Below are 115,343 nucleotides of genomic sequence, written 5' to 3'. Positions count from 1 at the left end.
GATCCTAAAGCTGCTTTAACCGTCACGTCCTATCAAAATGATTTAAACCACTATATTGATTATCTAGAAAGCGACGGTTTGACATCTTTACAAGAGGTTGATGCGGAAATAATTCGAAAGTATATTGATCGTATTCACGATGACTATGCTGCTTCAACACTTCAGCATAAGATCGTCGTAATTCGGCAATTTCATCAATATCTACTCAATAGTGGTCAGCTTCACCATGATCCGACAGCTTTTATTTCGGTCAAAAATAAAGGTTCACGCATTCCACTCAGTGTATCGGAGGATGTAATCCGTAAGCTTTTTTCTTTTGATCGTGTTACCGGTAAAGATTATTTGGATTATGCGATTTTAATGCTCCTTTATCGATGTGGTCTACGTGTATCGGAGTGTGTTCATTTAGAGTTTTCACACGTTTATATTGACCAACAGTGGTTGCGAATTCTTGGGAAAGGGAACAAGGAGCGGATGATTCCCTTATCAGAAGATGCAATTGATAGTCTGAATGATTATCTGAATGACATTAGGCCGCAGTGGCTGATTCAATCATCAGATCGAATATTTATTAACGCAAAAGGCAAGGGAATCTCAAGACAATATATCGATTCTATGATAAAATCTAGATGTAAAGAAATGGGAATTACAACTCCGATTTCAGCGCATACTTTGCGACATAGTTTCGCAACAGCTATCTTAGACACAGGCGTAGACTTGCGTATTATTCAAGAACTCCTCGGTCATCAAGATATCTCAACAACCCAGATTTATACTCACGTAAATAAGAAGACATTGAAGCGAGAGTATGATCAGTATTTAAAAGGTGGTTTTTCGAATCAAGGAGGGAATAGAGATGAAGAAATTTGATCGAATTATTACAGTAGTAATGGACTCAGTTGGTGCCGGTGCAGCACATGATGCAGCGAAGTTTGGTGATGTTGGCACAGATACGTTAGGCCATATTGCAGAGGCAATGGATGGGCTTAACATGCCAAATTTAGAAAAACTTGGTCTTGGTAATTTACATAATATTAAAGGTGTATCTCAAGTTGAGGAACCTCAAGCATACTATACAAAAATGATTGAAGCTTCTAATGGTAAGGATACGATGACAGGACATTGGGAAATGATGGGTCTTTATATTGAAAATCCTTTTATCACGTTTACCGAGACAGGATTCCCTAAAGAACTCTTAGATGAGCTTGAAAAGCGTACCGGTTATGGCATTATTGGAAATAAGGCAGCAAGCGGAACTGAAATATTGGACGAGTTGGGTGAAGAGCACATGGCGACAAAGAAAATGATCGTCTATACTTCAGCGGATTCAGTGCTTCAAATTGCAGCACACGAAGAGGTGTTTGGTCTAGATGAACTTTATCGATGCTGTGAAATCGCCCGTGAGTTAACCATGAAAGATGAATGGAAAGTAGGTCGTGTTATTGCTCGCCCATTTGTTGGTGAGGGTAAAGGCGCATTTAAACGTACTTCAAACCGTCACGACTATGCTTTAAAACCATTTGGAAAAACGGCACTTGACTCGTTAAAAGAGAATGGTAACGATGTGATTAGTGTCGGAAAAATTGCAGATATTTTTGATGGAGAAGGTATTACCGAAGCTTATCGAACCAAGAGTAATGAGCACGGAATGGAAGAAACAATTCGTATTACTCGAGATCATAAGTTCAACGGATTTATGTTTGTGAATCTTGTAGATTTTGATGCAATGTATGGTCATCGTCGCGATCCAATTGGTTATGGAAAGGCTTTAGAAGCATTTGATGTTCAACTTGGAACGCTCCTTCAATATATTGGTGATCGTGATTTACTCATTATAACGGCTGATCACGGAAATGATCCAACGCACACAGGTTCAGACCATACTCGTGAAGAAGTACCTGTACTTTATTACTCACCATCTTTAGAAGGAAAAGGTCTCTTGAAAAAAAATAATACGTTCTCTGATTTAGGTGCAACAATCGTGGATAACTTTGATGCAAAGCCGACTGAATATGGAACGTCGGTTCTTGAACAGTTAAAATAATTTAAGCACCAGATTTCTGGTGCTTTTCTAAAAGGAGGATCTATGAATTTTATAGAATTTTGTGATGCGGTTCGTGTTATAAAAGGTTATGTACTCTACGATCCACTTCAAAATTTACGCGAACAAGCCTATAATCCCGATTCGGTTGTAACGCTTATTCGGGAAGGGGAACGTATTTTCGTTGCGGATTTAAATGTAACCGAACGCTATACCTTAAACTCTAACCTATCATACCTTTACCGCCTTAATCATCAGTATAAAGATGCGCTTTACTATACGGAAAAGTGTATTGATTATGCTTATGGGACGCCCCATAATGAAATTCAGCTCATGAATCTCATTGATAAGGCAATAATTTTAAAATGTTTGAAATATTATGAAATTGCGATTGAACTCTTTGATTCACTTGAAACCCATGAACATTTGGATGAAATTCCACATGTTTTAGATCGAATCTATCATGAACGGGGTAAGTGTTTGCTTGAAATGAATGAATTTACGCTCGCAGAGTCTTATTTTAAGAAAGCACTCGAGCTGCGTCTTTTATCTGAAAATGAAGACTTAATCAATGAGACTGAAGAGGCTTTAGAGTACACACAATCAATCGAATTCAAATTAATTAATGGTCATGAGTATCCCATTTATATGGATGATTTGGTCCTTGTGGATGCATACTATGTACCTAGGGATACTGTACAATCGTATATCAAAGACCGTGAATTTTTTGCGATGAAGGCTCAAGATGTTTTCGCTACATTTTGTGCACGCGTCGAACGGAAATGGGAGAATACCGAGGAGGGCGAAGCGATTGTTGGTTATGATGAGCATAACACGATTGTTGCTTTGGTCCATCTAAATCCAAAGGGGATTGAACAGATGCTTCATGCTTATCAAAATCATGATTTAGAGTCCTATTTATTGAAACTGAATCAACTCAGCAGACAAATACAATAACAAGATATCATAATCTTGTTTTTTTTATTTTTCAAAATTCACTTGATTAAATAAAGTGACATGCTATAATATCCATGTTTTTACGAATCGTATATCATCACTAATATGGAGTGATAGTTTCTAGCCGATACCAATGAAAAGATCGGACTACGATAGGAAAAGTTCTTTTTCCTATTGGTAAAAACTTTTTTTATATTAAAATAGAATCTTTTTTATCATATATGTGTCTAATAAGGGGACACGTTTCTACCTGATACCGTAAATATCAGACTATGATAGAAAGTGTTTTTTAGCTTTCTATCATTATGTTGATAGAAAGCTTTTATTTTGTTAGGAGGCGTTCATGAAACGTTTTAAAAATTCGGTGTATCTTTTTCCGGGATTATTACTCGTCGTTGTTTTTATGATAATTCCACTTGTGATTACCATTATGCCCACATTCATCAATAATGGTATTACATTTACAAACTATACATCTGTCCTTACGGATCCGTTTTATCAAAGTATTTTGATACGAACCATCCGTATTGGTCTGGTTACGACATTGATATGCCTTGTATTGGGATTTCCAACAGCCTATTTTATCGTAACTGGATCTGAATTGCGTCGGAAATTAACCATGGCACTCGTGTTATTTCCCTTATTTACAAACGCAGTAATTCGTGGGTTTGCCTGGATTACGATTCTCGGTAAGAACGGTTTTTTGAATCAAACACTCTTAAATTTTAATTTGATCCAAGAACCGATAGGATTTATGTATACAGAGTTTTCAATTATCATTGGATCTGTTTATTTATTTCTTCCCGTTATGGTTAATACGTTGGTCTCAGTTTTATCGAAGGTTGATGGGAAATTAGTCGAAGCCGCACAGACTTTAGGTGCGAAAAGTGGTGCAATATTTAAAGAAATTGTATTGCCACTCACATTCCCAGGAATTGTCTTGGGTTCGGTACTTGTTTTCACCGGAACAATAAGTGCCTATGTTACACCATCATTACTTGGTGGAAACAAGAATATGATGCTTTCTACGCTTTTGTATCAGCAGTCCAATGAGCTCATGAATTGGCAATCGGCAAGTGTCTTCGCATTTATCATGATTCTTCTTTCTGCAGGCATTATGAAATTAATGACCTACTTAAGTCATAAAGTTGATCAAAGGGGGATGTCTCATGAATAAAAGTCGTTTTCTCGATTGCATTGCTTATCTTGCGATAAGTTTTATTGGAATTCCTTTGATAATCATCACGGTGACAGCTTTTGGAGAAGCTCCGATTATTCAATTTCCAATTCAAGGATTTACGTTAACTTGGTTCTCTAAAGTGTTTCAATCTCAAGTATTTATGGATAGTTTTGTATTAAGTTTGAAAATATCTGTATTGGCTACAATTTTATGTATGGTGATTGCAATTCCAGCATCGTATGCACTCGTAGTGAATAAAGGGAAGTGGAGTGAGCGAATTAACTCAATTTTTCTCGCACCATCATTAATACCTTCAATTGTACTCGCTTATGCACTTTTTCAATACTTAGTGATTCAGCTTCATTTGAGTTTGAATATCGCTTTAATTATTGGTCATATGTTGATTGTATTTCCTTATACGATTCGAATAATTTGTGCCTCACTTCATGAATTTGACTTAAGCATTCATGAGGCAGCTGTTGTATTGGGCTGTGGTCAATTGGAAGGCTTTGTGAAAGTTGTACTTCCAAATATCAAAGATGCATTAGTATCGGCAAGCATCATGGGATTTATTAATTCGTTTAATAATTTACCCGTTTCGATGTTTCTAAAAGGTCCGGGAATGAATACATTACCTGGGGCGCTCATGAATCATATTGAGTATAATTTTGATCCAGTAGTGAGTGCATTATCTGTTATTCTTATGGCATTTACAATGGTACTGATGTTTGTCATGGACAAAGGATTGAGTAAAAAAGGAGCGAATGTTTAATGAATTTTGCGGTATTAGATCAAATTAGTGTTTCTTATGATGGCAAACACAATGTGCTTCAAGATTTAGATTTAAAGATAAGAGAAGGGGAACTTTTATCTCTACTTGGACCATCAGGGTGCGGTAAATCTACAACGTTACGTACCATTGCAGGATTTAATGCAATTCGGACGGGAACATTTTATGTAGAAGATAAAAGAATGAATGAGGTTAAAACAAATGAACGAGATTTTGGAATGGTGTTTCAAAGTTATGCGTTATTTCCTCATTTAAGCATTCGTGAAAATATTGCCTTTGGGTTAAAACAACGAAAGGTAAATCGTGGCATGATTGCAAGTGAGGTTGAAGGAATGGCCCGTATTTGCGGTTTAACAGAACTGCTCGATCGTTATCCAGGTCAATTATCCGGAGGCCAGCAACAGCGTGTTGCACTCGCCCGAGCCCTTGTTATTAAGCCGAAGTTATTACTGCTTGATGAGCCCTTGAGTAATCTTGATGCTCAACTTAGGATTCAAATGCGGGAGGAAATACGACGAATACAACAAGAACTGAAGATTACTACTGTATTTGTGACCCATGATCAAGATGAGTGTTTTGCGATAAGTGATCGTGTTGCAATTATGAATAACGGTAAAATTGAACAACTGGACACACCTGAAGTGATTTATTCAAGTCCTCAAACACATTATGTGGCGGAATTTGTTGGATTTGAAAACATAAAACCAATCGAAGATTTCAAGTTTTTAAATAATGGACAAGGTCTCATTGCTTCAAAAGATTATGCGTCGTCAAAATCGTTTGGTATTAGACCTTCAGACCTCATGCTCGGTTCGGGAATTAATGAAATGTCAGGACTCATTAGTTCTGTTGCATACCTAGGGAGTTGTTATCAATATCAATTAGAGACTGAATGTGGTGCATTTAAATTATGCACACAAGAAAAACTTCAGATTCATTCAGTCGTATCGTTTAGAATAGATCCAGAATCAATTGTCTTTATTTAGGAGGAAAATATGAAAAAGAAAATTGCATTAGCGCTTGTATTATTAATGGTAAGTGGATGTTCTCAAAAAAAAGAGACTCAAGAATTAGTTGTATCCTCATGGGGACTCAGTGAAGAAGTCTTAAGAAATGAGGTTTTTAAACCGTTTGAAGAAATGCATAATGTAAAGATTGTTTTAGACAGCGGTAGTACTTCAGAACGTTTTGCGAAATTCAGTAGTGGGGACAACAGTAACATTGATGTTATTGAGTTATCACAAAAAGCAGCAGATGATGGTTATCAAGCGGATTTATTTGAGAAAATAGACCTTAATAAATTGGAAAATGGATCAGCCCTCATTGATGCAGCTCAAGAAGTAACACGACGTGGTTATGGTGTACCTTATACAATAAATAGTATTGGTATCGTTTATAATACTGAAACTGTTAAGGAGCCAATCGCATCATGGAAAGACTTATGGCGTGAAGATCTTGTTGGAAAAGTAGCAATCCCTGAAATTGCTTCTACATTTGGTCCTGCAATGATTCAAATGGCAAATGATTACAGTGGAGGCGATTTAAGCAGTGATAACGGTGAGAGAGCATTTGAAGGGCTAGAAGCGTTGAAACCAAATATTAAAAAGACTTATAAAAAATCCTCAGATCTCTCTGTCATGATGAGTACTGGAGAAATCGATGTTGCTGTTGTGGGTGATTTTGGTTTTGATGTCATAAAGAAATCTGTACCAACGGCTGAACTTGTATTCCCAGAATCTGGTACCTATGCAAACTTTAATACCATTGAAATTAATAAGAACTCAAAAAATAAAGAGCTTGCCTACAAATTTGTTGATTGGCGTTTAAGTCAAGTGCTACAAGAGAAAACTGCTGCAACACTGAATGAGGCGCCTGTTAATAAAAATGTTGTGCTTAATGACGAGGTTGCATTAAACAAAACCTATGGACCTATCGCTGAAAAGGCAAAAACACTAAATTACGAAGTAATGAATCCTCTAATGCCTGAGTGGATTGACCGTTACAATCGTTTGATGAACCAATAATGATTACAAAATTTACAGGTGCTTTCCTTTACAACACGGCACAACGACAATTTGAAAAAGGAGACTTCTACATTCAAGATTCAATGATTTACCATATTGGGGAGGCAAAAATCAATCCGGATCATGAAATTAATGTAGAAGGCAAATGGATTATTCCTGGTCTTATCGATATTCACATGCATATTGAAAGTTCCATGACAAATCCAAATGAGTTCTCAAACACCGTGCTTCCAATGGGTACAACGACTCTTGTAGCGGATGCACATGAAATTGGTAATGTGTTTGGAACCGAAGGGTTGATTGATTTTATGGACATCGATACGAACCTTGATATCTTTTATGCAATTCCTTCTTCCGTTCCATCCACAAACCCATTTCTAGAGACTACAGGTGGAATTATTGATGAATCAGCGATTAGAACGCTCTGTAAACACCCTAAAGTGATTGCATTGGGTGAGATTATGAATTTCAAAGATGTCATTTCTGATGAAGATACCATGACTCGTAGAATTATTGAAACGTTTAAAAAATGCAAACCTGGATCACCAATTGAAGGCCATATTCCAAGAATAACAGGGCTTGAATTATCACGTTTTATTCAGCGAGGGATTGGTTCAGATCATACATTGCAAACTCCAGAATCAATCCTTGAACGTACACGTATGGGCGTTTTAGTTCAAATGCAGGAAAAATCACTCAGTAGGGAAACAATCGCGACGCTTTGTGAGTATAAGCTCCACGGAAGCTTCTGTTTAGTAACCGATGATGTTATGCCCGATGACTTAATTCACAAAGGACATATGAACCATCTTATTCAATTGTGCATCAAATATGGGATGCGTGCAGAAGATGCAATTTATGCAGCAACGCTAGTCCCATCACAGCGGATGCAACTGAATGATCGAGGTGTTTTATCTCCTGGAAAACTGGCAGACTTTATAATCCTTGATGATTTAGATGCTTTTGCGATCCAATCCGTATATAAAAAAGGGATTAACGTCCAAAATCTTGAGCATGAACACTTTCTTTTCGATGATGACTCAATATTTAATACTATCAAGCGAAATCCGATTACTGAAGCAGATATTGTATCTTCAATTTCAAAAATTAAAGGTGACGAAGCAACAATAAGAATTATGCACCGTGAAGTTACCAATACATTTACCGAAGAACAAATTCAATCCATTCCTGTGAGGGAAGGGGTCTTACAGTGGCAGGATGCAGGACTCACAATGATTGCGGTAATTGAACGCTATGGACATCAAACTCCAATTGCAATTGGTTTTACCGATAATGGTTTTACAGAGAAGGGGGCAGTTGCTACTTCTTGGACCCATGATCATCACAACATACTCGTTATGGGAACGGATGTACAAGATATGGTCAATGCCGTAAATCACTTAATTGATAAGCAAGGTGGTATTGTTTCCATCATCAACAAGAACATTCATTTCGTTCCTTTATCGTATGGTGGCATTGTCTCTACACAATCAATGGAATCTCTCGCACTTGATGTATCACAGATAAGACATGACTTAAGAACATTGGGTTATGAGGCTCAAAATGAATTAATGAGCTTTTCGGTTTTAGGCTTAATCGTATCACCAAGCTTAAAAATATCCGATAAAGGTTATGTCGATGTGAGAACTCAAGAAATCAAGCCATTATTTATAAATCCAAATATTACATAATATACATTATACGAAGTTGTATATAAATAATAAAAAAAGACCGATATTAGTGTATTTGGTCTTTTTTTATGAAATTAAGGTTTAATATAGGCATAACCTTCGTGTTGTTTTTCAATGAGTTCATAAACACCAGTAGAAACGATGCGTATGTCGTCCAGTAACTGATCAGAATCAATCTGATGTGCATTTAATGAATTTTGACATGCAACAACATCAATCTGCTGGTCTAATAACTGTTTAATTAAACTTTGATCGTCTGCTATTAAAATCTTAATGGCATCGCCATTGATTAACAGTTCTATTGTTTCAACGGGTTTTACGTTTAAATTTCGAATATTTGCGACACAGTGATTTAATCGATCAATTTGATTTAAATGAAAAATAACCTTCATAGGATACTCCTTAGTTTATATGGTACATCGTAAACGTACCGGTATCACACAATTCATCACTATCGTTATATATTTTGATATCAACAACACAGGTTTTACGGGTTCGACTTAATACCGTACCAATACATGTAATGGTTCCAGATTGAATTCCAGACATATAATTGATATTAGCATTCAATGTCACATAATTTTCACCACGACTGCTCGCGGTATAACCTGCTGTTGAATCTGCCAGACCAAAATAAAGACCACCATGAACATAACCATAATAATTCATAGAAGCTTCGGTGACATGAACGATGCACTTCGCATAATCTTCCTTAACTTCAACACATTCTATCTGATTCACAGACATAAAATCTAATTTTTGATTCATTATAAACTCCTACTAATTTTTAAAACTATGAATGGGTGCCGGAATACGTCCGCCTCGATTAATAAAGGATTCACAGCTAAAAGGATTTACCTTCATGATAGGAGCATAACCCAATAATCCACCAAATTCAACCGTTTCGCCTACCCCTTTTCCATAAGCAGGAATAATACGTACAGCGGTCGTTTTATTATTTATCATACCAATGGCTGCCTCATCACCAATAATACCTGAGATTGTCGTTGCAGGTGTATCTCCTGGGATCGCGACCATATCCAAACCAACAGAACAAACACAAGTCATTGCTTCAAGTTTTTCAAGTGTGAGTGCCCCCTTTTCAACGGCTGATATCATTACATGATCTTCACTAACGGGAATAAACGCTCCACTAAGTCCGCCGACGTACGAGGAAGCCATAACGCCACCCTTCTTCACATTATCATTGAGTAATGCTAATGCAAGCGTGGTTCCGGGCGCACCAGGCTCTTCAAGACCCATCTCTTGGAAAATTTCGCCAATACTGTCACCAATAGCTGGTGTAGGGGCTAACGAAAGATCGATAATACCAAAAGGATAACCGAGTCGTCTTGATGCCTCTTGAGCAATTAATTGGCCTACTCGTGTTATTTTAAAGGCGGTCTTTTTAATGGTCTCACAGAGTGTCTCAAAGTCTTGTCCATGTGCAGACTCAAGTGCACATTTTACGACTCCAGGACCGCTTACGCCCACATTAATAACTGTATCAGCTTCACCGACTCCGTGATATGCTCCTGCCATAAAAGGATTGTCCTCGACTGAATTACAGAATACAACAAGTTTCGCACATCCGATCGACTCACGCTCACCGGTAAGCTTCGCACAATCAAGAATTGTCTGACCAAGTTGTTTAACCACGTCCATATTGATACCACTTCTGCTTGTACCAACATTGACACTCGCACAGACGCGATCTGTTACCGCCAAGGCCTCTGGAATGCTTTGAATTAACACTTCATCCGCGGGCGTACACCCTTTTTGAACAAGTGCACTAAAACCACCAATAAAATCAACACCGACTTCTTTTGCCGCTTTATCAAGGATTTTCGCTGTTGATACAAAAGATGTCGCATTACATCCTGAAGCCGCAATCGCTATGGGTGTTATGGAAATCCGTTTATTAACAACTGGAATTCCGTATTCATGAGCAATCTCATCACCAATACGAACTAAGTCTTTAGCGCGTGATGTAATTTTATTATAAATTTTTTCATTGAAACGATCCAAATCAGAATCAGCGCAATCCAAAAGACTGATGCCCATGGTGATGGTACGAACATCTAAATTTTGATTGGCAATCATTGCTTGTGTTTCTTGAATTTCAAATTGATTAAGCATGGAACCTCCTAAATTCGATGCATCGAGGAAAAAATATCCTCGCGTTGCATTGTAATAACAACACCAAGTGTGTTTGCGACTGTTTGAAGTTGAAGCGAGACTTCATCAAAAGGGTTTAAACATTGTGATAAATCCACAATCATAAGCATATTAAAATATGCATCCACAATGGTTTGATTAATATCCAAAACATTAATATTTTCTTGTGCTAAATAATTGCATACACCTGAGATAATCCCAACGTTATCTTTACCTACTACTGTAATAATTGCTTTCATAATTCACCTCTCGGAATAATAATATCACATCCAAAATGTATTGTGGACGTCCAAACGGCTAATTCGTGTATAAAGCGTATTATTTAAGTAAAAAAAAGCTTTCTCGTAGAAGAAAGCTTAATTGAAAGGTTTAAAGTGCGTTATTTATTGAGGTTTTAGATGTTACTTTGAGTGCAATCCAAACTGCAAGAAGTCCTGCAGTAAGTTTTCCAATCATTAACGGAAGGATTAACTGTGGTTGGAAATTAGCGGTGAATGCGAGATGGTCACCAATAACAAATGCACCACAAACTGAAAATGCTGTAATGGCAATCATTTCACGATCACTCATAGTATCATCAATCATTGCAAATGCTGCGATGACATTTGCAGAACTCGCAAGGATACCGGTCGCAATTTTTCGAGAGATACCTAATTTGTCAGAAAGATTTTCAATGGGTTTTTTAAGTTTCGTTTCAATTAAATAGACCATTGGTAATGCTCCACTTAACATTAAACCAATATACCCTGCAACTTCGAGGGCACGCTCAATATCGATACTGTCCGCAATAATGGGATCAAGAATATAACCACCCAATAAATTGGTAAAGATATGTGTGAAATGTTCGAGAATACTGATTGTAAGAATGACTTTTGTAAAAATCTCAATAAATTTTGAAAAATACTGAAATCCTTTAATCATAAGTTCTGATTTTTTCCAAAGACCTATTGCCATCAAGAGGCAAATGATGATCAGTGGAAGCAAATTTTTAACCAGAATCATCAGTGTCATGTTTAAAAGGATTTGGGGTGCATTGGGATCTGATGATACGATAGTGCGAACCATTGGATTAAATATCATGATAAGAACATTGGTGATGAATACACCTATTGGTATGGTAATAAACCCAATCATTGTACCAATTGAGAGTTGACGGTGGTATTTAACATCAATGATTTTTGTGGCAATGGGAATACTAAATACAATGGTTGCACCTGCCATATAACCAACGGTCATTGAAATAATCCAGGCTTCGTGGGTTTGTGCTAAAGCCGCTGCAAGTTGATACCCACCCATATCGACAGCGAGTAAAGATGTTGCTGCCATTGCAGCATCAGCACCAAAAACGGTAAACAGTGGTGCAATAAATTTAGAAATAAAGATATTGAGGATGGGCAATGCTGCCATAATTCCAGCAATTGGTATAAAAAGACCTCCAATTGCTTCAATTCCTGCAGTAAATTGTTGACCCAATTCGGATTCACTATCTTTAATTGAATAGAAACATCCAATGACAGCACAGGCCATGATGATGTAGATTACAATATCACTAATGATTTTCATAGGTTCCCTCATAGAGCGCTAAGGCTTTGTTTCCATAAGATTTTGAGTTATTATACCAGATTGTAAGATATTCACCTACCGCTGCGCCATTCGATTCTTGGAAAATGGCCCAAACAAACCAATAGTATGATGCAATCGCAATATATGCGATAAAATGACGTTGCATTAAAGGATCCATCGGTGCTTTGTTATAAAGATTGAGGACTTTCATTGCTTCCTCATAAGTGTAGTCGGAGCATGCAATAAAGGTACCAATATCAACCCCTGGATCATCAACGCCTGCATATTCCCAATCAATTAGGTATAATGAATTACCTGAAAATAGGATATTAGGGTCGTAGAAATCACAATGACATAGACGCAATGGAACCTTATCGTTATCAGCATATGCTTTAACGGATTCAACCATCTCGAATAATGCATCAAAATCATCGAAGGCGTTGCGATCTTCGATTGAGAGTTTTTCAATAAAGTCACATGATTTTTTCCATATATTAAATTCGAATTCACCTTCAAGTTGTTGGTCATGCATGTCTTTAATCATTTCGAGTGCTTGTTTTACTTCATCCCATTGATGATAATCAAGTTTTCGTGCTTGTTCAATAAAAAATGAGAGTTTCCAGCCCTTTTCGGGATCCATATAAATATATGAATCATCAAATCCTAATTCTTTTGCTTTATGCTGTGCAAAAAACTCTGATTTACGATTGATGTATTCATCGGTTCCAACACCTGGATGACGGTAGATATAGGATTTTCCATCATATTCAAATTTGAGCGATAGATTGGTGAGACCATCTTTAATCGGTACAATCCCGGTAATATCTGAAACGTTACAGTGAAGGACAGATATAATATTATTGAAAATTTCACTATCTTTTATATCTAAATAGGAAGCATCAAAAGTTTGCAGTTCTTCCAGTGAATCAAACTCTTTTATAATATCTGGGGAGTATACTTCCGCATACATTTCGAATTGATTCATATGTTCAACATATACTTTTTCCCAAAGTTTTGCTTTTGTTTCTTCTTTTGGATACTCTTGTTTAAGAAGTTCACTAAAATCGTGTGAGAACGTTCGATCAAAGAAAACGTGACCGACCATACAGTAATAAGAACCGGATCCGATTCCAATTTTAGTAATGAGCCCTTCATCGGTAAAATCCGCATAATATTCCCCCGTTTCATGGGATGCATGCACTTGAACGGGATATGTTGTTTTATATTCATATTGATTGAATACATTTTCTACGAAGTAGTTATCGGATGAACAAATGTATGTATTTTTCAATTGATCCAATACGAGCATTAATGTGGATGTGTTATTGTAACGATAATAATCATCATTCACTACAAATTTAACTTGATACTTATCCTCTAAGTAATAAAATTGTTCTTTCATATAACCCAGTACAATTGTAATATCAGTAATTCCTCGTTCATGTAATTGACGAATTTGTCTTTCAATCAGGACTTCACCGTGAACTTTTAAAAGTCCTTTAGGACGCTCATATGAGAGTGGTGCAAAGCGTGATGACATACCCGCAGCCATAATGATGGCATTGTCAACACGGTAAGATTCCATTGCTTGGGATCCCTTTGCCGTCACCTTTCCATCTTGGTCAAGGTAGTTCATCGTTTCAAGGGATTCCTGTGTCATTTTCATTGCTTCATTGAACATTTCTGGTGAGTGTTCAATGCCTGATAAACACTCACGTAATAATTTAAATTGATAGATATTCATGAAATTCTCCTTTTAGTAATTTTATCATCTATGTTCAATAAAGACAATATTATAAAGAAAATGAACATAATAAAAAACAGCATGATTCGATGCTGTTTTGGTTATTTTTATACTATTTTTTGCGCTTAAAAAGTTCTACCAATTCACCCGGATTTTCGGAGGAAAGAATCGAACCCATCATGATAAAAATTACAAGTACGAATTGCTTAAAATGAAAGGTCTGATCAACCATAAACTGAAAGAAAAATGCCCATGCTGGATAACTGATATTTAAACCCATTGCTTTACTTGGACCGATTAATGAAATGGATTTATAGTAGAACGAATAGGAAATTGAACCAATAATACCACTGATTACAACCATCAAAAATATTGGGTTCATTACGCTGATGTTTTGAAGCTGATGATATCCGATTATCGGCATAATAACTAGTCCATAAGTTATAAAAGATACAAACTGACGAATTGTTAGCGCAATATGTGATGGGACGTCTTGTTTGAGTGCTGTACTAATTATTACAGCTTCACTCCCCCATCCAATAACACAAATACTGATGAAGACAAGACCGAGTTTTAAGTTTGAAATTCCCATGCTCCCTGTAAAACCCATCAGGATAATAGCGGTGATTGCGATAAATAAACCCAAAATGGTTCGCTTGTTCGGTTTCTCTTTTAGGATAATAAAACTCAAGAGTGCTCCAAAGAGCGGATAGATTGCTGAAATACTTGCTGAGATTGCGGGTCCAAGATGGTTAATGGATAAAATATATGCACCCATTCCTAGAGGTCCACCTAGAAGGGCCGCGATTGCAATCACCAGCCCTGATTTTGAGCATAAAACCTTAATGAAATCTTTCAATTGATTTTGAAAAATCAGCAGCATCAGTAAAAAGATAAATGACGCTCCATCATGGATAAAGGTCGATATAAGGGGTGCGTTAGACCCAAATGCGATAAACATTGCCGAAGCGAGAACAACACCAATCATTACAGTATCAAGTCCCCAGAATAGTCCTGAGAATAGACCTGTAACTGTTCCTTTATGATGCATTTCGATGATCCTTTAATACTACCTCATGATTTGAAACACGTTCTGACTCTGGCGGTAACTGCATATAGTCTCCGTAGTTTAATGTAAGAATTTCATCATATTCCGTTGGAATTAAAAATTGATGATTTTCAAAGACACCTGCAGTCACGGAGTCTAAGATCGCATTACGAATGAAAGTTGCCTGATAGATTGCGTCATTAAAATTGAATACCAACATATTTGCATACTCCGTTTTATCATTATTGTATTTTTCAATCCAAACCTGACGTTTTTTATAGAGCGTTGGGAGTAAGAAATTAACACGATAAAAGATTCGATTTAAGTGATAGAATGTGCTTTTAATTAAACGTTTTTTCCCTAAATCTTCATCAGTTACAAATGTATATACAAATAGTGAGATCAATTTATTGTAGAAACTAACTTTTTTCTTTTGCTCGTTACGAAGTTCTAAATCATCTGGAATATTATCATAAGGAAAGATATCAATCCAGACACCATGATTAATATTGAGATAGTCTGTAGATTTCTCTACAAGTTCGACTTTGTTACTTCGAATTTTGCTAAAAGCATGATAGTGATCTTTTTCAGTTTTAAATGATTGGTAAAAAAAATCTTGATTCAATTCTTCAGCTACAACCTGTTCAAATCGGTTGAATTCACTGCGGGACATATTTACATCGATATCATCATCCCATGGAATAAAGCCTTGGTGACGAATCGCCCCCAGTAATGTTCCAGATGACAACGAATAGATTATGTTATGTTTTTTACAGATCCGATCAAATTCAATGAGAATATTCAACTCTTCTTGCTGTAGTTTGTTCATTTAGTCCTCCATAGCTAACGCTAAGCGTGCATATTTATGTGCGTAATGGTATTGATCTAATGCATAACTTCCAAACGATTCACCCCTTGCTTGTTTAAATTGAGCCCAAAGTGCCCATAAGTATCCTGACAAACTCACATACATATATAAGATTTTCGTTTCTTGTTTTGTAGGTTTTCGTTCAAGATAGATTTCTATTAATTCTAAAATTCGTGTTTCTTGATGACCAGAGTAGATTGCATGCATGGCAATATCTAAAATAGGATCACTCATACCGGCATATTCCCAGTCTAAAAGCCTTAAGGAACCATCATACAGTTTCACGAAATTTGACTCAACAGGATCAATATGACATAAAACTTTCGGACGATCAAGTTGTTTCAAATACTCAATTTCTTCTTCAATCAGTTTTGAAACTTCATTGATATCATCAAATAAAATTGCGTTTGAATCTTTACATAACATCATATAATAAGCAATGCGTTCTTCAAGATCGAACGTATGATCCACGGATATACCACTTGTATGTAACGTTCGCAATATTTTAAATGCTTGGGGAATATCGTCGTGATTGATTGATTCACAATGCTCATAGTAACGTGAAATTTTATACCCATTATGTGGGTTTATATAATAAAGTTTATCTGATATTTTTAAAGGATTTATCGTCTGATATACTTCTGCTTCTTGGCGACGGTTAATGAGTTGCTCAGTTCCTTTTCCAGGGGCCCTAAACACGTATGACTTATTGTTGACTCTAAATATAAATGAATCATTGGTCATCCCCTTTTTCATGGATTCAATACCACTGATGTCTTGGGAAGAAACACCAAAAACATCACAAATAATTGTAATCATTTCATTTTTAGTTTCAGTTAAGTACGATGTATCATAAACACGCAATTCCTCGATGCTTTCAAATTCAAAGATGGAATCCCTTTTGACCTCATTTGAAAAGATTTGAATCTTGTTAATTCGATCAAGCCAACAGTTCTCCCAGTAATATTGTTCTTTTCCTGCAATTTTAATATCATGATTCACAGCCTCGATGATTTCTTTTGACGTCTTGGCATCAAAGAACGTTGGTCCATAGAGGCCTACAACATCCTTACCGCCAATTTCCATATCTGTAATGAGACCGTTAGGAGCTGTGTGTACCGTCCATTCATCCGTTTCCCCTTCGAAATACGTCGTAGCGTACCATGACTTATATTCATACTTATGAAACATATTCTCTGTAATATAAATGTCTGAGGGCATGATTAAGGTGTTTTTCATAACATCTTGTGCATGATATAGGGTTGAAATATTATTGAATCGATGATAATCGGGATTATGAATCAGTTCAACACCATACTTTAAAACAAGATATTCAAATTTTTCTTTGAGATAGCCAACGGCGACATATATTTTTTTTATTCCAACTTCTTGAAGTTGCTTGATTAAGCGTTCAACCATACGCTCACCGTGAACTTCCATGAGACCTTTGGGAGTATCATAGGTATAAGGTACAAACCGTGAACCAAATCCTGCTGCCATGATAATGGCATTATCGACTTCATATTCTTCAAGGAATCGAAGTCCCTCTTGAGTAATCTTGAAATTATTTACATATCCTCGATTGATGCAATCATTTAAGAGTGAATTAACCTTCCCTAAGGAAAAATTTGTGTGTTTACTTAATTCACGCTGTGATGAAATTTCTTGCTCAAGTAACGTTCTGAGTATATAAAATTTCGAAAACATTAAAAACCTCCGTTCAAATTTGCTACCACATTGTAACATTTGAACAGAGGTTTATCAATTACCTTTGGTATAACTTAAGAGTGTTTGCGACAAAAGTATGTGAATCATGTATCAAGTCGTCAAACGCATCAAAAGATACGGTTTGATTTGATTCCAGCGTCTCCACAATCGCATCCAAATCACCTTGTTTGACAATAGTCATAAAAGGATGATCAGCAACCTCTTTATTCCCACCCGTATCGTAAGCGATAACCGGTGTTTGGCAACATAAGGCTTCAATATTTGTAGTTGGATAATTATCCTCGTAAGTTGGGTTTATAAAACGATAAGAGAGCGTGTAATATGCGGCCAGTTGCTTAGCACTATCGGTTCTTAAAACACCATCAATTGAAGCGGGTAATGCCTTCTTTTGCTCCTCTGTTAAACCAATCAGGACAATTTTGTAATCCTCAGAAATCATCGTACTCAATTTAATGAAATCATTTAAACCTTTCCGTTGTTCCCAAATGCTTGCTACACCCAGTAATACGCGTTTTCCTTCGTATTTTTGGCTTAATTCTTGATCATAAGTCGGTTTGAATAGGTCTGTATTAATACCGTTATGAATCACTTCACATGGATATTGCGAAAGAAAACTTTTTGAGAGTAAGTTCTTAAGCCAATATGAAGGCGTAATTAACGTTAAATTATCAAGTCCGCTAAATGCATTCTTTTTCCATAAGAAATTCTTTTTTTGACGTTTGAAAAGCAATGCCTCTGGATAATCGCGTGTTGAATTGCATTCGACACATCCCTCATCCCACATTTTACATCCATGAAAGTCAAAATATGCACTACTACCACTTATTGGCCAACAATCATGGAATGTCCAATAAATCTTCCCTTTATAGGATTTAAGCGCTTCAAATAACATTTCAACATTTAAGTAATAGCCGTGAAGGTTATGCAAGTGAATTACATCGGGTTGGTAGGATTCAATTTTTTGAATCAGTTTTTGAGTCGCACGGTTTGAATGAAGACCGTGACGGTTAAAGAGTCGAGTCATAAGAACATGGTTATATGTAGAGCGTTTATCGCCAATATAAAAAGTGTCTGTTTTGTCCTTGGCATCATGACGTCCAAAACTGATTAAAACCTCATGACCTTCTTTTTTTAATCCATTTGCGAGATCGCGTACAATTTTACCAGTACTGCCATAATCACATACCGAATTAATAAATAGAACCTTCATTATTTGCTCCAAACAGTACGATTGATGTAGTCAACATATGAAATGATTATGCGTAATACCTTTTCGGATACATTTGGCATACTGTAATCCGCAACATGGCGCAACGTATTGGGTTCTTGCGTTTCTAATACCGCTAACCCTTGTAGAATACGTTCTTTTTCAAGACCTACCATCATGACCGATGCTTCTTCCATTGCTTCTGGACGTTCGTGTGCTTCACGTAGATTAAGCGCTTTAAATCTCAGAATTGAAGACTCTTCACTAATTGTACCACTATCACTGAGTGTCGCTTTCGATTCCATTTGAAGTTTAACATAATCGTTAAATCCCATTGGTTTCATGATTTTTACAAGCGGATGGAAGGATACACCCTTCGCATCAATCATATTTTTTGTTCGAGGATGTGTGCTCACAATGATTGGCATCTGATATTTTTCAGCAATCGCATTGAGACTATCAACAAGATTTAAGAAATTCTTCTCTGAGTTAATATTCTCATCACGATGAGCGGAAACGACAAAATATTCACCTTTCGTGAGATTAAGTGTTTCTAGAATGTTACTTGCAGCAATATCATCATGACGCGATTGGATTACCTCAAACATTGGGCTTCCAGTTTTAATGACGCGATCTGCGGATAAACCTTCACGCAATAAATACTCACGTGCAATATCGCTGTATGTAAGGTTGATATCAGAAATATGATCAACAATTTTACGGTTTGTTTCTTCAGGAACGCGTTGATCAAAACAACGATTTCCAGCTTCCATGTGAAATATTGGAATCTGTTTTCGCTTTGCAGCAATTGCGCAAAGACAACTGTTTGTATCGCCAAGCACTAAAAATGCATCGGGATTCACTTCTTCTAAAACAGGTTCAATATTGATAAGAATATTACCAATGGTCCCCACTGGTTTTCCCGTTGCGGTTTCTAAAAAATAATCTGGTTTTCGAAGCTTAAAATCGTTAAAAAAGACTTCATTTAATTCATAATCGTAGTTTTGACCTGTATGAACCAGCACGTGGTCAATTGCATCACTTGATTCTAAACGATTTATCACAGCGGATAATCGAATTATTTCGGGGCGTGTTCCCACGACAGTCATAACTTTTAGTTTTTTCATCTAAACCTCCAAATAGTGTGTATCGGGTGTTTCGGGATTGAACGGTTCATTCACCCACATCACCGTAATTAAATCCGTAGTACCCGTGTTAATGATATTGTGCGTATATCCAGTAGGTATATCGATAACTTCGAGTTTATCCCCAGATACATGATATTCTATAATTTCTGTTTCAAAGATATCTCTAAATTGGATACACCCTTGACCCGAAACAACAAGAAATTTTTCGTTTTTACTGTGATGCCAATGATTCCCCTTTGTAATTCCGGGTTTCGATATATTAATACTTACCTGACCACGATCAGGAGATTTTAAAAATTCTGTGAAGGATCCACGATCATCACATTTCATATCGAGGAAATAATTAAATTTATCCTTGGGTAGAAAGGCTAAATAAGTACTGTATAGTTTTTTCTCGAATCCATCCTTAAGATTCGGTACAAAAAGGGAATCACGTGACGCTTTAAAAGCATATAATAAGTCAGCAATTTCACCTAAAGTCACATCATAAGATGTTGGAACAGTACAATAGATTTCCTCCACAATGGTAGGCGTTCCATTTATTGCACGTATAAGCTCTAAGACAACATCATCAATATACATAAGATTTAATGAAACATTGGGATCATTAATCTGTATGGGTTCATTTCGTGATATCGCATGACACCATGTTGCAATGACCGTATTGTAATGTGGTCGCGACCATTTTCCAAATAAATTTGAAAAACGATAGATCCAAACAGGTGCTCCGGTTTGTTCCATATGGTTTATCAAAACGGACTCCCCTTCACGTTTGCTTCGCCCATATTCATTATCCAATACTGCTTGAATGCTTGAAGAAACAAGAATGGGCGCTTTATTTTTATTTTTTTCAAGAGCATTACAAAGGTGTTCTGTAAAACCTACATTTCCCTTCTGAAATTCTTCGGGGTCTGTCGGACGATTAATGCCTGCAAGGTGAACGACAACATCTGCTTGAGCACAGTAATCGTCAAGTTCAGAAAGGGTATTATTGCGATCATAAGCAAGGACTTTGTGTCCAAGATGATCTAATGTCGCAATCAGATTTTTTCCAACAAAACCTGATGCACCGGTAACCAGAATTTTCATCTACATCATACCCTTTAGCTCATCTTTAATTTCATAAAGATCGACTAACTTAGCCTTAATTTCTTCTACATTTAGGCGATATGTATTATGAGAGTTATATTCTTGTTCTTCATGAATTTCCTCGCCTTCCATGAAATATTTATCGTAGTTGAGATCGCGTTGATCCATCGGTACACGATAATAATCTGTAAGGTCTTCAGCTTTTTCAAATTCTTCTTTTGTTAGAAGGGTTTCATAGAGTTTTTCTCCATGACGTGTACCAATGATACGTGTTCCTTTTTGATATCCTGTGAGTTCGACAATCGCTTGGGTTAAATCTTCGATTGTACTTGCAGGTGATTTTTGTACAAAGAGATCGCCCGGTTCGCCATGTTCAAAGGCAAATAATACCAATTCGACTGCTTCGTCAAGACTCATCAAGAAACGGGTCATGTGGGGATTTGTGATGGTTAATTCTTTACCCATACGAATTTGTTCTAAGAATAATGGAATTACAGATCCGCGTGAAGCCATGACATTTCCATATCGCGTTCCACAGATAACGGTATTGGTTTCTTTCGCAATCCGAGCCTTCGCAACAAATGTTTTTTCCATCATCGCTTTTGAAATTCCCATAGCATTAATTGGATATGCTGCTTTATCTGTTGAAAGACATACAACACGTTCTACGCCACAGTCAATAGCAGTTTCTAATACATTATCGGTTCCAATAACGTTTGTTTTAACGGCTTCAATTGGGAAAAACTCGCATGAAGGAACTTGCTTAAGCGCAGCTGCATGGAAGATGTAGTCAACACCACGAACTGCATGAATCAAGGATTCTTTCTGACGAACATCTCCAATATAGAACTTTAAGCGATCATCATTGAAAAACTTACGCATATCATCTTGTTTTTTCTCATCGCGCGATAAAATGCGGATTTCCTTAATTTCTTCTTTTAAGAGTCGACGTACTACGGCATTTCCAAATGAACCGGTACCGCCTGTAATGAGTAATACTTTATTTTCAAACATAATTTTTACGCTCCCATGTGTTTTATAATTATTTCGTATGCATGTGCAACAGTATAATGATTCATTAAATAATCATGTCCGTTTGCACCCATTTTTTTTCTTAAATCTTGATTTGATACAAGCGTGTCAATTGCTTGATACCATGCATCAACATCAGTACTTTCAATTCCGAATCCATACTCATTTGACATTGCAATGGTTCCAATATCTGTAGCAGTGTCTGTTGCACAAACAACGGGCTTTGAAGCCTCAAGATAGGTTAAAAGGCGTTGTGGGTAATTAGGAATTGTAAAACGATGATCTAAGAAAATTAAACCAACATCACATTGACTTACAAGACTATTATATACCCTACTTTCAAGTTGCCCTAGGAAAAGTGTATTGGATATATTTTTTTCTTTAATAAATGAGGTAATAAGATCTTCTTTAGCACCCGATCCTGCAATTAAGAAAACAATACGTTCATCATTTTTAATACGATCAATACACTCAATGACAAATGGGATTGCTTGCGGAGCTCCTAAATTACCTCCGTACAAAAGAATTGTTTGATCATCTCGAATCGCATAGGCTTCACGGATAGAAATGCTGTCATGTGCCGTATTGTTTTCATTAATATCCAAAGCATTTGGTAAAATTTCAAGCCGCCCAATTGTAGAAGGATGGTGAATTTCCATGTATTTTAGGTTTGCGGGTGACATGGTACCAATTACATCAAACATTCTATAGAGCGCCTTTTCTTTATGAGCGAAGAAACGATGAATAAGTCCGTTCGCTTTCATAAAACCAAGGTCAACTGCATTTTGTGGAAATATATCCTTAAGCATGAGATAGCATAATGCATTGGGATTTTTTGATTTAAGATAGTTAACTGTTTTGAGTAACGTAATAGGTGGCGTCGAATAGAGAATTAAGTCAAACGATTCATGACCTAAATGCTTCTTAAGTGCGCTTCTAAATTGTGAATCAATTCTAAGCGTTGCGATACCTTTATCGATTAGGTTACTATTTTTCGTTAAATTTCCTGTTTTAATACCAAGATAGTGCATGCCAAATTGTTCATAATACTCGGTTTCTTGGTCTAAACGTTTTTCACGGGCATAAGCAATGGTAACATCATGACCTTTTTTTTGGAACTCAGAAAGCAAATCAAAGTAAATACTGTGACGATGCATCCCTGAATTGGTAGAACTCAAATAAAGTACTTTCATAGGACCTCCTTAATATTGCCACAATAAAGAACCATCTTTATTGTAAAGGCGTTGACGACAATACGTATCTACAGTGATCACACCATCGGGTGCAATTCGATAAAAATCGTTACTTAAAACGGGGACAATCGGCTCAAACGACTCATTAACATAAAGAAAGAAATGATAATCGATGTACTCCAAATCAAGAATTTTATAGGCATAAGGTTTATCAAATTCCACATATTTTACGCTGATAATTTCATCTCTATAAGGGAACATATTAAGAATGCTTTCCGGTAAATTCTCAACATCATAAGATTTTACTTCAAGTGGTTGTGTAGTAATTTCTTGACGTTCGGAAGCGTCATTTGTTAATGCTGACTGAATCCGTTCTTCAGTCACCTCAGCGCCGGTTAAATCGAGATATTCAGTCGATTTAAAAGCTTGTTTTAAGTCATCATTAGGTGTATATGCAACAAGTGATCCATAGACTGTGGGTTTTCGTTTAAAGCTTGGTTCAACAATCCATGTGCGATCAGTCCCTAAGATTCCATAAAGCTCTGACTCATGATCCCACATTGCATAATAAGATAAATCCTCACGATAATTCGATGAAATCGGTAATGAAACCTGTGCATCTAAAAGTTCATCACGTTCGTCATTACAATCACGTCGAATAGTGAGATAAGCAAAGCGATTATCATAATCATCATAATTTGGACGATTGAAAATGGTATTAAAACGTAAGAGTTTGTTTGTTCCTCGATAATTAGATTGATGCATATAAGCATTGATATCTTTGTAAAGAAATAACCCCGTGAAGCATGCAAGTCCTGTATAAATGAAGCCATTCAAAATCCGGGAGTCTTTCAAGAAATAGTAATCGAGAATGTATTTAAACACAACAATGCAGAGGATAAAGGTATAAATCGTCGTACGACCAGCAATTAATTCGGAAAATTTGAGGCAGAAATAGACACCGAAGCCCAGCAATGTCGCATCCACAAGATATTTTTTAAATACGGTATCTGTGATTTTATCGTAGTGATAAAGAATTATTGCGGAAAAACCAATGCGGACGATCCCAGCGAAATTTAATACCTGTGTTTTCGCATCAATGTATCCCATTATTTTCTTCGAACCGGGAATAAATGGAAGATGCGCTAAAACACGTTGCCATGGAATAAATGCAAAGAGGAACGAGATACCTAAAAGAATAAGAAGATTTTTCTTATTCCATTGAACATTACGTGCTAAATAAATTACTGGAATATAGAACAATACGGATATATGGAATAATGCAAGCACAGCGATTAATAACAGCGATTGCTTCTTCGACAAATGCTTCTGTGGATTAAAAAAGTAATACGATGCGACGGCCATAACAAGTCCTTGTCGTATTGCACTCAAATTCCAAACAAAGAAAAACATCCCAATAAAGAGTATTAAGGACACAAGTGACGCATCTGTTGTATCATCGATCCATTTTACAAAAAAAACAAGTGTAACTGCACCAAAGAATCCAATAAAAAATTGGAATGGAAGTCCGATAGATTTAAAGATAAAAATAAAAATTCGGAACCCGAGTTCAATGTTGCTTTGGTGGTCTAACATTTTTCCAAATGTTGAAACATTTTGAAGATTATAGAGATATTCATAGGAAAAATAATCCGTTCCTACCCCTACTCTAAAAATAACAATAATGAAAAGCGGAACTGTTGCCAAATAAAATTTTTGCTTGTTTGTCAATCTAGGTAAAAAACTGACAATAAAAGGAAAAATCAGTGCGAAATAGTACATAATTACCTCCAATAAAATAATATAAAATAATAAGTCTTAAAGATACATTCTCTAAGACTTATTCGAGCTTAAAATCCTTCAGTACTGTCTTTTTTAAATATCACGACGACGGTGCGTAGAATTAATTTAAAATCAGTCCAAATTGAATAGTTTTCAATATACATAAGATCCATAAGAAGTTTATCTTTTGGAGATGTATTGTACTTACCTTCGATTTGAGCAAGACCTGTTAAGCCCGCTTTCACCTTGAGACGGTAAGCAAATTCCGGTAAAACTTTTTGATACGAATCGACATTTTCAAGCATTTCAGGACGCGGTCCGACAATGCTCATTTCCCCTTTTAATATATTAATAAGTTGTGGAAGTTCATCCATTCGAATTTTTCGAAGTACTTTCCCAACAGACGTAATCCGATCGTCGTGTTCTGTAGCTGAATAATTTTCAACGTTTTCTTTCATCGTACGGAATTTATAAACATCAAAAATACGGCCATCGATTGTTGCTCTTTTTTGTTTAAAAAGAATGGTACCCCCGTCATTAAGTTTGATTGCAATTGCCGCAATAATCCAGATTGGTGACGAGACTATCGCTCCGATTACCGCAACAAAAATATCTAAAATACGTTTCAATACCCGTTGTTCAAAGGATAAGCCTTGTATGTTAACTTCAACCATCGCCTTATCATCCACAACCATCGAAAATCCTGAAAGCTCCACAATATCTGAAATTGATGGCGCAAACATAAAATTCAATTGATGTTTATAGCATAGATCAACGAGACGTTTCCGCTCACTTACAGGTGTTTCTAAGATCACAACGTAATCAACATTGAAAAGCATCGCTTCTAAATTTGGATCATCAACATTAATACACCCCAAAATATCATACTGAAGCTTAAAACGTTCCAAATAGTGATTAACCTTCGGTAAACTTTCCTGATCGTTTTTATCATAGACTATAATCGTTCGTGATGGCTTATACATTTTAAAATAGATGTAGTTACCTAAATAAGCGAAGACCACAATGCCTACAATTTGAATAATCATGGTATAAAAAAGTAAATCCAATTGTTCAATTTTAAAAGATTGATTGTTGTTTGGATTTGTATTCATAACCATTAATTGAAAAAACGTTGCTAAATCTGTCAAGATAATCGCAATCGTAGAATTATAGATAATTGGCTTGCTTTTCTTAATACCAATTTCAAAAGGTCCGTAAACCTTAAGCATTAAAATTCCAATCAAGATAAAGGTTGATCCGGTAATGACCGCTGTTCTTGACCAATTTTGTAGCGCAATATTTTCTTTTCCAAAGAGATAAAAGAATACCGCTGCTAAAAACACAAAGATAAATCCCTTTAGAGCCACAATTACTAATGACTTTAGATTTTTACTCATATTTTCTCCTAATTATTAACTACTACCCGTAAAACACAAATTCGTTTTCATATAGAAACATTTTTATATTTTTAGTAATCAAATACGTTATAGATAAAGTGTTTTCACAATAAATTCCATTGAATGGGTTGAATCAAGTTTCAATGGAATAATTTTGTATAAAACACAGTAGATAACCTATTTATCCTTGTCAATTATACCATTTTGACGTGTTAGATTCAATATTGTAGGGCTGTCTTCATTAATTGTTAAGAAAGAATTCAAAAAAACAGAATCAATTTGATTCTGTTTCAGTTGGCCAGGGATTCGGACAAATTTGCCCAAGGATCATGCGTTCGTTTGAGGCTGTTGCCGAAGGAACATTACTTGGTTTTCCTGCTAATGTTTCATTCCCCAATATGGCAAACGCAATGGCTTCTTTCGCATCGCTTGAAAACCCTAAATCTTCTTGAGTACAAACTTGAATCTCTTTTGGTAACATTAAACGAATTTCTTCAAGTAATACTGGATTATAAGCGCCCCCACCGCCAATAATTACTTTATTTATCGTGTGTTTAGGCATAATATATTGTTTATATGCATTTGTAATCGAGTAGGCAGTAAATTTCGTCAAGGTGTAAATTACATCATCTGGATCATAACCTTCTTTATAGAATTCAGAGACCATTCGTTCACCAAACATTTCACGCCCTGTGGATTTGGGCGGTTCGATCTTAAGGTAGGGATGATTTATCAGTGATTGATAGAGTTCGTCGATTAACAAACCTTTGCGGGCATGGGTGCCATTTTCATCGTAGAGTTCTTGATAATAATGAGCCGTAGCCGCATTCATCATCATATTACCCGGACCTGTATCAAAGGCAAAGACATCATCGAGATGTGCATTTGCTGGAATTACGGTAACGTTTCCAATTCCACCAATATTTTGAAGCAAGACGGTCTGTGTTTTTTCACGATAAATTAAAAACTCAGGATATGGAACCAGTGGGGCTCCGTCCCCTCCAGCCACAATATCCATGACTCTAAAATTAAAAACAACTGGCACTTTATGATGAAAAGCAATCATTGATGGATCCCCAATTTGTAGCGTTGATTTCAAAAAATGATTCTGTGGGATTGGAAGGTGGTAAAGTGTTTGACCATGAGACGCTACAAAGTCTAATGAACCTTTAAAGTTACTCTCACTTAACACCTTCATTGTAGCTTCGTTATAGAGCACTCCCAATTCAAAATTAAGTGAACAAATTTCATCAATTCGTGATGTCTCAGGAACACTGGCATCTAAAATACGTTGACGTAATTGTTCCGGTATTTCAAGGGATACAAAATGGATTAATTTGCATGTAGTATCAAAACCAGAACCTTGAATTTTAACTAAAGCTGCATCAATGCCATCAAGTGATGTCCCCGACATCAGACCAACCGCATATTTAGTTTCCATATTTTTCACGCTACTTATTTTCTAGAGCACGTGCAATATGACCTTGATTTTGATTTAAAAGTTGCACAGCATCTTCAACCTCAAGGTTACAAAGTTCCATAACAATTGCGACTTTAACACTCTGGTCGCTTAAATCTAACAAGTCTGTTGCACGGTCATAAGTACAACCGGTCGCATTCATAATAATACTACGCGCACGCTCAATAAGTTTTGCATTGGTTGCTTTTACATCGACCATAAGATTACCGTAGACCTTGCCCAGTTTAATCATCGCTCCGGTTGAAATCATGTTTAATACCATTTTAGTTGCAGAACCAGATTTCATGCGTGTAGAACCCGTAATGACTTCTTGACCAACTACCACTTCAATGGGATGATCTGCATATGCAGCGAGTGTACTTTCTGAAACGCATGCAACAGAAATGGTTTGTGCCCCAAGGTCTTTAGCGTATTTAAGTCCGCCGATACAATAGGGCGTACGTCCTGACGCACCGATTGCACATAAGATATCATTTTTTGAAAAATTAAGGGCTTTTAGATCTTCAACACCACGCATTTCATCATCTTCAGCCGCTTCAACTGGATGCCTTAATGCAGTATCTCCACCAGCAATAATACCAACCACAGATTCCTCACCAACACCAAAAGTTGGAAGACATTCTGATGCATCAAGAACACCAAGACGACCGGATGTACCTGCACCCATATAGACAAGGCGTCCACCTTGAGCAATAGCCTCATAGGTTGCATCTATTGCAGCTGCAATTTCGTGAGTCTGTTCACCCACTGCATCAATGACACGTTGATCTTCATTGTTAATCAAAGCTACCATCTCAACGGTATCGAGTCGATCGATATTTTTAGTATTTGGATTTTGAAGTTCAGTTCCAATTTTTGATAAATCGATTTTCATATATCTGTCCTCATTTCATTGTATATCTATTATACCTTCTTTGAAATGATATTTCAATTTATTTCACTAATGCTTGAAATAAATTTAAATATTCCGGATTGACTTGATCGTATCCCGTGTATTTACGATCTTACGACGTGTTTCTTCAATATTATTTTTGGCGACGCCTAAGTAAAGTAAATCCGAAATTGCGAGCATCGAAAAACGTGAAGCTATTGATCCCAAACGCACTTCTGACTCCTCTTTCGGTATATTAATGACGAAATCGGAATTCTTTGCAAGCTCATTACGACCGACTTGAGTAATTGCAATCGTTGTCGCACCTTTTTCTTGTGCAAGTTTTTGAGCCATAATAATTTCACGGGTTTGACCTGAATACGATAATGCAATCGTGACATCATTTTCAGTTATATGAGTTAATGACGACATTTCTAAATGGAAATCATCAAAATACACAACATCCGCATCAATCCGCACAAATTTGTGATAAAGGTCTTGACATACAATCCCTGAACCACCAATACCCAATAAATAGATACGACGTGCATTGCTAATTGCCGCAATCGCTTCATCCAACACTTCTAAATTTAAGAGTTTGTAAGTATTATCAAATGTTCGGTGATTGCTATAGTGTGATTTTCGTACCATTGTTTCAATCGTATCTTCTTCTTTAATGAGTTTATCGAATGATTGTTCTTCTTCACTATGATCTCGAGCAAGCTCTACTTTTAGGTGAGTAAATCCGTTATACCCTATTTTTTTGGAAAAACGAACGATGGCAGCCGCTGACGAATTAATTTCTTTCGCAAAATGCTGAGACGAAAAATTAACGACCTCATTTTTATTTTCGAGTATATACTCAGCGATGCGCTTTTCTGTATCAGTATAAGTGTGCATATTCTCTTTTATCCTATAAATACAACTCATCTAAAATCCTCCTATGATATTTTAATTATCCTGTTCTTGTTTAACCAACGATTGATCATACTTTCTAAAAAACGGGAAATAAACTGCTGTCGTAATCACAATTAAGAGTAATGATAAGACAAGTGATCGTACATCACCAAGGGTTGAAATAAATAAACCTAATGGCATTGGTATCACCCATGGCGCAACAATACTTGGGATTGTTACAAAACCCAACTTCATTGACCAATACGCAACAGAACCGGTGATTATGGGTGCCACGAAAAACGGTATTCTGAAGTATTGATTTTCAACGATCGGTGTTCCAAAAATAATATTTTCGTTAATATTGAATATATTTGAAACAACACTGTCGCTTCCAAGTTGCTTAAGATGACGACTTTTCGCAAAGATTAGGTTAACGGTTAAACCTAAAGTACAACCCGAACCACCGATCCAAACACACCATCCTAAGAACGCTTCAGTTCCGATATACACCGGTAAATCCCCTGAAACAATCATAAAGCCATTCACAAGCATCATATGGAACCAAAAAGGTCGCATTAATGTTCCAATAACACCGACACCATGAATCCCTAAAATCCAAAACATACAAATAATCATGATGAGTGAAAGCATTACAATAAATCCACTCAAAACATTGGTTATACTTATAATAACATTAGCTAGGCCTAGAAAGAAATGGTTAAAAACAAATATAAAAATAAAAAGACATAGCATGAGGACGAACGTTGGCCATAATCGATTATAGTAATCGGTAACTGCTTGGGGAACATGTTTCCCTTTAACCTTAAATTGATCCAGTCGATTAATAAAATATGATATCACTACCACAACAATCATCGTAACGATTGGAAAAGCTGTTACGTAGCCCTTTGGAACCAAAACAATCCCAGGTAATAGAGATAAAAATACAGCACTCATTCGAAAACTTACATCAATGTCTGCATTGAGGGTTTCACTCGCAATAAGATAAGCCAATGAAACAGCGAGCATAATGCAATACAATTGGTAGAACAAGACCGCCTGGGTACGAATTGAATCAGTAATTCCCCCAATCTGATCAAACTGATAAAAGATAAATATACAAACACCTAAAATTATATTGATATAAGCCATTTTATTAATTGCATTTTTAACTGCATTTAAGGAACGACTTCCCTGTACCAATGTAACGAACTTTTCTAAAAACATAATCAACTTCCTCTTCTAATTACTCATAATACCAATAATATTTTAAAAAAGAAGGATTGAATCCTTCTTAGTCAATGCGTACAAATTTAATTTTAGTATAACGATCAATGGAACATACAAGATCAACATAGTCTGGATGTATAAATCCGATTACATTTGTTCGAGCATCCATTGGAAATGCTTTCTTACAAATTTGCATTTCACCACTGTAACGTCCAGATAATTCGTTTTCGATGGTAATGGCTCCACGAACCCGTGCGCCATTATCCATTACAGGAATTCCCGGAATCCGTGGTGTTAACATACGAATAACATGTTCCGATAAATCCTTACGAATTTCAAACGTTTTATCATACATTGAAGGTGCATGCTTACTAAAAAATGCAGGTATATGCATGATTGAGTCTTTCATATACGATTCAATATAAAATAATGTTTCAAGGTGTGCTTTACTATCACCAATTAAAATATCTGTGATACCACAATCATGCATGAGCTCTACAGCTGCAAGATATGGATTACATTGACGGTGTTTCTCAACCGTTGGTAAGCCTTCGTAAAGTGGGAATCGTTTTAGCGCATCCCCTGGAACAAATGCCATAATTTTAATTTTATGTCGAATAAACACTTCATTAATTTTTTTAAAATAGTCTAATGAAAGTCCCGTCTCTGTTTTAGGATAAAAGTTATGTAAAACAGAAATGTTATTAAAATCGACACCCGCTTCCAAAGCATCGAGAATATACGGTTCATTTACAACACTTGCATTTAACATTAAGTCAAAATCTTTTTGAAGTGCTTTAACGATTTCAAAATCATCAAATCCGTAATCCAAACGCAATGACGTAAATCCAAGTTCTTTTAATGCTTGATAGTCATTGGCCTTAATGCCTAATTTCTCAAACGTTGCGGGTGAGATATCAGGTACCAATTCAAGACCCAATCGTTTTACTTCTGCTAAGAATTTTGGCATTTCTTGATCCAGTTTCGACAAATCTTCTTCTGGGATATGGAGTGAAGTAAATAAATACTTCACTCCAATGGCAGCAGCAGCTTCCAAATACCCATAATCTAAATCTTTAAAATAACTCGAAATACCTAACATAATTTAATTTTCTTTCGCTTCTTCTACAGCAGCCATTTCAGCAAGGTCATTTTTCTCCATTGCTTTAACAAATGGATAGAAGCAGAGGAACATAAATACCCATCCAACAAGGACGAATACGGTTGCAGGAATACTTCCAGCTGTCGCTAAATAAGTTTTAATTGGTGCAGGTGTAATCCAAGAAATCATTAATGCCGGTACAGGAATCACACCAAGCGTTGTTAGAATAATTGCAGCAAGTGCAAGTACTAAGTAGCTTAAGATAAATGGAATCATCATCAGTGGATTCAACATAATTGGTAATCCAAAGATAAGTGGTTCCCCGATATTGAATAACGATGCTGCTAAAGCAAGTTTACCCAGACCGCTTAAACGTGGCGATTTAGACATAATTAAGCAAAGTGATAATGGGAACAATCCTGTCCAAATATAGTTATCCATAAATACGGATGTATAAGTATGTGGTAAATTTGCAAGACTTCCGGTAGCTTCAAATGCGGCAAGGTTTAATTGTGACATTTGACCCCAGAATGTTCCACCAACTGAGTTTACAATGTTTGAACCATGAATACCAACAGCCCATAAGATTCGGTTTAAAAGTGTTGCGATCATCACAACGATTGGTGAATCACCAACAGCTACTAATGGTTTGAACACACCAGCAATTAATTCTGGAATGTTTAATTGGAAAACATGACCGAGTAACCACCAGAATAAAATGACAAAGAAACTTGGAATTAGAGCGATAAATGATTGAGATACCATTGGTGGAACCCCTTCAGGCATTTTAATAACAAGTTTTTTATTAACAACGAAACGATAGATTTCAACAGTAATAATTGCCACAATCAGTGCAGCAAATACTCCAAGAGCTCCCATATACGTTGATGGAACCCCCGTAAACTTACCTTCAACACCATCAACCATTGTTGTAACAGTTTGTGCAGGATTTAAAAGTAAGAATGATGCAACCGCAAGAATCATTGGTTGAACAATATCATGATTTTCTCCGCGTTGTTTGTTGTAGTACTCTACTAAACCATAAGATGTCGTGATAACAGTATATAAAGCAATAAATCCAGTACCGACTCCAGAAGCTGCCGCAATAACCCAGCGATTATCTCCTAAAAAATCAGTCCATGCTTTAACTGGGAATGATGCAACAAGTAAAAATACAGAACCAATAACTAATAAAGACATGATTCCAAGTCCAGTACGTTGCATTACTTGAACGTATTTCAATTGAGAAAATTTAATTAATGGTGGGGCAATCTTCTCTTCTATAAATTGTGTTAACTTCTCCATATTAACTCCCTTTCTTGCACTTGTTAGTGCTTACATATGAATAGTAACCGATTTCAAAATATATTTCAACCTTTCTTTGTAATTATTGGAATATTATTTCAATATATTCGTTTTTTATTGTAATCGGTTCCATATTTTGCTAATATGATTTTGTAGAAAGAGGTATAAATTATGAATACAATTATTATTAATAGTCCTATTATGCAAAAGCAAATTCAAAAAATTGTTGAAGGAATGACAGATCCTAAATGTACATTTATTAAGAAAGATGGAATCAAGCTCTACTTTGAAACGGATATGGAAGACAAAGATGAAGCTTGCAAACGCATTAAAGCTGAAATTAAAAAGGATCCAATGGCGGGTGCAATTATGTTCACCGTTAAAGCAGATGAATACATTTAAATAAAAAGAAAAGAAAACGTTCACGGATGCAGTGAACGTTTTTTTATACAAGATATCATGTTTTAATATTACCCGTCTATGTTGTGATCGGGGTATGTACTGACCATTTGTGTCTTAGAAATGCGTTCATAAAACATTCGATAATTCCTATGAAACATCGTTGATAGAACATGTATCATCATAAAAATCCAATAACCCATAATAATTAAAAGATAGAGCACTGAAGTGAGCGTATCGATGTATGGATTTGATGTCGAGAGCCCTTTAACGAGCAAACCACTTAGATCGCCAAATCGTATCATAAAGACATATACAAGAAGGCAACGCATCAAAATACCTTTAACCCTGGATTGTGATTCATCTACTTCAATTCGAATTTGCACGATAGACATTCCTAAGGTTGACCCTTGATGTGAAAGAGGCCATACAAAAAAGAAAAACATAAATCCCATAAAATGAGTCACGGACTCAAATGCTGGATATTGAGGAACCCCCGGCATTACCGCACGCATTCCAAGTGTAAAGATTGAAATCGCAAGCGTCATGATGACGCTATCTATTAGATATGCAATAAGACGTCTCACATACGTTACCGTTACAGATTTTTCCGCAGATTCGAGATCTAAAGCCTCGCGTGTAGGAAAGAAATAGGTCATTGCGGGTGCAATTGCATAACCTATTAATCCACCCATACTGTTTAAAATCAAATCATCAACATCAAACAATCGATAAGGTCCTGGATAAATCCCATAGAGACCAGTAATTTGTGTAAGTTCAAAAAACAGCGACAAGCTAAAACTTAAAATCAATGTTTTTTTCAAGTCACACTTAAAGTAATAACGAAGGTAAATCCCAAAGGGTAGTGTCATCACAATATTAAATACAGGTTGTGTGAACACCCCTTCGCGCAATCCGACAACAAGTGATCTTGGATCTGAGAAACGCATGGATGTTTCACGGATAAAGTCTGAAACAAACGTAAATGGAATGAGTTGAATCATCTCACGCCAATGTGTATGAACATGTTCACGCTCAGGTAACGGTAAAATCACAAGGTAAAATGCACAGAGCAAATAGAATATAAAACTGTAAACTACAAACGCACGCCACTTCGATACCGACCCATGTTTATGATAGTCATACATTAAATATGGAACTAGAATTGCGAATGCAATGAATGGAAAACTGATTAAAGCAGTTCGTATTGGATAGAGATAGGTTTGCATCATCATTTAACCTTTCAAATTTATTTGCGTTCTAAATATTCTTCGTAGGTTCCAAGATAATCAACGAGAGTACCATCTTCTTTAAATTCCATAATGCGTGTTGCCGTTGTTTCAATAATTTGATGATCATGTGAGGCAAGAAGAATTGTTCCTGGAAATTTAATAAGTGCATTATTAAGTGCGGTGATTGACTCCATATCAAGGTGGTTTGTTGGTTCATCAAGAATCAACACATTTTTACCCATGATCATCATTTTAGACATCATACAACGTACTTTTTCACCACCGGATAAAACATTAAGTTTTTTTAATGCGTCATCCCCCGCAAAAATCATTCGACCTAAAAAGCCGCGAACATAGGTCTCGTCTTTTTCGTCAGAAAATTCCATCAACCAATCAACAATTCGTGCGTCATTTTCAAAATCTTCATCAAAGTTTTTATTAAAATAACCATAATCAACGCTTGAACCCCAATGAACTGATCCTGCATCCGGTTGAACACGTTCCGTAATAATATCAAAAAAACGTGATTTTGTGATTTCTTGATCACCCACAAAGGCTACCTTTTCACCATTTCCAATGGTGAAACTTAAATTTGTGAAAAGTTGTTTTCCTTCAAGGCTCGCACTTAGATCACTTACTTCCAATACGGAACTACCAAGATTACGTTTTGGTTTAAATTCAATAAATGGATAGCGACGTTTTGAAGGTACCATTTCATCGAGTTTAATTTTTGAGAGTGCTTGTTTACGTGATGTTGCTTGTTTTGATTTCGAAGCATTGGCACTGAAGCGGTCAATAAAATCTTGAAGTTCTTTAATTTTTTCTTCTTTTTTCTTATTTGCGTCTTTCATTTGACGAAGCATTAATTGACTGGATTCATACCAGAAGTCATAATTCCCAACAAATAATTGAATTTTACCAAAATCAATATCAGCAATATGTGTACACGTTTTATTTAAAAAGTGACGGTCATGTGATACAAGAATAACGGTACTTTCAAAATTAATTAAAAATTCTTCAAGCCATTGAATTGCTTCAAGGTCAAGGTGGTTGGTAGGCTCATCAAGTAAAAGAATATCGGGATTACCAAAAATTGCTTGAGCTAATAAGACCTTAACTTTGTCCGAACCTGGGAGTTGTTCCATCTTGGCTTCATGGTATTGACGATCAACACCTAAACCATTTAAAAGTGTAAAGACCTCTGCTTCCGCATTCCAACCATCCATATCCGCAAATTGTTCTTCCAATTCTCCTGCGCGAATACCATCCGCTTCCGAGAAATCTTCCTTTGCGTAAATAACCTCTTTTTCTTTCATAATTTCATAAAGTTTTTCATTCCCCATGATAACTGTCTCTAAAACCGTATAATCATCAAATGCAAAGTGATCTTGCTTTAGAAATGAAAGACGTTTGCCACTTGGAATGGAGATGTGACCGCTTGTGGGTTCAAGTTCTCCCGATAAGAGTTTAAGGAAGGTTGATTTCCCTGCACCATTGGCTCCGATTACACCATAACAATTCCCTTCAGTAAATGTTATTGATACCTCTTCGAATAATGCCTTGCCATCAAACATTAACGATAAATTATTTGTACTAATCACTGATATTCTCCTTTAAATTCATTCAAACTCCTATTATAGAGTAAATTTATAAATAAACAATAAAAACAAGACAGATTTGTCTTGGTTTTTACGTTACTTATCTGCATACTAGTATAGCAAATTTTTGTGAATTTAGTACTCAAATGATATTAAAGCCATTATAGCCATGACACATTGCCGGTAGTGATGTCATAAAATGCACTGATAACTTTTACATCATGGCGTTGAATCGATGAATTTTCCGCAATTTTAAGAGCTGTTTTTCGTGCGTGATTTGCTGAAGAAATGTCAATCCCTTCTTGCACTACATGCGCCTGAATCTGATCAACAATCGTTTTCAAATTCCCTTTTAAGGACAGTTGATGATAAGCAGCATTAATTGCGCCACATTGACTGTGCCCTAAAACAACAACCAAAGGTGTTTTAAGATTTTCAACCGCATATTCAATGCTTCCTAACACCGAAGCATCCGTAACATTCCCAGCATTTTGAATTAAAAACAAATCTCCCAACTTACAATCAAAAATAATATCAGGGGATACCCGTGAATCCGAACAACTTAGGATAATTGCATAAGGATTTTGTCCCTCCCCTAAGTCTTGCATGTCATGTTGTGAATGATGTGAATTTTTAACGGTTTGGTGGGTAAACCGAACATTACCATCCTTTAATAAATGAAGTGAATTTTCCCATTGATGCTTCATAAACGATTCTCCTCTTGCAATCTTTTAAATTAAACGATTTTCTGTGTTTTATTATAAAGTGAATCCACATCGAAACAAACGACTGTCATGAAACCTTCACAAAATGTCATTAAGAATTCTTCTCGTGTATTTAAGGTAAGAGTGCTATGATATTAAAAGAATGGAGCTGAATTATGAAAGCAGAAATTATTTGTGTAGGAACGGAATTGTTGTTAGGGGATGTTGTGAATACAAATGCGACATACATCGCGCAACAACTTGCAAGCAATGGAATCTTTTGTTATCACCAAAGTGTTGTTGGCGATAATCCAAACCGTCTGGAAGAGACGTTTAAAGAGGCGTTGAAACGAAGCGAACTCATTATTTTCACTGGAGGATTGGGTCCGACTTATGATGACTTAACCAAAGAAGTGATTGCAGAGGTCTTAGAACGCCCCCTTACCCTTCATCAACCTTCAATGAACAAACTTGAAGCATATTTTAAAACCACCGGCAGATCAATGACCGAAAATAATATCAAGCAAGCAATGATTCCACAAGGTGCCCATGTTTTTGAAAATTTATGCGGTACAGCTCCTGGAGTTTGCATTGAAACTAAGAATCATACCGTGATAATGTTGCCCGGTCCACCCCGTGAAATGACGATGATGTTTGAAACATCTGTGAACGATTATCTAAGCCAAAAGACTAACTTAGTACTTGTATCTCATAAACTCTATTTATTTGGAATTGGGGAATCAAAAGTTGAATCGATTTTAAAAGATAAAATGATCGATTATCAAAACCCTACCATCGCCCCCTATGTAGCGGATGGTAGTGTGATGTTGCGTGTTACAGCCAGTGGCAAAACCTACCAAGAAGCAGATGCACTCATTAAACCAGTTCTTGAAGAAATAAAAGACTTATTCTACGATTTTTATTACAGTACTGATATTCCCGCTTTGGAATCGGTGATCGTTCCCTTACTTGCAAGTAAAAATATGACGGTTGCAACTGCAGAAAGTTGTACCGGTGGGTTAATCAGTTCTCGAATAACGCGTGTATCCGGGAGCTCCCAAGTATTTAATTTAGGTGTGACAACATACTCAAATGAACAAAAACATAAAATTTTAAACATACCTCAAGCGTATTTTGAAACCGTGGGTGCTGTTTCACCTGAAGTGGCAGCGCAAATGGCCACAAACGTTCGATTATTGGCTGAATCGGATCTTGGAGTTGGGATAACCGGCATCGCTGGACCAACAGGCGGTTCTGATGAAAAACCTGTTGGTTTGGTTTATGTGGCTATAGCCACTGCGGAACGTGTATCTGTTAAAAGATTACAATTAGGACGAAATCATGCGAATGAGCGCATTCATATTCAAGAAATGGCAACGAACCATGCTTTGAAATTGATTTTAGACGAAGTTAAAAACAAATAAAAAAAACGATGTAGCTAAACGACAAAAGGCTACATCGTTTTCATGTCGAAATATATTCAAGGAGAAGTGCGAATATATTTTTCGGTCCAATGTATCGGGCATACATTTCCCCCCAGACCGTTCGACAAAGATAATAATAAGATCTAATTCTTAATATCACCTTAACTAAAACTTAAATCGATTTAAGGTTCCGAGACCACAATTCAAAATTCATAAACAACACCTTCATTCAACAGAAAAATTCAAATCAAAGCGAAAGATATCCATTAATCAATAAAACAGTGTATAATCCTTATTATAGTGCATGAGCGGGGGATCAATATTATGAATAAAAAGAATCTCATAACCTACTTTCTATTAATATCGGTGTGTATTGGTTTGTTTATGTATTCATCTTTAAATCCATTTATGAAACACACACGTTTTTATAAATGCGGTAATGAATTGGAATCTCAACTCATTTTAACGCATACTGGATCTTACGTTATTCTCAATCAAGATGGAACCTTTTATAAAGATAATTATCATCGCACATTTTTAAGATCGTTTCGTTTAACAGACCATAAAGATGTACGGATTGCCTCTTTAAATAAATCCATTCGATTTAAATCGCGAAGTCATGGAGATATGGTCTGTCAACAGAACTACCTCAATGATGAACTCAAAAGCACTGACCGTATGGCACAATTAATTCGGGATCATCACAATCACTTGATTGAATTGAGTGACCTTATTAAGAATAAGACGAATAATACCAGTCCTTTAATTACCTATAATACGATAGACTACCAAATAACTTTATTTGAAAAAAACTTTGACCATATTCTCGGTAATTAAGTTAATTTCACTTAAAATCCATCTTCACGCTATAAACTAAAATTCTAGAAATTGGGGTCTGTTATGAATAAATTATCACGCCTTGAGATTCTCTCTCTCGGTATTACTGTTTTTTCCATGTTTTTTGGAGCGGGAAACCTTATTTTCCCATCCATGATCGGTTACCAATCGGGATACAACCTTCCGATATCGATTTTTTTCTTTTCTTTGTCCGCAGTGTTTTTAACCTTTTTAGGAATCTGTGCAGTTGCGAAAGCAGAAGGATTTTATCCAATCGGATCAAAGGTTCATCCTTACTTCGCTACAGCTTTTACAGTTGTCATCTATATATCAATAGGCCCCGGCTTAGCGATTCCGCGTGCGGGTACAATGCCTTTTGAAATCGCAATAAAACCGATGTTGGCTGAGTCGCATTTAGGAATTGGTATGTTTGTTTATACGCTTGTATTCTTTGGTCTAGCCGGTTGGTTATCAATGAAACCAAGTAAATTGGTGGATCGCATGGGAAAAGTTCTAACACCGATTCTTTTGAGTCTTTTAGTGCTTACTTCGATTTTAATTTTTTCAAATCATACGCAAATTATCCTCCCACCGCAAGATCCTTATCGTCTCCATCCTGCAACCGCGGCCTTTGTCGACGGATATATGACGATGGATGCGATTGGATCGCTTACCGTTGGGCTTGTCCTTTCGATGATTATTCGTGATTTCGGGGTTACAGACAAAAAAGTTATTCGCAAAACAACATATCGTGTTGGAGCAATTGCCGCAGTTTTATTATTTCTTGTATACATCCTTTTAGCGCTTTTAGGCTCTCATATCGCACCAAGTTTACCCAATGCCACAAACGGTGCGGAAGTACTCATTGCGGTGTCATATGCCGCCTATGGCACTTATGGACCCATTGTACTTGGGATTATCTTTACCCTTGCATGCTTAACAACCTGTGTCGGTCTCATTACCTCATGCAGTAAATATTTCTCAGAGCTACTCAAAATTCTCAATTATGAAAAATTTGTCGTTTTACTTTCGAGTATAAGTTTAGTAATTGGAAACTTCGGACTCAATCAAATATTAGCCATCAGTTCACCAATACTGAGTGCAATCTATCCAATTGCGATTACATTGATACTCCTTACATTGATTGGGAACATCCCGGATATAACCTTTAAAATTACAACCCTTGTTGTCGGAAGTATAAGCGTTATGTCAAGCATTAACCATGCTCAGAATACATTCTTTAAAATTGTAAGTGAACTTCCTTTACATCAACTTAAATTATCATGGGTAATTCCTGGAATTATCATTGCAATTGTCACGACGCTTTATGCAAACCTCACTCAAATTGAGGCGTAAAAAAAACGACCGAAGTCGTTTTTTTTATTTGCCGATCTTTTCTTTGATCCATGCAAAGAATCCTTTATGTTCTTTGACTGTTTCTTCAATTACTTTTGTTTCTTTCTCTTTTTTTATGGCTTCAGTTCTCATAATCATTTTCGAACTTCCTTCCATATCGGAGCCAAGACCACTTATTGTTGTGTTGCTTTCAGCAATTTCAATAAGCCCATCTTTCACATCCAGCACGCGAGTTAAATCATCAAGACTTATTTCATCATGTGACTTAGCTTCAGCGAGACCTTCAGAAACCTTGTTGTTTAATTCCATTGAACCTTCAGCCAGTTTTGAGGATCCTGATTCAAGTTGAGAGCCGGCTACATATGCCTGAGTGGTTCCACTTGCAAGTGCATCGAGACCTTCTTTGACAGAACTTGATCCATCATTAAGTTGGTTCATTCCATTGGATAATTCCGTAGCACCTGAAGCAAGTTTTGATGATCCTTCCAATAAAAGCTTACTTCCTTCAAACGCCTCTTTTGATTTAGCATCAAGAACCATAGCGCCTTCGTTAAGTTTTTTTGCGTTTTCATTCAGTAACATCGAAACATTCTCAAATTGTTCCAAACCGTTGTCCAGTTGGCCAAGACCCGTTAAAACAGCTTTTTGATTTGTATTCACAGTTTCAAGTCCTTGTTTCACGGCTTCACTACCCTCTACAAGTTTTGGAAGTTGTGAGTCGATTTGGCCATAAATTGAATTTACAGCTGCATTCGATTGTTCAAGGGCATGAACCGTTTTAACGAGTGCTTCGTATTCTTGTTGAATTTCTGTACGGTCTTTTTCTTCTGGAATGAGTGCAATTGCCTTTTCAAGTACAGACATTTGATCTTTCAATGATGCAATGGTTTGTGTAGATTGATTAATTTGATTTAATCCCATTGTATTAGCACCTTGAACTCCCGTTACACCGGTGACAACTTGATCAGTGCCTTCGGTAAGTTGTTGTGTTCCTGCATCAATTTGGGCCATACCTGAATTGAGTTTTGAAACTGAACCTTTAACTGGTTTCAATGCTTCAGAAGCCTTAACAAAACCATCACTTAACTGTGTTGCTTTTGACGCATACTGTGTCACACCTTCACTTAAAGCCATGTACCCATGACTTAACTGTGCAGCTTTTTCACCAAACAGCGAGGTATTGTCAGCAAGGGATTGTGCACCAACTGAACTGCGATAGATTCCATCGAAGAAAACACCTGCTCCAGATGAAAGTTCATGCGATCCATCGTTAATCTTACCAACTGCATTTACATAGTCAGTAATACCACTATTTAATTGATTTGAACCCTCCGATAATTGTTGTGTTCCATTAGCAAGTTGGTTGGCAGCATCTTTTAATGTATCAATGCTTCTTGCGATATCGTCAACACGATCGAAATGCTCTAATGCATCTAAATCAGGAATGTTTGAAGTTGCTGTAAAAACAATTGGACTCATTTCGAAATCTACAACATTCGCTTGGACTTCAATATGGTTATCAAGACCAAATAAGTCTTTAGTAATACCTAAATTCTCTTTCATCCCTGGAAGCACTGCAAAGGTTGCGATTTGATTGTTTCCATCTTGAATTAACTTACCTGTATTCACAGTAACATCTTTAAAGACGTCTGATGATAAGTTCATGACCGTTGCAACCAAATAAGGTGCATAACCGTTCTTAGTACCTCCATTTTTTAATTTAATAGTGCGTGGATCGTTATTTTTAATGTCAATTGAAATTTTCAATCGACCACTTTGTCCTAGAATTTCTTCAGGACGAACCGTTTTACCATCCAAGGTATAGTGAATGGTTGTCTCAATTGGTAGAGCTTGTTCAAGATCACCTTGATAATACACATCTTTTTGATCGGTATTCCAAAGTACTGTATTTCCAGCAATTCCCGGTTGATCATCTGTTTTAACATTTACAATATTTTTTAGATTGGATTGATCCGTTACTGTTTTTAGTGCTTTATCTGAATGCAAGTGTACACTCGATACTTTATGGATGACCCGACCATCACTATCTAAATTTACAAATACAGTTTCATCTTTTTTTATGGGTTCATCTGCACTAACTGGTATAACTGCAACCATACTTATCGCAATTGCTCCACTGAGTGCACGGATTGAATTTTTAGTCTTCATTCGTTCTTACATCTCCTTTATTACGTTTGATCCATCCGCGTGTTGTTTTACTAATAATGCCTTCACAGCCAAGTAAAATACCCGGAAGGATAAATAAAATAACCAGCGTAGAAATGATCGCACCGCGTGCAATCATGCCACTTAAACTTGATACCAGTTCCATCTCCGAAATCATAGCGACGCCAACTGTTGAACCGAAAAACGCTAATCCGCTTGTTGTAATTGACTTAGCAGACTCTTTAACAGCGATTTCCATCGCATCATGTTTTTCTAAACCATTTCCACACTCTTCTTTAAATCGCGTAGTAAGCAGTATGGCGTAATCGACTGTAGCACCTAATTGGATAGAACCAATTACAATACCGGCGATAAAAGGTATTGATGATCCCATATAGAATGGAACACTCATGTTTATAAAGATGGCAAGCATAATTGCGGCGATTAGAAGAACCGGAATCGATACGGACATAAAGACAAGGGCAATAATGATAAATACTGCCGCAAAGCTTAGCGTATTAACACGAGCAAAATCTTCGTCCGCAATATCAATGAGGTCTTTCGTTAATACCCCTTCTCCAGCTAATAATGCGTTGTCATCGTAACGTTTCATAATTGAAGAAATTGCTTCAATTTGTTGATTTTCTTCATCCGTAGCGGATTTAAATGAAGAATTAATAATTAAACGTTTGTAATCACCTTTTTCAAAGATTGAAACAACTTTTTCTGGTAAGAATGATTCTGGGATTGTTGGTCCTACATATTTTTGATATGAAATAACATTTTCAATGCCATCTAACGCTTCGATTTCTTTAATCATTCGGGTGATTTCGAAATCAGGAACCGTATTCGGAATAACAGCGAAATGTGTTGTTTGCATATTATAATCATCTTTAAGTTTTGTAAGTGCAACCATGGATGTCATATCTTTAGGTAAAGATTCATCAAGGTTATAGTAAACATCATTATTACTTTGGCCAATGTATGCCGGTACAAAAAGGATTGCACCAATTAATACAAAGGTTTTCGCATGACGTGTTACCAATTTAGACAAATGATCAAATTCTGGTAATATGGTGCGATGGCGCCATTTATGAATCGGACCATCGAAGATAAGAATTAATGAAGGTAAGACTGTCAATACAGATAAAACACCTAAGACAACACCTTTAGCCATTACAAATCCAATATCTTTACCAATGGTTAGATTCATAGCACCGATAGCTAAAAATCCTGCAACGGTTGTTAGCGAACTCCCTACAATTGACGATGCGGTTGAAGCGATTGCAGAACCCATTGCGTGTTCTTTATTTGGATTTTTACGTAATTCTTCTTCATAACGATGCAATAAGAAAATTGAATAATCCAAAGTAACGCCCAATTGAAGTACTGCGGCTAAGGATTTGGTTATATATGATATTTGACCAAATATCACGTTTGTTCCAAAGTTATATGCGATTGCATAGCCTATACTTAATAGAATAATAAAGGGTATAATTGTTGACTCTAACGTCATTGCAAGCACTAAAGTAGCAAGTAGAACTGCAAGTCCCACATAAATGGGTGTTTGAGCATCAGCAAGCTCCTTCGTGTCTTTAAGTAATGCCGACATCCCACTCAGAAATGAATGGTCATCAAGCATTGATCGTATCTCACCAATTGCTTCATGGGTAAGCGGTGCTGCGTTTCCTTCTTCAAACTTAACGATCAGTAATGTTGAGTTTTCACGGAATAACAAAGATTGAACATCTTCCGGTAGCATTGTTGAGGGAACTGATGTATCTACGAGATCGTCAACCCAAATAACATCTTCAACACCCTTAACCATTTTAATTTTTTCTTTGGTCTTTACGACATCTTTGTTTGTCATATTTTCTATGACTAACATTCCTGTAGAAGCACCACCAAATTCTCGGTCTAATATTTCTTGACCTTTAACCGACTCAGAATCTTTGGGAAGATAAGTTAAAATATCATAATTTATCTTCGTAGAAACTGTGCCGTAAAGCGATGGGATCAATAACAAGGTCGCAATGATTAAAATTATTTTGCGATGTTTTGCAATTGCATCTCCAAACGCTTGGGTAAAACCTTTCTTCACGAAATCATCTCCTAATAATACGTTTTATGGTATCAAACAGGAAAGGTTTCATGGTTTCTAAACTTGAAGGTTCCTCAAGAATGATTGTATTATACGCAATCGAACCGGTAAGTTCGATTACGATGTAAATCGTATGATCGATTTCCGCATCGGATATCCCTACATCTTTTAGGCCTTTCGTAAACATATAATAGATTAGGTTAATCTCTTCATAGTCTTCTTTTGCTCTTTTAAGAACCCCCCATGATAAATTCTTATGAATAAGCTTAAGCAGTAAACGATCTTTTTCTAAAAAATCAAGAATCACGTTTATAAAGAAGATTACTTCATCTTCAAAATGTTCAAATACATTTAAGTGTGTTTCATTCACTGCATAGACTAAGACATCGGAGCTTTTTTTAAAGATAATGCGATCTAAAATATCATACTTATCTTTGAAATAAAGATAAAACGTTCCTTTGCCAACACCTGCATGCTTTGCAATATCGCTGATTGATGTTTCATTAATACCATGACTTGTAAATAAATCATACGCTGCGTTATACAACTTGTTTTCTTTAAGTAACTTGTTTTTCTCAAGTTTAGATACCATATTTCCCTCCTTCGATACAAACTGACCATTGGTCATTATGTCAGCCGTTTTCTAGTTTAACACCAAACTGACCATTGGTCAACTTATTTAATTTGATTGTATCGTTTTTATTTTCTCTCAATCTATTATCGCATTATTCGCGCAATAAAAAAACACGGTTTCCCGTGTTAACATGCTGTGTAAGGCAAAAGTTGATCAAGAATAACTAAGTGATCTTTAGAAACCATGATCTCGCATTGTTTATTTTCAGAATTGATTTGTGCAAGCAAGTCACGTGTCTGACCTGAAGGTGCAATAATATCGCCCTTGCTGTTTACGGTCACCATCTTAATAAAATGTGATTGACCGGACTTTAAAGCTTCAGCAATGGCACTCACGCCTGAATTGCAACCTGCCTGAGTTACACTTTGTACTGATATTCCGGTAAATACGGTTCCATCTTTTGATAGCATTGCAGTAGACTCACCATCTAATGATGCGTTGTCGGAAAGCGCTACACATCTTGAATTTTGTAGTGCGATTTCAATTAATTCACTGTATTTCATACTTATCTCTCCTATTTCTTCGTAATTCTATCACAACAATTACACAATTAAAAGTGTTTTTGTTAAAATAAATATACATTTTAAAATCCATGAGTTTGTCAATTATTTTAAACGTTTTATTAAGTATACATTAAAATAATTCGTTTTCAATTCCTTACTAAAAACTCCAAAAATTTTATGAATTTTCTATTTTTTTTTAAAAATAACCCTACAAACTAAAAAAAATCTTTACATTCACCCCGAAATATTTTATATTTGACAAGAAAAAAGGAGAAATACAATGAAGAAACCTTACGAAGATTTTGGATGTAAACTCTTCACAAAAGATGTGATGAGTGAATATTTACCACGTCCTGTTTTTGAACGCTGGCTGAGTGCAATCCAATATAAAGAGAAAATGGATATGGCAAATGCCGAAGCCATTGCTCATGCGATGAAAGTCTGGGCATTGGAGCATGGGGCAACTCATTATTCGCATTGGTTTCATCCCATGACCGGATCGAGCGCTGAGAAACATGATGCCTTCATCGAACCGGATCGAAATGGTAAGCCAATTACGCGATTCTCTGGCAAAACATTAATTAAAGGCGAAACAGATGGATCATCGTTTCCAAATGGCGGTTTAAGACAAACATTTGAAGCACGTGGCTATACCTATTGGGATGTAACCTCACCCGCATTTATCCGAGGTCATGTCCTGTTTATCCCTTCAATTTTTATTTCGTATCACGGTGAATCTTTAGATGAGAAAGCCCCTCTTTTAAAATCCATGGAGGCCTTAAGTAAGCAAGCCACACGTATCGTCAATCTCTTAGGTGATAAAAGTGTTACAAGTGTTGATGCCATGATTGGACTTGAACAAGAATATTTTTTGGTCAATGCGAAGCATTTTGAAAAACGCGAAGACTTAATATTTACTGGACGTACACTTTTAGGCGAAAATGCTCCGAAAGGTCAGGATTTAGTGGGACACTACTATGGGAATATTCCTTCAAATGTAGTTCATTATATGGAAGATGTGAATGATGAACTTTGGAAATTAGGTGTCTATAGTAAAGTAGAACATAATGAAGTTGCTCCAGCTCAATTTGAAATTGTAACCCACTTTGATAAAGCAAACATTGCGCTCGATCAAAACATGATTGTTATGGAAACATTGCAACGTGTTGCCAAAAAGCATCATTTATCTGCACTTTTACATGAAAAACCATTCAAAAATATCAATGGTTCAGGTAAACATAATAACTGGTCGTTGGTAACCAATACCGGGCATAATCTCTTTGAACCTGGAGAGCGTCCTCATGAAAATATTCGTTTCCTTGTATTCGTATGTGCGCTTGTGGAGGCAGTTGACTCGCACGCAGAATTACTACGCTTTGCAGCCTCCTCTGCAGGAAATGATCATCGTCTCGGCGCATCCGAAGCACCACCCGCAATAATTTCACTCTTTGTAGGTTCTGTTCTTGAGGAAATATTTAAGCAATTGGCCACCTCAAAGAAAATTAATATTGAAAAAGAAGTTCAATATTTTACTCCTCTTACAACACTGAGCGCTGTAACGAAAGATTACTCTGATCGTAACCGTACGTCACCTTTCGCATTTACTGGAAATAAGTTTGAGTTTAGAATGCCTGGTTCCTCGATTTGTAGTGCTTTTGTGAATACTGTATTGTGTTCAATTATGGCTGAATCGCTTGAACGTATTGCGAATGACTTAGAACAATTCAAGTATATTCAAGATATTCGTGAACATGCCCTTGGACACTGTCAGCGGATCATTAAGGCTCACCATCGAATTATTTTTGATGGCGATGCTTATCACGATAATTGGAAAGAAGAGGCATTACAACGTGGTTTACCAAATCTTGAGCACTATGTAGATTCTATCGCTTCAATGCTCTATCCCAATACAATTGCGCTATTTAAAAATACGGATGTTCTGAGTGAGCGTGAATTAGAAGCGCGTACCATCATCGTGCAGACACGCTTTATCAAAACCATCAACACCGAAGCAAACACATTACTTAAGATGGTAAAACAAGATATTATGCCTGCAATTGTCACCGCTATTAATCACCTATCAACCTCAGACAGTCAAAGCAGTTATATCAAACGTCAAATCACAAACCTTGAATCAAATCTTGACGCTCTGGATGCGGCCATAATAACACTTGAAGACAAAATACTATTTGTTCATGAAATCACAGATTTAGAAGAAAAGGCATACGCAATGCATCATCAAATTCGACCAGAATTTGAGACAATACGAACCCTTGTTGATCAAATGGAACGTGTCATCGCGAAATCGCATTATCCCTTCCCTACCTACACTCAATTACTGTTTGAACTTTAACAAAAAAAGGTATTCAATTTGAATACCTTTTTCTTATTATGAATTGTACTTATAATGATCCATAAATGCATCTAACGTTTCTCTTTGAGCTTCAATTTGCTTATAAATTCGAGCAATCTCTTCTTCAAAGTCATTCTTAGTTGCAGTAGTTTCAGTAACCTTTGGAGTTGGTGCAAAGTTTGCGATCGGATCAACAACAGGATCTTGAATATTCATATGTTGAATACGAGTCCGTTCTTGCAAGGCATCATGAGATGGGTTTGTAAAATTAACACGTCCCATTAATGCTTCCATTTCTTTTTGCATATTCTGTAGTTTCTGAAAGAGTTGATTGATTTGGGTGTCTTTTTCATCGATAATCCGTTCAAAGTCTTGTCTGGGTTGCCCTTGAAACGTTTGTGTATCTAATCGTTCTTTAAGACGACGCACCTCATCGTTCAATCCTTTACGAACCTGATATTTGTCAATCATTTCTTGCTTAAGTTCTTCTTGCAATTGTGCAATTTCTTGTTTTAAAAGAGCACGTTCTTGATCGAATGTAAAAGATGGAGCATTGTTTACTTCTGCTTCCAAACGATTAATGATCATATCTTTCTTTTGCAGTAATTGATCATATTGTGTACGGATATCTTCTACACGTTGCATAATATTTGGTTGTAATTGAACTTGTTCAAGTTGTTGTGTTAAATTTTGAATTTTTTCTTGCAACAACATTACGGTCTCATCTTTTTCAGATGTCATCAGTTCAAGTTTTTTAGTTAAAAATTCAACTTCATTGGTTAATGTTTCAACTGCCAAATCATCTTGATTGTTCATCGCTTCCACAGCATCATTAAGTTCTTGGATTTTGGCTTCAAGAGTCTTAATTTCCTCTTCTTTCTCATCAAGGACATATTGTGTATGTTCAATTGATTCCTGTTGCTCATCAATAGTACCTTGTTGATCCATGAGTCGGGCTTCAAATGCTTCGCGTTGCGTTTCAAGTGATTCGACCATACGAGCAGCTTCTTGTAGTGCATTATTGCGTTCAAGAATCATATCTTCTTTTTGATCGATTAAAGCCATAAAGTTTTCTTCTTGAGCTTGATACTCTTCTAAAATTTTCATGGTACGCGCAATTTCTGAATCTTTTTCAGCTAGTTTTGTTTCCATAACTAACATTTGCTCACGTAATTCATGGACTTCCGCATTGCTTGTCTCAAGTTCAATTTCTTTTTGTTTTAAAAGACGAACACTTTCTTCAAGTGCACGGTTCTTTTCTTGAAGACTTGCTTCAAGTTGATCAAGATATTGTTCAACTTTGATATTCTCTTCTTCATTTTCTTTCACTTGTTGGGTTAAAACGGATACTTCACCATGTGCACGTTCTAACTGTTCCTGGAGTGATTGATAGTGAGAAGATATTTTATCTAACTCTTCTTGTAATTCTCCACTAACGGCTTTATATTGATTTAATTCAGTTGAAAATTGTTGTTCTTGATGTTTAATATTCTCAGCTAATTCTTCATTTAAACCTTTAATGCGTTTGTACTCTTCTTCAATTTCAATCATTTTCGATTCCGCATCGGTAAATTGTGATTTAAGTAATGCGTTTTCTTGTGAAAGTGACGCTTTTTCAAGCAACATTTCTTTAATTTGAAATTCGAGGTTTCCTTGCATTTGTGAAACATTCTGTTCAATTTGTTCTACATATGCTTCTACACTACCGCGTGTATAGCCTCCGAAAAGTGTCTTTTTGAATTTATTTGATGATTCTTCGAGCTCATCATCTTCATCATCCTCGATGTCATTTGACGCATCAAATGTCGGCATGGCAAAGTCGTTTGATTTTGAATCATCACCAAAACTCATATCAAAAAAATCGTTCATCTTATCCCTCCTTCATAATTAATTCATGGAATGTAATATCACTTAGTGACGTTACAATTTCAGGTGACGCTTCAATTAGATGACGTGCACCCTTTACTTTTCTACCCAGACGCCAAGGTTTTATTATTTCATGGTCAATAATATTAAAGTCTTTATCTAAGTAGATTACGCAAATGTCAAACTTCATAAAACAAGTGTGAACACGAGCACAATGAAGAAATAACATCCCTTGATCTTCATTGATTTCTTTTCTTAACATCAAACCTTTAAAACGTGTTCCAAAGTTTGATGCAATCTCGAGGTTTTTTATCATTAGCGGCCTCCCAATGCTTCAATAATCGTCGGCACAGCAGGACCGAGCAGAATAATAAAGATAACAGGGAAAATAAAGAGCACCATTGGAATCAAAATCTTAACTGGAATTTTCGCAGCACGCTCTTCAACATCTTGACGATGTGAGGTACGAATCATTTGCGATTGACTCATCAATACATTTTGAAGTGAGATCCCAAGTTCGTCCGCTTGAATGATTGCGTTGGTAAAGGCTTTTACCTCTTCAATTTCAGTTCGTTCGGATAGTCGGTTTAGTGCCTCTTTACGAGGTTTCCCCAACATAATTTCACGCTGACATATACGAAACTCATCAATCAACGGTCCTTCAGCTTTGGTTGTAACATGTCCGAGTGCTTGGTCAAAACTCAAACCAGCAACAACCGAAACACTTAAAATATCCATAACTTCAGGCAATTGTCCTTTGATAACTTTTTTACGTTTTGTTATCTTTCCCTCTAGTGAATAACGACGATATACGTATCCACCAGCCATTCCCATCAACATATACATAATTCGAGAAAATCCGCGTTGATGGGATGTAATTGCGAAATAAAGTCCTACCACCCCAAAACCGACAATAATGATTACGTTCATTGCCCGATAATCTTTTGGGTTGGTGGTAATTCCCGCTTTAAGCAAACGATCTGCGAGTTTTAGCTGCGATTCTGCTTTAACCGGTAACATTGTTGATACGGCATGAACCAATTTATCAACAATAGGTTGTAAGAAACGTTCTTGGAACGTTTTATCTAAAATGTCATCAGAACCATGTTTTTGTGTACTTGAATTCTTTGTTTCGTCGAGTCGCTTTTTAATCACAAGTGCTTTACCTGTTAATACACTCATTACGAAATCTACGAAGACATACGCAAAGATTGCTCCCGTAATAGCTTTTATCATGAATTCCTCCTACATCTCAATATTTGTTATTTTTTTGATCATAGCATAACCCATAATTTCAAGGGTTGCACTAACACCGAGCAGTGCATAACCAAACGGCGTGGTAAACACAGGCTCCATATATTCTTTATTAACCATCGAAATTAAGACTAAAACAACAATCGGAAGTCCCGCAATAACTTTTGCAGATGCATCCCCTTGTGCAGTAAGCGCCTTAATATTTTTTTGAATGGTAATACGTTCTCGAATTGCTTCACCGATATTATCCAAAACATCCGCAAGGTTTCCCCCTACTTGACGCTGAATGCTAACGGCGGTGTTCATCAATTTCATTTCTTCAGATTCCATGCGTGTCGAAACTGCGGCAAGTGATTTTTCAATGTTCTCGCCCAATTCAACTTCACGGCAAACTTTTAGAAATTCAGGTCCAATTGGATCTGGTAAATCTTTTGCTATACTTGCAAGAGCTTGTTCAAAGGTAAATCCGGCACGCAAACTGTTTGAGAGAATCAATAAGGCATCCCCTAACTGTTGGCTAAATTTACCGATACGTTGTTTACGTTTCACCTTGATATACATTGGCGGACCTACAAGAGCAGCTACAAATGCAAAGAGCGTCACAATCATTCCTTTATCTAATGCAACACATATAACAACTGAAAACGCAGCGAGACCCAACCACATCTTTAGAAATTCATCAGGTCGTAAGTTAATTCCAGCCATTAAAAGATTATCTTTTAACTTTTCAGGAACTTCAATACTGATGGATTGTTTCTCTTTCTTTTGATCTTTTTTTGATTTTTTTGAATATCCGTATAAACTTTGTTTTTCAATTAAGTCAAGACGGTCTTTCAACATAATGAAGCGATGATAAATCAAATTTAATACAAATTGCAAGACAACAAGCGTAATATAACTAAGGCATGCTGCCATAATGATCCACATTATTTTTGGAACCACTCATCTTTCACAAGGATACCATTCGCTTCTAATGTATCAATGATGTATGGACGAATTCCTGTTGGCATAAATTTACCTTTAACTTTACCAGCAGCATCATAGCCCTCTTGTTTGAAAACAAAGATGTCTTGAAGGGTTACAATTTCTCCCTCCATCCCTGTAACTTCGGTGATCGATACAACTTTACGTGATCCATCACGAAGACGCGTTTGTTGAACAATAATATTAATCGCAGAAGCAATTTGTTCACGAATCGCTTTAATCGGCAAGTCCATTCCCGACATCATAACCATGGTTTCAAGACGTGAAACCATATCACGAGGTGTATTGGCGTGACCTGTCGCTAAAGAACCATCATGACCAGTATTCATCGCTTGTAACATGTCCAAGGCTTCTCCCGAACGAACCTCACCGATAATAATACGGTCAGGACGCATCCGTAAGGAGTTCTTTACCATGTCACGAATCGTTACCGCACCTTTACCTTCAACGTTAGCAGGGCGTGCTTCAAGGGTAATAACATGATTTTGCATCAACTGAATTTCAGCCGCATCTTCAATGGTTACGATACGTTCCGTTTCAGGAATAAAACTGGATAAAACGTTCAATAATGTGGTTTTCCCAGAACCAGTACCTCCAGAAACCACAACATTACAACGTCCCTTAACACAGGCTTCTAGAAATGCAGCCATCCCAAATGATATTGAATTAAAACCAATTAAGTCACTAATTTGAAGTGGTGTCGAATTAAACTTACGAATCGTAATTGTAGGGCCACTTAACGCTACCGGAGGTACAATGGCATTAACACGGGAACCATCCGGTAACCGAGCATCTACCATTGGGTTTGCTTCATCACAACGTCGACCCAAGGGTGAAACAATCCGGTTAATAATTTGAGCTACGTGAGCATCATCTCTAAAGAAGACGTTGGATAACTCAAGACGACCCTTACGTTCAATATAAACGGTATTTGGACCGTTAACCATGATTTCAGAAATATCTTCATCCCGAATCAAAACTTCTAAAGGTCCCAACCCAGTAACATCATCAAATATTTCTTGAATAAGCTGTTCGCGTTTTGCTTTAGTCATGGCTTCTGCACGTTGGGTTAAACATTCTGTAATAATTTCACGAACATCAATGCCTTCTTTATCACCGTGATTATCTTGAATGCGTGCATTATACGCATCAATAGTTTCACGGTGAATAATAGCTTTTAAATCTTTAAATTGGTCAACTTGAGGTTCGGCATCAACTTCAAATACACCAGGCATAAACGCTAGTCCATCACCGGAGCCGCCACCTTCAGTTGCTTTAGCACGTTCTAAGCGTTCTGATAACTTCATTATTTACCACCTTTTTTTCGTTTACCTTTTTTTGCTTTAGCAGGTTTTTCTTTAGGTTTTGGTAAGAATTTCGCAAGCAGTCCAGCAGGTCCCGCTTCTTGTTCATCAGGTGAATCAGATTGATCAATTTCATCCGCCATAACTTGATATGCCTTTGCGACACCCGATAATGGAGAATCAATCGCGATCGGTTTCCCTTGATTCAGTGCATCGATGGATGATTTTAAATCATAAGGAACGGTGTGCCATAATGGGAACTCCAAGACGCGTGAAACATCTTTAGGTTTTACACGACCCGGTTCTTCTTTTGCGACTACCAATTTAATTTTTTCATTACCTGCTAGTGAGGTTACAATCGACAAGCCTTTTTTCGTTCGTCGTAATGTTGGAATATCCATTCCGGTTACATAAATAATTGTTGATGAGAGATCAAAACATGACAAGTTAATGTTGTTAAATCCCATACTTGTATCAATAATCAAGTAATCATAATAGGAACGAAGTGAAGATACGATTTTTTCAATTTGAGAAACTGAAATGTTATCCGCAAATTCAGGACTGTTCGGTGCCGCAAGCACATTCACACCGGAAGGGTGAACAGCCATATATTTTCGGATGGTATCAACGTTTGGACTCGCCTGTTCTTGTAACAATTCTGCAAGGGTGTCTTTGGTCTCGATACGCATTGCTGTAGCGACTTCACCAAATTCTAGATCAAAGTCTAAAATCGCTACTTTTAATTTCTTTTGCGCAAGTTTAACCGCTAAGTTCATGGCAACGGTTGTACGACCAACACCACCCTTTGAACTGAATACTGTAATAACTTTTGATTTCCAGTTATTGGTTGAACTGTTCTCAAGCGCAATCAGTCGAGATGACTCATTACTGTGAATTCCTTTTAATTGCTGTATTAACGTTGAACGATCAATTTGCATTGGCAGGATATAATGAACACCTGTTTGCATTACCTTTTGCATCGTTTCACTTGTATATTCTTGAGTAAGAACTACAGGTACAGATTTAGGACGTAATAAATATATTTGTTGACAAACACGTTGCAGAATACTTTCATGAGAAGAATAAATTAGAACAATATCTGGTTTTGTTTTTGAGATATCATCTAAGACTTTGTTCTCATCGTTTGATTTACCTACGATGCGGATTTCGTCATCTTGTAGCATTGGAAAGAGTCGTTGAGCGACACTATCTTCAGCAAATACTAAAACTTTTAACTCCATCTAATTCTCCTTCTCTATTTCAATAAATCGCCTGTAATAACACCAGGAACTTTATCAACCTTGTCATGATCATGACTTCTTAAGATTGCACGGTTTGTACCTACGGATTCCGAAACCGCCAATTTCAACGCATCTTCTGCTGAAACAGCAAGTGTTACCGTCGTATACATTTTATCCGCTACTTTTTTATCATCAGGTAAGGTTTCTTGATCAATCGCAAGAACTTCCTTATTTTGTAAAAGGAGCACTGCTTTTTTCTCTTTTAAACCAAGTACAGGAATGCGTTCTTTACCATCAACTGCAGTCTCAACTGATCCAGCATACAACTGAGGATAGTTTTTCTTCAAATAATCATATTTTTGAAGTGTATCTTCTGGCAAGTCACTATCTAATACAGTGATAATATCAATTTTATTTCCGACACGGATTAATCCTTGCATCCCATATTGACCCTCAAGTTTAACAGTATAAGCACGCATATTGTCCGTAAGAACAGTACTTAACCCACTTGATCCTTGACCTACAACTTCAACCTTTTCTCCGGTAAACATATCGCCAACAGACATCTTCGTCGTTGTAACTTTTCCTACAACACGTTCCGCATCCGCAAAAGCACCTTCAGGTGCAGCGTCTTTATGAACATTTTTAACTTCTACCATATCTTGAGTAATACGAGTTTGTGCTGTAAGGGGTTTAAGCGCTACAACAACTTGCGTTAAATCTTTCTTCGGTATTTCCTTTTTTAAACCTTGGATTGGGTTCATTAACGCTAAAAGAAATACACCTGCAGCTACAACCACAGAAATTAATTTATTCTTATCCAAAGTAATTCCTCTTTCTTAATATTAATAAACACCATTAATGGTTGGAGTACGACCATCCCAAATCGGTTGTTGATCTGTAAAGTTTTGCCATACAGGTAATTCAACTTTGATTGGGAACTCATCAATTCCAAGGGCTTTTAAAGTTGTCGTTTTATAAACATCACGCAATATAATTGTCCCTGTAAGACTAATCATATAGTTACCATTGGGTGACATACCACGTTGTTCATTCCAAACCAACTCAAATTGACTTGGATCAATACCATTTCTCTTTAAGATTTCATGTGCATTATCCAATGCAATTTGTTGTCCTTGTTGTGAGTGTAACATTTCTTCAGTAATATCCAGTCGCGCTTCACGCACTAAATATGCTACTTCTGTTAATTTATCTTTCTTATTCATTGCTAAAACAACATCTGTTGAAAGCGCAACAAATCCCAATAGAAACATTAAAATAAATGCAAACATTATAAGAATATTTCCATCTTCTTCATTTTTAAAATTTACCATTGCTGATTCTTACCCCCTACTAACTCAATTCTTCTAATTTTATAAAGATTATTTTTTAATTCAACACCATCTTTGAGAAATGGCTTTGAGAAAGGAGTAATCGGGTAGACTTTGTATTTTACATCCGACGCTATTTCCATTGTCGTTGTTTTAAATTTACTGTTCGCACGGTCTTTATCCGTACCATCTGGGACACCATAATTAAATTCACGTTTTCCCGCAAGAACGGCAATCCGACTGTTTTCAATCGTTACACGACTTACATCAATCGGTGCACCCATTTCTTCAATATTTTTTTCATACATATCACGAATATGGGTGTTTGCCCAACCCCCGTCAACAATATAACTTTGGTTACTATGTAATGCATGTTTTTGTTGAGGACCGAGATCCAATTGAATAGCCATTTTACGTAACGAATAGTCAAATTGAACTTTATTGTAAACAACCCAGCTCACATCAATTAAAAAACAAACAATCAATAGAAAAAGTGGCAGCACAATCGCAAATTCTACCATTGCCTGACCTTTTTCTTTTTTTGATTTATTGACCAACTTTGACATTAGCATCACCATCGCCTCCTAAGTACATTAAACCACTGTACGTTTCAGTTAGACGAAGTGTCTCACCCATTACCTGTTTTGTAATATACATTGAGAAAGGAACATCATAAGTAGTTGTTACGGTTACATAACGTATATCAGTTCTGTTTTTATGTCCGATAAAGCCACCATCATTTACACTCCAAATTTTCCGTGTAAAATCACGATGTTCAATATCCGATAAATCAATTTCATATTTTAAGCGTTTAGGGTCAAGTGTACCGTTATTGTTAATAAGTGTTTCAATCGTCTTTTCTTTACTGCTAAATCGGGATTGATCTTTTACACCACCCGTTGCACCACCTTCGTCGTACAATACCGCAACCTTTTGAATTTCACTGGTTAGATATTGCAAATTGACCTTTGCATGCACCGCTTTACCAACGTCCATGATCAAAGCAAGCATAATTATAAGAATAGGAAGGATTAAAGCAAATTCCGTAACACTTTGACCACTTTCACCTTTAAGTTTTTTTATCATATTCACTCCTTAAAGCGACAAATAAAGGGGATGAAAAATCATCCCCTCGGAACTATCCAAGCCGGATAGAGATTATAAACTATTTAAAGTTAAAGTATCACTTGCGCGATACTTTAACAATTTATAAATGCGTGTTAAGACTAAGCGCCTTTACCTGCTTGTAATTCTTTACCTACGTTTTCGAAGATTCCTTTTAGGTTTGTACCTAAAGTTTTCATAACAACGATAACTACTACTGAAACAAGAACTAAGATAAGTCCGTATTCAACCATACCTTGTCCTGATTCTTCATTTAATAACCAGTTTTTCATAATTTTCTCCTCATTTTTCTTCCCTAGTTTATTTTAGGGACTAGATCAGCGACTGTTTCAAACATCGTTTTTACATAACCACTCCCAATGGATTGGAGTACCACTACAGTAACTACCGAAACCAATACAAGAATAAGTCCGTATTCAACCATGCCTTGTCCAGACTCCTCGTCCATAAATTCATTTACGGTTATCATAACTATCTCCTAACATCCTAACAGAACACTGCAAATCAACATACTGATGACTGGGTAATACAGCGCGAATAAAGCACCGCCCATTAATTGTGTACACATGGGGAATGTACTACCGATGTACATCGTTTTAGTATAAAAACCAATAACAATGTAAATTAACAAGCAAAGTACGATACCTATTAGAAATGTTAGAATATTAGGTAATCCCAACATAAATGATAATGCAATTGCAAGCTTTATATCGCCTGCTCCCACACCGAGACTTCCAGAGAATGCTTTTGTCAAGAAGGCTGTAGCAAAGAACAGAATACCTGTTAATAGCATTGCTATAAGTCCAGTTGACAATCCATGAAATCCATTTGATGCAAACTGATAAACAACTCCAATAACAAGGACACTAAGGACCATCTCATTTGGAATTATTCGAATACGTTGATCGATTCGAATACCATAAACTGCTAAGAAAGCAATTATGGAAATAACAGTTGCTTCAAAGAATCCGAATGATGTATATGCAACTAAAGTAGCTGCACCGACATAAATGCCATTCATCAATGCGTCATGCGCATCTTCTGGACGAAAGACCTTATAGATCTTATTGTTACGATTTTGTTTCCAAGCAACTGTATCTTTCACAAATCTTGAAATGTTGTATCCTAGTGTAAAAAATAAAGCTGTTAGAACAATATAAACAATAATATTCACTATAGAATCTCCTCATCACCGACATAGATAGTATATGACGATACGTGCACGCTATCTACCAATATTTTGACGTGAATTTCACAAAATTTTAACCATTTACCCATCTTTGTTGTAGAGTACGCATTATTTGTCATGCTATTTGTAAATAATTGTATTAAATGTGAAAAAAGTAAAAAAGATACCGTAATTTGGTATCTTTTTATATCTTATTTAACTTAATGAGACTTATATTCAACAAGCTCTGATTGAATGTGTAATCTAATTCACCGTCAAGTTCCAAATATTTAACCTTCATTCTTGGATTTGACTGTTGACGTATGTAATCACGTTCTTCTGGCGTGAGATTTGAAATCCCTGTATCCTCAATCCAGTTCTGACAGAAATAAGCATTCTTATAATCTAAATAACGTTCCGTCATCTTGTAACGACCGTTTATGCTTTCAATTTTAAAATTGACCTTGCGCTCATAATCAGAACCACTGTTTCGATCCTTTGCGTCAACACGTCGATAAGACTCATAATAATTTGAATATACAATAATGGCGTAATCGTGATGATTTCGAGTGACGATATACCCCTCTCCATAATCAACCACCGTACCAAATAATTCTTGAAGGAATTTAAGCACGTAAAATGGCATCCGCTCAACACCGAGATGGTTGTAGAAACTTGAGTAGGACATCGGAAGCATTTCTTGCTGCGTTCTCCCAAGGATATTCCAAGATGAAAAGTAAAAATCCCCTAAACTTAGCTGAAGTAAAATAGGCAGGAACAAAAGATTATAGAATGGGTTATCAAAAGAATCGTTCCATCGGTAATCATCGTCTACCGCATAATTAAATGACGCTGCAACAATATGACGTCCTAATCGGTCTGCTGGTAAATTACTTCGAATCGCTTGATTAATCTCACGGATGTCATTAAGAATTTTCGGTAGTAATTGATCACTGCCAAAATCATTATTCGTAAAATTTAAATCGCACGTGTAAAATGCTGGATCAATATTCATTCCTGCAATCATTTCAAGATACTCATGATGAATTTCTCGCGTATCATTATCGAAGCTCCCCAGATACAAACCCCAACGGACTTTTTCTTGGTCAAACTTTTCTTGAAGTACATTTACAAAAGAATGGATGCATTCTTTAAACATTGGTCTTCGTTCATGATCACTTACAGCATCATTGATTGTAGGAAAGTACAATTCATAACCCCATTCACGAAGTTTTGAATTACTAATAATTAATGATGCTTCATCCAATGCCTTTTGCATTCCAACGACTGCGTGACTCATTTCGTTTAAACTCGCTCCTTCTTGCAACAAAGCATTAAAGGTTACGAAATCAAGTCTTAAAACGGGAACAATATCAAATTCCGAAAAAACAGTAAAGATATTGTAGATTTCAAACGAGGAAAAGTCACGAAGTGCTCCAGATTTCGTTTGCAACTTAAATACACCATCTAAGAATGCAAGTTTAATCTTGACTGTTTTAAATTTAAAATGTCCCAACGTTTCACGCAATTCTGCAATACTCAAGAAATCACGATCAACAACACAATCCAAATCCACAACGACTCCCCATGCATTCCGGAAATGACCTTTAATAAAATTTGGATTAATTCGCGCTTCTAACGCCTTAATCGGTTCGTTTTCCAATTGACTGGGTCCTTTCGTCCCCACCTCTAAGAAATAACGCACCTTCGAATCTGCTGCATATGGATACTCTAAAGATGTAATATAATCCGTTGTATACTGTTTTCTAAATTGAGTTGGTGATAAGCCGAAAACTTTTTGGAAATCTCGACCTAATGCTTTGATGTCTAAAAACCCACAATGATTTGAAATCTCTGTCATTGTTAAATCTGTATTGATAAGACAGTCAACAGCGTAATTGATACGATTTACTCTAAAGTACTCACTAACATTAACACCTGTAATCTTCTTAAACATTCTTGATAGATAAGCACCGCTGACATTATATTCATCCGCAAGTCCTTCTAACGTAATTTTTTCATTCTTCGCATCTGCATATTTTTCAGTAATATCAATAACGATTGATTCAATTGAATCTGTTGTCTGAATGGTTCGCTTTTGATTCATTACAAACAGTTTGATGGAATCAACGACTTCTTTAACGGCATGATAGCTATTTTCAAACGTTACTTCACCGGCATCTTTTTGACCGTATAAGTGACGAATGGATTCGATAAGACGCACTTTATTTCTTTGGTCTTTAAGGGTACTATCAATACTTACCTTTTGCGATAAGTTAAAGTGTTCTTCTGCAAACGACGCATCAATTTGTGTTACAAGAATTAGATTATCGCGACTGTTTGCATAAAAGCAATGCGCTCGATTCGGCTCAAGAATATAAACATCACCCTCATTTAGATTTAAATACGAACCCTTAACGCGAAGCCCAATCATGCCCTTAACAACATAAATGACCTCAAACGCCTTGTTCGCCTCAAATTCCTTACCATCGATTTGTTTCAAAAACGTACGGTACGGTAAATTTCTTCTAACAACAACTACTCCATTATTCATAGCAATACCTGCGAGTGAGCAGGATTCTGATTTTTTGATATGTATAGTATTCATGGTATGGTTCTCCCTTGCACATTGTCATCAAAAAGAATCACAATACATCCCTAGAATGCTTGTGATTACCTCTTTCTTTGATAAGCATTACCCATACTTATTCAACTCAAAGATCGTATTTTTGTTTATATCTTTTCTTGATCGAATACAACATGTAAGATTTTAACACATTTCAACAAAATTTCACATAGAATTTGCATATTTGGTATGTTTCTACGCAAAATATGTCTTTTTTGTGCACTTTTCCGTACTATTTCGCAAAATAAAAAGAAGGTTTCCCTTCTTTATGGATTTGTGATGTGTGCTTCTCCAACTTTTCGTGCCGTGGCAATTTTTGACTCAGTAATAAAATAAAAATGATTCCCAGGATGGTCAACTGTCCATCCCATTGTAAAGAAACGGTCATCACCTTCATCTTGATGGGCATTTAAATGCATGGGACCAACCTCATATTTACCGTATGAATAATCTAAGAAAAGCACTTTTTGTTTTAACTCGATTGTTGGGTTATCAGAGTGAAACCCTTCAAAATCATCGCGTTTTAATTTCATATACCCTTCCATCGAAACTGTATTGTGTTCAAAAGTATAGTACTTTCGATTTGCCTTGCCATTTGAAATCATATTCCGCATATTCAAGCGATATGTAATTACATCATTCGCAGATACTTCCAAATAAATACTGGACATCATAAAGAGAACAAGTAAGACGACCGACAACACATTAAACCCTTTACGCTGTAACCAATGTCCCTCTTTTTGATCGACATAGTTGAGTAAATGACGAATAACGCCATAATACAAACAAAAACCGAGAAGTCCACCAAGTGTATTGGTAATTAAATCTGTCACATCAAAATGCCAAAGAATCACACCGAACGCAAGCGTCAACAGTAATTCAAGACATTCAATTAACAACGATATAAAAAATGTAACAAATACCGTATATTTAATATTCCGAAGCCGTTTAAAGAATACGGGTAAAAATACCCCCATCGGAACCATCATCAAAACATTCAACAACGGTTCTTTTAAATTTTTGAGACTCAACCCACTCCGAAACGGCATTAAATTATAATAATCGATAGACGCATTCTCAAGCGAAAAATGAATGGCCGCATTTTGAATTTCTTTTTGATTTAATGGTAGTGGAAATAACGTAAGATCAAGAACCTTACCGAGATATAAAATGAATAAAAGACCGAGTATTTTATTTTTAATTGTGGTTTTACGATATTTCACTAAAAAAAACATCGCAATGAGAATATATACGATGATCCCAGAATTGATCGATACCCCTTGTGTATTCTTAATTATTGGACCTAAATAACGTTCAAACATGTAAAACTCCATTCTATACCCAAATTTTACATGATTCCCTTATTGTTGTCGAGAATTCTGGAGATTAATATGTTTAATTTCATCGATTGGTGATTCTTTAACAAATTTACGTGGTTTTTCTGTTTTAACGATGACATCATCGTGATAAATAATCCGTGTCCGAATTTCCATAATCCCATTTTCTCCAGCTACTGGATGCATCATGTCGATTTTATTTGGATCAATATAAATTGTTTTAAACGGAATTTCGACATACTCAACAACCTCATCGTATGTTACTTTTTTACACATTGCATAAACCGTCATGTCTTTATAAACCCTGATTCTATTTTCGGATATTGCATGATTATCAAAGGACCACCCTTTGAAAAGAACCGCTTGTTCCGCATCAAATAAATGTTTCTTCGGCAATTCAAAAACAGTATTTTTACGAACAACATGGATTGTTTTGGTAAACGCTTGAAATGGCATGGATTCTGATTTTAAAACTACAAACGCATAATTATTTTTAAATACAATAAATGACATTACACAGATACAAACTGAAACTAGAAAAACATACCTTATTCGTTTATTTTGATTCATAAATGCCCCTCTATAACGTATCATAAAACTAAGTTTATTTACGAAAATCGTTATTTAAGACAAAACCATTCCTATTTAGTACAAAAATGAACGCTTAAAAAGATTTATGTTATAATGTTTCAAGATATTTTAGTGAAGGATTGTAAAGTTTAACCTTCATGATGAAAGAAGGTTAATGATGCCCTATCTAGAAATTAAAAACCTAACGCACACTTTTGTGGAGCGTCAGTTGTATAGTAATGCCGAGTTTCTCCTCCATAAGGGAGATCATATTGGTCTTGTAGGATTAAATGGCGCTGGTAAAAGTACTTTAATTAGATTTATGACTGGTGACTTATCGCCAGACTTTGGAACCGTTGTCTGGCAAGATAAAATTGAACTTGCCTTTATGGATCAATATGTTCGTGTTGACCCGAATTTAACCATCCATGGTTACCTATCAACAACCTATAAAGATTTATTTGAACTTGAGGCTCGTATGAATGCATATTACCTCGAATCGATGGAAGATGATGATGCACTTCGTAAAGCTTCAAACATTCAAGAACGTTTATTACAAGCCGATTTTTATACAATCGAAACTGAAATTCAAAAGGTAATTCAAGGGCTTGGATTACACCTTTTGGGCGCGGATACAAAAATTGAACATCTTTCCGGTGGACAACGCGCTAAAGTCATATTAGGAAAATTGTTGCTTTCTGAAGCAGATGTATTGTTACTGGATGAGCCGACCAACTTCTTAGACGTTGACCATATTGAATGGCTTGCGAACTACCTTAACGCATACCCTAAAAGTTTTATTGTTGTTTCACATGATGATTCATTTATAAACCGTGTTGCGAATGTGATTGTTGATATTGATTTTCAAAAGATAACACGCTACAACGGAAACTACGATGCTTTCTTAAAACAGAAAGAACATAATCGAATGGAACAGCTCAGCCTTTATACCAAACAACAAGCTTATATTGACAAAACGGAAGCATTTATTCGTAAAAACAAAGCAGGTGGTAATGCGAAAATGGCACGTGGACGTCAAAAACAATTAAACCGACTCGACCGTGTCCATGCACCCCTTGCTCATGCAAAACAAAACTACGCCTTTAAGACACTTTCTCAAGCTAATGTTCGGGTTCTTGAAACCCTTGAACTTGCAATTGGTTATGATTCTGTATTAATTGACGGATTTAATATGAAAATTTACGGTGGTGAACGCTTTGCGATTACAGGATTTAATGGTATTGGTAAATCCACACTAATTAAAACCATCATGGGTCAGCTTCACCCTTTAGAGGGGAGCATCTACCTTAATGATGACCTCCAAATCGGATACTTTGAACAAAGCCTCAATTGGGAAGATGATACGTTGACACCACTTCAAATTGTTAGTCAAACATATCCAAAGTTTTCTCAAGGGGAAGTACGTAAAACCCTTGCTTCCGTAGGAATGAAAGAAGAACACTGGAGTCGCAGCATTAAAACATTAAGTGGTGGCGAACAAACCAAAGTAAAACTTTGCCTTCTGATGAACCGATATACCAACATGCTCGTACTTGACGAACCAACCAACCATCTCGATATTGAGAGTAAAAATGCCTTAAAATACGCATTACAGGCTTATACAGGAACCATCATTCTTGTATCTCATGAAGCCAGTTTTTATGAGGATTGGGTTGATCAAATCATCAGTATCGAAAAATAAAAACTTAGACTCTATGAGCCTAAGTTTTTTTAGTCTGTAATTTCTATGGAACGGTGCTCAGGATGATTAAAACTTTTAATAAAAACAAGTGGACTCCCGTCATTTTTATAAATTATGGATTCAATAACTAAAATAGGACTTTCAAGTTTAACACCCAGTAAATTCGCGTACTTAATGGGAACATGCATAGGGATCACCGTAAACGATGCACTTCCTCGATTGAAAAACGCATTAAAATTTTCGAGTTTTGGGAGATCATTGAACGCGTCATCGGATAACTGATTTCGAGCAATATAAACTTCTTCAATCGCAATATTAACATTATTCATGGATAAAATACGAATAAAACGAACAACTGAAGTGTCTTGCGTAATGTTTAACTTTGAACTTACATCCGCACCACATGACGCCTTCACATCAAAATATAAGATCGTATGCTTATCAAATTCAGGGGTTAATAACGAATTCTTTTTAATCAATCGCTTATCAGAGACAAAGGTTCCGCGATTTGCGTCACGGTATAGATAACCTTCATCAACCAATTCATTAATCGCTTTACGAACCGTCATCCGACTTGCCTGAAAATGATCAGTGAAATCACGTTCACTAGGAATTGAGGCATTGGGCTCCATCATATCGATCATCTTAATGATCTTATCTTTAATTTGCTGATAAAGTGGAATTTTCATCCATACACCTCCAATATATACCTATTATAAAATAATCTATAAAACATTCAACGATTATTTGATGAATGCGAAAGGACGCCAAGGTTTGATGTAATCAAGAAGCATCATTTCTGAGTTTGGGATGTGACCGATTTTATTCTTGTTTCCCTCATTTGGCATGGGTTCAAGAACAATATGTAATTCCCCTTTATATCGACCGTATGCGTCATTTAATATAACAACATCACCACGCTCTAAATCTACGGTATTCTTGGGTAAAATCACTTCATTTGCATAGGTAAGACGCGGCATCGTTGAACGCGCCATATACGCACTCATATCCCCACGCACAAAATGATAATGATCATAAATAATTTGCGCTTCAACCTCAGAGAGTTCAACATCCAAGTCTACTTTAAATTGTAACTTCCCTAATGCTATCTTGGCACACGCCTCCAACTCTTCATCTGACGCGTATGCATTACCAATAAGAATATCATCAATCATCTCAGTCGCGATTAATTCACGAATTTGCACATCAATCGGTAAATCACGATGATGTTCAAGGGTACACAATCCTTCATAAACAGGCCAGGGTCCAAACGTTCCACTATTCTGACTGGATACAAATGCAGCGCTTTGCAGGCCAAGTTTACGAATCTTTTGATTACAAAAATCAAAATGCGCTTTACTTAGACCCGTAAATCGTTGTGGATAAAAATTATGACATGTAATCAAAGCATTTTTATTGGGATAAAAAGTCATGACATTCTCAATATAGTCATTTCCTTGACTTGAGTTTAATTCAATTTTTAAGTCGTATTGGTTAAACGTCATTTCACTTTCAAATGCTCCATTAAACCCTTCATCCAAACGGATACCATCGACCCCAATTTCCTTAAAAAACACTAAGTTAGAATGCTTGATTTCAAATGCCTTAAATACTGCAGGTGCCACATCTACAATAACTTCCATCCCACGCTGATGCGCTGCATCCGTAATGGAGCGATAATCCTGAATGAGTTTCTTTTGATTGCTTGAATCAGTTTGAAGTAAACTCATAAAAATACGCTTAAACCCACAGTCTGCCGCTTTATTTATGTATGTGATATCCTGTTCCATCGTCGAATTTTCTGGATAAATTGATATTCCTAATCGTGCCATAATATGCTCCTTTTCTACGCCTTGACGCTGCGTTCATTCAAGATTGTTTGAATTTGATCTAATAGGAGATTAATTCGTTTTTGACTGCCTTTACGATAAAAGCGTTCCATTAATTTGAAATTCAACATCTTTCGCTTCTTAATCGAATGATATGACTCGGCGTATGTTAGTTTAAATTGAGAATCATCAAGAGGTTCTAGATGATATTCAAGGGTGTTAATCCCTTGAGCACTCTCAAAGCGTACCGAGTATGTATTCGGTCGTTTAAGTTCTAAAAGGGTTACCGTAACATTTCCAGAATTACCCATGCGACCTCTTAGTTGTTTTTGATATTGATATCCTTCGTGAATTTCATCTTCCGTAAGGTTATGACCTGTACTTGTCGCAAGATCCATAAGCAGTGATTCGATTAACAAATCATAACACTGTTCCGGTGTGCCTTGCATCGTTCTATATACTTCCATTAATTTCGCCCCTTTCGATAAAAGAGTATCATCGCAATGACAATGAGCATGATACCCGAAATCAAGATACCAAACCCTTGATCTACCGTACTGGATAGTAAAACCAAAAGCGTTCCGATTGCGAATATAAAAACAATCCACTGTTTCATAATTAACCTCCACTAAAACAAATATTAGGAGCAGTTAAGCCCCTAATATCTCAATAAATATTATTCTTGTGTTTCAGTATAATCAATCTTATTTGCTACCATTACAAATACGGCCCAAATTGCTGTACCAATAACCAAGTTAATCAATGCTAGCATGGCTGCTGTAAATGAGAATCCCGTTGCCATCCATGCATAAAGAATTGGTGGCATAACCCATGGAACTTCTAAGAATACAGGTGGAACGATTCCAGCTGATGTTGCAAGATATGCAATCGTAACAAGAATTGTTGGTACTAAAATCCAAGGGATTAAGTAAATTGGATTTAAAACAATTGGTAATCCAAAAATCACTGGTTCGTTAATATTAAACAATCCCATTGGCGCACTTAACTTCGCCACTGCACGATTTTCTTCACGTTTCGAGAAAATAAGAAGCGCAATAATGAGTCCTAACGTACAACCAGCGCCACCCATCCACGCAAAGGCATCAAATGATCCACGCGTCCATAAATAGGGTAAATTTTCTGCAGATAAGGCTGCATTATATGCGTTTGTATTTGCAGTTAAAGCTACTTTATACACACCATCAAGGGCTGGTGCTAATACATTGGTACCGTGAAGTCCAAAGAACCAGAATACCGAGACTGACATAGTTACAAAAATAACTGACCCAAGACCTTGCGAAACATTTAAGAAAGGCATTTGGACATATTTAAGAATTAAATCCCCAACCGAAGCATCAAAGAATGTTGATGTAAGGTATGCAAGGGTTCCAACAGCATATAAAGCCACACAACCTGGAATAATTGAAGCAAATGCGCGGGAAACTGCCGGTGGGACTTGATCCGGTAACTTAATTGTAATGTTCTTATTCATAAGTTTTGCATAGATTATTGTTGCAATAAACCCTACAATTAAAGCCGTAAAAAGACCCTTAGCATCCATATAGCCAATGCCAATGAATCCCCAGCCCACTACAGGTTCTGCTAACCCAGCCACATCGATGGATGCAACTTGTGGTGTCACAACAATAAATGAAGCGAGTGAAATAAGACCACCCGCAAGTGGATCCACATCATAGGCTTTCGATAATTGATAACCGATTGCAAATGCAAACACTAACGCTAAAATTGCCAGTGTTCCAAACCAAATGTTTCCGTTGATACCAATAAGCCAACTAAATGCATCAGTAATGCCATCTGCACCAAATTTAGCGGGTAAATCACGTACAAGTGCATTTAATAATACCGCGACAGACCCAGCCATCGTGATTGGCATGATGCTTATAAATGCATCACGAATTGCCACTAAATGCTTTTGTGAACCAATTTTAATTGCAATTGGGACGAAATGCTCTTCCATCCATGAAGTTAATTTCTCCATATATATCTTCTCCTTTACTACGGCTCATACCGGTTATTTTATGTGGTATATACCATGTAGTTAATCTTAATATAACACACTCATATCGAGATGCAAGCGTTATCATCAGACTTTCACAAAAATAACACGAACTCAAGACCAACTTGATTCCACAAAAAAAACAGGTTTATGAAACCTGTTTTTTATTCTTGATTTAAAAGTCCAAGTGTGCGCGATGTCTCGACAACAAAGATTACGCCATGTCCTGGTTTATCAATTTCAAACGATGTATTGAGCGCATGAACGATGGCATCCGTCATATCCATTTGCGATAGGATGAGGATTACTTCTTTCTCAGGCTCAATATCCATATTAAACAATTTTTCATGCTCATGAGTTCCAGACCCTCGTGCATGAATAATGGTTCCCCCTGTTGCACCATGTTCTTTTGCAACATGCATTACATCTTGGGCAAATCCATCATCGACAATAATAAAAATAGCATCGATACCCACGTTTCGCTCACCTTCCTTTAACGTTTTAATATGACTTGGTAATTTTTGAATCCCAAGAACACTTTTAAGCGGGACTGAAAAAATCACGCCTGAATCGGCTTTTTTAAAATTCGTGTGCTTTTGAATGTGATCATAGAAATCTTTCTCAAGCAATTCCGGCATAATTGTAAGACATACCTCTTTACGACGTTCTTCAATCCCAAGAAGATTGAGCAGACGGTCTCTGACACATCCACGTCCTTGAAACACAGTTCCACCGGTAGCACCGACTTCGCGCGAAATTGATAGAATATGCGAACCGCGTTCACGTTCCACAATTGAGCAAACCATGATAAGATTTGAAATTTGAAAAGGCATAAACTACCCCCCTCTTTTTTTTGTTTTTAGTCCATATAAGACACCTAAAATTTGAATTGCGATAATTGGCATCATTGCAATCATCGCGATGACACCAAATCCATCGGTCATAACATTTGCTGTTGGAATTGCAGTTGCCGCACCTTGTGCAAACGCTAAGACAAAGGTTGCAGTCATGGGTCCAGAAGCAACGCCCCCGGAATCATAAGCAATCCCTACAAAAATGTTGGGTACCTTAAACGACAGCATCGATGCGAGCATAAAACCAGGTAAGAGCATATGCCAAAGTTTAAGGTGCTCTGAAGTAATGCGAAGCATCGACAACATAACCGCAAAAGCAATACCAATTGAGAGTGTAACTAAAATTGACTTTTTCTTAATATGACCAGAAGTAACTTCCTCAACTTGTTCTGTTAGAACATAGACCGCTGGCTCTGCCAAAACAACAACCATCCCCATTAGAAATCCTACGACTAATAAAAGGGCCCGATTTGGTACCAACGCCACACCCTGTCCTAAAATTCGACCTGCATCCATAAAACCCGCTTGTACGCCCGTCATAAAGATTGAAAGACCGAAGAATGTATAGAAAAGCCCTTTAAAAATTTTGTCTCGACGAATTCGAGTAAGTTTAAATTTCCAGACGTCAAACACGATAAAGAGGATGGTAAGTGGTAAAAGTGAAAGCAATGACTCTTTGAACATTGTAGGCAATATCTGAATAAAAGGCAAGAGAATCCCCTGTGATTCAAGAATCACGGCACTTTCACCTTCAATCCCACCCAAACCTCTGATCAAACTTAAGATCATAACCATAAAAATGGGACCCGCAGACGCTAAGCCAACCATACCAAAGCTGTCCTCTTCCGCATGCTTCCCACCTTTTAACTGAGAAACACCATAACCTAAAGCAAGAATAAACGGTGTGGTCATCGCACCCGTTGTAGCTCCTGAGGCATCAACGGAGATTGCAAGAAACTCTTCCGAAACGAAGATCCCTAAAACCATAATCCCAAAATACGTTACCGCAAAAAGTTTATTGAGAGGTTTATTAAATAAAATCCTTAAAAGACCGATGGCAACCATAAGACCAACACCCATCGACACAACACTTACAATTAATGTTGCGGATAACGTTCCACCCGAAGCCATATTCACTTCATTCGCAAGAATTTGCAGATCCGGCTCTGCAAAGGTAATTAAGAACCCAAGGATAACCCCTAAAAGTGCAACAATGCTTACTTTATTCGTTCTTGCAATGGATTTTCCCATGAGCGTTCCAATTGGAACAATTCCAAGTTCTGCTCCAAAGAGAAAAATCCCCAGACCAACAATCACAAACAACGCACCCATTAAAAAACGTACCAAAACTTCCGTTTCTAAAGGCACAATCAGCAGATGCATTAAAAGCACTAAAACTGTAATGGGTAACACAGAGAAAGATACTTCTTTAAATTTACTCAATAAGATATTCAAATAACCCCTCCTAACTCACTGTTTTTAATATAACATGAATCAACGTTCATAATCTATTTATGTGGAACATCACATAAAAAAATCTAACCGAAGTTAGATTTTTTTAGTACTTATCAATATGACGTTTCGCCTCTGAAAGCGACATTCCTGTTTTCTCAATCAACATTTTGGTAGCTAGAATCTTTTTGCCAGATTGTACGAGATTCCGAATTTCCGTTTCAGAATACTCACTGACACGTGTAGACGTATTGGGTGTTGTTTTACTCCCAAATTCTAGTTTATGGTGATGAACTTCTGCTTCCGTATAGGGTCTTGATTTTCGTTCCGCTTCAAATACATCGTATTCTGTTGTTCGTTCTTGAATTCGAGCAATGCTTAAACCGATAATCAGCACAACAAGAATAATAATTAAACCTACAAGTACTTGTTCCATAATAATCACCTTCTTTCTCTTATCATAACTTATCTGCTCATTAATTAAAACAATTAGTAGTAAATACAATGTTTTTTTAAGCTTTTAATCACATTTAAAGAACTTTTTGCTATACTATAACCAACTAATCATAGGTTAAGGGGATACTAAGATTAACTCATCATATCGGAAAGGTACGATGAAATGAAAAATAAAATTAAAGAAAAGCGTAAAGCATTAAAATTGACACAACAAGAACTCGCAGATCAAACCGGGGTTACCCGGCAAACGATTTTAGCCGTTGAGCACAACAAGTATGTGCCATCATTACAACTTGCTTTCAATATTGCGAAAGCACTTAAGACTGACTTACAAGATGTTTTTATTGATGAGTAGTCCCCAAATCACAAATTAGTTTACAGGCTTATGCCTGTTTTTTTATGATTAATCGTCGATCGAATCCAAGTAGCTTCCAACACAAACTCCAACGCTGCATCCAAGACCCAAGCCCAATACTAATTTATCAAGGATAAGTCCGACAACCAAGCCGACACCGACTCCAATCGGAATCCAGGTTGCAAGTGCATTTTTTTCATGTTTCATAAAACCCTCCTTAAAATTCGGTTCCTTTAAGTATGGGTGCCACCCACACAAATCCAGCCCCTGCAAGTGCATAAGCAACTAGACTGGCTGTTATTCCTAGAGATAGGATATTGGCTTCAATATCAATGCCTAGAAGCCCTGACATCGTCAATACGACTCCAATAGGCAACAAACAAAGAATCATACGAATCAACATATCGACAATTTGATTGTTTCGTGATTTCATAATACGAATTGTAAGAATTGACGAAACATTGATCAAGGCAACATAACTCGATACAAAAACACACGCAACCACAATATCCACAACACCTGCCTGTGTAAGCACACCGGATACCAGCGTAAAGCAGAACGTGATGGCTAACGATTTAAGGAATGGAAGTTTAACGGTATTAAAAAGCTTACGCAACGGCGCATCCGGAATCAGATATAAATGGTATTGACTCAAATCATCCTTTAACGTATCTACATTTGCCTGATTGAAGAGTGCAATAATAATAAACATAACATACCCTTGAAGCGGGAGTTTCATCACAAATCCCATGACACTATATATGAGATAGAGCAAAACATCCTTCAGCCCAATCATCCGTCGTTGTTTTTTTAATAACAAGACGTTTTTGTCATGGATTGCGCGTGCACCAGCACCATACTTAATCTCAACATGTTTTATTTTATCGGTATCGATTTCTTGTTTGCCTGCTTTTGCACGGGCATAAAATTCTGAAAAATCCTCGGCATCGAGCATCGCCTGTTCAAAAAAATCACCCTTTGTGTTCGCAAAAACATAGACGGCCAGAATGTGGAATAGAATCATAAGGCCAAATCCCAGGGTTAATTGCCCTAGATTTGATGATACAAATCCAACAAGTCCGAGTTTTGCCCATCCGAATAAAGGAATCCAAAAGAATGCATCTTGGGTTACAAATGCCATTAGAGATCCCATGAAATCAAAACCGTTTTTGTAAAACTGCAAACCAAAGATAACCAAAGCACTCAGAATGAACCCTGCAAAAAGAATTCGTGGTCCTTTGCTCTTTGTTTTATTGATAATTCCTTTTAAGTAAAACCATTCCATGATGAGTGAAAAGGCACTAATTAACAGTGTCGTCATGAAAAAAGTAATGAGGACAAGTTTGAACGGCATTACAAAATGAAGACTAAACTGAAATGCACAGAGAAATGATGCCAATATCGCTAAGAGCATACTTCCCCAGACATTTTCAAAGGGTAGTAGACTTAAAATTTGCTTTCGATTAAAAGGTCCAATAAACATGAAATAGGAGTCTTCTAAAAAGAAGAGACTTTGATGTTTGGATAAAACCATCGACAACATAAAAAATGCACTAATGCCTAAGACAATCATTATATAGGCTTGCATCAACTCTGGCGGCATGATCATTTTCCCTTCATGTCGAAATATGGGAATCAGCATCGAACCATAAAGTACAATTGCCCCTAAAGTAACCAGCGCCGAGGTTGGTTTCTTAAATATATTTCTTATTTTCGCAAAGCGTTTGAGTATAGATAATTTAAGCAAGATGACCATATTATTGACCATCCTTGCCGACTTCAAAGTAAATTTCTTTTAGACTTCTATCTTGAATATCTTTACGTAATACTTCACAAATAACATGACCGTTTTTCATAATATAAGCACGGTCCCATACATCACTTACAATATCGATAACATGTGTGCTTAGAAGGACACTTGTCCCTTTATTTTTAAGACTTGTAAGGAGTTTAAGGGTATCCTCAATACTTTGCGGATCGAGTCCCATCATAGGCTCATCAACGAGAATTGCTTTAGGTTCTGTAATTAAAGCAAGAATCATTGAAAGTTTTTGACGCATCCCCTTTGATAATTCTTTCGCAATGGTATCGCGCTTATCATCAAGTCTAAATAAATTCAAATATTCCGTCGCATTATGTTCATAATCTTTGACATCATAAGCATGACCGATAAAATCAATGTGTTCTTGAACTGTAAGCAAATCATACAAAACAGGAACTTCAGGAATGTACCCAAAACGCTTTTTAGCTTCGACACTGCGATTATCATAACCGCAAATTGAAATTTCGCCATCATAGTCTAATAATCCAATGATGGACTTAATTGTAGTGGATTTTCCGGCTCCATTTTCCCCAAGTAATACGGTAATCTCCCCTGGATTCGCAATTAATGAAACATTATTGGCCGCTACTTTGGTGCCGTATTTCTTTGTCATATTCTTTACATGAATCATACTCAATCTCCTTTAGTGGTAATTAAATGGTATCATGTACAATTGAATTTACGTTTTAAACGACCTAAATGACCCTATTTCTTGGCTAAACGACAAAAAAGAAGGCCTTAGCCTTCAAGTGTCTTCCGTCCTTTTCGTGACATCGGAATGATTTCTCCGTTGTCCAATTCAATTTCAGAATTACCGCGATCAACCCGTTTTATGCGTTTTTCATTCACAACATAGGATCGATGTACACGTACAAACGTCTTCCCCAAATCAAGATCAATTTTTGATAAATTCCCAACAAAATCCAATAAATCGCGATCCGCATGAATAATAATGCGGTGTTTTTCTTGTGATGTTTCAAAATAGAGAATCTCACTTACTGGAATATGATAAAGATCATCAAAAATTTTGATCGTATAATACTCCCCTATTTCCATTTGCTCTTTAATGACACGGTTAATGGTTTCATCGATACAATGGCGAATGCGAATATCCACTTGACTCATATCATCTTTAAGAATATAATCCATAGCTTCCAAACGCATCTTAAAGGTTTCTAATAACAATTCATCATGTGTTGTGATAAAAACGAGATACCCACGCGGATCACGCTCTCGAATCACTTTTGCGAGCTCGAACCCATTCATTGCATCCGGTCCTAAATCAACATCAAGAAAATAGAGACCGCGTACATTCTCAGCTGCACCTATTTCCAAAATGGTTTCGGGATTGTCAGTTGCGCAAAGTACTTTCATGTCATAATTCTCAATAAGAATATGTTTCTCAATAACATCTTTGATATGATTTCGAATCCTTGTCTCATCTTCTACGATATATACAGGTATCATGTTAAGCCTCCACTCTTAGTTCTTGTTTAAATTTTTGATGTGTGCAGGATGTATGTCCCACTGCATTTCGATATTTATTTAAAATACTACGGTAACTTTGTAGCCCCAGACCGCGTCCGCTGCCTTTCGAACTGTAGTCAGAATTAAAGATTTTATTAATTGCAATAGGTTCATGAATCGTATTTTCAATGATGACTTTAAGGTAAGTATCTTCTTGGTAGAGGAGCACGTTAATATATCCAGTCGGATACCCTTCTACAGCCTCAATTGCATTATCGATGAGAATGCCAAGCGCACGAATAAAATCGTTGGAATGCATTGAAATGGTTTTAATGGGATTCATGCATTCAAACACATAGTCAATCCCCTTCGCTTGCATTTCAATAAACTTACCCAAAAGCAAACTTTTAATTTCCATGATTTCGATGTTGGCAAGTTGTGCCGTTTGTTTAACTTCCTTCTCAAGCTGATGATCGAGGGCTAATGTATTGGTTCTTAAATACTCACGTCCTCCATTAAGCCCACTGGCTTCAATTTGATGGGCAAGTTGATTAAAGGTATCACGATAGATTTTTTGACTCTGTCGGACCCCTTCTTGAAGCTTAAAAAGTGAATGAAGATAGTAATTTTGCTCCGCAATATAAGCATTGGTCGCATCAATACGCTTGGATACAGATTCAAACGAGAGAAAGACCACACTTCCAATCGCAAGACAAGACAGGATTAAGATGAGATGAACACGATTACTTTCAAGATACTGATAAATTTCTAAGTTTTTGCCATTCACTTCAAGCAAGACAATCCCACCAAGCACCAAAATCATTGAAATTCCAAACCCATAACGAAGTTCATACAACGTATTCAAAATTACCTCAACAAAACCAGTATCGTTTGGCGTCTGAGTAACTTGAATGGGTTCAGGATGATCAATATAGTCCATGTAACGTTCTGTTTGATCAAGAATGCGTTGTACCGATTCATCCCCTTCATCAAAAGCCAGATAAATACTTGAAAACAAATTTTTAAAATCATGTCTCAACATACGTACTTCCTGAGTTAATCGTTCCAAAGATTGTGCCTGTTGAACTTGTTGGAGGTAGTGAACCCGCTGTGTATGGAGAATCAATCGTTGATGTTCTAATACTGAAATCACCAAAATAATCAAGATGACTTCAAACACCACGATCACTCCAAGAATAAAGGACGTATTACTGTAACTCTTGCTACCGTAGACATAAATGATCCGGAAAATATCTTTAATGCACCAAAAGATAAATGTCACCAAAAGCGACTTTCGCCGTGAGGTAAACAGTTTTGAAAAATAATCACTAAAATTTGAAATTCGAAAAAGTATTGAAACTAAATATGCAACACAGGCAGTGAGAATGTATCCCCCCAAGATTGTCCACGAAATGAATTGAGGATAAGGTGATAGAATTTGATACAACATCGTAGTCACAACCGTAAAAAGACTCCCCGTAATAAAGTAACTGAATAAACTGGAAGACAAAGCATGGAGGTATGTGATATGGGCATCTCGAGTTAGAATTATAGATAAAACAAGGGCTTGAATGGCAAAAACAGGACCTTCAACTAAATACATGAGATTACGATTCAAGAGATTGGCTACCAACCCCGGTGTAAATTCTAAAATGTAATTATTAAGTACTTGGATTAGAATAAATAATGTTATGAATTTGAAAAATGTTTGTTTACGATGATGTAGTGCAATCATTTCACGATTCAAAAAAAACCAAGAAATTCCATAAAAAAACGATATTAAAATCGCAATGACTGTAATCATTAAAAAATATGTCATGATTCCTCCTGGTAAGTGATCTGAATGAATATGCGATTAGCGCTTAAATTTAAAACCACGCTTGATTGAACACGTACGCTCATGCTGTGAGCGCATAACATTTCGTTCATGAAGTAACGGTGTTACAAGGCGTTGAAAACTCTTGGAACGGACATGCACATCATCCCAATCGATTTCTTGATACAATTCTAAAGCCAAAACCTTTGCTTGTTTAGGACTTAAAACTGATTGAATTTCAATGGCTTCCGCAAGCTTATCCAAGCGAAATTGTTCTAATTGACTAATCATCAGATTTCACCCCTTTATAATCCATTAACGTTAAGATTTCCTTATGGTTGGTTGCCTTAAACGATGACATATCACCCGCGAACTCACCATCGATATTCATCGACATCATGGTATCCGATTCAATTTCAACTTCACGACACTGACGAATAATGAACATTTCATTATCGTATTCACGACTCATCATGCCTTTAAGTATTTGTCGAATTTGCGAAACATTTTTGGGTTTACGAATTAACATTACCTCAAACAAACCATCTGAAAGTTCAATATCATTTTCATCATAGTGGAAAATGCCGCCAACCGACTTGGAATTTGTAATCCCGCCAAAAACAAAACTCCCCGAAAACAAGGTATCATCAATTCGAACCTTTAAACCATATGCATGAATGCGACGAAACGTGAGAAAACCATAAATCAAATATGCACGGTAACCTAGCCAATTTTTAAGGTTTTGAGGTGTTTTATAAGTAACCTCCGTAAAATTCCCAAATGTGAGGGCAAACGTAAAACAATCCGTTTCATTTAACACACCCAAATCAACTGGACGTTCCGTTAAATTTTCAAGGTTACTGAGTATATCTGTAATATGTGCAACATTCCCTAAATTCTTGGAAATCTCATTTGCCGTTCCAATAGGTAGAATAATGAGAGGTTTTTGGATCTTGTGATTATATAATCCCTGAACCATCTGACTAACCGTTCCATCACCACCCGCAATAATATAACCTTCATACGTGTGCTCCACTTCATCCATAATCTCTACTGGACCATAATTAAGATCCGTCAGAAATAAATCAAACCGAATTTTACTTTGATTTAGACAGTGGATGAACTCATTCAGTTCATTACGTTGCGAGACGCCCGCTTTTGGATTATAAATAAACAAATACATACCATCACCTCGATTTGTAAATATTATACCACAGGATGTCATCGCTTCGCATATTCAAACTACAATCCTTAGGATAAAAAAAACCATTGGCGTTTTCGCGAATGGTTTTTAGATTGTTTGTTATATTTTATAGCACCATTGAAGCGCTAAAGTACCAATACCTGCATGGGTTGCGACTGCGGCGGGTAGATTCACAATTCTAACTGTGAACGGACCTAGTGATTCTGTGAGGAAATCTTGGAACCGTTTTAAAGTATCTAACCCTTCACTGTGGAGCAGATAGATATCATGCGTATCCGGTTTCACTTCATGGTGAATCAAATCATTGACCAATAAGGAAAAAATTCTACGTTCCGAGCGGGCAACACCCAGTTTTTCAATGGATTGACCTTTATTTTCCAAATACAAAACCGGCTTAATTTTGAGTAAACTCGCAACTTTCGCAGCCGTTTTAGAAACCCGACCGCTTGCAATCACTTGATCAAGCGACTGAGGATAGATGTAGGACACTTGGTTTGAGAAGAAATGATCCAGGTAAACTTCAATTTGTTCAACCGTGTAATTTTCTTCATTCATCTTACGAATCGCACGCACCGCTTGTTGAACCGGACCCGTGATGGAATACGTATTGATAACAGTCATATTTGTAATCTTTAAATCTTGTTTCACCATTTCCATCGAACTATAGGTCCCGGATAAAGCCGTTCCAATGCTTAAAGCAAAAATATGATCATAATCTTTGCCCATTACGTTTTCAAACAGTTCATAAATCGTTCCAAGGTTGGGTTGAGACGTTTTTACGACTTCATGATTTCGTAATAAATCATTTACTTCTTGTTCCGTGATAGTAACTTGATCAATGTATACAGTGTTATTATGGATAATGGTCAATGGTGCAATATATACGTCAAATGCTTCAATTTCAGCTTGCGTAAATGACACTGATGAATCACATATTATGGCTATTTTTTTCATAATGCCCCTCCGTTATAGATAGAGTATATCGAAGTGCATGCACCGTGTCAAAGTATATTTAAGAGAAAACGAAATTATCTGAAATTTCACTCAATTCCCTCGTCAAATACCTTTTTAAAATAGGCTATAGAGGATAAATTGTTCTACAGAATTTTCCCAATATCTTTAAGCTCAATCGACACCTTCCCGTTAATATCTGTAGAGATATTAACAATGTCACTGATATCTAAAATATCGAGGGGTAAAATAATCTCAATCCCCGACTCCGTAACAATACGATGTTTCTTTGCTGCCTGTGTACGATTAACCATTTTTAAATTGATCATATCGTGAACATGTTCGTGCTCAAACGTCTCATCGATTAAACGTTCCTCTTCCTCTGAAAAGGTGTCAAATACTTCTTTTAAAATTTGTTTAGGCTCTATTTCATCAAAAAAATCAACATTATCGGTAATCACTTGCTTCGCTTTAACGATATTTTCAAAATGAGAATCGTCTCGAACTTCTGAGATGGTACTTACAAGTGTATCCACAACTTGAAAACTCGTCTTAGAATTCGCAATAATCTCACAATCTAAAAGTGATTCCAGAAGTTCTCGATAACGAATATCTTGAAATTTAACCAAAGTTTCCCCAGTTGTGAGGTTAACCATAAATGCATTTTTGACACTCGCAAACGTTTCCGGAAGAATCGCTTGATTATGCACTAAAGCATTTTCTAATCCGTGCTCATTTTGCGTAATTTTGATATAACCGTTTTTGCTTAACACTTCAAACATTGCAAGTGAAACAAAATCACCCATATCAACCATAGCAAACAAGAGATTTGTACTCTCAACCGTCATCGCTGCAATATGATGGTCAAACCAACGTTTTGCAAGTTTTTGAGTTTCTTCCATAAAATTAATTGGCGTACCAATAAGACTTAAAAAAGGACTTCCTGGGTTTAGTTTTGCTTTTGAAGCTGTTGGGCTTGTTTGAAATGCTTTCGCGAGTTTCGCAATAAAAGGCTCCACATCTTTTGATGTATTAAAATTTAAGGGTTTTTCTGATAGAATCATTGATTGTAAATCTCGATCTAATGAATGAATTACACCTTTATCAATATTCATAATTACCTCCACGATGATACCTAACTAATATAACAAAAAACAACATGGAAATCATGTTGTTTTAAGTAAATAATGTGTCATCCCTAACTTAGATACGTTCTTGTTTTTGCTTAATATAACAAATTGATCCAATAGCCACAACCACAAGAACACTTGTATATAGAACAATGTACGTCCAAGGTTCAACGCGCGCTTGGATAAATTCCTCACTCAAAATGGGTGCCTTATGCTCAGAACTTTGCAGCAATTCAACATATTTATCTTGATGGGACCCATCTACATTGATTGCAGGACGTTCAATTGAATTCACCCGAATTTGAGGCCGCTTTTCATCTTCTTTAGCGGGAATTGAACCAAAAGCGAGAATTGACACGGATAACGATACTGCTATTATTGTTGGTTTAAACATCCAATGCCTCATTTCTTCCCTTATAATTTATCACAATAAGTTCACATTGTTCAATGATATTTGCAGAAAAGAAAAAAAGACGATTCTTGGATCGTCTTTTTAGGAAATGGTTGCACGAATTAATTCTACCGGATCTTCTACATTACCACTTGGCATGGTTACCGACTTACGGAAGATGCCTGGTGTCATGTTTTTTTGTTTTACAAAGTTTCGATGAAATGTTTTACTGTTGTTATAACCTACAGCGATGCCGATGTCGACAATCGCCAAATCGGTTGATAAGAGGAGCTCACACGACTTATTGATCCTAAGATAATTCAAGAAGTCTTCAAAGTTCATTTCAACTTGGAAAAGCAGAATCAAATTTAACTCAACAAGTGGTATGTTGAACTTATCCGCTACTTCTTGAATTTTTAAGTTTTCTTTGTAGTTGTTATACATGTAATTTAAAACTTGATAAGAAAGACTTAATTCCTTATCATTAATCACTTGATGAATATTTCGATAAATCTTACGATATTCATTCGGTGTGGTTCCAATACGTTCATTATATACTTTTGATAAATGTGATGCATCTGCAAATCCCGTCAATTCCGCAATCTCACTCAGTGACATCCCTGTATAAATAAGTAAGTCTAAGGATTTCACAATACGCATCTCATTAAGTAACGCAGTAAAAGACAACCCTGTTACATCATAAATGTACTTACTGATGGCAGACTCACTCATATAGAAAAAGCCTGATAGTTTCGAAAGTGTTAATTTTTCACTCAAATGCGAGTATAAATATTTGAAAATTTTATAACGATGATCAAGTTCAATTTCTTGATTTGACTTCATCTTACATTCCTTCTTATTCGCAAATCGTTGGAAATGAATGACAAGTTCGATCAATTTATTAGTGACGTAAAGTTTCGATAAACTTTGTTCTTCAGGAATGTCGAGGTTTGATTCAACGCCGACTTCATCACGAATTTCATCTAAAACCTTTAAAATAACGTCTGCCTCTTTGGCAGTACATTGAATCACGTGATTTTTTTCTAAGGGTCCTGTCACAGCAATCATATCATTACTTGGATTCGCTCCACACTTCATCGCTTGAGAAATGTAATCGATATTATAGATTATGCGCACAAATTGGAGGGGCCTGGCCACGCTCTCAATTTCTGTAATTTCCCAAGGAAGAATTGCGATAAGAGAATTTTCTCTAATAGGATAACTTATACCGTCAATCAAAATCGTTCCCTCACCTTTTTTGATAAAGAGAAAGCGAGACGCCTGATGAATGATCGGATAGGTTGGTAAGTCAATAAATTCCATGTCAAAACTGCATAGCTTTCGCTTATCATATCGAGAGCAGTTTTTACCTTGTATTTCAGTTACAAAGTCCATGAAATATACCCCCTTTCACACTTCTTGATTACACTCTTATTGTACACTAAAAAAACACTTTTTTACAGTACCTAGATTGCCCTCTTACAGCATAAATTATTTAATCTTAATCATGTTTTACGACGAAAATAAAACGTGCAAGGATTGGCATCTTACACGTTAAATAAACTTAAAACCCCTTGAAACACCAATATATCGAAATCAATCTCACCAAGATACATATCGATAATCGTAAATAAGCATTGTCATGTTCTGGAAGATTGTTAATATCTTGCTAAAAGAAAAAGGAATGGAAGGCAACATCCATTCCTTGATTCATTTTTTTATTATAGTTTAAATTATAAGCATCGCTCCGGTTAGGATAATAACACTTACGATCGCAATTATTAGGATAATTTTCTTCGAGAATTTAATCCATGTAGAGTATTCAACTTTGGCGATTGCAAGACCACCCATGATAGCTCCACATGTTGGAGTAAAGAGGTTGACAAGACCACTACCCGCTACAAAGATCATTACCATAACTTCAGGACTAAAACCTAATTCAGATGCAAGTGGAGCCATAATTGGCATCGACACAGTTGCAAGTCCTGATGAGGAAGGAATAAGGAAGGTTAGTACGAGATAGAGTAAGTATGCAAGCGGTGCAAAGATGATTCCAGACACCCCTTTTAGTGCGTTTGCAGCATTGGTTAAGATGTAAACATCTAGTCCTGTTTCAGTCATAAGAACTGAAGCACCACGTGCTAATGCAATAACGAGAACAACACTCATCATATCGGCAGCGCCATCCATGAATGTATCGACGATTTCTTTCTCGTTAAGTTTACCAACAATACCAATAATGATACCCATGAGCAGGAACCATGTTGTTGCTTCTTGGAAATACCATTCTCCAAATGGAATTCCTGTTAACCAAGCAGTCCAGCTATCAAAGAATGTAATTCCAAAGGATCCCCATGGAATAAAGGAAAGAATCATTACTAAGAATGTAATACCAAACAAAATAAGAACTGTTTTGTGTGTTCCGGTTAATTCAACAGCGGTTGCACCTTCTGCATGTCCATAATGTTTATCAATTTCTTGTTGTTCTTGAAGTGAAAGGATGGTAGATCCTTTATCTTGTTTAACTTTTTTCGCATAACTCATTACAAAGTAAATTGAGATTAAGAGTGCGGAAATCCATAATACAAGACCAATTAACATAACAAGTCCATTATTTACTGGAATGTCTTTAGGAATGGCATCCAGAGCTGCACCAACTGCAAATGGGTTAATTGTCGATCCAAGTACCCCAGCACCCGCACCAAGCAAGACAACTGCAGAACCAACAACAGCGTCAAACCCTGCTGCAACCATGGTTGCAGTAAGCAGTGCATAGAATGGCACAGTTTCTTCAAGCATTCCGTAGGTAGAGCCACAGATTGAGAAGAGTGTCATTAATACTGGAATAATTACAAGTTCATTACCTTTAAGTTTTTTAACTAAAGCAGCAATCCCCGCATCCAATGCACCAGTTTTTGTTACAAGTCCCAAAAATCCCCCTAGAATCATAACAAACACACAGACATCAATCGCATCTGCAAAACCTTTAACTGGAGCCATCATGACTGTTGATAATGTAGCACTTGTTACATCAGGAATTAAGACTGTTACAAGAGCTAAAACAAACAGAATGATGAAAAGAATTGAAAACGATGAAAGCATTTTTCTAGATTTCTTTTCTTTTGCCATATTTTTCTCCTCCGTATGTCATCTATATAGATTGACTATTTTTCGATGATCGTTCCGGTAACGCCTGCAAGTGCATCTTTTGCTCTCACAAGTGATGTAACAAGAGCTTGACCCTCTGATGCATGTTCAACAAAATCCAAACACGCTTCAATCTTAGGCAACATACTTCCAGGAGCAAAATGGCCTTCCTTGATGTATTGTTTTGCTTCTGCAACATTCATCGTTGCAAGTTCTTCTTGTTGTGGTGTGTTGTAGTGAATGCAAACACGATCCACTGCCGTTAAAATAATAAGCATATCGGCATTTAGGTCAAGAGCAAGCTTTGAGCAAGAACGATCTTTATCAATAACAGCTGCAACCCCTTTATAACCTTCAGCTGTTTCTATAACAGGAATACCGCCACCACCGACTGTAATGACAATATCGCCTTGACCTGTTAATTGCTTAATAAGATCAATTTCAACGATTTCTTTTGGTAATGGTGAAGCGACGACACGACGATACCCACGTCCTGCATCCTCCATAAAACTGTATCCCTTTTCTGCTGCAAGTTTCACAGATTCTTCTTCAGTATAGAAGAGTCCTACAGGTTTCGTTGGTTTTTCAAATGCTGGGTCGTTTTCATCCACAATCATTTGAGTCACAACACTTGCACAGTGTTTATCTATTTTACGTTTACGCAATTCGTTTTGAATAGCTTGTTGTAGATGATATCCAATGTAGCCTTGACTCATCGCCCCACATTCTGGAAAAGGCATGGCTGGAGTTCCACCGCCATTATTTGCAGCGAACTCCATTGCCAAATTAATCATACCTACTTGAGGACCATTACCGTGACCCACGATCACTTCATAGCCTTCTTCAGCCATATCAACGATTGTTTGTGCTGTTTGTTTAACGAGCTCGATTTGCTCTTCAGCATTATTACCGAGTGCATTACCACCAAGAGCGATTACAATACGTTTTCCCATAGAAATCGCCTACTTAAGTGTTGCATACATCACAGCTTTGATCGTATGCATTCTGTTTTCTGCTTCATTGAAGACTTTTGATTGTTTTGATTCAAATACTTCGTTTGTTACTTCCATTTCTTTTAAACCATATTTTTCATGGATTTCTTGTCCAATTGTAGTCTTAAGATCGTGGAATGAAGGTAAGCAGTGTAAGAAGATTGCATCATCAACTGCATTTGCCATAACATCACTATTTACTTGATATGGACTTAAGAGTTTAATACGTTCTTCCCAAACACTATCAGGTTCACCCATTGATACCCAAATATCAGTGTAAATGACATGAGCACCTGTTGTTGCTTTTTTAACATCTTCAGTTAATGTTACAGTACATCCGTTTTCTTTTGCGATTGCACGGCATTCTTTAACTAATTCTGCGTGTGGCATTTGTGCTTTTGGTCCACAAGCTGTAAAGTTAAGACCCATTTTTGCACATGCTACCATAAGTGAGTTTGCAACGTTATTTTGAGCATCCCCCATAAATACAAAGTTTAGACCTTTGAGATAACCGAAGTTTTCTTCAATTGTAAGTAAGTCTGCGATCATTTGCGTTGGGTGGAATTCTGTAGTTAAACCATTCCATACTGGAACGCCTGCATCATCAGCTAATGCTTGAACAATTTCTTGTGCATAACCACGATATTCGATTCCATCATACATGCGACCAAGTACGCGTGCTGTATCAGGAATGCTTTCTTTTTTACCCATTTGGGAACTACCTGGATCTAAGTATGTAACACCCATACCCAAGTCCATACCTGCTACTTCAAATGAACAACGTGTACGTGTTGACGTTTTTTCAAAAAGTAATACGATGTTTTTTCCTTCGAGGTAACGGTGTGGTGTTCCTGTAAGTTTTAAATTTTTAAACTCTTTTGATAAGTCTACTAAATATCTAATTTCTTCTGATGTGAAATCCAAAAGCTTTAAGAAGCTTCTTCCGCTTAAATTTACTCCCATGTGATCTTAATCTCCTTTATATTATTTTTTATTAAATATCTTCACGAACTAATGGCATACTCATGCAACGAGGGCCTCCACGACCACGAACAAGTTCGGCACCACGCAACTCGATTAATTTGAGTCCATGTGATTTTAATAACTCGTTACTAATTTCGTTACGGTCATACACAACAACAACACCTGGTGCGATTGTTAATGTATTGGAACCATCATTCCATTGTTCACGTTCTGAAGCCATCATGTCTTCCCCACCACATTTAATTAATGTTACAGGACGTCCAACATGTTTTGATAAGATGGATTCCAGATCGGTATCAATCTTAACAATATTCACATCACCATTTGTACCTTTAGTAATCTCAAATACTTGAAGTGGTCCAAGGATACCTGGGTGAATTGTAAATTTATCATAGTCAACTTGTGTAAACACTGTATCCAAGTGCATAAATGCACGACTGCTTGGAATATCAATTGCAAGAATTGTTTCAATTTCTGTGCCCTCAACATTGAAGATATTATGTGCGATGTCTTCAATTGCTTGAGCTTGTGTACGTTGTGAAATCCCAATCGCTAATGTTTTAGCGTTGATGTTTAGGATATCGCCACCCTCAATGTGGAAATCTGCTGTACGATCATAATAGTAAGGAACATTTCCTTTGTATTCTGGATGATATTTGAAGATGTAGTCTGCATAGATTGTTTCACGATTACGTGTTACAGAATACATACGATTCAAGCTTACACCATCACCAATTGATGCAAATGGGTCACGTGTAAAGTAAAGGTTTGGAAGTGGATCTAAGATTAAATCTTGAACCTCTCCAGCCATTTCAACTAATGACTTTTTACCTGAATGATCAAGTTCATGTGTGCGAACACCTTCCATTGTTTTTAATACAAGTTCTTTTTCATCTTTAATTGAATCTAAGAAATTGTAAACCATGTCGTGTTCACGTTTGGTTTTGATGCCGCCTTCTTCAATGAATTGATCTAAGAATTGTTTACGTAGATTTGAATCTTTAATTACTTCTGCCATTAAATCTTCAAGGTAAACAACTTCAATATCGTTATCACGAAGTGCTTGAGCAAACTTGTCATGCTCATCTTGTGCATCCTTAAGGTAAGGAATGTCATCGAATAGAAGACGTTCTAGTGTATCGGGAGTAAGGTTTAAAAGCTCCCTACCAGGTCTATGTAATAAAACTTTTTTAAGCGTTCCAATTTCGCTTGTAACTCTAATTGCGCTCATTACGTTTCCTCTTTTCTTTTTTTCTAGGTTTTGAAAGTGAACTGATCAGGAACACTTTCATCAACCGAACATAGAGTGTCTAATTCCCATGGGTTGTGCGACCTTCTATGTTTACATTTACATTGTAAGCGCTTTTTTGATTGCGTGTAGGACAATTAACCCATTTCAAATTGTATTCTTAGCATTTGCGGAATTTCATGTGATTTTTTTGATTAGTTCCATTTAAACATATAAAAACCCACTTAAAAGTGGGTTTTTATCATAAATGAAATCTTCTCGACTTTTTTATAATCATGTAAAGAACACATTCAAAGGCGTAAATTTCCGATTATTTCTTAATCGATGTCCTTTTCAAGTTTTAGAAGGGTCTGTTTTAAAGTGAGTCCGCCTCGAAATCCTGTTAGTGCCCCATTTTTCCCAATAACCCGATGACAAGGTACACAAAGAAGTAGTGGATTTTGAGAGACCGCGCGAGCAACAGCACGCGTCTTCCGTGTTGTAAACAACATGTCTGACAGAGCCTCGTAACTGATCGTGGATCCATAAGGTATGGATTGAAGCCCTTCCCACACTTGACACTGGAAGGATGTGCCAATCAACTGGTAGCGAAAATCAAAGCATGTACGCTCACCTGATAGATATTCGTTTAATTGTTCTACGACCTCCTCACAGGCCTGCATGTCCAATTCTAAATGATCCACTTTAAATTTTCGTTTAAAAAAATCAAAATCCTCTGCAGTACTAAGAAAAACAATGTTGTCTTGGTGTTCAACAATAAGATAATCATGTCCTTGAATATTACAGATTCGACCAATCATAGTTATCCCTCCGTCGGTTTATGATACCTGGCTTAATGTTCCATTTTCAAGTTTCCATACCTCATCCGCAATTCTAAGAGTTGAAGCTCGATGGGATACAATGAGAATGGTTTTGTCTTGTTTGTAAGCTACAATCGATTTTAAGATTACAGCCTCATTAAGGCTATCTAAATTGCTTGTGGGTTCATCTAAAAGGATAAAATCGCCTCCATGTAAAAAGACGCGTGCTAATCCAATACGTTGACGTTCTCCAGATGATAAGTTACTTCCAAGTTCTTCCATCATCGTATCATACCCTGAAGGAAGGGTCATGATAAAATCATGAACTGAGGCTTGTTTTGCTGCCTTATAAATTTCATCCTCGGTTGCATTTGGTCTAACCAAAGCAATATTATTCTTAATTGTATCTTTAAATATATCCGTATCTTGGCTCATCATACTTTCAATACTTCTTAGATGTTGGGTTTCAATTTCCTTAATATTAAGATCATTAATGTGAACACTGCCCTCGTTCACATCCCAAAAACGCATAAACAGTTTCAAAATGGTGGATTTACCCGCACCGCTTTCACCAGTAAGTGCAATAATTTTATTTTTACCGATGTTCATCGAAATCCCATCCAAAATCACTTCTTGGTCATATTTAAAGGTTACATCCCGCATGGATGCTTCGTTAAAGGGTTCTTTTTCACCAACTGAAACCGCGTCAACCTGGGGCTTTTCATCCAATAAGTCAAGAATTCGTTGTCCGCTCGCTAATGTATGATACAAATCACCACTCAAATTTGACAATGCAATGACTGGGCCAAACGAACTCATATGCAACGTAAATATCAGTAATAGAATTTTGAAATCCAGATGTCTTCCATAATAAAGAATCGCAAATCCTGACAGCATGATGATGAAATCAACTACCACGCGCATCAGACTTTGATATCGATTGAGTGAATTTTGCTTTTCATTAAGATCATATGTTCGTTGTTTGAGTAAATCCATGGTTCGTTGTGAATTTTGATATTGTTCCAGTTCTTCAATACCACGAATTGAATCCAAAACCCGTGTGTTTAAGTCTCCTAAGTCATTTCGTATCTCAAGTCCCAGTTCATTTCCTAATTTACTGCTCATAATTGGGATCACAACACCTACAAGAAGCAGTGCACTTAAAGAAATCAATGCTATGGTTCCAGCTCGGAAAGCAATTGTGAGAACCACTGTAACGGAAATTATCACTGCAATAATAATGGGCGAAATCGTATGGGCATAGAACACTTCTAATAACTCTACATCATTGGTAATCATTGCAATTAAATTTCCGCGATCTTTTGTCTCTAATTTTGCGGGGGCCAGGGCTCTTAATTTCTCAAAAACTTGATGACGGATATGGGCTAACAGTTTAAAAGCTATAAAGTGATTTAAAGCTTGTTCACCATATCGAAATACCCCTCTTAATAAGCCACAGCAAATAAGAATGATGAGTAAAAAAGTAAATGAATTGCTTTCAATAATTTCGACTACAATACGTGCTGATAAATAAGGAATTCCGATGGCCGCGAAATGCCCTAGTACGCCAAGGGTAATTGCGCCCAACATCGGAAGATAGAGTGGCTTTACAAACCCTACAAGACTTTTCATAATACCTAATCCAGTTCGCTTTTTCATCGTTAACATGCCTCCAAGAAAATATAGTTTTCAAGATCTTGTTGTGCTTTAACAAGTTCTTGATAAACCCCAGGCGTTTCCATAAGGGTATGGTGATCACCACATTGAACAATCTCACCTTGATCAAGTACGTAAATGCGATCACATTCAAAACAGTTTGCCAAACGGTGAGAAATCATAATAATCCCTTTTCCGTCATGACGAAGTTGTTGAATGGTATTAAGAATAATCATTTCACTCTCAACATCAATATTGGACGTTACTTCATCAAAAATATAGAATGGGGTATCGTGAACTAAAGCACGTGCAAGAGCCAAACGTTGTTTTTGTCCTCCAGAAAGATTAGAGCCGCGTTCCTTAATTTCATGATCAAGACATAACTCAAGATTTACACGATTTAAACATGCTTTAAGACTCTCATCGGAATAAGAACCGCCCATCATCAGATTTTCGCGGACACTCCCCTTAAAGATAATACTGTCATGACTTACATATGTTACATGTTTATAAAGTTGACTGCAGTTAATCTCTTGACCACCAAAATAGAGGTGTCCGGATTGCGGAAGAATGCGTCCCATAAGCAAAGCGACCAACGTGCTCTTCCCCGAGCCACTTTCACCAACAATACCAATAAATTCATGGGACTCTGCATAAAAGTTTATTTTTGATAAAACGGGCGAATCTGTATATGAAAACGATACGTCTTCGACAACATACCCTTGATCACTGAATGAGTCCGATAAGATCTTTTTACAATCTGCCTCCGTTGCAAGTAATTTAAATATTTTCTCGCTTGCAGCCATTCCATTCATTGCGATATGGAAATAGGAACCCAGCTGGCGCATTGGAATAAAAAACTCCGATGAAAGTAAAATAAAGAGTAACATTCCTGTTAGGGAGAGAGTCCCTGATTTATAAGCAAAAACTGAAATGACAAGTGCCAACATGGCTCCCCCATAGGCGACCAAATCCATCACGGATATAGAATTCAATTGCATAATCAAAACCCGCATGGTCACTTTCCGAAAAGATTCGGCATCCTCATCCATTTGTTCTTGACGCAAACGATCTGCATCAAAGACTTTTAAGGTTGTCAGACCTTGAAGGTTCTCAAGAAAATGATCGCCTAAACGTGTGTATTTCGACCAATACTTATTTAATAATTTTTTGGCAAGCTTCTGAATTACAATGATTGATAAAGGAATCAACGGAACACAAATAAAAAGAACAAACGCTACACGAAAAGAATACTGAAGCAAAAACACAAAGAGTGTTAAAGGTGCAAGAAGACTATAAATAAATTGGGGTGTATAAAGGGCAAAATAATTTTCGAGTTGTTCAACCCCTTCTGTCGAAACTTGCGTAATTTCACTGCTCGTTAAAACCGATTGATAATCTGATCCAAGCTCAAAGAGCTTCCCAAAAATTAACGATCGCATTTTAATTTTTACACATGAACTTGTCTTTTGCATTGCACGCGAGCTTTTAAAAATTGCAATCCCCTTTAAAACAAGGGCAATCCAAAAATAAAATGGAACATGGAATGACATGCCTATATAATGGTCGCCTAAAACCTTAACAAAAACATACGTTAATACGATATTTGTAATGAGTGCGACCCATTTATAAAAAACTGTTTCCAAAATTGGTTTTTTTGCTTCCTCAACAGTCTTTATGAGTTGAATATTGATCATACTTTGAATCCTCCAGCATCGTTACGTCATCTTCATCTGCAATTTTAAAGATAAAATAATAATATTTAAACAGAATAAGCAAACCGATTATGATGCGTGCATAAAAATTCTTTGAAAAATAAAAAGCACACGCCATCATGATCGTAGCCAAGCATAAAATTTTCTTTTTAGTTTTTCGCTTCATCGTATGTTTCGTGACAAAATCATCCAAATGATTTTGATATACCGACGTATGCGTTAACCAGTGATGAAATCGGTCAGAACTCTTTGCACCACATATGGATGCACATAACAAAAAGGGCGTTGTGGGTAGCACTGGGAGCAATACACCCAACAGGGCTAATCCTAAAAATAGAATTGCTAAAATCATCATAACTGTTCGTCTCATAATCCACCTCGTCAAGAAATTATAAACGATAAACAACGCATTAATCATGTGAAATCATTTGAATTCATATATTTTTAAGAAGTGAAATCTAAATAGTGTCCGAAATGCACGCACTTGTGTAATTTCACCTCAAATTAACAATTGTTTTGCACGATGCTATTCTTCTCTTTTTAGGCTTTTATCTGGATTCACCACATGATATAATTTCCAAGTAAAAAATAGAGGTATGAATATGGAATCATGGATTATTACGTCGAAGACAATTGGGCAACGCATTGACCATTTTTTAAATGAACACCTAGACCTATCACGAAGTAAAATTGCGAGTATGATCAAAGATGGAACCATCTTATGTAACGATATGCCCACGAAAGCAAATTACAAAACGAAACTCAATGATTGTATTACCGCTTCAACCTATCAAGTAAAAACATTGGATATAGAACCTGTTAAAATGAACATTGATGTCGTTTACGAAGACGAATACCTTCTTGTCGTGAATAAACCCAGAGGCCTTGTCGTACATCCGGGTCATGGTGTTAAATCCGATACGTTACTTCATGGATTGATCTATTATTTAAATCACAACAAAGATCACTATATTCGCCCCGGTCTTGTTCATCGCATTGACCGAAATACATCTGGACTTCTTGTCGTTGCCAAAGATGATAAAACACATCAATTTCTCGCTGAGCAGTTGCTTGATAAAACAATGAATCGAACGTATTACGCCTTAGTTCACGGCGTATTGCCACAGGCCCATGTTCTGGTTGATGCGCCCATCGGCCCTGATAAATCAAACACCAAGATTATGACTGTGAATCAAGCACGGAGCAAACCAGCCCGAACCCATTTCGAGAAAGTTGAAACTTATATAAACTCAAGTTTGATTCGTTGTAAACTTGAAACTGGAAGAACACATCAAATACGTGTTCATGCGCTTTACGCTAAGATTCCGCTTCATGGTGACCCCCAATACGGGCACCCGCTTGATGCAGATCAAAGTGGCCAATACCTTTGTGCTTCAAAACTTGAATTTATTCACCCTAAAAGTTTAAAACTCATGCAATTTGAAGTGCCACTTCCTGAATATTTTATCGAGAAAATTAAAACAATCACACATGCAAAGTAAGTCTTTTTCCCAAAAGAAAAACAAACATCACTGAAGTATTTAGCGATGTTTGTTTTTTTTTATGCTTCCAATCGACTCATAATTTTAAATAACAGACTCATTCCAAAATTCCCCAAAGCCATCCATAGACAAGTCCTAAAAGGATTCTGTTTCAATGAAATTTCCGTACCGAAGCGCTGTTGGAGAGCATCCAGGATCACAGGCGAAATAAGATAGAGTGCAAGCATTAAAGCGGCTGTAATGAATCCAATCTTCCCAAAAAGTTTCGTCCAATGCCAGCCCGTATTCATAAGCATGAGCGTTAAAAGAATGAGTGCTATACTGACAAGGGTCCCTATGATAATCTTACTGCGTTCGTTCATAAACCAATGAACCCCAGTTAACACGCGTTGTTGGTTGGGAGAAAGTTCTTGTTGAACACGAGTAATGATGGTTTCATACGTACGCTGCACATCGGGATGATTTAAAGCCTCCTCCACAACTGCACTGACTTCTTCAACCGAAACATTGCCCTCGCTCAATGACTCAATTTCAGGGGCATAGGATTCAATATAGGATTGAACCTCTCCCTTTAATGCAAGCTCATTCATACTGATGTCACCCGTCACGACATCACTTAAAGCATTCGTTACCAGTGTTTCAGAAATTTCTTGAAATTTTGGATCTTGAACGACCTCTTTTTGCAATGCATCAAACTCATTTTGCTTTGGTTCTGGAATCATGGCGCGAATCGGCTCAAAGTAGTGCGCTACCTGTGTTTCAACATCCATAAATGTTGGTTCAATAAATGAAGAGATCTGTCCCAATTGGGATTGTACCATCAATGTGCCAACCAATACGAACATAGCAACAATTACAAGCAAACTCAAAAGTCCATTAACAATTTTTTTCATAATCCACCTCAAAGTCCATTATACATGATTCGAATCATTACGGTAACAGCCTTTGGTTATGATCTTGTGTACGTTGCATTGCCTCTTGAAATTGATTTTGATCTAAATCATCCCGTTTTCGAAACTCAATAAAATCACAACGCTTAGATAGTTCATGAATCAGAAGATCACCGATGTATCGTGGTGTCAATTCATACCCTGTAAGCATGTCCAATGATTCCATGGAATGGGGATTAACATCGACGACATCGCCCCGGCAGTGAGCATAAAAATCTCGCACCAGTTCACCTCGTTTTATTTGGTCACCGCAGACACTAATGTAACATACCATTGATGTTTTTGACCCTGAACGACGTTGCGCAGTACCACAGAACTTTTTCCCCTGTATACTCATATCCGTATCACCAGGACAATATGCACCCGCTACTTTATATATCTCAATTTTATTTGAAATGGGTTGAAGTGCTTCACGAATAAAATCACCATACATAAGGTAGTTATCGTTCATCGACGCAGAAGAATGAAATGTAAGTGACATATTCAAAACCCCTTCATCCGCCACGATTGAACGACCCCCAGAGTTACGAATCATAACCGGTTGGCCTTGTTTTTGGTAGAACGCAAGCCCTTTATCAAAATCATCCATTCTTACATCATCAACACCCATATTGATGCCTTTATGTTGAAAAAGATGTAGAATCAACTCATATTCTGCAACATTTTTTAACGAATATGCATCTATTGAAGTCGATATAAAAGCATCCTCCGTTTGCATAATTTCATCAATAACAATTCCCTTCATACAATCCCCTACTTTCTAATTCAATCTTAGATTCATCAATCCTCCAAGTCAACAACCATGACCTTTCACAAACACATGATATAATCGAGACAAAGGAGGCATTTTATGGAAAAACAACAATACGATGTGTTGCAACAGCTTTATCTTTTGTACCAAACCCGTTGTGATCGAAAAGATTGTTCGCGAACGGTTTCTAATTTCAACAGTTCATTCATACAAGAAATTGCTTCAAACCTCGACCTGGATGAAGAACAGGTTAAAGAGAGCATCACGTTACTCCAAGAAGCGGGTTATACGAAACTATGGGTTGTTGGTGGTTTTGAGCTCACGCGACGTGGCATTCGAGAAGCGCAACGATTATTTCAATAAAATCTAAAAAAAACGCTCAACAAAACCTGCGAGCGTTTTTTTTGATACCCTTTAAAAGCGGTCATAACTTATTCAAATGTATGTTTCAAAATCCGTTTTAACGTCTCATCATCATTAAATTCAAATTGGTCAACAAGACTTGCATCGAGATGCGTTAAAAAACGACTGTTTCCCATTGAATCCATGGCGATAATTGCTTCTCCATCTTCAGATCCCGCATACGCACGTTCGATATTTCTAAAACCACGAGCATCTGCTTCTTCCATTATTTTTCGTGCAAGAAATTCACGTTTATCAATATAAGACTCTACTTCTTCATTGGTGACAAGATATGCATCCACTTGGGTTGCATCATCAACCATCCCTGTCTCTGAACTATCCATGTATACTACTGGAATCACAAAGACCGAAATTCGTTCATTAGGAACAAACATGTGTTTTGTGATTGGGACACGCTTACCACGGTAGTGAATTTCCTCATAATCAGGCAAGTTTTCTCGATTGATCGAGTAATCCGTAAACGGTTCTTCGACCCCTTCAATTTGGTACTGTTCAATTTCAATATGAGGAATTTGTTTGATAAAGTTAAGCGCATTTGCTTCTGTATCAAAGATCCCTAATGTATGATGACGCTCATACTGCATTATTTTAACAATAAACATTGTCTTACTCCTTCCGACGCTCCAGCGCTTTAAACGATAACGTTATTTGCTCAACATTTATATTTCGACCGATAACTACGAAATGACTTTGCGTTTCTTGGTTTTCATCACCATAATCAATCATAAAGGTGCTCGCAACCCCCTGAACGACAATGGATGCATCGATTCCCTCTACCGACAAAAGCCCTTTATAACGAAGAAGATCATGTCCCATTGATTCTACCAGTTCCACAAGCCACTCTTTAAAATCAGAAAAAGAGAGTGGATTTTCAGCGTAAAGTGTCAAGGTATCTACGTGTGAATGACGATGATGTTTGGTTTCATGCGATTGATTTAAAACCGTTTGATTTAACGAGGCATACTTGGTATGTGATGCATCAAAACGGTCTTCATTTAAAAGATGAAGATAAGTTTGATCCTGTTTTAAAAGAGAAACTGGAGCTAATGGATTTATAGCTTTTAACTTACCTAAAAGGGAATACGGTGTTGATGAGGCTTTCGTGATGTAAATCCGATCAGCAAAAGCGATTTGCTCCAACGATTCACGGTAGTGTTCCAATGCTTGATCCCCATTGAGTGCATCCACAAGGGTAATAATTTCGTTTAAAAAGAAATGGTTTTGGATTGGTTGTGACTTTAAAATCGTTTGAATTAAGGGATTTACTTCCGCAAGTCCGCTTGTTTCAATGATGATTGACTTCAAGTGCATCTTTTGGGCCTCAAACTGTTGCTTTAAGTCTAGAATCGCACGTTCAAATTCACGATCATCGACACAACATAAACACGCACTGTTAATTTCAAAAATACGATCTTGATCATATTTAATAAATGCTTTATCCAGGTTTACAGATCCAATTTCATTGATAATTAAACCAATTGTATCGTCTTGAGACTCACGTAGAATTTGATTGATGAATGTTGTTTTTCCAGATCCTAAAAACCCAGAAATAATTGTAATTGGGATCATAGCGCCCTCCTTATTAATAATTCTATTATGCGTGAGCGACAGAATTCACGCAAGTAAAAAGTGTCTTAATTCAAAATAAAAAGATCCATTGATGCCAATTCAATCAAAGTAGAGAGGTTTGTTTGACAAAACCGGTTTACTTAATTAGAATGGTTAGTGTTGTCGTCACCGATATGTGATGATTTGTGGAGGAAAGAATAACAATATGAAAAACAAAACAATCTTAAGAACCTACTTTAGTTTCTTCTTAAGTGGGATCTTTATCCTAGGTATTGGCGCAATTATGCCAGACCTTATTACAAACCTGAATCTCTCTTATAGCGATGCAGGAACCTTACTCTCAATGTTTGCGGTAGGTAACCTACTTTCTAACTTTATCAGTCCCTTTGTATCTGAACGCTTCGGAAACAAAATTGCGATTGGTATTCTCGCTGCACTTGTACCCTTAAGTTTCTTATCGATTGTAGTATTTACAGAATCCATTCGTAAAATATTATGGCTTGGATTTATCTTAATGGGAATTGGACGTGGTGCCGTAAGTATTTTAAGTAATGCCATCGTTAATGATCTTAGTGATAATAAGTCACGAGACATGAATATGCTTCATACAATTTTTGCGATTGGTGCCGGTCTTGCATCCTTTGTAATTATTGGTTTGAAAAAAATTGGATTTGACTTTAATCAACTCATTCTATTTTTAACTGCAATTACAACCATTTCATGGATTAATTATCTCACCATGGATCTCGATTTAAATGGACAACAAAAATCCACAAATGTTGTGGAAACGCAAAAATTAGACTTCGCTTTCTTTGCAGTTGCATTTGTTATGTTCTTCTATCTAGGTTTGGAGAATACGATTAACGGTTGGTTTATGACCTACTTAAAGAGTATGAACATTTTGTCCGACGCATTTGCTGCAACCCTAGTTTCCTTGACATGGATTATGATAATGATTGGACGTTTAATGACTGCATTTATTTCTCAAAAAGTTAAAGGATCCAAACTGGTGTTGGTTTATACCGTTGGAGCCGCAATCGCATTCTTTGGTCTTGTATCAACAATGAATCCAGTCATTATTACAATTTCGATTTTAGGACTTGGATTATGTCTTGCAGGAATCTATCCAACAAGTATTGCGAATACATCAAAATATGTTATTGGGAACCAAAAACGTTTAGCCTTATTGCTTACATGTGCTGCATTAGGTGGAATCATTACCCCTCAAATTATTGGATCAATTGCAGACCGTACAAGTATGGTTTTCGCGATTAATGTTCTTGCAATCAATGCAATTGCAATGGTATTCTTCGCATTTATCTCTGATCGTAAATTATAGAAATAATTCAAACCACTTTCGAAATAAAGTGGTTTTTTTTGTTAAAAAAAACCAATTCTTCATGAATTGGTTTAAACGCGTAATGTATGCTACGACTCTATCGTAAATATGATTTCATCAGCATCCTGATGTGTTGCGATCTTACTTCCTGCTAATACCACACCGACATAGATCATGAAGTAGCCACATGTATAAATGATGCTTGGAACGCCATTTAGAAAACTTAATGCTACCGGTGGTGTTGAAACATACCCATAATTTGTTTGGATTAGATGGTTAATAAAACTTACGATGATAAAATAACCACCCACCATCTTGATGACACCTAATGTTGCACTTTCCTGCATGGAGAAATGATAACGATACTTCATATAGAGTGGCACTAAAATCATTAATGAATGTCCTACAAAAAATTGTATAAACATCGCATTCGGGAAGCTAAACCCACTGGTATCTGCTAAAATCAAGGCAGTTACGGCTGCAGGAATTCCAAGCAATCCCAAAACTTCATAGATACGTTCCTGTTTCGATACAAGCAGAATAATTGTCATAATCTGCAAAATACGACATGGATAAAGCGGTAACGCGTCATGTAAGGTCAGTTGATGATTCATCGCATACCAACTATAAAGTAACCCCTGTTGAATCAAATAGACGCCAAGGAAAACCCATCGTAACCAAGCATATTTCCCCATTGCAATTTCATCACGTTTTTTAATCACTATTCCGATACAAATCCCCGCCAATATTAACATTAAGAAATGAATCGGCGTATAGAGTGTAAAAGGGTTTTGACTAAAGTATAACTTTTCACTTAATTGACTCATAAAAACTCCATTTTTCTATTTTTAAAGTAACATTCATTATACCCTATTTCACAATAAAATCACACTGATTTTGGCTGAATCAAAATGAAATGACGTTAATAATTACAAAGAATGCATTCCTCCAAATCTAAAACAGAAGGGCTTTAGGTTCTAGCTTTTCTAATAAAACATTGTGAATAAAAAACACCAAAAAGAATTTGGTGTTTGGATCGATCAAATCGACTCACGAATTAATCTATCGTTAAGGATTTAATATAGACAGGATGATTGTTTTTCGCGCGATAACTTCGGTCAAGGATATATCCATTTTTTAAGTAAAGATGCTGCGCGGAATCGGTGGTTAGGATGAGTTTAAAGACTTGATTTGTCTGCGCTTCGCTTTCGACTTCCATCAGTAATTTTGAAGCCAACCCATGTGTTCGATGGGATGGCTTGACCCAAAGTTCACGAACAAACATCACATGCTCCGTAAAAAACCAATGGCTAAGATGATCATATCGATACATGATAAACGCAATGATCTGACCCGCTTCTTCATACGCTAAAACTTCATTGTTTTCTTCACGATTCATTGCTTCAAAAAATTCATGATGATTGCTTATTTCATAACCAAATTCATGAAAATACGCCATAAATGCATCTTTAAAGAGTGCATCGGTTAAGTCATCAATACATACTTTTTTCATTTAATTACCTTCCTTTTGAACCTTTATAATCGTGTCTGCTCTAAAAATATCCAAAGGTATTTTAAAAAAATAAATTTAGAGGGATCTCATCATATTTTTTCATCATTAATCCCTCCTTTCTCTAAAAAAGTATAACATAGAATACATTTCATAATCGATGTTTATTATCACTAACAGACCCTATCAAAAAAAGAACTCATGATCATGAGTTCTTTTTAAACCATTATTGTTGTTTACGTTTCTTTTTAAGACTTACAACATACATCAACCCACCAAGTGTAATCAGTGTCGTCACATTTCGTGATCCAACACCGGTTGTTGGTAATGTGGTTGGTGGTGTGGTTGATGTTTCTGTTTTCTCATTTGGGTCAATGACAATAGGTTTGTCTTCTTCCTTTTGAATCGTTACATCAACTTTAAATTCTTTTACATATGGATTGGATTTCATGCGGAAGAATGAGCGCTGTAAGCGTGTAAGACGTACCGTTACCGCATAAGTTCCTTCCGTATTTTGGTCGACAAGTTCCATAAAATTCGTTTCAATATCAAACGCAATGCCGTCTGGGTTTTGAATATTAAGGGCTTCAATAAATGCCGCTTCTGTGATTGGTTTTGAACCATCTAACGTTACATTTGGATTCAAGGTAATTGAATCTAAAGGTCCCTTAATGGTTTGATCACGATATTCTAAACCAAAAATCGCTTCACGAAGATTATTCGTAACAACCTCAAGGATTGAAGTTGTTGCGGATGCATCATTAAAACTTACATTTGCAAATGATAGTTGTTTATCTAAAGCTGCAAGACTTTCCTCAGTATAAAGTGATCGATCAATGCTCTCAGCAATTTCAATCATCGCTTTAAGCGATGCACGTGCCTTCTCAATTTGATTGCCAACTTCTTCTAAGTTATCAATATGCTCTTGCAATAACTGTGCGAGACTCTCCAGTGTTTTCACATCTGAATTCAGATCATCCACAGCATCTTGCGCTTTAAGAATTGATGCTTGCATGGCTTGTACACCAGTACTTTCATACCCTTCGATATCAATGTTTTTAGCCTTTGTAATCATCGCTACTAAAGCATTGCGTGCATCTCGTATCGTTGAGTCATAAGTAACTGTGTATGTTTCTGTATTAATACCATCCTCTGCTCTTACAACATATTTCATCCCATTAGCGGTTTCAATAGCAGTAATGCTCGCATTCTGCGATGTCTTAAGTTCGAGTTCAGGTAGATTATTTGTTTTTTGTTCATAAACAAAATTGTTATTTTGCGCGAAAGCATCAACTTCTTTTCCATCAACAAGTAATGTCACGTTAAAGTCTTGATGTGCTTTAGCGATCCGATCATAAACTTCCACTTCTGTAATCGCAATTCCTTTTTTGTTGGCTTGTTTGGTCATGTTAATGCGTACCGCATATGTTTCCACGCCATCAAATGTTAACGTATTCATGGTTTCATACGCAAACGGTTTTGCCTTAAGGTTTTGTACTTCAACCCAATTATTTGGATCATTCAGGACTGAATCCTCACTGCTTATATGACCAAATTTTGTTGGCAATTCTGGTTTAATTCCTTCTTTCAAGACTTCAACTACATACGAACCAGGGAATCCTGTTCCATTATCTTCGAAGAAACCAATACTAAAGTTATCAACGAAGCGTGGTGCCATAGTCCCTGCATCCGCAAAGACAATTCCCACCCAGTCTTTTTCACGACTTTGTGCTTGCCAGTTGGTCCAACGGTTTGCAGGACTGTTAGTATACGAGATAACCGCATCGTTCATTGCACTGACACGATCGTTAGAACCTGGACCATCGTTTGTAAAGGATGCGATTGCAGCTGGCAATTCCGAACCGGTCCACATCTTAGCGATGTTATCGCCTTTTTCGTAATCGGCGGTAACGCGGATCGAAAGCGTTGTTTCGGCATTTGCTGTTTCGACCATACCTTTGAGTATATAGGTCCCTGGGGTTTTTAAGTTTTCTTTATCAAAGGTTTCCCAAGTGACATTAAATTCATCAACACGACCCGTATTGTGGTATGCCTTTGCTTTAAGTGGTAGTTTAAAGGATTTATCTTGAGGTGTCACAAGACTAAAGCTTTCAACACCGACATAACCCTCGACAATAACCTTAGCGACAGGTTGAAGTTTTGTACCCTCAACATGACCCTTAATTTCAAAGGTTCCGTATTCTTCAAGACGTTGTTCATCAAATGCATCCCAAGTTACTGAAACGTCTTTATCAAAGAGTGTTTCATATTGGGCTGTAACGGTTTGAGGCAGTTCAATCTTCTTACTGCGATCTGTTCTTATCACGATTGGTTTAAATGCTTTAATCGGTTCTTGAACATCATTTTTCGTTACCGTAAAGGTAACATCGTTGCTTTCATATGATTTACCACCGTAAGCAATATGCGCTTTAACAGTATACGTTCCCTCTTGATGTAAGTAGATTAAGCCCGATTCCATACGAACTCCTGATTTTTCACCTTGGACCACTTCATATGTGATATCAAGTAGTGAAGGTGCAATCACTGTTCCATCTTCAAGGAAACTTTCCAATTTAAAGGCAATGGTTTCCTGAGTTTTACCTTGTAAACGATCGAGTGTAAGGGTTGAATGATCATAAACTGGATCGGAAACAACATAAGTCAAATCATAATCTTTCGAGTTTAACCCATCTTCAGATGTAACACGAACTTTCCCTTGATAATTATTATCGCGGGTAGGTTGGACGACATTTACAAAAGAACCTGGTTTTGCTGTACCCTTAAGAATTGGTAATGCTTTTCCAAATGGTACGCTTACAACATAAACATTTTGATCGGATTTAAAGTTTTCTAACGGTTTGTCATCAAGATGAATCATTTCCAATTCAGCTTTAGAATTGGCTTCAATCTTAAGGGTATCACCGATTACTTTTAATTCAGAAAGACCCATAGGTCTTGGCTTATCGCCATTCATTTGTGAAGTCATATTGAGGCGAATAAACTTCGCATCAACTGTATCAAAGGTGATTGGAATTTCCTTGGTCACATCCCCTGCTGTCACCACAAAATTATCATTTTTACTTTGATTTACAACAGGTGTAAAGGATACACCATCAACACTTGTTTCAATGATTAAGGAAGCAGGTACTTTCGTTGTATTGTCTGTAAAGAAATGAATTCCAACTTGATGGATTGTTTCAATCTTTTCAAACTCTAACATGACCCATTCTTCTTTTTTGTCACCATAATTATTAACCCAGTTGGTCCATCGGTTTTCAAAAGCAATGGTACCATCATTAATCCGTTCGATTCGATCACCACCACTCATGTAGGAGCTTGTAGCGATTGGATACGTATCTTGTGGACGACGCACGGCAATATTTTCTCTTACCGCTTTCGGTTCTAACACTGTAATATGGGCAGTGACCGGATAATCCTGACCACCCGAATGTGCTTGACCGGAAACCTTGATAATGCCTGCTTTCGCAACCATAGCTTCAGAAATAGAGTCCCATGTTACCGGTAAGTTTACTTCCGCACCATTTGAATAATAAGCGGTAACGGTTGAAGGTAAGGTTGGTACGGTGCCCTTTGGCGTCGCAAGGATTGGATCAATAAGATCAGTAATCATGCGCACCCATACGGTTGCCGTTACAGGGCGTGTTACCCCTTCGACGGTTCCATTCACTTTAAAAGATCCAGGTTGTTCGAGGTTCGATGCATCGATGGTTTCCCAACTTACATCCACTTTCTTTTCCGTTCCGTCAGAGTAAATAGCATTTACAGTCGTTGGGAGTTCAGGTTGGACATGTGTTTCGGTAAATACAGAAACATCATCAAATCCTAAAATTTCAGGGGTCTCAGGTTGTTTCTCAATCGCAAAGACTTCAGTCTTTGCTTCAGATAAGTTTTCAGCTTTCGCAGTTAACTTAAAGGAACCTGGTTGGCCATCCGATTTCACAATGACAAGTGCTTTACCATTGAACGCTTTTCGTTGCCATGTACCATCATGTTGTGCTTTATAACGTTCATTACTTGCAGGATCCCCATTATCGACCCCAACAATCTCACCATTTCCCTCTAGGGTAAAGATGATATTATTTTGAGCATTCGGATTCATCACACCGTTTTCATCTACAACATTCACATGAATGTAGGATAAATGATCACGACCATTTTGAATTACACGTTTTTCAGGAGCTAATGCTACAGCTGCAGATCCTTTTGAAGTCTGAATCACATCTTCAGCGATAACGTTGCCCTCTGCGTCTTTCGCAACGGCTTTTAAAGTACCAGGTTTAAAATCCAAACGCCACTCTAAGTATAATTCTTTAGCATTGGCACCTTCCTGATAAGGACGACCATACGCTGTTGTTTTTTGAACAAATGCTTTTTCGCCCAGTGAGACGTCATCTAAGAACAACTCAACCTTCGCCGCATTGGAGAAGATACGTACGGGAATTTTCCCATCGCGTGTTCTCATATTGTAGTCTAAAAGCGATTCTTTCTCCCAGTTCCAGTGTGGTAAGATGTGCACCATTGGATCAGTCTTTACATCTTTCCATTGACTTTGATAGAGGTAGAAATCATTTTTAGGGAATCCAGCGGTATCAATGATACCAAAGTAAGATGATTTTGGTGGCGTTTGATTTTGGTTGTGCCATGGTGTTGGCTCACCAATATAATCAAATCCGGTCCAAATAAACTGACCCGCATACCCTTTTTCATCACGATCTGGAATCCATGAATTGGTTGCTGTTTTACCCCAACCAACATGATCATTACCATAATCCGATTGTTGATACTTACGCGCTGCACTGTTGTCATGCGAACGTAATTCATCCGGGAATGCATAAACACCACGACTTCGTGTTGCTGAGGAGGTTTCAGATCCATAAATTAACCAATCTGGATGTTTTGCACGAATCGTTTTATAAGAATCTTCAGCATAGTTGATTCCAACTGCATCAACTTCAGCACTGATACGCTCATGTGCACCTGTTGCAGCCCAACGGTAAACATCTTGTCCCATGGTTGTATAGCGCGTTTCATCAACTTCTTTCGTCCATCGGTGTAAATTACGGATCGTTTGAACCGCTTTTTCACTACCTCCGTTGGACTCTCCAATTTCATTACCTAAAGACCACATAATGACTGCAGGTGAGTTTTTACCACGTGCAACCATACGTTTAAGGTCATATTCTGCCCATGTTTGGCCTTCAAGTGCTTCGGGATGGGTTGCTTTTGCATCGAAGAAACGACCATAATCATAAGGCTTTTTACCACCATACCATGTGTCAAAGGCTTCATCGATAATCATAAGTCCCAAATCTTCAGCAATCGCAAGGAGCTTATCATCTGCAGGGTTGTGTGTAATTCGAACAGCGTTAACGCCCATATCTTTTAGAATTTCCATTTGACGTCGCATTGCATCATAATTCGCAACTGAACCCAGTGCACCTTGATCATGGTGCATTGAAACTCCATAGAACTTAACATCGTTACCATTTAATGAAAAACCGCCATCAGGAGTCCAATTCATAAAACGATAACCAAATCGTTCGATTGTCTCATCGACGACACGATTATTTTTTAAAACTTGTGTTTTAACGCGGTACGTTACCGGTGTGTCGATATCCCATAACGTTGGATTTGTAACCTGTATGGTTGAATCCAAGGTGTGTTCTTTCCCAGCTTGAATTTCAACTTCTTTCGTTTCGGATGATCCCATTGAAGTTCCATCAACCGTTACAACTTCAGTTTTAACTTTAACTTTTTCAGCTTTTTTTGATTTATTTACGATGGTCGTCTTAACATCAGTCGTAACCTCATGACCAACTTCTTTTTCTAAGTTTGGTGTTAAGACGGTTGTTCCATACTCTTTTACGGAAACATCGTCAGTATACGTTAAGGAAACATCACGATAGATTCCACTTCCTGAATACCATCGACTACTTGGCTGTTTATTCACAACTTTGACCGCAATCGTATTCGGGCCTTCTTGATTGATATAATTCGTTATATCATAAGAAAAAGGCGTGTAGCCGTTCGGATAGTTTCCAACTTCTTTACCATTCACAAATACCGTGGAATCCATATAGACGCCACCAAAATTTAAACGAACATGTTTGTCCATCTTTTTATCAAAAATAAATGTTTTGCGATACCAACCCGTACCACCATTTAACAAACCACCCTCATTTTGTGCCGGTGAGTTATGGTCAAAATCAAAAAAGATTGACCAGTCATGAGGTAATGATAACGATTGCCAATCTGTTTCATCATAATCAACTTCGCTTGGACTTGATGCGCCTGAAACATTCAGCTTAAATTTCCAATCATCATTAAAATCAACATTTCGTGAATCTGTTTTGATTACAACAGGTTCCACGACAGCAGCATGGATTGGGGTTTTTTCTATGAAAACACTTGAGCACGTCACAGCTACCACCACCCCCATAATTTTAACTGCTTTTCTAAATGACGAATTCATACTCTTCCTCCTATTTAGTAAAAACCAGTAAACATTTAAATATCTTTAATCGATATCTTTACCAAAGATATTTCTCATGTATTTCATATTGTTAGCGCTTACGTGTCCATTATTGCGTCTGCAAGCATACTTGTCAAGTGTAAACGGTAACATTTCACAAGTAAAATATTGGTAAACTTTACTTAATTCCCGAATACCCTTGTATGAGTGCTTTTAACCCTAAACGTTACTTGATTATCGTTGTTCGTCAATTAACCTTAAAAATCCTTTGGTAAAGCGTAAAAATAGAAATATGATATAATAATAGAAAAATGGAGGCACTATGAAAAAAATCACAACCTTACTTGTTATGAGTTTTTTTGTTTTAATTTCACTGACCGGGTGTTCACAGACCCCTAACCAACCGAAACCGGATGCGTCATCAGAGGTTCAAGACTTCTCAAAAGACACCAATCCTGTCGTCACAATCGAAATGGAAGATGGAGGTATTATTAAAGTAGAACTTTATCCAGATATCGCTCCAAACACCGTAAACAATTTTATTAGCTTGGCTCAAAATTCGTTTTACGATGGCTTATTATTTCATCGCGTCATTCCGGGATTTATGATTCAAGGTGGTGATCCTAAAGGAACCGGAACTGGTGGTCCTGGCTATACGATAAAAGGCGAATTCGCTCAAAACAATTTTGATAATCCTATCAAACACCAACGTGGTGTGATATCGATGGCACGTAGCAAAGGCAATGATACAGCAGGTTCACAATTTTTTATCGTAACCAGCGATTCCCCTCATCTTGACGGAAGTTATGCCGCTTTTGGAAACGTTATTGAAGGCATGGAGACCGTTGATCGCATCGTGAATGTGAAAACAAATCAGGAGAATCGTCCTGTCGATGGAAGCGAACAAGTTATGAAGCATGTAACAGTGGATACCAAAGGGAAAACCTATACCACTCCGACTCAAAGTTAGGTGTATTATGTAGAGACAGAGGATGCGATAACCGTACAGAAGATGTACGGTTTTTTATGTTATAAAAAAAGGAGTTTCCATGAAATGGAACTCCTTATAATCCGTTGATTCTTTAGTCTAGTTTGAGGTTGGGAGGACTCGATTGACTTCTCCCGCTAAATTCGAAATTGGAAGTGTCTGAAGCACTACTTGACCGGGTCCAGTCAACTTAACCAAGAAGAACCCTTCACCACCGAAAAATTTATTACTTAAACCTTTTACGGTTTCAATTGCATAAGATACACCGGATTCAAACATAAATAAATTCCCTTGATCGACTAATAAGGACTCACCTTCTTGAAGATCATACGTAATGAGTGACCCATCCGCTTCAAGAAAGAGGTTCCCAATGCCTGAAAATTTTTGAAGAATAAAACCCTCACCACCAAAGAATCCAGCCGATAATTTTTTGGTGAATTCGTTGGAAAATTCAACGCCTGGTTCCGAAGCTAGAAAGGCATTTTTTTGAGCGATAAAGGTTTTAGAACCGTCCATAACGATATGTTTAATTACACCTGGCATCGACATTGCGAACGCAATTTCTTGATTGGAAGCCTCAGCAGTATACGTATTTTGGAAAAATCCTTCTCCCGAAAAAGCACGGCCAAACGCTTTCTTAAAGCCGCCTCCCGAATGTACCTTATAAGTCATATTGGAGGTCATCCAAGACATATTTCCAGAACTTGTAACTAAGGACTCCCCCTCATTAAGAAAACAGCGTAGGACTGGATAAGTCCCTTCAATTTTAAATTCCATAAACGTTCTCCTTTTCTTGAATTATATCATAAACAACAAAAAGAGGCATTATACCTCTTTAGTGTTCTTTACGATAAGACTTATAAACGAAAACCATTCCCACTAACGCTACGCCCAATGCGCCGTATAGCAGTGTTTTTGATGCGGAAACCCCAGTGTTTGGCAAGGTTTTTGAAGTAGGTGTTGCACCTTGATCCGATGGACTTGGAGTATCTTCTTTTGTTGTTTCAGAACCACTAGGTTTTTCCGTTTTCGGCTCCTCCACCTTCGGTTCCTCTGTTTTGGGTTCCTCTGTTTTGGGTTCTTCTGTCTTTGGTTCGATTCCCTTAAGTTTTTGATCCAATGCCTTCAATTTATTAAACGCATCATCCGCAATTTGCAGCGTGTGTGCTTGGTAATCAAAATCAGCGGAACGCATCATAAAACGCTTCTCTATATTCAGTTGATCTTCAATTAAAGCATCTTCAAGTTCCTGCCATTGATTCTGAATTTCTTTACGTTTCGCATCATCTCCAAACACTTGATGCGCAATTGAATTCGCATTCCAATACCATGAGTTTTCATCAAATGATGTACTCGTAACTTGGTAAGATTTATGCGTATCCGTTATGGTTCCCATATAAGGAATATAAGGCGAAACCAAGGGTGAACCCACAGCAAGCCACATTACCGCACCCGCATCTGTTGGCAGCGATTCTTTAATTTGAAAGATATGTGCTTCCATTGTATTAATATTACCAATTGGATATTTAAGTCTTCCTTTATCGTATTCTCCGATAATATTCCCTTTGTTATCCAATTTAATTTCATCGGAAGGAATAAAGTCTGTACCTTCGAGTCGGTTCCGTTGGAATTTCATCACATCCTTCAACCCAACCTTACCATCCATCGATTGTAGTAATTCAAAGGTATCATCATCATAATTAATGGTGCTGTTTGGGTTGATTGCTTTGATCCCAGACCAAACGCGAGAACGGTTCCCCTCACTCATTTTTATTGGATTGTATGAATTTGCGATATGGAATGATCCATTTTGTTCAACATAGCGACCGGCTGCTATCGCAGTCTCTTTAAGCTTTTCGGACTGGATTACCGCTCCCTCATCAAAACCATCAAGCGTTCCAAGGTAAAAAGCATTTGGAAAGACCCCAAACTTATCATCAGGGAATTTAATGGCCGCATATTGGTGACCGGAAAGAATTTCCATATACCACACTTCATCCTTGTCCGCTAAAACAACAATATTTCCTTCGCCAGCACCCTTTTCATCAATTACGTTTGCAATAAGTTCGATCCCTTCACGAGCAGATTGAATGCGCGGTAAAATTAACGTTGTGATGGCCGCCTCTGTTAATCCATCCGATAAATAGGGATCCACAGTTTTATAAGCTGGATCATATTTTGCAGATACCGTAGCCGTCATCACAACCCCTTTTTCATTAATTCCAGCAGCATCATACATACCTTCTTGCGGGGTTACATCAGGAATCGCCGTGTATTTAAAATTATGTTCACTTTGTGGATAGCTAAATCCATTCGATGGGTCTACAAATGGAACCGAATTATCAATCATCCGTTCCCCCACATTTTTAACAACAAATGTTTTATTATGATTTAATTCAAGGTCTTCAGTACGACCAATAATTACAGAACCATCCTCGGTTAAATTTTTCCCAACAATGATACCGGTACAAGCAAAGGCACTTGTAATGGATAAGCTCATACCCACAAGACTTAATAGACCTGTTAATGCAAATTTTTTTATTTTATTCATAGTTTCCTCCATTTATAAAAAAATGCACACGAAAACATAACGTAGTTTGTTCTTTTGTACCTCCCTTTCTATGTCTAAATTCATAGTATCATAATGTTTATTTTTGAAAAGATACGATTGGAAACTGGGCAATCATGTAATATTTTTCATCCATTAAGGTCTGGGCATGACACATCTAAAATAAAAAAAACGATATACATGATGTATATCGTTTTCGTTCTTATGACTTCACAAGTACGGGTTCCTCATTTTGTAAGGATTGAGGGGATTCATGATACGTTTTAAGATTTAATTCTTCTAAGTCGTGTGCAACACAGACCGCACTGACCCCATCATCCACAACATTAATTGCCGTGACAAGCATTTCGACAGGACGGTTAATTGCGAGAATAAAACTGTATGCAGCAAGAGCATATTGGTTTGTATATCCCATTCCTGTAAGGATTGTAAAGAGTAGAATGGCTCCCGATCCCGGTGCAGCTGGCGTACTGATGGAACCAATGATGGTTAGAAGAATAATTGAAACTAACTCAACGATTCCAACATGATACCCTGCTACCGATGCAACAAAGAGCGTCGCAATAATTTGCATGACTGCAGTTCCTGTCATGTTAATGGTGGAAGCGAGAGGCACAATAAAAGAGGCGACCGCTTCATCAACACCAAGCTCATTCATTACGGTCTCTTGTGTCAATGGCAGCGTCGCTGCTGATGATGAGGTAGAGAAGCCAAATACAGCAACTTTATACATCTTCTTAATAAATGGAATGGGTGATAACCCCGTCTTGATTGCAATAAAGAGCGGAAACAACACAAACCCTAAAACAAGAAGTGTTAACGATGTTAAGATCATGTAAATGAGAGCGGGTTGTAAGTAATCCGTTCCATATGATGCGAGCGTACGAACAAGCAAACAGAAAATTGCAATCGGACCAAACTTCATAATAACGACATCCAATAATTTCATGGAAAGAAGATAAATTTCATCAATAAGTTTCGGTAAAACTTCCATTTTCTCACCGAGTTGTTGAGCCATAACACCTACAATAAGCGCCAGCACTACAACCGCGATAATATTTGAATTACTGCTGAGTGTTCCTAAGGCGTTATTATTAAACGCATTAAGCAACATCGATAATGGGTTGGTCTGATTCACAACCCCTTCGGTAATCTCAATTGCACCGAGATTCGCAATTTGGAAGACCCCTAATTTATAAGCGGTAAATCCAGTAACACTTGCTAAGACGATTGCGATGGCCAAGAGTTGCATAAAATTACCGAACCCTTTTTTGGCGAGTTTATTTAAAACGCGTGTTTCTTGAATTTGTTGAATTGAACGCACAATTGATGTGAAAATGAGTGGCACTAATACAAGTTGTAATAAGCGCATAAAGATCTGACCAATAATATAGAAAATACCAATTGCTGTTGTATTTGCCGGCTGTAAGATATCCGCAAACAATAAATCATTAATTTGCTTCCATAGTGAAGCATTACCATTTCCAATCAAGGTTTCTCTTAAAAAGATAAAACCAAGACCGACCCCTAAACCTAAAACCAATGTCCAAATAATTCTACGTGTGAAGTTGTTTTTCTTCATATTTCCCTCCTGTATTTGGTTCCAAATAATAAGTTTTCCAAAAAAAAAACTTATTTTGAATCAAATAAGTCCGAAAAGAATATAAATATATACTAAAAAAATATATTTTTACTCCTTATAAACATCTCGTGCTTACTTAAAGGATTCGTATGTAGTGTATCAAAGTTACTCTAAGAATTCAAGACCCATAATACGACAAAATATGATTTTTAAAACAAGGGTCCGAAACGGAAATAAAATAAGGTTTCATGATTGCTTGTGTTTTCTGTGCTTGGGATGAGGCAAGTACAATGGTTGGATGATAAACCCTAAACCCCATCTTTCCCGGTGTATGAGCCGATTTTAAAATTTTAAGCTTATCAAAATCATCGCCACAAATCGCAAAAAAACCCGGATTCGATTCATCTGATACATAGATGAGCAGACCATCTTTTAAATCTGATAGGCAGTATGGAATGTTTTGTAAATCTTGAATATCTTTTTTCCAAAGTGTTACAAAATGACCCTTCTTTTGAGGCGTGCTCCGCCCCTCTCGAAAAACAATTTCAAATTGATGGTTAATCATAACATTCATCCCTGAATAGGCTTCATTATAGGGATCTCGTGACATGATATTTACCGGAATACCTGCTTTAAGCAGTGCTTCAATGCCTTCTGACATATAAACTCCTCTCATTAAAAAGAAGTCCTAAGACTTCTTATTTGTTTATTTCGTATTCAAGAACATCCTTCGCAATGTCCGCTTGTGTTACCGTATGGTCGTCGTTCACAATCATGATTTTCTTACCATCTAAAGCATCTTCACCATATTTTTCTTTAAGGTAATTCAGGGCTTCACGTTCTTTAACTTTATCTTGAATAATGTCTTTTTCGATTATTTTTTTAACGATTACACCAACACCGAGTACGGCTGCTGCACCGAATGCTACTTTAAATAATTTATTCATAATAGTACCTCCTTGTTAGTAATATTATAACACGCCCTCTCACGATTATCATTAATTATCATAAGACGTTCACATCAATTAAATGTTCCGCAATATATTCCGCCACGCCATTCTCATCATTACTTCTCGTAATCGTATCCGCAACGATTTTTAAAGTATGTCGAGCATTTTCCATTGCAACACCAATCCCCGATTGTTTTATCATGGTTAGGTCATTATCACTGTCACCAAAACAAATTATCTCATTGGGTTGTATCCCACGACTTGCGGCATATGCCATTATTGCATCGCCTTTATTAATGCGCTTAGGCATTATTTCCGCCCACCCAGGCGCAACCATTAACAGATCAAAATCCGACTCCATTTCAAAAGCAATACGTTCCTTTACCAATTCCGTATAGTCTACATTTTGAATATAGACGATTTTCAGAATTGAATCTCCCTTTTCAAAACGGTCGTGAATATCGTCTAAATGATTTATTTTAGACACTCTTGTGCCATCACTAAAAAATCTCAAGCGATCTTCATCTTCACCAAAAACAAAATCTTCTTCCGATTTGGAATCCATTTGAAAATATATAATGTCATCAAAGCAATAGAGAATGCCCATAAAATACTTCGTACCCAGTGCCTCCATGCGCTCACATGCTTCATAACTCATTGGAGGTTCAATTGCCTTATAATTTCGAATAGGATGCTCTACACGCATCCCATTGAGTGACACAATGGGAATTTCATTTGGATCAAGACCCAAGGCTTCCGCTATCGCTGCAGCACTTTCATAATTTCGGCCCGTCGCAAGCATGAACTCATATCCTTGATTGCGCGCTGCATGAATCACCTCCCGTGTACGGTCCGTAATGACATGTTCAGAATTCAATAAAGTACCATCAATATCACTTGCTATTAACTTAATCATAAAAAGCTCCTTTATCTATTTATTTTCAAGATTTTTCATTACTTCCACTAATTTGTTAAACATCGCGTCCTCATAAGGGCTGTGTCCACTTGCCTCCACCAAATGAAATTGCACCTGATCCAGTTTTTGTGCTAACGCATAAGCACCACTGGGGCGACAATCCACATCATACCGTCCATGCACAATTTCAGTTGGAATCGATTGAATACATTCAATATGATTGAGAATGTATTGATCATCATCCCAAAACATGTTATTCGCAAAGAAATGACACTCAAGCGTCGCAAGACTGATGTCACCATCAGAGATTTCTAAATCCTGTGCCTTAGGTACCAAATGTACTAACGAGCTTTCCCATGTTGACCACGCTTTTGCACACAGTCGTTTTTGCTCATCATCGCCTTTGGTGAAAACATGATAGTAAGCACTGATTAAATCATGACGCTTATCAGGAGCAATGACAGCTTTAAATGCTTCATGTTCTTCTGGGTAAAAATACGATGCCCCTTCTTGATAGAGCCAATCAATATCCGATTTTCTTCCCAAAAAGATACCTCGCAATACCAATTGCGAAACACGATTTGGATGTTTAATCGCATATAACAGTGCTAATGTTGATCCATAACTCCCACCAAATACAATCCAAGACTCAAGACCATAATGTCGACGAATCATTTCAAGATCTTCAACACCTGTAAAGGGCGTATTATTTACCAAGGTCGCAAAGGGTTTTGACTGACCGCAACCGCGTTGATCAAAAGCAATCACAAACCATTTCGTTAAATCAAAAAAACTAAATGATTTCTCAGAGATCGACCCACCCGGTCCACCGTGTAAAAAAACAACCGCAGGATTCTCGCGATTTCCACGCGTATAAACCGCTAATGTTTGACCATCATGCGTTCTTAATTGTTCTGTTATTTCCATCTTTAACCTCTTTTTCTTTTTATTATTATATCATGAATTTAAATTTGTCTAGAAAACTTGAAATAATATATCGTAATCGCTATTATTAGTATGTTATGTAATTGAAAAGAGGTCAAACTATGAACGAATTACAACGCGAAGATTATAATATTTTAGTTTGGGTTAAAGCATTTTGTGAACGAGAGAAGATTAATTATTTCCTTTATGCAGGGACATTACTGGGTGCGATTCGTCATCAAGGTTTTATTCCCTGGGATGATGATGTTGATATCGCAATGGAGCGCGAAGATTTCGAACGGTTTGATACACTCATGGCCAAAGAACTTGACCATAATTCACCTTACCGATACCAATCACGCATTAAGGATAAATACCTTGCGATTGAGTATTCCAAAGTACGCTCCGATGTTTTAAAAATCAAAGAAACTGTTTCAAAAACACAAAAAGGATATGAAGGTGCATGGGTTGATATTTTCCCAATGGATCGCGTTCCAGACGACGAGACGCTACGTCGTGAACAATTTGAGCAGGTCAATAAGTATACGCGTCTTCTACGCATTTTCTTATTAGTTCAAGAAACGGAGAATGATAAAGGCGTTAAACTTATCGTAAAGAAAACAATGCAATTTCTTAATGAAAAATTATACAAGATTAATGTTTTTATTCCAATTTTGATGAAAAAACGCTATAAAGCCATGACCAAATATAAGGACGTCGATACGACATATATTGGAGACTTAAGTTATTTATACTTTGAAAATTACGACCAATTTAATGCAACGTTAATTGATCGTAAATATATTGAAAACCCAGTCGAGGTTCTCTTCGAAGATGAGATGTTTAAGGTGCCAACCGATTCCGATGCAGTGTTAACACGTGCATTTGGTGACTATATGACACTCCCCAAAGAAGAAGACCGAAAGATACACCGTATTGAAACCTTAGAATCATAAAAAAAAGTGTATGTTCCCATATCTGGAACATACACTTTTTTATTTAATCTGCAAAGTTATCAAAATACCCTTGAACAAACACAATAGGCGTTCCTTTATCGCCAGAACCACTTGTTAAGTCACAAAGTGAACCAATAAGGTCAACCAAACGACGCGGTGTCGTTCCTTGTGCAGCCATATTGCCAACTAGATTATCATCTTTATCTTTAATATGAGCTTCAATTGCTTTCTTAAGCGCTTCACCTTCTAAATCTTTAAAATCATTATCGGCAAG

General features: G+C 36.9%; 107 protein-coding genes and 2 riboswitches (2 of these 109 cut by a window edge). Of the genes, 20 read left to right on the top strand and 87 right to left on the bottom strand.

All coding sequences use genetic code 11. The features are described from left to right. The 8 genes from EPJ90_RS00745 to EPJ90_RS00710 all read left to right on the top strand — a co-directional run. Positions 1–870: the 3' portion of a tyrosine-type recombinase/integrase gene (locus EPJ90_RS00745; RefSeq protein ID WP_161636437.1), read on the top strand. It extends 45 nt beyond the left edge of the window; the window shows 870 of its 915 coding nt (coding positions 46–915); its start codon lies off the left edge, out of view; it ends in the stop codon at positions 868–870. Continuing rightward, positions 857–2,044, top strand: coding sequence for a phosphopentomutase (locus EPJ90_RS00740; protein WP_161636438.1), 1,188 nt, complete (start codon positions 857–859; stop codon positions 2,042–2,044). The genes EPJ90_RS00745 and EPJ90_RS00740 overlap by 14 nt, the downstream gene beginning before the upstream one ends. Before the next feature lie 42 nt (positions 2,045–2,086). Next, positions 2,087–2,998, top strand: coding sequence for a tetratricopeptide repeat protein (locus EPJ90_RS00735; RefSeq protein WP_161636439.1), 912 nt, complete (start codon positions 2,087–2,089; stop codon positions 2,996–2,998). Between the two features lie 67 nt (positions 2,999–3,065). Beyond that, positions 3,066–3,168, top strand: a riboswitch (purine riboswitch). A 25-nt stretch (positions 3,169–3,193) separates the two neighbouring features. Then, positions 3,194–3,291, top strand: a riboswitch (purine riboswitch). Positions 3,292–3,341: 50 nt separating this feature from the next. Continuing rightward, the gene (locus EPJ90_RS00730; protein ID WP_161636440.1) at positions 3,342–4,175 is read left to right on the top strand and encodes an ABC transporter permease; all 834 of its coding nucleotides are present in this window, start codon (positions 3,342–3,344) and stop codon (positions 4,173–4,175) included. After that, positions 4,168–4,950: an ABC transporter permease gene (locus EPJ90_RS00725; RefSeq protein WP_200542424.1), complete on the top strand. Its 783-nt coding sequence runs from the start codon at positions 4,168–4,170 to the stop codon at positions 4,948–4,950. Before EPJ90_RS00730 ends, EPJ90_RS00725 begins: the two co-directional genes overlap by 8 nt. Further along, positions 4,950–5,954, top strand: a complete 1,005-nt coding sequence (locus tag EPJ90_RS00720; RefSeq protein WP_200542423.1) for an ABC transporter ATP-binding protein — start codon at positions 4,950–4,952, stop codon at positions 5,952–5,954. The genes EPJ90_RS00725 and EPJ90_RS00720 overlap by 1 nt, the downstream gene beginning before the upstream one ends. 9 nt (positions 5,955–5,963) lie before the next feature. Beyond that, positions 5,964–6,992 (top strand): ABC transporter substrate-binding protein, encoded by a 1,029-nt coding sequence (locus EPJ90_RS00715; RefSeq protein ID WP_200542422.1) that lies wholly within the window; start codon positions 5,964–5,966, stop codon positions 6,990–6,992. Next, a complete protein-coding gene (locus EPJ90_RS00710; protein WP_200542421.1) occupies positions 6,992–8,683 on the top strand; it encodes an adenine deaminase C-terminal domain-containing protein in 1,692 nt (563 codons plus the stop codon). Before EPJ90_RS00715 ends, EPJ90_RS00710 begins: the two co-directional genes overlap by 1 nt. A 74-nt stretch (positions 8,684–8,757) precedes the next feature. Here EPJ90_RS00710 and EPJ90_RS00705 read toward each other — a convergent pair whose 3' ends face one another. The 22 genes from EPJ90_RS00705 to EPJ90_RS00600 form a co-directional block, all read right to left on the bottom strand. Continuing rightward, entirely contained in the window at positions 8,758–9,075 is a 318-nt protein-coding gene (locus EPJ90_RS00705) for a DsrE family protein (RefSeq protein ID WP_161636445.1), read from the bottom strand. A gap of 10 nt (positions 9,076–9,085) precedes the next feature. Then, positions 9,086–9,451, bottom strand: a complete 366-nt coding sequence (locus EPJ90_RS00700; RefSeq protein ID WP_200542420.1) for a PaaI family thioesterase — start codon at positions 9,449–9,451, stop codon at positions 9,086–9,088. Positions 9,452–9,463: 12 nt separating this feature from the next. Then, positions 9,464–10,822, bottom strand: a complete 1,359-nt coding sequence (locus tag EPJ90_RS00695; protein ID WP_161636447.1) for a PFL family protein — start codon at positions 10,820–10,822, stop codon at positions 9,464–9,466. 8 nt (positions 10,823–10,830) lie between these two features. Next, positions 10,831–11,100 carry an ACT domain-containing protein gene (locus tag EPJ90_RS00690; protein ID WP_161636448.1) on the bottom strand — a complete coding sequence of 90 codons (270 nt, stop codon included), beginning with the start codon at positions 11,098–11,100 and terminating at the stop codon, positions 10,831–10,833. Positions 11,101–11,230: 130 nt separating this feature from the next. Then, on the bottom strand, positions 11,231–12,424 hold the full coding sequence (locus EPJ90_RS00685; protein WP_200542419.1) for an ethanolamine utilization protein EutH: 1,194 nt from the start codon (positions 12,422–12,424) through the stop codon (positions 11,231–11,233). Next, entirely contained in the window at positions 12,411–14,168 is a 1,758-nt protein-coding gene (locus EPJ90_RS00680) for a phosphotransferase (protein ID WP_200542418.1), read from the bottom strand. The genes EPJ90_RS00685 and EPJ90_RS00680 overlap by 14 nt, the downstream gene beginning before the upstream one ends. A 112-nt stretch (positions 14,169–14,280) precedes the next feature. After that, the gene (locus tag EPJ90_RS00675; protein WP_200542417.1) at positions 14,281–15,219 is read right to left on the bottom strand and encodes a DMT family transporter; all 939 of its coding nucleotides are present in this window, start codon (positions 15,217–15,219) and stop codon (positions 14,281–14,283) included. Then, positions 15,209–16,045, bottom strand: coding sequence for a LicD family protein (locus EPJ90_RS00670; protein ID WP_161636452.1), 837 nt, complete (start codon positions 16,043–16,045; stop codon positions 15,209–15,211). Before EPJ90_RS00670 ends, EPJ90_RS00675 begins: the two co-directional genes overlap by 11 nt. After that, positions 16,046–17,791 carry an NTP transferase domain-containing protein gene (locus EPJ90_RS00665; RefSeq protein WP_200542416.1) on the bottom strand — a complete coding sequence of 582 codons (1,746 nt, stop codon included), beginning with the start codon at positions 17,789–17,791 and terminating at the stop codon, positions 16,046–16,048. A gap of 58 nt (positions 17,792–17,849) precedes the next feature. After that, positions 17,850–19,022: a glycosyltransferase gene (locus EPJ90_RS00660; protein ID WP_200542415.1), complete on the bottom strand. Its 1,173-nt coding sequence runs from the start codon at positions 19,020–19,022 to the stop codon at positions 17,850–17,852. After that, positions 19,022–20,146, bottom strand: a complete 1,125-nt coding sequence (wecB, locus tag EPJ90_RS00655; protein WP_200542414.1) for a non-hydrolyzing UDP-N-acetylglucosamine 2-epimerase — start codon at positions 20,144–20,146, stop codon at positions 19,022–19,024. Before wecB ends, EPJ90_RS00660 begins: the two co-directional genes overlap by 1 nt. Then, complete coding sequence (locus EPJ90_RS00650) at positions 20,147–21,256, bottom strand: capsular polysaccharide biosynthesis protein CapF (RefSeq protein WP_161636456.1); 1,110 nt, start codon at positions 21,254–21,256, stop codon at positions 20,147–20,149. Continuing rightward, on the bottom strand, positions 21,257–22,270 hold the full coding sequence (locus EPJ90_RS00645) for a polysaccharide biosynthesis protein (protein ID WP_161636457.1): 1,014 nt from the start codon (positions 22,268–22,270) through the stop codon (positions 21,257–21,259). A gap of 5 nt (positions 22,271–22,275) precedes the next feature. Beyond that, positions 22,276–23,481 carry a glycosyltransferase family 4 protein gene (locus tag EPJ90_RS00640; protein ID WP_125164504.1) on the bottom strand — a complete coding sequence of 402 codons (1,206 nt, stop codon included), beginning with the start codon at positions 23,479–23,481 and terminating at the stop codon, positions 22,276–22,278. A gap of 9 nt (positions 23,482–23,490) precedes the next feature. Beyond that, a complete protein-coding gene (locus EPJ90_RS00635; RefSeq protein ID WP_200542413.1) occupies positions 23,491–25,263 on the bottom strand; it encodes an EpsG family protein in 1,773 nt (590 codons plus the stop codon). 68 nt (positions 25,264–25,331) lie between these two features. Continuing rightward, a complete protein-coding gene (locus EPJ90_RS00630; protein WP_200542412.1) occupies positions 25,332–26,660 on the bottom strand; it encodes an exopolysaccharide biosynthesis polyprenyl glycosylphosphotransferase in 1,329 nt (442 codons plus the stop codon). A 274-nt stretch (positions 26,661–26,934) separates the two neighbouring features. Beyond that, a complete protein-coding gene (gene anmK, locus EPJ90_RS00625; RefSeq protein WP_200542411.1) occupies positions 26,935–28,101 on the bottom strand; it encodes an anhydro-N-acetylmuramic acid kinase AnmK in 1,167 nt (388 codons plus the stop codon). Positions 28,102–28,111: 10 nt separating this feature from the next. Next, complete coding sequence (gene murQ / locus EPJ90_RS00620; RefSeq protein ID WP_200542410.1) at positions 28,112–29,014, bottom strand: N-acetylmuramic acid 6-phosphate etherase; 903 nt, start codon at positions 29,012–29,014, stop codon at positions 28,112–28,114. A gap of 84 nt (positions 29,015–29,098) precedes the next feature. Next, positions 29,099–29,941, bottom strand: a complete 843-nt coding sequence (locus EPJ90_RS00615) for a MurR/RpiR family transcriptional regulator (protein ID WP_125164509.1) — start codon at positions 29,939–29,941, stop codon at positions 29,099–29,101. A 21-nt stretch (positions 29,942–29,962) separates the two neighbouring features. After that, entirely contained in the window at positions 29,963–31,135 is a 1,173-nt protein-coding gene (locus EPJ90_RS00610) for a PTS transporter subunit EIIC (RefSeq protein WP_161636462.1), read from the bottom strand. A 67-nt stretch (positions 31,136–31,202) separates the two neighbouring features. Beyond that, positions 31,203–32,240: a MupG family TIM beta-alpha barrel fold protein gene (locus EPJ90_RS00605; protein WP_200542409.1), complete on the bottom strand. Its 1,038-nt coding sequence runs from the start codon at positions 32,238–32,240 to the stop codon at positions 31,203–31,205. A gap of 3 nt (positions 32,241–32,243) precedes the next feature. Beyond that, positions 32,244–33,545, bottom strand: a complete 1,302-nt coding sequence (locus EPJ90_RS00600; RefSeq protein WP_125164512.1) for a PTS sugar transporter subunit IIC — start codon at positions 33,543–33,545, stop codon at positions 32,244–32,246. Positions 33,546–33,716: 171 nt separating this feature from the next. Here EPJ90_RS00600 and EPJ90_RS00595 point away from each other — a divergent pair, with 171 nt between their 5' ends. Beyond that, on the top strand, positions 33,717–33,947 hold the full coding sequence (locus EPJ90_RS00595; protein ID WP_125164513.1) for a hypothetical protein: 231 nt from the start codon (positions 33,717–33,719) through the stop codon (positions 33,945–33,947). A gap of 68 nt (positions 33,948–34,015) precedes the next feature. Here EPJ90_RS00595 and EPJ90_RS00590 read toward each other — a convergent pair whose 3' ends face one another. The 3 genes from EPJ90_RS00590 to EPJ90_RS00580 all read right to left on the bottom strand — a co-directional run bounded on the left by EPJ90_RS00590 (position 34,016) and on the right by EPJ90_RS00580 (position 37,481). Further along, on the bottom strand, positions 34,016–35,176 hold the full coding sequence (locus tag EPJ90_RS00590) for a VanZ family protein (RefSeq protein ID WP_237558257.1): 1,161 nt from the start codon (positions 35,174–35,176) through the stop codon (positions 34,016–34,018). 17 nt (positions 35,177–35,193) lie between these two features. Then, positions 35,194–36,777: an ATP-binding cassette domain-containing protein gene (locus tag EPJ90_RS00585; protein WP_161636463.1), complete on the bottom strand. Its 1,584-nt coding sequence runs from the start codon at positions 36,775–36,777 to the stop codon at positions 35,194–35,196. Between the two features lie 158 nt (positions 36,778–36,935). Further along, complete coding sequence (locus EPJ90_RS00580; RefSeq protein ID WP_125164515.1) at positions 36,936–37,481, bottom strand: carbonic anhydrase; 546 nt, start codon at positions 37,479–37,481, stop codon at positions 36,936–36,938. Positions 37,482–37,654: 173 nt separating this feature from the next. Here EPJ90_RS00580 and EPJ90_RS00575 point away from each other — a divergent pair, with 173 nt between their 5' ends. The 3 genes from EPJ90_RS00575 (at position 37,655) to brnQ (ending at position 41,095) form a co-directional block, all read left to right on the top strand. Then, positions 37,655–38,902: a competence/damage-inducible protein A gene (locus EPJ90_RS00575; RefSeq protein ID WP_161636464.1), complete on the top strand. Its 1,248-nt coding sequence runs from the start codon at positions 37,655–37,657 to the stop codon at positions 38,900–38,902. Between the two features lie 324 nt (positions 38,903–39,226). Then, entirely contained in the window at positions 39,227–39,739 is a 513-nt protein-coding gene (locus EPJ90_RS00570; protein WP_161636465.1) for a hypothetical protein, read from the top strand. Positions 39,740–39,802: 63 nt separating this feature from the next. After that, positions 39,803–41,095, top strand: coding sequence for a branched-chain amino acid transport system II carrier protein (gene brnQ, locus EPJ90_RS00565; protein ID WP_161636466.1), 1,293 nt, complete (start codon positions 39,803–39,805; stop codon positions 41,093–41,095). 24 nt (positions 41,096–41,119) lie between these two features. On the opposite strand, the gene EPJ90_RS00560 is transcribed toward brnQ, so the two are convergent. The 4 genes from EPJ90_RS00560 to EPJ90_RS00545 form a co-directional block, all read right to left on the bottom strand. Then, positions 41,120–43,264: a hypothetical protein gene (locus tag EPJ90_RS00560; RefSeq protein WP_161636467.1), complete on the bottom strand. Its 2,145-nt coding sequence runs from the start codon at positions 43,262–43,264 to the stop codon at positions 41,120–41,122. Beyond that, positions 43,254–45,362: an MMPL family transporter gene (locus EPJ90_RS00555; protein ID WP_200542408.1), complete on the bottom strand. Its 2,109-nt coding sequence runs from the start codon at positions 45,360–45,362 to the stop codon at positions 43,254–43,256. The genes EPJ90_RS00560 and EPJ90_RS00555 overlap by 11 nt, the downstream gene beginning before the upstream one ends. A 4-nt stretch (positions 45,363–45,366) precedes the next feature. Further along, positions 45,367–45,954 carry a TetR/AcrR family transcriptional regulator gene (locus EPJ90_RS00550; RefSeq protein WP_200542407.1) on the bottom strand — a complete coding sequence of 196 codons (588 nt, stop codon included), beginning with the start codon at positions 45,952–45,954 and terminating at the stop codon, positions 45,367–45,369. Positions 45,955–46,121: 167 nt separating this feature from the next. After that, on the bottom strand, positions 46,122–46,499 hold the full coding sequence (locus EPJ90_RS00545) for a cytidine deaminase (RefSeq protein WP_125164520.1): 378 nt from the start codon (positions 46,497–46,499) through the stop codon (positions 46,122–46,124). 280 nt (positions 46,500–46,779) lie between these two features. Here EPJ90_RS00545 and EPJ90_RS00540 point away from each other — a divergent pair, with 280 nt between their 5' ends. Next, positions 46,780–48,852, top strand: coding sequence for a glutamine synthetase III (locus EPJ90_RS00540; RefSeq protein WP_200542406.1), 2,073 nt, complete (start codon positions 46,780–46,782; stop codon positions 48,850–48,852). A gap of 36 nt (positions 48,853–48,888) precedes the next feature. Here EPJ90_RS00540 and EPJ90_RS00535 read toward each other — a convergent pair whose 3' ends face one another. The 16 genes from EPJ90_RS00535 to EPJ90_RS00460 all read right to left on the bottom strand — a co-directional run bounded on the left by EPJ90_RS00535 (position 48,889) and on the right by EPJ90_RS00460 (position 63,658). Then, positions 48,889–50,721, bottom strand: a complete 1,833-nt coding sequence (locus EPJ90_RS00535) for a hypothetical protein (protein WP_161636471.1) — start codon at positions 50,719–50,721, stop codon at positions 48,889–48,891. 1 nt (position 50,722) lies between these two features. Continuing rightward, positions 50,723–51,034 (bottom strand): DUF192 domain-containing protein, encoded by a 312-nt coding sequence (locus EPJ90_RS00530; RefSeq protein ID WP_125164523.1) that lies wholly within the window; start codon positions 51,032–51,034, stop codon positions 50,723–50,725. Continuing rightward, positions 51,034–51,954, bottom strand: a complete 921-nt coding sequence (locus tag EPJ90_RS00525) for a type II secretion system F family protein (RefSeq protein ID WP_161636472.1) — start codon at positions 51,952–51,954, stop codon at positions 51,034–51,036. Before EPJ90_RS00525 ends, EPJ90_RS00530 begins: the two co-directional genes overlap by 1 nt. Positions 51,955–51,963: 9 nt before the next feature. Further along, a complete protein-coding gene (locus EPJ90_RS00520) occupies positions 51,964–52,887 on the bottom strand; it encodes a type II secretion system F family protein (RefSeq protein ID WP_125164915.1) in 924 nt (307 codons plus the stop codon). Between the two features lie 11 nt (positions 52,888–52,898). Beyond that, entirely contained in the window at positions 52,899–54,263 is a 1,365-nt protein-coding gene (locus EPJ90_RS00515) for a CpaF family protein (RefSeq protein ID WP_161636473.1), read from the bottom strand. Further along, positions 54,263–55,501: an AAA family ATPase gene (locus EPJ90_RS00510; RefSeq protein ID WP_161636474.1), complete on the bottom strand. Its 1,239-nt coding sequence runs from the start codon at positions 55,499–55,501 to the stop codon at positions 54,263–54,265. Before EPJ90_RS00510 ends, EPJ90_RS00515 begins: the two co-directional genes overlap by 1 nt. Before the next feature lie 14 nt (positions 55,502–55,515). Next, on the bottom strand, positions 55,516–56,325 hold the full coding sequence (gene cpaB, locus EPJ90_RS00505; protein ID WP_125164526.1) for a Flp pilus assembly protein CpaB: 810 nt from the start codon (positions 56,323–56,325) through the stop codon (positions 55,516–55,518). Positions 56,326–56,346: 21 nt separating this feature from the next. Beyond that, positions 56,347–56,835 (bottom strand): TadE/TadG family type IV pilus assembly protein, encoded by a 489-nt coding sequence (locus EPJ90_RS00500; protein WP_003773572.1) that lies wholly within the window; start codon positions 56,833–56,835, stop codon positions 56,347–56,349. Then, positions 56,829–57,404, bottom strand: a complete 576-nt coding sequence (locus tag EPJ90_RS00495; protein WP_161636475.1) for a TadE family protein — start codon at positions 57,402–57,404, stop codon at positions 56,829–56,831. Before EPJ90_RS00495 ends, EPJ90_RS00500 begins: the two co-directional genes overlap by 7 nt. After that, on the bottom strand, positions 57,379–57,918 hold the full coding sequence (locus EPJ90_RS00490; RefSeq protein ID WP_200542405.1) for a TadE/TadG family type IV pilus assembly protein: 540 nt from the start codon (positions 57,916–57,918) through the stop codon (positions 57,379–57,381). Before EPJ90_RS00490 ends, EPJ90_RS00495 begins: the two co-directional genes overlap by 26 nt. Positions 57,919–58,058: 140 nt before the next feature. Continuing rightward, positions 58,059–58,229 (bottom strand): Flp family type IVb pilin, encoded by a 171-nt coding sequence (locus tag EPJ90_RS00485; RefSeq protein ID WP_018579164.1) that lies wholly within the window; start codon positions 58,227–58,229, stop codon positions 58,059–58,061. 23 nt (positions 58,230–58,252) lie between these two features. Continuing rightward, complete coding sequence (locus tag EPJ90_RS00480; protein WP_125164531.1) at positions 58,253–58,426, bottom strand: Flp family type IVb pilin; 174 nt, start codon at positions 58,424–58,426, stop codon at positions 58,253–58,255. A 9-nt stretch (positions 58,427–58,435) separates the two neighbouring features. After that, positions 58,436–59,131: a prepilin peptidase gene (locus EPJ90_RS00475; protein WP_161636477.1), complete on the bottom strand. Its 696-nt coding sequence runs from the start codon at positions 59,129–59,131 to the stop codon at positions 58,436–58,438. Between the two features lie 199 nt (positions 59,132–59,330). Next, positions 59,331–61,733, bottom strand: a complete 2,403-nt coding sequence (locus EPJ90_RS00470) for a helix-turn-helix domain-containing protein (protein WP_161636478.1) — start codon at positions 61,731–61,733, stop codon at positions 59,331–59,333. A 284-nt stretch (positions 61,734–62,017) separates the two neighbouring features. After that, a complete protein-coding gene (locus tag EPJ90_RS00465) occupies positions 62,018–63,073 on the bottom strand; it encodes a VanZ family protein (RefSeq protein WP_200542404.1) in 1,056 nt (351 codons plus the stop codon). Between the two features lie 39 nt (positions 63,074–63,112). Continuing rightward, positions 63,113–63,658 (bottom strand): G5 domain-containing protein, encoded by a 546-nt coding sequence (locus tag EPJ90_RS00460; RefSeq protein WP_161636480.1) that lies wholly within the window; start codon positions 63,656–63,658, stop codon positions 63,113–63,115. A gap of 178 nt (positions 63,659–63,836) precedes the next feature. Between EPJ90_RS00460 and EPJ90_RS00455 the strand changes: the two genes are divergently transcribed. Then, positions 63,837–65,360: an ABC-F family ATP-binding cassette domain-containing protein gene (locus EPJ90_RS00455; RefSeq protein ID WP_161636481.1), complete on the top strand. Its 1,524-nt coding sequence runs from the start codon at positions 63,837–63,839 to the stop codon at positions 65,358–65,360. Positions 65,361–65,389: 29 nt separating this feature from the next. On the opposite strand, the gene EPJ90_RS00450 is transcribed toward EPJ90_RS00455, so the two are convergent. From EPJ90_RS00450 to EPJ90_RS00415, 8 genes are all read right to left on the bottom strand, one after another. Then, positions 65,390–66,049, bottom strand: a complete 660-nt coding sequence (locus EPJ90_RS00450) for a GntR family transcriptional regulator (RefSeq protein ID WP_161636482.1) — start codon at positions 66,047–66,049, stop codon at positions 65,390–65,392. Between the two features lie 54 nt (positions 66,050–66,103). Then, positions 66,104–67,192, bottom strand: a complete 1,089-nt coding sequence (locus EPJ90_RS00445) for a DUF871 domain-containing protein (RefSeq protein ID WP_200542403.1) — start codon at positions 67,190–67,192, stop codon at positions 66,104–66,106. Between the two features lie 14 nt (positions 67,193–67,206). Continuing rightward, on the bottom strand, positions 67,207–67,656 hold the full coding sequence (locus EPJ90_RS00440; RefSeq protein WP_161636484.1) for a DUF3284 domain-containing protein: 450 nt from the start codon (positions 67,654–67,656) through the stop codon (positions 67,207–67,209). After that, complete coding sequence (locus EPJ90_RS00435) at positions 67,656–67,805, bottom strand: hypothetical protein (protein WP_200542402.1); 150 nt, start codon at positions 67,803–67,805, stop codon at positions 67,656–67,658. Before EPJ90_RS00435 ends, EPJ90_RS00440 begins: the two co-directional genes overlap by 1 nt. Before the next feature lie 60 nt (positions 67,806–67,865). Then, positions 67,866–69,188, bottom strand: a complete 1,323-nt coding sequence (locus tag EPJ90_RS00430) for a PTS sugar transporter subunit IIC (protein WP_200542401.1) — start codon at positions 69,186–69,188, stop codon at positions 67,866–67,868. 182 nt (positions 69,189–69,370) lie between these two features. Further along, positions 69,371–70,039 carry a P-II family nitrogen regulator gene (locus EPJ90_RS00425; protein ID WP_161636486.1) on the bottom strand — a complete coding sequence of 223 codons (669 nt, stop codon included), beginning with the start codon at positions 70,037–70,039 and terminating at the stop codon, positions 69,371–69,373. Positions 70,040–70,042: 3 nt separating this feature from the next. Then, positions 70,043–71,515 (bottom strand): DUF1538 domain-containing protein, encoded by a 1,473-nt coding sequence (locus tag EPJ90_RS00420; protein ID WP_161636487.1) that lies wholly within the window; start codon positions 71,513–71,515, stop codon positions 70,043–70,045. A gap of 103 nt (positions 71,516–71,618) precedes the next feature. Further along, entirely contained in the window at positions 71,619–71,948 is a 330-nt protein-coding gene (locus EPJ90_RS00415; protein ID WP_161636488.1) for a hypothetical protein, read from the bottom strand. A 183-nt stretch (positions 71,949–72,131) separates the two neighbouring features. Here EPJ90_RS00415 and EPJ90_RS00410 point away from each other — a divergent pair, with 183 nt between their 5' ends. After that, a complete protein-coding gene (locus EPJ90_RS00410) occupies positions 72,132–72,323 on the top strand; it encodes a helix-turn-helix transcriptional regulator (protein ID WP_125164542.1) in 192 nt (63 codons plus the stop codon). A gap of 48 nt (positions 72,324–72,371) precedes the next feature. Here EPJ90_RS00410 and EPJ90_RS00405 read toward each other — a convergent pair whose 3' ends face one another. The 19 genes from EPJ90_RS00405 to EPJ90_RS00315 all read right to left on the bottom strand — a co-directional run bounded on the left by EPJ90_RS00405 (position 72,372) and on the right by EPJ90_RS00315 (position 92,017). Next, positions 72,372–72,530 carry a hypothetical protein gene (locus tag EPJ90_RS00405; protein ID WP_200542400.1) on the bottom strand — a complete coding sequence of 53 codons (159 nt, stop codon included), beginning with the start codon at positions 72,528–72,530 and terminating at the stop codon, positions 72,372–72,374. A 10-nt stretch (positions 72,531–72,540) separates the two neighbouring features. Continuing rightward, the gene (locus EPJ90_RS00400; protein WP_200542399.1) at positions 72,541–74,079 is read right to left on the bottom strand and encodes a putative ABC exporter domain-containing protein; all 1,539 of its coding nucleotides are present in this window, start codon (positions 74,077–74,079) and stop codon (positions 72,541–72,543) included. Position 74,080: 1 nt separating this feature from the next. Continuing rightward, positions 74,081–74,776 (bottom strand): ABC transporter ATP-binding protein, encoded by a 696-nt coding sequence (locus EPJ90_RS00395; RefSeq protein ID WP_161636490.1) that lies wholly within the window; start codon positions 74,774–74,776, stop codon positions 74,081–74,083. A 107-nt stretch (positions 74,777–74,883) separates the two neighbouring features. Then, positions 74,884–75,612, bottom strand: a complete 729-nt coding sequence (locus EPJ90_RS00390; RefSeq protein WP_161636491.1) for a LytR/AlgR family response regulator transcription factor — start codon at positions 75,610–75,612, stop codon at positions 74,884–74,886. Position 75,613: 1 nt separating this feature from the next. Continuing rightward, a complete protein-coding gene (locus tag EPJ90_RS00385; protein ID WP_200542398.1) occupies positions 75,614–77,431 on the bottom strand; it encodes a GHKL domain-containing protein in 1,818 nt (605 codons plus the stop codon). Positions 77,432–77,467: 36 nt separating this feature from the next. Next, entirely contained in the window at positions 77,468–77,719 is a 252-nt protein-coding gene (locus EPJ90_RS00380; RefSeq protein ID WP_161636493.1) for a penicillinase repressor, read from the bottom strand. Further along, on the bottom strand, positions 77,712–78,611 hold the full coding sequence (locus EPJ90_RS00375) for a diacylglycerol/lipid kinase family protein (RefSeq protein ID WP_161636494.1): 900 nt from the start codon (positions 78,609–78,611) through the stop codon (positions 77,712–77,714). The genes EPJ90_RS00380 and EPJ90_RS00375 overlap by 8 nt, the downstream gene beginning before the upstream one ends. A 120-nt stretch (positions 78,612–78,731) precedes the next feature. Further along, positions 78,732–79,586, bottom strand: coding sequence for a DegV family protein (locus EPJ90_RS00370; RefSeq protein ID WP_125164547.1), 855 nt, complete (start codon positions 79,584–79,586; stop codon positions 78,732–78,734). Between the two features lie 143 nt (positions 79,587–79,729). Continuing rightward, positions 79,730–80,698: a nucleoid-associated protein gene (locus EPJ90_RS00365; RefSeq protein WP_200542397.1), complete on the bottom strand. Its 969-nt coding sequence runs from the start codon at positions 80,696–80,698 to the stop codon at positions 79,730–79,732. An 88-nt stretch (positions 80,699–80,786) separates the two neighbouring features. After that, complete coding sequence (locus tag EPJ90_RS00360) at positions 80,787–81,107, bottom strand: acriflavin resistance protein (RefSeq protein ID WP_161636496.1); 321 nt, start codon at positions 81,105–81,107, stop codon at positions 80,787–80,789. Between the two features lie 99 nt (positions 81,108–81,206). Then, positions 81,207–82,499 carry an AraC family transcriptional regulator gene (locus tag EPJ90_RS00355; RefSeq protein ID WP_125164549.1) on the bottom strand — a complete coding sequence of 431 codons (1,293 nt, stop codon included), beginning with the start codon at positions 82,497–82,499 and terminating at the stop codon, positions 81,207–81,209. A 333-nt stretch (positions 82,500–82,832) separates the two neighbouring features. Further along, positions 82,833–84,233 (bottom strand): YfcC family protein, encoded by a 1,401-nt coding sequence (locus EPJ90_RS00350; RefSeq protein WP_161636497.1) that lies wholly within the window; start codon positions 84,231–84,233, stop codon positions 82,833–82,835. A 35-nt stretch (positions 84,234–84,268) separates the two neighbouring features. Then, the gene (gene arcC, locus EPJ90_RS00345; RefSeq protein ID WP_200542396.1) at positions 84,269–85,204 is read right to left on the bottom strand and encodes a carbamate kinase; all 936 of its coding nucleotides are present in this window, start codon (positions 85,202–85,204) and stop codon (positions 84,269–84,271) included. A 9-nt stretch (positions 85,205–85,213) separates the two neighbouring features. Further along, positions 85,214–86,206 (bottom strand): ornithine carbamoyltransferase, encoded by a 993-nt coding sequence (argF, locus tag EPJ90_RS00340; protein ID WP_125164552.1) that lies wholly within the window; start codon positions 86,204–86,206, stop codon positions 85,214–85,216. 31 nt (positions 86,207–86,237) lie between these two features. Beyond that, on the bottom strand, positions 86,238–87,458 hold the full coding sequence (gene arcA, locus EPJ90_RS00335; RefSeq protein WP_125164553.1) for an arginine deiminase: 1,221 nt from the start codon (positions 87,456–87,458) through the stop codon (positions 86,238–86,240). 335 nt (positions 87,459–87,793) lie between these two features. Then, a complete protein-coding gene (locus EPJ90_RS00330; RefSeq protein WP_200542395.1) occupies positions 87,794–88,276 on the bottom strand; it encodes a methylated-DNA--[protein]-cysteine S-methyltransferase in 483 nt (160 codons plus the stop codon). An 18-nt stretch (positions 88,277–88,294) separates the two neighbouring features. Beyond that, positions 88,295–89,935 (bottom strand): ABC transporter ATP-binding protein, encoded by a 1,641-nt coding sequence (locus EPJ90_RS00325; protein ID WP_161636500.1) that lies wholly within the window; start codon positions 89,933–89,935, stop codon positions 88,295–88,297. A 2-nt stretch (positions 89,936–89,937) separates the two neighbouring features. Then, a complete protein-coding gene (locus tag EPJ90_RS00320) occupies positions 89,938–91,629 on the bottom strand; it encodes an ABC transporter ATP-binding protein/permease (RefSeq protein WP_161636501.1) in 1,692 nt (563 codons plus the stop codon). Further along, positions 91,598–92,017 (bottom strand): YbaN family protein, encoded by a 420-nt coding sequence (locus EPJ90_RS00315; protein ID WP_125164555.1) that lies wholly within the window; start codon positions 92,015–92,017, stop codon positions 91,598–91,600. The genes EPJ90_RS00320 and EPJ90_RS00315 overlap by 32 nt, the downstream gene beginning before the upstream one ends. Before the next feature lie 232 nt (positions 92,018–92,249). Here EPJ90_RS00315 and EPJ90_RS00310 point away from each other — a divergent pair, with 232 nt between their 5' ends. After that, positions 92,250–93,149 (top strand): RluA family pseudouridine synthase, encoded by a 900-nt coding sequence (locus EPJ90_RS00310; RefSeq protein WP_161636502.1) that lies wholly within the window; start codon positions 92,250–92,252, stop codon positions 93,147–93,149. Between the two features lie 59 nt (positions 93,150–93,208). Here the strand turns inward: EPJ90_RS00310 and EPJ90_RS00305 are convergent, their stop codons facing one another. Both EPJ90_RS00305 and EPJ90_RS00300 read right to left on the bottom strand, forming a co-directional pair. Further along, positions 93,209–94,042, bottom strand: a complete 834-nt coding sequence (locus EPJ90_RS00305; RefSeq protein ID WP_200542394.1) for a hypothetical protein — start codon at positions 94,040–94,042, stop codon at positions 93,209–93,211. 37 nt (positions 94,043–94,079) lie between these two features. Further along, entirely contained in the window at positions 94,080–94,844 is a 765-nt protein-coding gene (locus tag EPJ90_RS00300) for a lipoate--protein ligase family protein (protein WP_200542393.1), read from the bottom strand. Between the two features lie 105 nt (positions 94,845–94,949). Between EPJ90_RS00300 and EPJ90_RS00295 the strand changes: the two genes are divergently transcribed. Further along, positions 94,950–95,213 (top strand): signal peptidase, encoded by a 264-nt coding sequence (locus EPJ90_RS00295; protein ID WP_125164559.1) that lies wholly within the window; start codon positions 94,950–94,952, stop codon positions 95,211–95,213. A gap of 68 nt (positions 95,214–95,281) precedes the next feature. Here the strand turns inward: EPJ90_RS00295 and EPJ90_RS00290 are convergent, their stop codons facing one another. Both EPJ90_RS00290 and EPJ90_RS00285 read right to left on the bottom strand, forming a co-directional pair. Next, positions 95,282–95,875: a hypothetical protein gene (locus EPJ90_RS00290; protein ID WP_161636505.1), complete on the bottom strand. Its 594-nt coding sequence runs from the start codon at positions 95,873–95,875 to the stop codon at positions 95,282–95,284. 4 nt (positions 95,876–95,879) lie between these two features. Beyond that, positions 95,880–96,842, bottom strand: a complete 963-nt coding sequence (locus EPJ90_RS00285) for a CobW family GTP-binding protein (RefSeq protein WP_200542392.1) — start codon at positions 96,840–96,842, stop codon at positions 95,880–95,882. 205 nt (positions 96,843–97,047) lie between these two features. On the opposite strand from EPJ90_RS00285, the gene EPJ90_RS00280 reads away from it, so the two are divergent. Then, positions 97,048–98,181, top strand: coding sequence for an MFS transporter (locus EPJ90_RS00280; protein ID WP_161636507.1), 1,134 nt, complete (start codon positions 97,048–97,050; stop codon positions 98,179–98,181). Positions 98,182–98,270: 89 nt separating this feature from the next. Here EPJ90_RS00280 and EPJ90_RS00275 read toward each other — a convergent pair whose 3' ends face one another. From EPJ90_RS00275 to EPJ90_RS00265, 3 genes are all read right to left on the bottom strand, one after another. Continuing rightward, on the bottom strand, positions 98,271–99,008 hold the full coding sequence (locus tag EPJ90_RS00275) for a TIGR02206 family membrane protein (protein WP_200542391.1): 738 nt from the start codon (positions 99,006–99,008) through the stop codon (positions 98,271–98,273). A 230-nt stretch (positions 99,009–99,238) separates the two neighbouring features. Further along, complete coding sequence (locus tag EPJ90_RS00270; protein ID WP_161636509.1) at positions 99,239–99,694, bottom strand: GNAT family N-acetyltransferase; 456 nt, start codon at positions 99,692–99,694, stop codon at positions 99,239–99,241. 223 nt (positions 99,695–99,917) lie between these two features. Beyond that, on the bottom strand, positions 99,918–106,184 hold the full coding sequence (locus EPJ90_RS00265; RefSeq protein WP_200542390.1) for an Ig-like domain-containing protein: 6,267 nt from the start codon (positions 106,182–106,184) through the stop codon (positions 99,918–99,920). Positions 106,185–106,506: 322 nt separating this feature from the next. On the opposite strand from EPJ90_RS00265, the gene EPJ90_RS00260 reads away from it, so the two are divergent. After that, positions 106,507–107,154 (top strand): peptidylprolyl isomerase, encoded by a 648-nt coding sequence (locus tag EPJ90_RS00260; RefSeq protein WP_125164563.1) that lies wholly within the window; start codon positions 106,507–106,509, stop codon positions 107,152–107,154. Between the two features lie 117 nt (positions 107,155–107,271). Here the strand turns inward: EPJ90_RS00260 and EPJ90_RS00255 are convergent, their stop codons facing one another. From EPJ90_RS00255 to pip, 7 genes are all read right to left on the bottom strand, one after another. After that, positions 107,272–107,949, bottom strand: a complete 678-nt coding sequence (locus tag EPJ90_RS00255) for a TIGR00266 family protein (protein WP_161636511.1) — start codon at positions 107,947–107,949, stop codon at positions 107,272–107,274. 58 nt (positions 107,950–108,007) lie between these two features. Next, positions 108,008–109,723 (bottom strand): C69 family dipeptidase, encoded by a 1,716-nt coding sequence (locus tag EPJ90_RS00250; protein ID WP_161636512.1) that lies wholly within the window; start codon positions 109,721–109,723, stop codon positions 108,008–108,010. Positions 109,724–109,943: 220 nt separating this feature from the next. Continuing rightward, positions 109,944–111,323: a dicarboxylate/amino acid:cation symporter gene (locus EPJ90_RS00245; protein ID WP_161636513.1), complete on the bottom strand. Its 1,380-nt coding sequence runs from the start codon at positions 111,321–111,323 to the stop codon at positions 109,944–109,946. Between the two features lie 178 nt (positions 111,324–111,501). Then, positions 111,502–111,984 (bottom strand): MepB family protein, encoded by a 483-nt coding sequence (locus EPJ90_RS00240; RefSeq protein ID WP_161636514.1) that lies wholly within the window; start codon positions 111,982–111,984, stop codon positions 111,502–111,504. A 37-nt stretch (positions 111,985–112,021) separates the two neighbouring features. Next, positions 112,022–112,270 (bottom strand): hypothetical protein, encoded by a 249-nt coding sequence (locus EPJ90_RS00235; RefSeq protein ID WP_161636515.1) that lies wholly within the window; start codon positions 112,268–112,270, stop codon positions 112,022–112,024. A gap of 58 nt (positions 112,271–112,328) precedes the next feature. Beyond that, on the bottom strand, positions 112,329–113,189 hold the full coding sequence (locus tag EPJ90_RS00230) for a Cof-type HAD-IIB family hydrolase (protein ID WP_161636516.1): 861 nt from the start codon (positions 113,187–113,189) through the stop codon (positions 112,329–112,331). Positions 113,190–113,204: 15 nt separating this feature from the next. Further along, positions 113,205–114,116 carry a prolyl aminopeptidase gene (gene pip / locus EPJ90_RS00225; protein ID WP_161636517.1) on the bottom strand — a complete coding sequence of 304 codons (912 nt, stop codon included), beginning with the start codon at positions 114,114–114,116 and terminating at the stop codon, positions 113,205–113,207. A 119-nt stretch (positions 114,117–114,235) separates the two neighbouring features. Here pip and EPJ90_RS00220 point away from each other — a divergent pair, with 119 nt between their 5' ends. Beyond that, positions 114,236–115,069 (top strand): LicD family protein, encoded by an 834-nt coding sequence (locus EPJ90_RS00220; protein WP_161636518.1) that lies wholly within the window; start codon positions 114,236–114,238, stop codon positions 115,067–115,069. 43 nt (positions 115,070–115,112) lie between these two features. On the opposite strand, the gene EPJ90_RS00215 is transcribed toward EPJ90_RS00220, so the two are convergent. Next, positions 115,113–115,343 carry the 3' portion of a coenzyme F420-0:L-glutamate ligase gene (locus tag EPJ90_RS00215; RefSeq protein ID WP_125164572.1) on the bottom strand. Its footprint extends 960 nt past the window's final position, so only the last 231 of its 1,191 coding nucleotides appear in the window; the start codon falls outside the window, past its right edge — the gene reads right to left on this strand; its stop codon occupies positions 115,113–115,115.

The organism is Erysipelothrix sp. strain 2 (EsS2-7-Brazil) (genome assembly GCF_016617655.1).
Lineage (GTDB): Bacteria > Bacillota_I > Bacilli_A > Erysipelotrichales > Erysipelotrichaceae > Erysipelothrix > Erysipelothrix piscisicarius.
The sequence above is the reverse complement of the archived record's forward strand: the minus strand, read 5'-3'. Positions and strand labels throughout refer to the sequence as shown.

Coding starts and splice junctions, on each gene's coding strand:
- EPJ90_RS00740 (WP_161636438.1), top strand. CDS start 857: ATGAAGAAATTTGATCGAATTATTACAGTAGTAATGGACTCAGTTGGT.
- EPJ90_RS00735 (WP_161636439.1), top strand. CDS start 2,087: ATGAATTTTATAGAATTTTGTGATGCGGTTCGTGTTATAAAAGGTTAT.
- EPJ90_RS00730 (WP_161636440.1), top strand. CDS start 3,342: ATGAAACGTTTTAAAAATTCGGTGTATCTTTTTCCGGGATTATTACTC.
- EPJ90_RS00725 (WP_200542424.1), top strand. CDS start 4,168: ATGAATAAAAGTCGTTTTCTCGATTGCATTGCTTATCTTGCGATAAGT.
- EPJ90_RS00720 (WP_200542423.1), top strand. CDS start 4,950: ATGAATTTTGCGGTATTAGATCAAATTAGTGTTTCTTATGATGGCAAA.
- EPJ90_RS00715 (WP_200542422.1), top strand. CDS start 5,964: ATGAAAAAGAAAATTGCATTAGCGCTTGTATTATTAATGGTAAGTGGA.
- EPJ90_RS00710 (WP_200542421.1), top strand. CDS start 6,992: ATGATTACAAAATTTACAGGTGCTTTCCTTTACAACACGGCACAACGA.
- EPJ90_RS00705 (WP_161636445.1), bottom strand. CDS start 9,075: ATGAAGGTTATTTTTCATTTAAATCAAATTGATCGATTAAATCACTGT.
- EPJ90_RS00700 (WP_200542420.1), bottom strand. CDS start 9,451: ATGAATCAAAAATTAGATTTTATGTCTGTGAATCAGATAGAATGTGTT.
- EPJ90_RS00695 (WP_161636447.1), bottom strand. CDS start 10,822: ATGCTTAATCAATTTGAAATTCAAGAAACACAAGCAATGATTGCCAAT.
- EPJ90_RS00690 (WP_161636448.1), bottom strand. CDS start 11,100: ATGAAAGCAATTATTACAGTAGTAGGTAAAGATAACGTTGGGATTATC.
- EPJ90_RS00685 (WP_200542419.1), bottom strand. CDS start 12,424: ATGAAAATCATTAGTGATATTGTAATCTACATCATCATGGCCTGTGCT.
- EPJ90_RS00680 (WP_200542418.1), bottom strand. CDS start 14,168: ATGAATATCTATCAATTTAAATTATTACGTGAGTGTTTATCAGGCATT.
- EPJ90_RS00675 (WP_200542417.1), bottom strand. CDS start 15,219: ATGCATCATAAAGGAACAGTTACAGGTCTATTCTCAGGACTATTCTGG.
- EPJ90_RS00670 (WP_161636452.1), bottom strand. CDS start 16,045: ATGAACAAACTACAGCAAGAAGAGTTGAATATTCTCATTGAATTTGAT.
- EPJ90_RS00665 (WP_200542416.1), bottom strand. CDS start 17,791: ATGTTTTCGAAATTTTATATACTCAGAACGTTACTTGAGCAAGAAATT.
- EPJ90_RS00660 (WP_200542415.1), bottom strand. CDS start 19,022: ATGAAGGTTCTATTTATTAATTCGGTATGTGATTATGGCAGTACTGGT.
- wecB (WP_200542414.1), bottom strand. CDS start 20,146: ATGAAAAAACTAAAAGTTATGACTGTCGTGGGAACACGCCCCGAAATA.
- EPJ90_RS00650 (WP_161636456.1), bottom strand. CDS start 21,256: ATGAAAATTCTGGTTACCGGTGCATCAGGTTTTGTTGGAAAAAATCTG.
- EPJ90_RS00645 (WP_161636457.1), bottom strand. CDS start 22,270: ATGTTTGAAAATAAAGTATTACTCATTACAGGCGGTACCGGTTCATTT.
- EPJ90_RS00640 (WP_125164504.1), bottom strand. CDS start 23,481: ATGAAAGTACTTTATTTGAGTTCTACCAATTCAGGGATGCATCGTCAC.
- EPJ90_RS00635 (WP_200542413.1), bottom strand. CDS start 25,263: ATGTACTATTTCGCACTGATTTTTCCTTTTATTGTCAGTTTTTTACCT.
- EPJ90_RS00630 (WP_200542412.1), bottom strand. CDS start 26,660: ATGAGTAAAAATCTAAAGTCATTAGTAATTGTGGCTCTAAAGGGATTT.
- anmK (WP_200542411.1), bottom strand. CDS start 28,101: ATGGAAACTAAATATGCGGTTGGTCTGATGTCGGGGACATCACTTGAT.
- murQ (WP_200542410.1), bottom strand. CDS start 29,014: ATGAAAATCGATTTATCAAAAATTGGAACTGAACTTCAAAATCCAAAT.
- EPJ90_RS00615 (WP_125164509.1), bottom strand. CDS start 29,941: ATGAGTTGTATTTATAGGATAAAAGAGAATATGCACACTTATACTGAT.
- EPJ90_RS00610 (WP_161636462.1), bottom strand. CDS start 31,135: ATGTTTTTAGAAAAGTTCGTTACATTGGTACAGGGAAGTCGTTCCTTA.
- EPJ90_RS00605 (WP_200542409.1), bottom strand. CDS start 32,240: ATGTTAGGTATTTCGAGTTATTTTAAAGATTTAGATTATGGGTATTTG.
- EPJ90_RS00600 (WP_125164512.1), bottom strand. CDS start 33,545: ATGGAGAAGTTAACACAATTTATAGAAGAGAAGATTGCCCCACCATTA.
- EPJ90_RS00595 (WP_125164513.1), top strand. CDS start 33,717: ATGAATACAATTATTATTAATAGTCCTATTATGCAAAAGCAAATTCAA.
- EPJ90_RS00590 (WP_237558257.1), bottom strand. CDS start 35,176: ATGATGCAAACCTATCTCTATCCAATACGAACTGCTTTAATCAGTTTT.
- EPJ90_RS00580 (WP_125164515.1), bottom strand. CDS start 37,481: ATGAAGCATCAATGGGAAAATTCACTTCATTTATTAAAGGATGGTAAT.
- EPJ90_RS00575 (WP_161636464.1), top strand. CDS start 37,655: ATGAAAGCAGAAATTATTTGTGTAGGAACGGAATTGTTGTTAGGGGAT.
- EPJ90_RS00570 (WP_161636465.1), top strand. CDS start 39,227: ATGAATAAAAAGAATCTCATAACCTACTTTCTATTAATATCGGTGTGT.
- brnQ (WP_161636466.1), top strand. CDS start 39,803: ATGAATAAATTATCACGCCTTGAGATTCTCTCTCTCGGTATTACTGTT.
- EPJ90_RS00560 (WP_161636467.1), bottom strand. CDS start 43,264: ATGAAGACTAAAAATTCAATCCGTGCACTCAGTGGAGCAATTGCGATA.
- EPJ90_RS00550 (WP_200542407.1), bottom strand. CDS start 45,954: ATGGTATCTAAACTTGAGAAAAACAAGTTACTTAAAGAAAACAAGTTG.
- EPJ90_RS00545 (WP_125164520.1), bottom strand. CDS start 46,499: ATGAAATACAGTGAATTAATTGAAATCGCACTACAAAATTCAAGATGT.
- EPJ90_RS00540 (WP_200542406.1), top strand. CDS start 46,780: ATGAAGAAACCTTACGAAGATTTTGGATGTAAACTCTTCACAAAAGAT.
- EPJ90_RS00535 (WP_161636471.1), bottom strand. CDS start 50,721: ATGAACGATTTTTTTGATATGAGTTTTGGTGATGATTCAAAATCAAAC.
- EPJ90_RS00530 (WP_125164523.1), bottom strand. CDS start 51,034: ATGATAAAAAACCTCGAGATTGCATCAAACTTTGGAACACGTTTTAAA.
- EPJ90_RS00525 (WP_161636472.1), bottom strand. CDS start 51,954: ATGATAAAAGCTATTACGGGAGCAATCTTTGCGTATGTCTTCGTAGAT.
- EPJ90_RS00520 (WP_125164915.1), bottom strand. CDS start 52,887: ATGGCAGCATGCCTTAGTTATATTACGCTTGTTGTCTTGCAATTTGTA.
- EPJ90_RS00515 (WP_161636473.1), bottom strand. CDS start 54,263: ATGAAGTTATCAGAACGCTTAGAACGTGCTAAAGCAACTGAAGGTGGC.
- EPJ90_RS00510 (WP_161636474.1), bottom strand. CDS start 55,501: ATGGAGTTAAAAGTTTTAGTATTTGCTGAAGATAGTGTCGCTCAACGA.
- EPJ90_RS00500 (WP_003773572.1), bottom strand. CDS start 56,835: ATGGTAAATTTTAAAAATGAAGAAGATGGAAATATTCTTATAATGTTT.
- EPJ90_RS00495 (WP_161636475.1), bottom strand. CDS start 57,404: ATGCTAATGTCAAAGTTGGTCAATAAATCAAAAAAAGAAAAAGGTCAG.
- EPJ90_RS00490 (WP_200542405.1), bottom strand. CDS start 57,918: ATGATAAAAAAACTTAAAGGTGAAAGTGGTCAAAGTGTTACGGAATTT.
- EPJ90_RS00485 (WP_018579164.1), bottom strand. CDS start 58,229: ATGAAAAACTGGTTATTAAATGAAGAATCAGGACAAGGTATGGTTGAA.
- EPJ90_RS00480 (WP_125164531.1), bottom strand. CDS start 58,426: ATGATAACCGTAAATGAATTTATGGACGAGGAGTCTGGACAAGGCATG.
- EPJ90_RS00470 (WP_161636478.1), bottom strand. CDS start 61,733: ATGAATACTATACATATCAAAAAATCAGAATCCTGCTCACTCGCAGGT.
- EPJ90_RS00465 (WP_200542404.1), bottom strand. CDS start 63,073: ATGTTTGAACGTTATTTAGGTCCAATAATTAAGAATACACAAGGGGTA.
- EPJ90_RS00460 (WP_161636480.1), bottom strand. CDS start 63,658: ATGAATCAAAATAAACGAATAAGGTATGTTTTTCTAGTTTCAGTTTGT.
- EPJ90_RS00455 (WP_161636481.1), top strand. CDS start 63,837: ATGCCCTATCTAGAAATTAAAAACCTAACGCACACTTTTGTGGAGCGT.
- EPJ90_RS00450 (WP_161636482.1), bottom strand. CDS start 66,049: ATGAAAATTCCACTTTATCAGCAAATTAAAGATAAGATCATTAAGATG.
- EPJ90_RS00445 (WP_200542403.1), bottom strand. CDS start 67,192: ATGGCACGATTAGGAATATCAATTTATCCAGAAAATTCGACGATGGAA.
- EPJ90_RS00440 (WP_161636484.1), bottom strand. CDS start 67,656: ATGGAAGTATATAGAACGATGCAAGGCACACCGGAACAGTGTTATGAT.
- EPJ90_RS00435 (WP_200542402.1), bottom strand. CDS start 67,805: ATGAAACAGTGGATTGTTTTTATATTCGCAATCGGAACGCTTTTGGTT.
- EPJ90_RS00430 (WP_200542401.1), bottom strand. CDS start 69,188: ATGGAGAAATTAACTTCATGGATGGAAGAGCATTTCGTCCCAATTGCA.
- EPJ90_RS00425 (WP_161636486.1), bottom strand. CDS start 70,039: ATGCCTTTTCAAATTTCAAATCTTATCATGGTTTGCTCAATTGTGGAA.
- EPJ90_RS00415 (WP_161636488.1), bottom strand. CDS start 71,948: ATGGAACAAGTACTTGTAGGTTTAATTATTATTCTTGTTGTGCTGATT.
- EPJ90_RS00410 (WP_125164542.1), top strand. CDS start 72,132: ATGAAAAATAAAATTAAAGAAAAGCGTAAAGCATTAAAATTGACACAA.
- EPJ90_RS00405 (WP_200542400.1), bottom strand. CDS start 72,530: ATGAAACATGAAAAAAATGCACTTGCAACCTGGATTCCGATTGGAGTC.
- EPJ90_RS00400 (WP_200542399.1), bottom strand. CDS start 74,079: ATGGTCATCTTGCTTAAATTATCTATACTCAAACGCTTTGCGAAAATA.
- EPJ90_RS00395 (WP_161636490.1), bottom strand. CDS start 74,776: ATGATTCATGTAAAGAATATGACAAAGAAATACGGCACCAAAGTAGCG.
- EPJ90_RS00390 (WP_161636491.1), bottom strand. CDS start 75,612: ATGATACCTGTATATATCGTAGAAGATGAGACAAGGATTCGAAATCAT.
- EPJ90_RS00385 (WP_200542398.1), bottom strand. CDS start 77,431: ATGACATATTTTTTAATGATTACAGTCATTGCGATTTTAATATCGTTT.
- EPJ90_RS00380 (WP_161636493.1), bottom strand. CDS start 77,719: ATGATTAGTCAATTAGAACAATTTCGCTTGGATAAGCTTGCGGAAGCC.
- EPJ90_RS00375 (WP_161636494.1), bottom strand. CDS start 78,611: ATGTATTTGTTTATTTATAATCCAAAAGCGGGCGTCTCGCAACGTAAT.
- EPJ90_RS00370 (WP_125164547.1), bottom strand. CDS start 79,586: ATGAAAAAAATAGCCATAATATGTGATTCATCAGTGTCATTTACGCAA.
- EPJ90_RS00365 (WP_200542397.1), bottom strand. CDS start 80,698: ATGAATATTGATAAAGGTGTAATTCATTCATTAGATCGAGATTTACAA.
- EPJ90_RS00360 (WP_161636496.1), bottom strand. CDS start 81,107: ATGTTTAAACCAACAATAATAGCAGTATCGTTATCCGTGTCAATTCTC.
- EPJ90_RS00355 (WP_125164549.1), bottom strand. CDS start 82,499: ATGGACTTTGTAACTGAAATACAAGGTAAAAACTGCTCTCGATATGAT.
- EPJ90_RS00350 (WP_161636497.1), bottom strand. CDS start 84,233: ATGGCAAAAGAAAAGAAATCTAGAAAAATGCTTTCATCGTTTTCAATT.
- arcC (WP_200542396.1), bottom strand. CDS start 85,204: ATGGGAAAACGTATTGTAATCGCTCTTGGTGGTAATGCACTCGGTAAT.
- argF (WP_125164552.1), bottom strand. CDS start 86,206: ATGGGAGTAAATTTAAGCGGAAGAAGCTTCTTAAAGCTTTTGGATTTC.
- arcA (WP_125164553.1), bottom strand. CDS start 87,458: ATGAGCGCAATTAGAGTTACAAGCGAAATTGGAACGCTTAAAAAAGTT.
- EPJ90_RS00330 (WP_200542395.1), bottom strand. CDS start 88,276: ATGATTGGTCGAATCTGTAATATTCAAGGACATGATTATCTTATTGTT.
- EPJ90_RS00325 (WP_161636500.1), bottom strand. CDS start 89,935: ATGAAAAAGCGAACTGGATTAGGTATTATGAAAAGTCTTGTAGGGTTT.
- EPJ90_RS00320 (WP_161636501.1), bottom strand. CDS start 91,629: ATGATCAATATTCAACTCATAAAGACTGTTGAGGAAGCAAAAAAACCA.
- EPJ90_RS00315 (WP_125164555.1), bottom strand. CDS start 92,017: ATGAGACGAACAGTTATGATGATTTTAGCAATTCTATTTTTAGGATTA.
- EPJ90_RS00310 (WP_161636502.1), top strand. CDS start 92,250: ATGGAATCATGGATTATTACGTCGAAGACAATTGGGCAACGCATTGAC.
- EPJ90_RS00305 (WP_200542394.1), bottom strand. CDS start 94,042: ATGAAAAAAATTGTTAATGGACTTTTGAGTTTGCTTGTAATTGTTGCT.
- EPJ90_RS00300 (WP_200542393.1), bottom strand. CDS start 94,844: ATGAAGGGAATTGTTATTGATGAAATTATGCAAACGGAGGATGCTTTT.
- EPJ90_RS00295 (WP_125164559.1), top strand. CDS start 94,950: ATGGAAAAACAACAATACGATGTGTTGCAACAGCTTTATCTTTTGTAC.
- EPJ90_RS00290 (WP_161636505.1), bottom strand. CDS start 95,875: ATGTTTATTGTTAAAATAATGCAGTATGAGCGTCATCATACATTAGGG.
- EPJ90_RS00285 (WP_200542392.1), bottom strand. CDS start 96,842: ATGATCCCAATTACAATTATTTCTGGGTTTTTAGGATCTGGAAAAACA.
- EPJ90_RS00280 (WP_161636507.1), top strand. CDS start 97,048: ATGAAAAACAAAACAATCTTAAGAACCTACTTTAGTTTCTTCTTAAGT.
- EPJ90_RS00275 (WP_200542391.1), bottom strand. CDS start 99,008: ATGAGTCAATTAAGTGAAAAGTTATACTTTAGTCAAAACCCTTTTACA.
- EPJ90_RS00270 (WP_161636509.1), bottom strand. CDS start 99,694: ATGAAAAAAGTATGTATTGATGACTTAACCGATGCACTCTTTAAAGAT.
- EPJ90_RS00265 (WP_200542390.1), bottom strand. CDS start 106,184: ATGAATTCGTCATTTAGAAAAGCAGTTAAAATTATGGGGGTGGTGGTA.
- EPJ90_RS00260 (WP_125164563.1), top strand. CDS start 106,507: ATGAAAAAAATCACAACCTTACTTGTTATGAGTTTTTTTGTTTTAATT.
- EPJ90_RS00255 (WP_161636511.1), bottom strand. CDS start 107,949: ATGGAATTTAAAATTGAAGGGACTTATCCAGTCCTACGCTGTTTTCTT.
- EPJ90_RS00250 (WP_161636512.1), bottom strand. CDS start 109,723: ATGAATAAAATAAAAAAATTTGCATTAACAGGTCTATTAAGTCTTGTG.
- EPJ90_RS00245 (WP_161636513.1), bottom strand. CDS start 111,323: ATGAAGAAAAACAACTTCACACGTAGAATTATTTGGACATTGGTTTTA.
- EPJ90_RS00240 (WP_161636514.1), bottom strand. CDS start 111,984: ATGTCAGAAGGCATTGAAGCACTGCTTAAAGCAGGTATTCCGGTAAAT.
- EPJ90_RS00235 (WP_161636515.1), bottom strand. CDS start 112,270: ATGAATAAATTATTTAAAGTAGCATTCGGTGCAGCAGCCGTACTCGGT.
- EPJ90_RS00230 (WP_161636516.1), bottom strand. CDS start 113,189: ATGATTAAGTTAATAGCAAGTGATATTGATGGTACTTTATTGAATTCT.
- pip (WP_161636517.1), bottom strand. CDS start 114,116: ATGGAAATAACAGAACAATTAAGAACGCATGATGGTCAAACATTAGCG.
- EPJ90_RS00220 (WP_161636518.1), top strand. CDS start 114,236: ATGAACGAATTACAACGCGAAGATTATAATATTTTAGTTTGGGTTAAA.